This window comes from Aquitalea magnusonii (assembly GCF_003202035.1).
GTDB classification, from domain to species: Bacteria; Pseudomonadota; Gammaproteobacteria; order Burkholderiales; family Chromobacteriaceae; genus Aquitalea; species Aquitalea magnusonii.
In genome coordinates, this window is the sequence record NZ_QJKC01000003.1 from 1 (window position 1) to 112963 (window position 112963).

Consider the following 112963-nt stretch of genomic DNA (forward strand, 5'->3'; position numbering starts at 1 on the left):
GGGATGTAGGAGTCCAGAGCAGCAGCCAGACGGAAGATGGACGGTTCGCCCATTTCGGATTGGTCGCCTTCCAGTGCCAGACGGGCGGAACCGATGACTACCGGAGTGTCGTCACCCGGGAAGTCGTAGGAAGACAGCAGATCGCGCACTTCCATTTCAACCAGTTCCAGCAGTTCAGCATCGTCAACCAGGTCAGCCTTGTTCAGGTAAACGATGATGTACGGTACGCCAACCTGACGGGACAGCAGGATGTGTTCGCGAGTTTGCGGCATCGGGCCGTCAGCAGCGGAACATACCAGGATAGCGCCGTCCATCTGGGCAGCACCGGTAATCATGTTCTTAACGTAGTCGGCGTGACCCGGGCAGTCTACGTGAGCGTAGTGACGGGACTCGGTTTCGTATTCTACGTGTGCGGTATTAATGGTAATACCACGAGCCTTTTCTTCCGGCGCACTGTCGATCTGGGAGTAGTCCTTGGCTTCGCCACCGAACTTCTTCGACAGAATGGTGGTGATCGCTGCGGTCAGGGTGGTCTTACCATGGTCAACGTGACCGATGGTGCCGACGTTTACGTGCGGTTTGGTCCGCTCGAACTTTTCCTTAGCCATGGCAAAATTTCCTGATTTGAATAACTACAAACAAATGGGTGGTGCCCATGGGCAGAATTGAACTGCCGACCTCTCCCTTACCAAGGGAGTGCTCTACCCCTGAGCTACATGGGCCCTTTAACAGGCATTAACGCTTGGAGCGGGTGAAGGGAATCGAACCCTCGTCGTAAGCTTGGAAGGCTTCTGCTCTACCATTGAGCTACACCCGCCTGCAACAACTATACGGCTTTCAAACTACACGCCGCCAAGACGTAAAAAATTCTGGTGGGGGGAGAAGGATTCGAACCTTCGAAGGCTGAGCCGCCGGATTTACAGTCCGGACCCGTTGACCGCTGGGGTAACCCCCCCTGAGAGACCCGAATAGTATAGATACCCACTTCTCTCGTCAACACCTGTGCTGCATTTTTTTTCATTATTTTTGCCGGAAAAAGAACAAAGCCCCGCAAACTGCGGGGCTCTGTCTTTTGCATCAAGCACTTAGCCTTGATCAGGCTTTGCCGGAAATGCGCAGGTACTTTGCGTGCAGCTCGTCCTGGGTTTCCGGATGGGCCGGATCCAGCGGGATGCAATCCACCGGACAGACTTGCTGGCACTGCGGCTCATCGTAGTGGCCTACACATTGCGTGCACAGATTGGGATCGATCTGGTAGATCTCCTCACCCTGCGAAATGGCATTATTCGGGCATTCCGGCTCACAGACGTCGCAGTTGATGCATTCGTCGGTAATCATGAGAGACATAGTAATTTCCTCAGGTATTCACAGTATTGATTCTGTCATCCGTGCAGCACGGTCGCAAGTTCGCCCCGTTATATCCTTATACGGCGACCTGCCGACGTATCACAGCGATTCTTCAGTGGCGGGCCGCGCCAATGCGTAATGCACCATGCCGGCCTTGTCCTGTTTGATGATCTGCCAGCCCGGCAAACTATCCGGCCAGTGCCTGGCTTCGAAATACAATACGCCGTCCACGGCCAGCACCGCCTGCAGCATGGGCAATGTCTGCAGCAGCAAGCTGGAGTCATACGGCGGATCAACAAAGATGATGTCGAATTGTTCGCGACAGCTTTTCAGGTAGTGCAGTGCATCCATCGGAACGACTTCGATGGCATGTGCTGCCAGCAACTGCCGGTTGGCCTTGAGTGACTCGGCCACCTTGCGTGATTTTTCCACCATCACCACGCGAGCAGCTTCGCGCGATGCAGCTTCAAACCCCAGCGCACCGCTGCCGGCAAACAGGTCGAGACAGCGTTTGCCATAAAGCTCCTGCCCCAACCAGTTGAACACGGTCTCGCGCACCCGATCCGGCGTCGGGCGCAAACCTTCCGCATCCGGGAAGGGCAGCAAGCGACGACGATACTGGCCGCCGATGATTCGGACTTTGTTTCGCTGTTGATTCATGACACGTGGGCTAAAAACTCAAGGGCGAGAGTTTACCCTTTTCCCGTCCTCCATGCTGCATCTGACGCAGATTGGGGGCAAAGGTGTCGCACCTGCCGTCACAATGTGCGCTGGCGGACAGACGCTGGCAATTGGCAATCGCTCATCAGGGAGCTCATATAAAGTGGGGTATTCGCAATACTGGGTCAGCCCCACCCTGGCCCGGCAATTCCACGGCTCCGCCCTTGAACATGCCTGACTCCGCCAGACCATTCCCTATATATAGGTCGCGAATGGCCGCACCTCGCCCACACCCTCCGGCCAAATCTCCCGCCTCCACTCAGCTGTTCCAGCATGGCTGGCCATGGCCAATCGGCCTGGCCACGGCTTTCATCACCATCGTTTCTGCCCAGTTGCTGATTTAAGGATACAATTTAGCCATTTATCGCCTATCGTTGACTACGCAGACGCATGTTCAGTTTCTTCAAGAAAAAGCCAAAGCCGGTTGAAACCCCGGCTGTAGAACCCCAAGCCAGCCAGCCGGCAAACCGCCCGGCCGCCGCTCCCGCCACCCCGCAAGCGACGCCGCCTGCCACCGTCGACATCGTCGCAGACACCACGGCGCAGCCAGTAAGCCCGACGCCGCCCGCCAGCGCGCCGGCCGTGGAACAGCCCGCCCGCAAGCAAAGCTGGACCGAGCGCCTGAAGGCCGGCCTGTCCAAAACCCGCGACAAACTGGGCAAGTCGCTGGCCGGCCTGTTTGGTGGCGGCAAGATTGACGAGGACTTGTACGAAGAGCTGGAAACCGTACTGCTGACTGCCGACATGGGCATGGATGCCACGGTCCACCTGCTGCAAGACGTGCGCGAACGGGTCAGCCTGAAGGGCCTGAAAGATGGCAGTGAGCTGAAGGGCGCCCTCAAGGATTCGCTCAATGAACTGATCCATCCCCTGGAAAAGCCGCTGGATGTCAGCGGCAAAAAGCCCTTTGTGATCATGATGGCCGGGGTGAATGGCGCCGGTAAGACCACCTCCATCGGCAAGCTGGCCAAGTATTACCAGCAGCAAGGCAAGAGTGTGCTGCTGGCAGCTGGCGATACCTTCCGCGCCGCGGCGCGCGAACAGCTGATGGCCTGGGGCGAGCGCAACAACGTCACCGTGATTGCCCAGCAAGGTGGCGATGCCGCCGCCGTGTGCTTTGATGCCATCCAGGCCGCCACTGCCCGTGGCATCGACATCGTCCTGGCGGATACCGCGGGTCGCCTGCCGACCCAGCTGCACCTGATGGAAGAAATCAAGAAGGTCAAGCGCGTCATCCAGAAGGCGCTGCCGGATGCCCCGCATGAAATCATCCTGGTGCTGGACGCCAATATCGGCCAGAACGCCATCAGCCAGGTCAAGGTATTTGACGATGCCCTGGGCCTGACCGGGCTGATCCTGACCAAGCTGGATGGCACGGCCAAGGGTGGCGTGATTGCCGCCATTGCCAAGCAGCGGCCGATTCCGCTACGGTTTGTCGGTGTGGGCGAAAGCATCGACGATCTGCGCCCGTTCAACAGCAAGGATTATGTCGACGCCCTGTTCGACTGATCGACCTACTTCATAGAGCCCCGCGCCGGCAACTGCCTGCCGGCGGCAGCTCACCCGGCAGGCCCTGGCAGATGCGCCGGCCTGCAGCTCAGGATCAAGGGGAATGCAGCGCATGATTCAGTTCGACCAGGTCACCAAGCGTTATCCCGGTGGCAACGAAGCCCTGAAGAATCTTTCCTTTACCATCGACACCGGTGAAATGGCCTTTCTGGCCGGACACTCCGGTGCCGGCAAATCCACCCTGCTCAAGCTCGTCGCCGGCATTGAACGCGCCAGCAGCGGCAGCGTGATTGTCAGCGGCCAGAATCTGTCCAAGCTGCGCAGCAGTCAGATTCCTTATGTACGCCAGCATATCGGCATGGTGTTTCAAGACCACAAGCTGCTGTTCGACCGCTCGGTATTCGACAACGTCATGCTGCCGCTGGACATCATCGGCTTTGATCGTCGCGATGCCGCACGGCGGGTGCGTGCCGCGCTGGACAAGGTCGGCCTGCTGGCCAAGGAAAAATCCATGCCGATCCGCCTGTCTGGCGGTGAACAGCAACGCCTGTGCATTGCCCGTGCCGTGGTACACCGCCCCAGCCTGTTGCTGGCCGATGAACCCTCAGCCAACCTCGACCGCGCCTACGCGCTGGACATCATGGAGCTGTTCAAATCCTTCCATCAGGTAGGCGTGACCGTGGTGATTTCCGCCCATGACGAAACCCTGATGGAAGACTACGGCCGCCGCATCATCCGGTTGAAGGAAGGACAGTTCGCCGCATGAAACATTTTCTCTACCTGAACTGGCAAAGCGCTCGCCAGGCGCTGGTCAAGATCCTGCGCCAACCCTTTGGCAGCCTGCTGACCCTGCTGATGCTGTCCATCGCACTGGCCCTGCCCTTGTCGCTTTACCTGACCGTGAGCAGCATCCAGGAATGGGCGGGCCGGCTCACCGCCACGCCACAGATCACCCTGTTCATGGAGCAATCGGCCGAAGAAGCCGACCTTGCCGCCGTCTCCAGCACGCTGACCAAGCATCCGCGCATCCAGAGTTACAGCTTTGTCGGCAAAAAGCAGGCACTGTCCGACCTGGAAAAGCGCAACGGCTTGCCGGGACTGAGTGACGGCCTGACCGACAATCCGCTGCCGGACGCCTTCGTCGTTACGCCCAAGACGCTGGAACCGCACGAGCTGGAAATGCTGCAAAAAGAATTGTCCGGCCTGCCCATGGTGGAAACCGCGCAATTCGATGCCCGCTGGGCCAAACGCCTGTATGGCATGGTGGAAATGGGCAGACAGCTGACCTGGTTTCTTGGCGCTGCGCTGGGCATCGCCCTGGTACTGGTCACCCACAATGCGGTGCGCATGCAGATTCTGGCGCGTCGTGATGAAATCGAAGTGGCCAAGCTGATTGGCGCACCGGACAGCTTTATCCGCCGTCCTTTCATGTACCACGCCATGTGGCAGGGCCTGCTGGCCGGCCTGGCAGCCTGGGGGCTGACCAGCTGGCTGGTGATGACGGCGAACCCGGCCATTCACGAGTTTGCCCAGCTTTATAACGAAGCCGTACAACTGCGTGGCCTCAGCCCTGTCGAGTTGCTGGTCGTACTGGCCATTTCCTCCCTGCTGGCGATGCTGGGTGCGCGACTGGCCTCCGATCATCATCTGCGACAGATTCAACCTCGTTAACAATCATTCTCTTTCACATTTGGCTGAATGTCGCTTATGGTGACATTCAGCCGATGTCGACCAGCAGGCTATTCCGGCAATTTCCACTGAAAAAACTATCAGTCTGATAGGAAAAATCATTGACGTTGGAACCTTTGCTTGCTAGCACTCTCAATATACGAGTGCTAACATAGCACTACCCAAGGAGGTAGTTACACTGATGACCACAACATTTGCCTTGCCCGTTCCGTCGTCCAGCGGCAGCCTGGAGCAATACATCCAGGCGGTGAACAGTGTTCCCATGCTGACCCCCGAACAGGAAACCGAGCTGGCCACCCGCTTCCAGCAAGACAATGATCTGGAAGCCGCTCGCCAGATGGTGCTGTCACACCTGCGTGTTGTCGTATCGATTTCACGCGGCTATGCCGGCTACGGCCTGCAACAGGCCGACCTGATCCAGGAAGGCAATATCGGCCTGATGAAAGCGGTCAAACGCTTCGAACCGGGCCGTGGCGTACGGCTGTTCTCCTTTGCCGTGCACTGGATCAAGGCTGAAATTCACGAATTCATCCTGCGCAACTGGCGTCTGGTGCGTATTGCCACCACCAAGCCGCAGCGCAAGCTGTTTTTCAATCTGCGCAGCATGAAAAGCAGTTTTTCGGCACTAAGCGAAAATGAAGCCCGGCAGATCGCCGAAGACCTCGGCGTCAAGCCGGAAGAAGTGCGCGAAATGGAAACGCGCATGAGCGGGCAGGATATCGCGCTGATTGCCGACGATGGCGACGATGAAGGATTCGCCCCCATCGACTGGCTGGCCGATGCCCATCACGAACCGACCCATGCCCTGGAACGCAAAGCCTTCGATCATCTGCAAACCGAAGGCATCGAATACGCACTGGCGTCGCTGGATGCCCGCAGCCGTCGCATTGTCGAAGCACGCTGGCTGGCTGACGATGGTGGAGCAACCCTGCACGAACTCGCCGCCGAGTTTGGCGTTTCCGCCGAGCGCATCCGCCAGATCGAAGCCAAGGCATTGAGCAAGATGAAGACTGCGCTGAGCGAAGGTGTGGTCATCGACAATTGATAAGCCGTTGCTGCAATGAAAAAGCCCGCGCCATCCAGCGCGGGCTTTGCTATTCAAGCTTAACCATTAGGGTTTAATCCCCTTCACCACCACGATATTTGACTGGCAGGCGGTCAAATACCTGCTGTGCAATCTTGCGCAGCGGCTGCCATGCCGGGACGTCTTCATCGATACCATCCAGGTAATCCTTGGCATAAGTCGGGAAGGAAGCCAGCGCCGTCCGCACCGTCTCCTGCGCCTCAGCCTCACGCCCGGCCAGCGCCAGCATTTGTGCCTTTTTCATCATCACATCGGGATAGGGGCGGAAAGCTGTCAGGCGTTCCTCCCATTGCAGCTTGCGCGCCAGATTGTCCTTGTCGGCCACCAGATAATCATCCAGTGTGCTTAGGGCATGGTAGGCAAACAGCGGCTGCTGCTCCATGATCTCGGCCAGCCGCAACTGCCGCTTGGCATCGCGCGCCGGATTATTCGTCTGGGTATACAGCCCCACCAGCTCGTTATAGGTGGACCAGGTCACCACCGACATATAGCCGATGAACAACATGCCCAGTATCCAGCCCGCCCGCAGCAGCCAGCCGGCACGACCGGTACGCGCAGGCGACATCGAGGCAAACACCACCAGCATTGCCAGGAAATACAGATACCACAGTGGATACTCCAGCATGGAGTGAATCAGCGTGACCGCCATGCAGCCAAGGGCCAGCATGCCTTCGGCCTCCGCCTGCTCGCTGAAGAAAGGCCAGATCACCCAGGCAAAGCCACCCAGCACCAGCAAGGTAATCGGCAAGCCCATTTCCACCAGCAATTGCAGAATCAGATTATGGCAATTGGTAAACAAGCCGCTGTTGAAGCCGGCTGACGCAAATTGCGGCAGGGGCTGCAAGCGCACACTTTCTGCGGCATATTGCGACCAGCCCACCCCCCACAGCGGGTGAGCCTTGAAACTCATCCAGGCCTTGCCCATTTCAGCCAGCCGGCGCGAGCCCATATCATCGCCATTGGCCGCCAGCCGCTCCACCCCAGAAGCATTGTTCACCGCAGCATGCGTCAGCACAGACAGCAGATGGTTCACCAGCGGCAAGGCAAACTGCGCCGCAAACACCACCACACAAGACAGCAGCATTGCCCACATCAGCCGGCGCGATACCGCCGACTGCATCCGCCAGTGCCACAGCCCGCCCAGCAAGGTCAAGGCCAGCAGATACAGCAAGGTGGTACGTGACGCGGCATAAGCCAGCATCAGCCCCAGCCACAGCACCAGCAGTGCCAACCAGCCACGCGCCATGCGCTCCACTGCAAACAGATACACCCCGCTCACCACCGACCACATCAGGTAATGGGCATACTGGTTGCGCTGGCCGATATGGCCAAAGATATTGGTCGTCGGGTGAGCGCTGTCGTAAAACAGTCCCAGGCTATTGGCCAAGCCGGTCAGTTGCGCCAGGCCGATAAGCGACTGCACCAGCCCGCCGACAATGATGGCGCGCGCCAGCCACACCGCAAATTCGCGACTGCCAAATGTCTGCTGCAAGCTATAGGACAAGCCCGCCAGCAAGGCCATCGTCAGCCAGGCCAGCGCCGTGGCATAGCTCATGCCGGGGAATAGCGCATGCACCAGCTGCGGCTGCACGGCCCACACAAGGGCCAACGACAGACACCACCAGCTGGCACGTGGCACCCGCTCGAACAGCATGCCGCTGGGCAACAGATAGACAGCCGCGGCCAGCATCAACCACACCACATTCATTTCGCCAAACCACTGCGGCAATGGCACGAAATGGATACGTGAGGCAAAAGGCATGATGGCGATCAGGCAAAACGCCAGCAAGGCCAGACGGCGGGAAAAGGTTGGAAAAGACATGATGGAGTCTAAGGCTGAAAGCAAAGCATGGAGGATACCGCATGTAGGGCAGCGACGACACCGCCGGCCAGCAGACTGGCGGTGTCGTCAAGCACCTAGAACAAGGGCTTGCGGGTGACGGGGGAGGCGACGGTCATGACGGCGGCAATACGCGCATCCTCATATTGGCTACCTTTTGCCGCATAGGCATGAGCCGCAGTAAGGGCAATTCGCTGCAGGCTCTTTAAGTCCAACTCCTTCATTGCCGTCAGATAAACACTGTAATTTGCGGCAAAATCCGGATAGTTGGCAATGGCCATTTTCAAAGTATGCTCAGCAGCAACCTCATTTTTATTTAATGCATACAAAATGGATAACTTTAACAACACATCAGGATAAGGACGAAAGCTTGCCAATCTTTCAAAATGCTTTAGCTTTAGATCGATATCAGATCTTGATGGCACAAGATAACTGGTCAATACAAAATCCGCATCAGCAGCCCACAATGGATTTTTTTCTATTTCAAACAGTCTATTTAACCGCTGCAAGTTATCCGCAGCACCAACGGCTGGGGTACGAAATGCAACCAAGACACGGAAATTTTCCACACCATTGATGGTATAAAGCAAGGCCAGCACTGATGCGACAAGCCCGACAATACGTAAAAAATCAGTTCTGACCTTCAACTGCACTGGCTTTAATGGCGCCATCAGCAGAACAATCAAAAACATGACAAGAAATGGCAAATACCACAAAGGGTATTCAAACATGCTATGAGCAAGCACAAGCAAACCAATACTCACCAGCAGCATATTATCTTTCGTCTGCTGACCCCGCTGCAGATATCCACAGAACACGATAATGACTGGTACCAAAAAAAGTAGGCATCCAACCAGCCCTGTTTCCGCTAACAGCTGCAATACCAGATTATGGCAATGTGTGAAGAGCCAGCTTTCCGGAACCTTGGGCAAACCTGCACTCAACTCCATTTCAACAGATTGGGCTCCAAATCGCCCCCAGCCAATACCGAAGAATGGGTGCTGAAGAAAAATATCGATTGCTTTAGTCCACTCAACCCAGCGCCTAGCACCAAACCCGGCAGAAAAAAACCGCTCTGTACCACTGACGGTGTGGACTGGCAGCCCGGCCAAGGCCAACAATCCAGTAATCTGGTGACTCATCAGCTGTGTCAGAATCATGATAACAACGGCCACAGCCATGGCACCGGACATTTTAGCAATATCATCAGACTCTCTTCTGACGTACCAGTAAAAGGCAACTAAAGCAAAAATAATGGCATAGGCCCAAACCAATCGAGCACCCGAACAAGCCGCGAGCCAGGACAGGAACAGTACTGCAATAAAAAACAGGTATCCCCTTAATCGCCCCATCGCATACAAATAGCTTGCCGACACAATACCCCAACACAAAAACTGGGCATATTGATTTCTCTGACCAATATTACCCATTATATTCGAATCAATTCCATTCTGATCAAAAATAATATAGCCAGAAAAAAAAGGAGCCAACCTAAAAATCTGCGACAAACCCAACAAGGCTTGCAATAAGCAAGCAAGGAAAATCACTGACGAAACAACTATCAGCAACTCTGTCTTTTTATCATTAAAATATGACGAAAAGAGCAAGGACCACACACCAAGAAACAACACAAGTACAATAAAAACCGTAGCACTATCCAGATGCTTATTACTGAGCAACAGGTAAAAACCCACAGCAAAAGCAAACAGGAAAACCCAGGAAGAGCTAACTACCGAGCGCCCTTTCATGGGTAACATCAGAGGAAGGGAGCAGGCCAACAGAAACAAGGCCGAGGCATCCGAAACCCAGTCTGTCAGTGGCGCATAGCGAAACCAGCTAAAAAATGGCAGCGTCACAGACAAGCTGATCAGCAATGCCAGGCCAAATTGTCGTAGCTCGACAGGGTTCAGATGAAGGTTTTTATTCATGGGCCGTAAAATAAAAAAAGGGGCGCCATATGCGCCCCTTATCATTCAAACATTAACCGCGGCAGTTTGCCGGCAGATACTTCGTCGGAATAGCATTAGAATTAACACCGGTACCATCACCGGTACGGCAAGACCAGTTTACCGCACCAGAAGCAAGGAGCGGAACCAGAGAGAAGTAGTTACCATTGATATCAGAATTGATATTCTGCATCTTGATGGAAATAACACCACCAGTAGAGAGGACCGTCGAAGCCACATAAGTAGAGCTAGCAGAGGAAATACCTGCAGAAGCCATGGTGCTCGGCAGCTGCCCTTGGCTGATGGCATATTCAGAAACCGAAGCTTTTGCCGCCGCAGCGGCGTTCAAACCTTCCGTCACCTTGGCACGGGCGGTGTAATCCTGATAGGCCGGAATGGCAATGGCGGCCAAAATACCAATAATCGCCACCACGATCATCAGTTCGATCAGGGTAAAACCTTGTTGAACTTTATTGTTCATAATTCGACTCTCCTAGAAAATCAACGACATGTTGAAGGTAAGTATTTCTCATAACCAGCAGTACTAGAACAAGCCCAAACAATGCTGCCTTGACTACTCGCTGCAGGGGTCAGTGTCAGCACCAAACCCGACGCTACCGCACTAGCAAATGAAACATTCACTATACTGACACCACTGCTGATTGAAATCTGCACATCACTAACATAATTGCCGGGCAAGCTGGTAGGCAACCCAGCGCTGGCATTATTTGCCGGCCACCCACCCATCGAAGTGTAATACTCGCTGACCGATGTTTTAGCATGGTCCGCAAAGCTAAGCCCTTCAGCCACCTTGGCCCGTAACGTGTAATCCTGATAAGCCGGTATCGCAATTGCCGCCAGAATACCGATGATGGCAACAACAATCATCAACTCAATCAGGGTAAAACCATTATTGCCCCGCATGACCCTCTCCGTGGTATGCACTGTCCATACCTTGCAGAAAGCGTGCCAAGCAGCTTCATCCTGAGAATTCGGCCCATTAGCGCAGCACATGGCCTGCTGTATGCGGCAGGATGTGACGTTTTTTGTCAGTTCGGGTCGCGCTGCCAGCCTGTGATAGCATCCAGTCCATTCCCCATTCAGGAGTTTGTCGTGAGCAATCAGGACTGGCTGCAGCGCAGCCGCCAGCATGTGTGGCATCCATGTACCCAAATGAAACGCCATGAAACCTTGCCCATCGTTCCCATTGCCCGTGCCGAAGGGGTGTGGCTGGAGGATTTCGAAGGCAGGCGCTATCTGGATGCCGTCAGTTCCTGGTGGGTCAATCTGTTCGGCCATGGTAACCCTAGGATCAAGCAGGCGATCAAGGATCAACTGGATCAGGTGGAGCATGTCATTCTGGCCGGCTTTACCCACCGGCCGGTCATTGAACTGTCCGAGCGGCTATGCGCACTGAGCGGGCTGGATCATGCGTTTTATGCTTCGGATGGTGCCAGCGCCACCGAAATCGCGCTGAAAATGAGCTTCCACTACTGGAAGAATGTCGGCCGGCCGGAGAAGTGCCGCTTTATCAGCCTGGACAACAGCTATCACGGCGAAACGGCCGGTGCGCTGGCGGTAACCGATGTACCGCTGTTTTCCGCCACCTATGCCCCGCTGCTGAAACCGGGAGTGCGGGTTCCCAGCCCGGATGTGCGCCAGGCCCGCCCGGGGCAAAGTGCAGCCGATGTGGCAAGACAGGCCTTGCGCTCGCTGGAGAATGTGCTGGCCAAGAAAGCGGGTGAAATGGCCGCCATCATCGTCGAGCCGCTGGTGCAGGGTGCAGCCGGCATGGCCATGTACGATCCGGTTTATCTCACGGAGCTGCGCCGGCTGTGTGATCAGTATCAGATACACCTGATTGCCGATGAAATCGCCGTCGGATTTGGTCGCACCGGCACCCTGTTTGCCTGCGAGCAGGCCGGCATCACGCCCGACTTTCTATGCCTCTCCAAAGGCATTACCGGCGGCTTCCTGCCCCTGTCCTGCGTGCTGACCAGCGCGGCGATCTATCAGGCCTTCTATCACGATGAGGTCACGCGCGGTTTTCTGCACTCGCACAGCTACACCGGCAATGCACTGGCCTGCAGTGCGGCACTGGCGGTACTGGATATCTTTGCCGATGAGGACATCATTGCCCGCAACCGTGAACTGGCGGCGACCTTCAGCGCCATTCTGGCACCACTGGCAGAGCGGGCGGATGTCAGGCATTTCCGGCATACCGGCATGATCTGGGCCTTTGATGTCGACAGCCCGCGCGCGGACTTTGCACAAGCCTTTTTCTCAGCCATGCTTAAGCATGGTTGCCTGGTAAGGCCAATCGGCAAAACCGTGTACTTCATGCCGCCTTATATCCTGCAGCCAGAGGAGATGACCCAGCTGTTCCAGGCCACCACGCAGGTACTGGATGAGTTAAGTCAACAAAACGATGTTTTGACCGGGCCCGTGACTGCCTTGCCCTGAGGGCGACCTTGCCTTGGCCGGCTTGATTCAAATAGCATGGCGGATGAATACATGGCGGGGGGATAGCGCTTGGCTACTACCCCGCCTTTTCCTCCCTGCGCTACTCCGCCTTGCCATTAGGACGCACGATGCAGCTTGCCTTGCCCGCCCTGGATAGGGACCCGCGATTGGTCGACACCAACCCCGACAGCGTAGCCAGCTGGGTAGAGCGCTTGCCATACAGCGACCTGCAAGAATGCGGTCGCCTCCTGCTCGAGGCCCTGCGTGGCCTGAGCCGTACGCCAATGGAAGTGGGCAATCGGCACAAGCTGCTATTGCACTACCTCAAAGGGCTGGATCGCTACTATCCGGCGCTGGAAAGCGAGATTGTGCAGACCGACCTCACCTCGGTCGTGCGGACCCGCCAGCTGGCCATGCTGGGGGCGGCGCTGTTCGAGTCCATCTTTGTCGCTTTCAAGCTCACCCTGAGCGAGCGTCTGGCCAAGCGTGGTCTGCTGGAGCGTGAACATCAGCGCATCGAACTGCTGCTGTATACCATGATGGCGGCGCGGCAGCTGCTGAACATTTGTTGCCAGAGCTACAGCCCGCCCCCCGCACACTTCTGGCAAGACTGCCACCAGCTGTACAGCTTTGCCCTGGCGCGCGGCTGGCAGGAAAAGCAGCTGGAAAAGGACGACTCACTGGAGCTGATCTACCGGCAAATCCTGCTGCTGGGGCTGACCTCCACCAACCGGCTGTCGATGCCGGAACTGCTGGTGACCAAGCAACTGATCATGGATTTGTCGCGCCAGACCGTCCTGCTGCCGGTGGAAGCCCTCAAGGGAACGGTGCATGGCTATCTGGTGGATTCCAGCCGCGATGAGCCGCCGCGCTTCCTGCGTGTGCAGAGCGAAACACTGGAAGCCGCCTGCTATCTGCTCGACCTTTCCCAGGCCATCACGGTACTGACGCATAGCGTGGAGCAGCTGACCCGGCTGCAGAACACCAGCCACAGCCCCAGCCAGGTTTACGATGAGCTGGCCCTGCTGCAATCACTGGCTGCCGAATGGCAACAGCCACGGCGGCGGCGTCATCCGCGCCTGCCCATGCAGGAAGTCATCGAGCTGATCTCCACTATTCCCGCCATCTGGTACCGCTGCAATGGCATGAGCTGGGTACAGGCCGGCAACGAACAGGCCGCGCCCCCGGCCAGTACCCGCGCACCGCCCGCCCCCAGCCTGTTTGTGGTGGTGAATCAGAGCGCCACCGGCTTTTTGCTGCGCGGCCAGCCACGCGGCCAGACACTGCGCGCCGGCGAGGCCATTCTGCTGACCCGGCCAGGCAAACCGGATACCGCCCAGCTGTGCATGATCTGCTGGGTATCGCTGCTGCCGGATGGCATTGACGTGGAGTGTGGCGTCGAGGTCATTGGCAAGCAGCCGGCAGCCGTGATGCTCATCCCCAGCATCACCCATCCCGCCGATACGCCACAGTTCGCGCTGCGCCTGCCAGCCATCGCCAGCCTGCACCGTCCGCCGCTGCTGCTCACCCAGGGGCGTCTGTTCAGCCGGCTGCGCGAATTCCGCCTGTGGGACGAGGCTGGAGAAAGCCTGATCCGCAGCTCGCGCCTGGACAGGCAGTCACCCCATTTCCAGCTGATGGAATTCCGCGCCAGCGAGTACTTCTGAGCCATGCCACGGCAGTTTGCGGTACACTGGGCGGCTCGATATTCATAGCCAGACAGAGGATTTTGTATGCGTTCGGTGATTCATGCCGCCAGCCGTATCGTGGTCAAGGTGGGCTCCAGCCTGGTAACCAATGACGGCAAGGGGCTGGACCTGTCGGCGCTGGCGCGCTGGGCTGCGGAAATCGCCGAACTCAAGCGTCGTGGCAAGCAGGTGGTCCTGGTATCCAGCGGGGCCATCGCCGAAGGATGCCAGCGGCTGGGCTGGTCGGTACGCCCCAAGGGGGTGCACGAACTGCAGGCCGCCGCGGCCGTGGGCCAGATGGGCTTGTGCCAGGCTTATGAAACGGCTTTTCGCGAATTCGGCCTGAAAACCGCACAAATCCTGCTGACCCACGAAGACCTGGCCGATCGCACGCGTTACCTGAATGCCCGCTCCACCCTCACCACCCTGCTCAACCTCAATGTCGTGCCCATCATCAATGAGAACGACACCGTGGTCACCGATGAAATCCGCTTTGGCGACAACGACACTCTGGGCGCGCTGGTCACCAACCTGATCGAAGCCGACGCGCTGATCATCCTGACAGACCAGCAAGGCCTGTATAGTGCCGATCCGCGCAAGCATCCGGATGCCATCTTCGTGCACGAGGCGGAAGCCGGCGACCCCAAGCTGGAAGACATGGCCGGTGGTGCCGGCTCCAGCGTGGGCACTGGCGGCATGATCACCAAGATTCTGGCAGCCAAGCGTTCGGCGCGCAGCGGTGCCGCCACGGTGATTGCCTGTGGCCGCGAGCATGATGTGCTGTCGCGACTGGCGGATGGTGAAGGCATTGGCACCCAGCTGCTGGCGCCCACCAACCGCATGGCCGCACGCAAGCAGTGGCTGGCCGATCACCTCAAGCTCACCGGCCGCATCGTGCTGGACAACGGCGCCGCCCTGGCCGTGCGCGAACGCGGCACCAGCCTGCTGCCGGTTGGCGTCACCGCCATCGAAGGCGATTTCCTGCGCGGCGAGGCCGTGGCCTGTGTCGATCAGCAAGGGCGGGAAGTGGCGCGTGGTCTGGTCAACTACAGCTCGGACGAAGCCCGCCTGATCATGAAGAAAACCACCCGCGAAATCGAAGCCACACTGGGCTATATGGTGGAGCCGGAATTGATCCACCGTGACAATATGGTCACGCTGTAACTGTGCGGTGAAATGAAACAAGCCAGCATAAGCTGGCTTGTTTCATTTGCACGACTCACTCGCCACCCTCATCCGGCTCACCCTGCCTGGCGCGGCGCAACTCCAGCGAACGGGCAATCACATACGCCATCATCGAGCACAGGAAAAACAGCAGCATCACCAGCGCAATCGAGCGCAAGGTTTCGGTCAGCGCATTCCACAGCTCCAGCAGCCAGCGCGCACCGGTAATTTCCAGCTGGGTACTCCCCTTGCCGGCCGAGGGCGGCAGGTACTGTTCCAGATTCCACGGCCGCACGCCGCCGGAAATTCCGGCCACCAGAATGGCAAAGCTGATATAGCGGCGCCAGGCATCCGCCAGATCCTGCCCCAGCGTGCGCTGCAGAATCTTGTAGACCGCCGGATCAAAAAAACGCACCACCGCCAGCGAAGCGGCCAGCGCCACTGCAACAATGGCGACAAACAGTGCATAAAACATGATGTTCCCTTTCTGGAAAACAAAGTTGGACCGGGATGGCCGGATCAGGCCGCCTGGTGTGCGAGCAAACGGGCAAACCGTTGCAGCAGCCCCGCTGCATGCGGGGTAGGCCGCAATGACTGATGCAAGACCTCTGCGCTTTTGCCGGCGGCCTGCAAGGCCGGGGCGAGATGGTGCAGATAAGCCGCCATGGCGGCCGTATCAAACTCGGGATGGAACTGCACGCCCCAGGCCGAACCGATGCGGAAGGCATGGTTGGCTTCGAAATCATTGGCGGCCAGCCGCACCGCACCGGGCGGCAAGGCCGTCACCGACTGCCAGTGAATCACCGCCGCGGGGAAGGCCGCCGGCAGCCCGGCCAGCAGCGGATCCTGCCCGGCCTCGGGCAATAGCCGGATATCCACCACGCCGGCTTCCGGCCCCTGCGGGTGATAGCCAACCTGGCCGCCCAGCGCATCGGCCAGCAGCTGGTGACCATAGCAAATGCCCAGCAGCGGCACATTGCCCGCTACCGCCTCACGCAGCCAGGCCGCCGTGCTGACACTCCATTCTTCATAGTCACTGACCATGGCCGGCGAGCCGGTCAGCACCGCACCGGCGCAGTCGGCCACCGCCGGCAAGGCTTCGCCACGCTGGACATCAACCACCCGCCACTCGCCGGGGGCAGCGCCCAGTTCGCGTTCAATCCAGTTTTCGAAATCGCCCAGTTGTGCTGCCAGTGCCGGATAGGTACGGCCGGTCTTGATGATGATTTTCTGCATGGGACTAGTCTTTGAGCGGCAGGCCGAAATGGGTGTAGGCCAGTGCCGTGGCCATCCGCCCGCGCGGTGTGCGCTGCAGATAGCCTTGTTGAATCAGGAAGGGTTCGATCACGTCTTCGATGGTGTCGGTGGATTCGCCAATGGCGGCACCGACATTGTCCAGCCCCACCGGGCCGCCGCCAAATTTTTCCAGAATGGCCGCCAGCAGCTTGCGGTCCATCACGTCCAGTCCGGCCGGGTCCACGTCCAGCATGGCCAGCGCCGCATCCGCCACCTGGGCGGTGACGATGCCATCGGATTTCACTTCAGCATAATCGCGCACCCGCCGCAGCAGGCGGTTGGCGATACGCGGCGTGCCGCGCGAGCGCCGGGCCACTTCAAAAGCGCCATCGTCGGCCAGGGTGACATTAAGCAGACCGGCCGAGCGGCTGACGATTTTCGTCAGCTCCTCGGCGGTGTAAAACTCCAGCCGCGCCACGATGCCGAAACGGTCGCGCAGCGGATTGGTCAGCATGCCGGCACGGGTGGTCGCCCCGATCAGGGTAAAGGGCGGCAGGTCGAGCTTGACCGAGCGTGCGGCTGGTCCTTCGCCGATCATGATGTCGATCTGGTAGTCCTCCAGCGCCGGGTAGAGGATTTCCTCCACCACCGGACTCAAGCGGTGGATTTCATCAATGAACAGCACATCATGCGGCTCCAGATTGGTCAGCAGCGCCGCCAGATCGCCGGCACGCTCCAGTACGGGGCCGGAAGTCTGGCGCAGGTTGACACCCATTTCACGCGCCACGATGTGGGCCAGCGTGGTCTTGCCCAGTCCGGGCGGGCCAAACAGCAACACATGATCCAGCGCCTCGCCACGGCGCTTGGCCGCTTCGATAAAGATTTCCAGCTGTTCACGCGCTTTTTTCTGGCCGACGTATTCATCCAGCAGCTTGGGCCGCAGGGCACGTTCCAGTGCTTCTTCCTGGGTGGACAGGCTTTGCTGGGTGACGATGCGGCGCTCCGCTGCGCCGCCGATCAGGTTGTCGGTTTCAATCATGTGCCGTTGCCGTAAAGCCGAATGGTGCGATCCCGCCATCTTACCACTGCGCTATACTGGCCGCTGGCCGACGCACATTGCGCGGCCTTGCTACGTCTTCAGGGCGGGGTGCAACTCCCCACCGGCGGTATGGCCTGCACACTGGCAGGCCGAGCCCGCGAGCGCCTTTTTCCGATGAAAGAGGGTCAGCAGATCTGGTGCGATGCCAGAGCCGACGGTGATAGTCCGGATGAAAGAAGATGACAGCAGCTGCAGTCTGGCCAGCCCGGACTGCTGTCGACCTGTCCGGCGGTGCTGCGGGCGGTGCGGTCCATCCTGGATGATGGCCGGCCCCCGCATGGCTCGCCACGCTGGCACCACCGCCGTGGTGCTGGCGGCTTTTCATGCCCTGAAACGTGTTTCTCAGACCTGATCGAGGACCGTTTCATGCCTTACACCCAGCCTACCCAACTTTCTTCCCTGCCCCCGCGGCTGGCCGCCGCGTTGACCGCCTTGCGTCAAGGCCGGCCAGTGATTGTCAGCGATGATGACGACCGCGAAAACGAGGCCGACCTGATCCTGGCGGCCGACCGCTTGAGCCTGCCGGAAATGGCACGACTGATTCGCGATGGCAGCGGCATTGTCTGCCTGTGCCTGACTCCGGCTCATGCGGCAAGGCTGCAACTGCCGCCGATGGTGCCGGACAACCGCAGCCGCCATGGCACGGCCTTCACCGTCAGCATCGAAGCGGTGCATGGCGTGAGCACCGGGGTATCCGCTGCCGACCGCGTCACCACCATTCGCGCCGCCATCGCTCCACTCGCCAAACCACAAGATCTGGCCCGCCCCGGCCATGTCTTTCCCTTGATCGCCCGCCCCGGTGGCGTGCTGGAGCGGCGCGGCCATACCGAAGCGGCCGTGGAGCTGGCCACGCTGGCGGGCTATAGCCCGGCAGGGGTGTTGTGCGAGCTGATGAACCCGGATGGCAGCATGATGCGCGGTGCACAGCTGCAGGCCTATGCTGCCTTGCACCAGCTGCCCATGCTGACGGTGGCGGAACTGGCACAGTGGCGACAGCAGCAAGCCGAAGCCGTCTGCGCCTGACGCCTGCTTTGCCGGCCGTGGCGTGACAGCAACAAGGCCAGCGGCATGCCGCTGGCCTTGTTCATTGCCGCTTGCCCAGAGATGGCAGCAGCCACTAGCCCTTCATCAGGTTCTTCAGCGCCAGCCGCACCCCGTCACTCACCGTCACCTCCGCCGGCAAGCCCTTGGTGGCGGCAGCGGCTTCCTTGTCGTTGTAACCCAGTGCCAGCAGCGCATTGACGATATCGCTCTTGTCGTCCGGCGTGGCGGCAAAGGGCAGGCCGCCCGGCACCGCCAGATTGCTGCCGGTGGCCAGCTTGCCGCGCAGCTCCAGCACCAGCCGTTCGGCGGTTTTCTTGCCGATGCCCGGCACCGAGGACAGGCGCTTGAGGTCTTCACTGGCAATCGCCACCGCCAGCTCATCGGCGGTCATGCCGGAGAGCACCGCCAGGGCGATCTTGGCACCGATGCCACTGACCTTGATCAGCTGGCGGAAGGTTTCGCGCTCCTCCTTGCTGGCAAAGCCATACAGCAGGTGGGCATCCTCACGCACCACCAGATGCGTGAACAAAGTGGTTTTCTGGCCCAGCGCCGGTAGCTGGTAAAAGGTGGTCATCGGCACATCCACTTCGTAGCCGACACCGTTGACATCCACTACCACTTGCGGCGGCAGTTTTTCGATGAGATTGCCGCTGAGGCGTCCGATCATGGGGGTGATTCTCCAGGGATATGCCGCCGCTCAGCCCAGCAGCAAAGCCAGGGCCAGCAGCAGCGGAAACAGATTGGCCGCCATGATGGTGGCAATGATGGCCGGGCGCAAGCGTGCCGGCTCGGCGGCACGCCGCCACAGCTGCAACGCGGCAAACCCGGACAGCGGCAGGCTAAGCAAGCCCAGCAAGGCAGACGGCGGCAATAGCGCCCGCCACACCAGCCAGCCGAGCAGGGCATAGGCCAGCCAGGCCAGCACGCCGTAAACAGCGCGAGCCCGCTGCAGCGGCAAACGTGCCACCCAGTGCCACTTGCCGGCCAGCTGGTCTGCCGTACGGTCGGGAAACTGGTTGATATACAACAGCAGGCTGGTGAGGATGGCAAAGGGCAGGCTGGCCCACAGCACAGGCAGCTGCCCTTGTCCGGCCAGCAATACCACCATGCCTTGCGGCAGCAACAGAAAACACAGCAATACGCTCAACTCACCCAGGCCCCGGCTGTTCAGCCGCAAGGGCGGTGCCGAATAGCCCCAGCCCAGCACCACGCCGGCCAGGCCGATCAGCAACAAGGGCCAACCACGCAGGCTGACCAGATACAGGCCGCCCAGCACCACCAGTGCAAACAGGCCATAGGCCAGCCCCTGCATCTGTCCGGCACTGAGCACGCCGTTCTGGATAAAGCGGCTACCACCGGTAAACGGAAACAGCCGCGCGGTATTGGCGGCATCCGTGCCATTGTGGTGGTCGGCCACATCATTGATGACATTGACGGCGGCATGGGTGAGCAAGGCCAGCAGCAGGCCCAGCAGCGCCAGCAGCCCGTTTTGCCGCAAGGCTGGCCAGCCACTGCCGGCCACACCCAGCACGACGCCGGCCAGGGTAATGCTGAGAAAAGCCGGCCGGGTGGCCAGCCACCAGCGCGCCGGATGCTGGGCCAGCACCGCAGCGCTGGGTTCGACACTGACAGGACTCTGCGACATGAAGCGCTCCACTTGCGAATGACCAGAGCATAGCGCGAACAGCCGTTACCAGGGCCTGCGTCAGCACAAGTAAAGCGGCCAAAGGGCGCTAGACCAAACGCCCGCCCCGCACTTTCAGCCCCTGGCGCGCCAGTTCGCCAATGGCCCCGCCGCTGAGATTGGCATGGGCCAGCGCCACCGCCAGCGCGTCGGCGGCATCCGCCTGTGGCGTGCCGGACAGATTGAGCATGCGTACCACCATGTGCTGCACCTGCTCCTTGGCCGCCTTGCCATGGCCCACCACCGATTGCTTGACCTGCAAGGCGGTATAGTCGGACACCGCCAGATTGCGCATCACCAGCGCCGACACACAGGCGCCACGCGCCTGGCCCAGCATCAGCGTGGCCGCGGGATTGACGTTGACGAACACTTGCTCGATGGCCGCCTCATGCGGCTGATAGGTATCGATCACACCGAACAGGCCGTCGATGATGACCTTGATGCGCTCGGCCAGCGGCGCGCCCTGCGGGGTGCGGATACAGCCGGACGCCACATAGTGGCGCTGCTGGCCGACCAGATCGATTACCCCGAAACCGGTGATGCGGCTACCGGGGTCCACGCCCAGAATGCGCCGGCTCACGCCGTCCAGCCTGTGGCAATGGCATCCGCCTCGGCCAGCCGCGCCGGCGTGCCCACATCCAGCCACAGGCCGTCCAGCCGGCTGCCACTGACCTGGCCTTGCGCCATCGCCGCGCGTAGCAGCGGCGCCAGTTTGGCCGGCTGCCCGGCGGGCGTGTCAGCAAACAGGGCCGGATGGTAGGCGGCAATGCCGGAAAAGGTCAGACCGTTACCGGCGGCTGGGTTGGCCGCCAGCAAGCCATTCGCCAGCAGGCCGAAATCACCGGCCGGATGGTGCGACGGATTATCCACCAGCAGCAGATGCGCCAGGCGGATTTTGCCATCCAGCTGCGCTGCCTGTTGCTGCAAGGCGGTGAAATCCACATCGCTCAACACATCGCCATTCACCACCAGAAAGGGCTGCTCCCCCAACAAGGGCAGGGCGCTGGCAATGCCACCGGCGGTTTCCAGCGCCGTGGCTTCCGGGGAGTAGGTGATGGCGACGCCCAGACGGCTGCCGTCACCCAGCACCTGTTCGATCTGCGCGCCCAGCCAGGCATGGTTGATGACCAGCTGGCGGATGCCCGCTGCCGCCAGACGGCGGATATGCCACTCGATCAGTGGCCGCCCCCCGGCCAGCAACAAGGGCTTGGGGCTATGGTCGGTGAGCGGGCGCATCCGTTCGCCGCGACCTGCGGCCAGAATCATCGCTTTCATCGCCTTGCCATCAACCTTTGACACTCAGTACCGGATAGCTCGACTGCAGCTCGGCATCGGTGTCGTCCTTGCCCACCAGCTGCAGCAGTAACTGGTAGAAAGGAGACAGTTCCTGGTAGCGGCGCGTGGTGCGTTTCAGGTACTTGATGAAGCGTGGAATCTCGGCGCGGTACTTTTCCTTGCCATCGCGGTGGTAAAGTCTTGCAAAGATTCCGGCCACTTTCAGGTGACGCTGCACCCCCATCCATTCGAAATCGCGGTAAAAATCGTCCACGCTTTCCGGCACCGGCAAGCCAGCAGCCCGTGCTTTTTCCCAATAGCGAATGGCAATGTCCAGCACAAAATCCTCTTCCCATTCGATAAAGGCATCGCGCAGCAAGGACACCAGATCGTAGCTGATGGGGCCGTACACCGCGTCCTGGAAATCCAGCACGCCAGGCTTGCCCGGCGTGAGCATCAGGTTGCGCACGATGAAGTCGCGGTGCACATAAACCTTGCTCTGCGGCAGGATGGCAGCCAGCAGTTTTTCACAGCCGGCATCCCACAACTGGCGCTGGGCAAAGTTGAGCGGCTTGCCCAGTTCCCGGGCGCAATACCACTCCGGAAACAGGCTGAGTTCCCGGCGCAGCAAGGCTTCGTCGTATTCCGGCAGTACCCCCGGCTGGCTCGCCTGTTGCAGCACCACCAGGGTATCCACCGCCTCCAGCAACAGGTGGCGCTGCACCAGTGGACGCTGGTCATGTTGCAGTGCAGCCAGCAGCGTGATCCTGCCCAGGTCCTCCAGCAGCATGAAGCCCTGCTCGCGGTCGCGGGCGATGATTTGCGGGACATTCACCACCGAAAAGATCTCGCGAACCTTCACGTAGGGATCGGTGTCCATCTTCTCCGGCGGCGCATCCATGACGATGCGGGTGCTGCCATCCGGGAACTGCGCACGGAAGTAGCGGCGGAAGTCGGCATCGGCGGCGGCAAACTCCACCACGATGTCGGTTTGCGGGTAAAGGCTGGTCAGCCAGCTTTTGAGTTGTTCCAAACGTTGCATGTCGGTTCGTCACGATGCTGATAGAATCGTCTGATTTTAACCTGCCCACCTGCCCACACGATATGGCTTTGTGCATGCTCAAACTGCAGCCCACGAGAATGACCCTGGCCCTGGCAGCCGCTTTTTCGGTTTCTGCTGCCCAGGCTGATGATATTGCGCCGCAGGCGCTCACCACGGTGCCCGCCGCCCAGGGCCAGACCCATGTCACGGCCAACCACATGGACGGGCAGATGCAGGACAAGCTCAAGGCCAGCGGTGATGTGGTGGTCATCCATGACAACCAGACCCTGGAAGCCGACTGGCTGGACTATTACCAGCAGCAAAATCGCGTCAAGGCCGGTGACCACTTCCGCCTGACGCGCGACAAAGACGTCATCACCGGCACCACCCTGGATTACTGGATGGACGAGCATACCGGCTCGGCCCAGCAAGCTTCCTTCCAGATGGGCAGCCCGGACACCCAGAACAAAGCCGGCGGCAGCAAACGCAGCCTGGCCAAAGCCGGCATTGCCTTTCGCGGCGATGGCAGCGAAGTGCAATTCACCGGCCCGGACCAGTACCGCCTGCTCAACAGCAGGGTCAACTCCTGCGTGGTGGGCGATGACTCCTGGTATCTGAAATCCTCCACGCTGGACCTGAACTACGCCACCAATATTGGCGTTGCCCGCAATGCCCGGCTGGAATTCCAGGGCCTGCCGATTCTCTACACCCCGTGGATCGATTTCCCGCTGGATGGCAGCCGCAAGTCCGGCCTGCTGGCGCCGACCTTCCGCTCCGGCAGCAACGGCTTCGACCTGGCACTGCCCTACTACTGGAACATCGCCCCCAATTACGATGCCACCATCACGCCGCACATCAATCTCAAGCACGGCACCATGGTGGCTGGCGAGTTCCGCTATCTGGAGCCGGATTTCTCCGGCAGCATCTATACCGAGCAGCTGCGCAATGACAAGCTGACCCATACCGACCGCTATGCCTGGTACGCCACGCACAAGCAGACGGTAATACCGGGCCTGACCTTCGGCTACGACTACAACTACGTTTCCGATGTCAATTACTTCACCGACTTCGGCGACCGCACCCTGACTGCCACCAACGTCAACCTGCTGCGCCAGGCCTGGACCAAGTACAGCACCAGTTGGCAAGGGGGCAGCCTGGAAACCATGCTGCGTGCCCAGCGCTACCAGACGCTGGAAGATCCGATCATCCCGGCCGACCAGCCCTATGCGCGGCTGCCGCAGATCACCCTGACCGCCAACCAGAAGCTGCCGGACGGTTTCAGCTTCAACCTGCAGGGCGATCTCACCCGCTTCTCCCACCCCACGCTGCAGACCGGTGACCGCTTTGTCGCCTATCCCAGCGTGAGCTGGGCCTTCGAGCGCAGCTGGGGCTTCATCAAGCCGAAATTCGGTGTCAACTACACCAGCTATTCACTGAATGCGCTGGGCAGCGATAACACGCCGGGCAGCAACATCACCCGCACCCTGCCCATCTTCAGCACCGACTCCGGCCTGTACTTCGAGCGCGATACCAGCTTCCATGGCAGTGATTATGTGGAAACCCTGGAACCACGCCTGTTTTACGTTTACATCCCGGCCAAGGACCAGAGCAATATTCCCAACTTCGACAGCTCGGAAAACGACTTCAACTTCGCCCAGCTGTTCTCGGAAAACCGCTTTTCCGGCTGGGACCGCATCAATGCCGCCAACCAGCTGACCGCGGCCCTCACCAGCCGCCTGATCAGCAGCGAAACCGGTATCGAGCGCCTGCGCCTGATGCTGGGCCAGCGCTATTACTTCAAGAACGAAGACACCTCGCTGTACGGCAACCAGATCACCCTGCAAAACAATAGCAAGGGCTTGCTGGGCAGCCTGGGCGGCGATCTGACCCAGGCCTGGCGCCTGGACAGCTCCTATGAGTACAACCAGGACCTGGCCAAGACCCAGCGTTACAACCTGCAAGTACGCTACAACCCGGCACCCGGCAAAACCGTCAGCCTGCGCTACCGCTATGGCCGTTACGAACAGATCGGCGATACCACGCAATATGGCCCCTTGCGCCAGATCGACCTGGGCGTGCAATGGCCCATCGCCCGCCAGTGGTATGCCGTGGCACGGGAAAACTACTCGCTGATCGACAACAAGCCGCTTGAGCATCTGCTCGGGGTGGAGTACAACGACGGCTGCTGGACCACGCGCGTCGTGCTGAAACGTGACGCCTCGCTGGCGACCACCATTACTTCCGCCACTACACATACCGGTGTATTTTTCCAGCTGGAACTGCGCGGTCTGGGCGGTTTGGGCAGTAATCCCACTTCCGAACTGAAACTGGCGATTCCGGGCTACTCCAATATTTCCGACATCCGATCCAATTGACCATGAAAAAAACCCTGCTTGCCCTGTTGATCGCAACCTTTGTCCAGACGACCCATGCGGCGCCGGCGTCCCCGGTCAACGAAATGGATCGCATCGTGGCCGTGGTCAACAAGACCGTCATCACCAATATCGACCTGCAAAACCGCATCGATGCCACCATCCAGCAACTCAAGGGGCAGAACGTCACCCCGCCGGCACGCGACATCCTGGCACGCCAGGTGCTGGAGCAGATGATTACCGAACAGGTGCAAATGGAGTACGCCAGCAGCAATGGCATGCGCGTGGACGAGCATGATCTGGACCAGGCCATCGCCGATCTGGCCAAGCAGAACAAGCTGGATGTCAAAGGCCTGCAGGCACAGCTGGCCAAGGAAGGCGTGCCGTTTGAGCGCTTCCGCGAAGAAATCCGCCGCGAAATCGTGCTGGCACGGCTGAAAAACAATGAAATCGGCTCGCGCATCAATGTCACCGACAGCGAAGTGGACCAGGTGCTGAAAAGCGCACAAAGCGCCAACCGCAGCGAATACCACCTGGCCACCATCCTGATCAGCACGCCCGAGCGCGCCGATGCCAAACAGCTGGACAACCTGTCGGCCAAGGCCAACAAGGCATTGGGCGAACTGAACGACAAGCAGCCCTTTGCCAAGGTAGCCGCCAGTTACTCCGATGCACCCAATGGCATCAAGGGGGGGGATCTGGGCTGGCGTCCGGCAGCCACGCTGCCGCCGGAATTCGTCTCCATGCTGGATCAGCTGAATCCCGGCCAGCATACCGGGGTCATCCGCACCGCCCAGGGCTTCATGATTTTCCAGCTGATTGAAAAGCGCAGCGGCAACCAGCCGCTGGTGGTGGAGCAATACCACACCTCGCACATCCTGATCCGCACCAACGAGGCGGTATCCGAGGCCGATGCCAAAAGCCGCATCCTGCAGATTCGCGACCGCATTCTGCGCGGCGCCAAGTTCTCCGAAATGGCCAAGCTCTATTCCGAAGACGGCAGCAATGTCAAAGGCGGCGATCTGGGCTGGGTGAACAAGGGCGACATGGTGCCGGAATTTGAAAAGGCCATGCTGGCCCTGCCGGTGGGCACGGTGTCCGAGCCGGTACGCAGTCCCTTTGGCTGGCATCTGATCCTGGTGGAAGCCACCCGCAACCAGGACGTATCGGCCGACCGCGAACGCCAGACCATCAAACAGCAGCTGCGCCTGCGCAAGCTGGACCAGGCTTATCTGGACTGGGTACGCCAGCTGCGCGACTCCGCCTTTGTTGAAGAACGTCTGGACGACAAGTAAGCCATGGCTGCCCCCCGCCCCCTGCTGGCCGTCACCGCTGGCGAGCCAGCCGGCATCGGCCCGGATCTGGTCCTGCAACTGGCAGAGCCGCATGACGGCGCCCGGCGGGTCATCATTGCCGACCTCTCGCTATTGCAGCAGCGTGCGGCACAGCTGGGCCTGACTGCCCTGCGCTTTCAGCCCTACCAGCCGGGGCAGGCAGCGGCTGCGCCCGGCGTACTGGAAGTGCTGCATGTCCCGCTGGCCGCCGCAGTCACGCCCGGTCAGCTGGATCCGGCCAATGCCCGCTATGTGCTGAATACCCTGGATGTGGCGATAGCCGGCTGCCTGTCCGGCGAGTTTGCCGCCATGGTCACCGCACCGGTACACAAGGGGGTGATCAACGATGCCGGCGTGCCCTTCAGCGGTCATACCGAATATCTGGCCGAGCACACCGGCACGCCGCGGGTCGTGATGATGCTGGCCGGTGCCGGCATGCGGGTGGCGCTGGTCACCACCCATCTGCCGCTGCGCGCGGTGGCCGATGCCATTACCAGACCGGAACTGGAAGCGGTCATCCGCATCCTGCATGCCGATCTGCAGCACAAATTCGGCCTGCCCGCCCCGCGCATCCTGGTGGCGGGCCTCAACCCGCATGCCGGCGAGTCCGGCCACATGGGGCGTGAGGAAATCGACATCATCGAACCGGTATTGCAACAGTTGCGCGCCGAAGGCATGCAGCTGCTTGGCCCGCTGCCTGCCGATACCCTGTTCAATCCCGACAAGCTGGCTACAGCGGATGCCGTACTGGCCATGTACCACGACCAGGGCCTGCCGGTGCTGAAATACGCCAGCTTTGGTGCCGGCATCAACATCACGCTGGGCCTGCCCATCATCCGCACCTCGGTGGATCACGGTACGGCGCTGGACCTGGCTGGCAGCGGCCGCGCCGATCCGGGCAGCCTGTTTGAAGCCGTCAAGCTCGCCGAGCAACTGGCACAGCACCGGTCATGACTGCGCATGCCGTCCACTGCAGCCCCTGTTGATAACAGGGGCTTTTCCTTTTGCGGCCAAGGCTTTAGCACATCACCGCCAATATTGTCCGACAACATCCAATTTACCCGGTTATCTTCACGTCAAAATGAGAAAATGACGCATGCGGCATTTTTCGCAACGCAGCAATTGGGCTAAACTAGCCGGTAATATATTCAAACAATTACTGCAGCACGGACCATGACCACCAGCAACCAGCAGCGTCTTCGCGAGATACCTTACAACTACACATCGTATTCGGACCGGGAAATCTTCATCCGGCTTCTGGGCGAGCCCATGTGGGCACTGCTGGAAGAGTTGCGCAGCGAGCGCAAGACCGGACGCTCCGCCCGCATGCTGTTCGAGGTGCTGGGTGACATCTGGGTGGTGGATCGCAACCCCTACCTGGTGGACGACCTGCTGGACAATCCCAAGCGCCTGTCGGCGCTGGTCGAGGCCATGCACCACCGCCTGCAGGAAGTGGAAAAGCGCCGCGAGGGCAATGACAAGGTGGGCCGGCTGATCGCCGCCGCCCGCGAGGCGGTGGACCGCTTCGCCCAGCAGTTTGCCGAAACCCGCGAGCTGCGCCAGGCCATCCTGAAAAAACTGTCGCGCCATACCCGCAAGGACAACATCCTGTTCGACGGCCTGGCCCGCGTGTCGCATGTGACCGACGCCACTGACTGGCGCGTCGAATACCCCTTTGTGGTGCTGTCGCCGGATACCGAAGAAGAAATCGCCCCGCTGGTGCGTGCGCTGATCGAGCTGGAACTGACCATCATCCCGCGCGGTGGTGGCACCGGCTACACCGGCGGTGCCGTGCCGCTGGATCGCCGCAGTGCGGTGATCAACACCGAAAAGCTGGTACAGCACAATGGCGTGGAATACATCAGCCTGCCTGGCCTGGACGGCGAACGCGCCACCATCCAGTGCGGTGCCGGCGTAGTCACCGCCCGAGTGTCGGAAGCCGCCAGTGCCGCCGGTCTGGTGTTTGCCGTTGATCCGACCTCGGCTGAAGCCTCCTGTATCGGCGGCAACGTCGCCATGAATGCCGGCGGCAAGAAAGCCGTGCTGTGGGGCACCGCGCTGGACAACCTGGCCAGCTGGAAAATGGTGGATACCGATGGCAACTGGATGTTCATCGAACGCCTGGCCCACAACTACGGCAAGATTCACGACATCGATGTCGCCAGCTTCCGCATCACCCGCTACAAGGACGACGACAAGACCATCCTGTCCACAGAGCAGCTGGACATCCCCGGCCCGTCCTTCCGCAAGGTTGGCCTGGGCAAGGACGTGACCGACAAATTCCTGTCCGGCCTGCCCGGCGTGCAGAAGGAAGGCACCGACGGCATCATCACCAGCGCACGCTTCGTGCTGCACAAGATGCCGGCGCATACCCGCACCGTGTGCCTGGAATTTTTCGGCACGGTCGCCCAGGCCACGCCGGCCATCGTGGAAATCACCGACTACTTCAAGCCGGATGGCGCCGGCTACAAGGCCGGTGTGCAACTGGCCGGCCTGGAACACCTCGACTGGCGCTATGTCCGCGCCGTGGGCTATGCCACCAAGGCCAAGAGCAAGGGCCGGCCCAAGATGGTGCTGATTGCCGACATCGTCTCCAACGATGAAAACGCCGTGGCCGAAGCCGCCAGCCAGGTGGTGCGCTATGCCAATGCCCGTACCGGCGAAGGCTTTATCGCCGTCACCGCCGAGGCGCGCAAGAAATTCTGGCTGGACCGTTCGCGCACTGCCGCCATCGCCCGCCACACCAATGCCTTCAAGATCAACGAAGACGTGGTGATTCCGCTGCCGCGTCTGGGCGACTACTCCGACGGCATCGAACGCATCAATATCGAGCTGTCGGTGGCCAACAAGCTGCGCCTGCTGGACACCCTCACCGAATACTTCCATGGCCGCCTGCCGGTGGATACCGAAGGCGGTGCCGTTTCCGCCGACGAAATCATCGGCGAGCGCCGCGGCACCGCGCTGGAGCTGATTGCCACGCTGCGCCAGCGCTGGCAGTGGCTGCTGGACAATCTGGACGCACCGTTTGCCCAGTACCGCGCACAATGGCCCGATGCACCGCTGGTGGATGCCAATGCCACGCCGGCCACCCTGTTTATCGCCATGCGCGACTTCCAGCTGCGCGTCAGCTGGAAAGACGAACTGCTGAACGATCTGGAAAGCCTGTTCTCCGGCAAGGCCGATGCCCCCATCCTGGATGCCGTGCATGCCCTGCACCAGAAGGTGCTGCGCGGTCGCGTATTCGTGGCGCTGCACATGCACGCCGGCGACGGCAATGTGCATACCAACCTGCCGGTCAACTCCGACGACTACGACATGCTGCAAACCGCGCACAAGGCCGTGGCGCGCATCATGGAGCTGGCCCGCAGCCTGAACGGCGTGATTTCCGGTGAGCACGGCATTGGCATCACCAAGCTGGAATTCCTCACCGAAGAGGAAATCGCCCCCTTCCGTGCCTACAAGCAGCGCATCGACCCCAAGGGCCATTTCAACAAGGGCAAGCTGCTGCCGGGTGCCGACCTGACCATGGCCTACACCCCGTCCTTCGAATTGCTGGGCGCGGAATCGCTGATTCTGGAACAGTCCGACATCGGCAGCATTTCCAACAGCGTCAAGGACTGCCTGCGCTGCGGCAAGTGCAAGCCGGTGTGCTCCACCCACGTGCCGCGTGCCAACCTGCTGTACAGCCCGCGTAACAAGATTCTCGGCGTCGGCCTGCTGACCGAGGCCTTCCTCTACGAGGAACAGACCCGCCGTGGCGTCAGCCTCAAGCATTTTGACGAGCTGTCCGATGTGGCCGACCACTGCACGGTGTGCCACCGCTGCGTGAAGCCCTGCCCGGTGAAGATCGACTTCGGCGATGTGTCGGTCGCCATGCGCAATTTCCTGCGCAAGACCGGCAACAAGCGCTTCAACCCCGGCACCGCGCTGGGCATGGCCTTCCTCACCGTCAAGGACCCGTCCACCATCAAGGCCATTCGTGGCGGCCTGGTCGGCTTTGCCTACAAGGCCCAGCGCCTGGGCTACAGCGTGGGCAAGAAGCTGCACCTGACCAGCGCCCAGACCAAGCAACCGCCGTCCACCGTGGGCAAGGCAGCGATCAAGGAACAGGTCATCCACTTCATCAACAAGCCGATGCCCGGTGGCCTGCCCAAGAAAACCGCCCGTGCGCTGCTGGATGTGGAAGACGCCAACGTGGTGCCGGTGATCCGCAACCCGCAGCTGGCCGAAGACGCCGAAGCGGTGTTCTACTTCCCCGGCTGCGGCTCGGAACGCCTGTTCAGCCAGGTCGGCCTCGCCACCCAGGCCATGCTGTGGCATGTCGGCACCCAGACCGTGCTGCCGCCGGGCTATCTGTGCTGTGGCTACCCGCAGACCTCCGCCGGCTATGCCGACAAGGGCGAAGCCATCACCACGGAAAACCGCGTGCTGTTCCACCGCGTGGCCAATACGCTGAACTACCTGGACATCAAGACCGTGGTGGTGAGCTGTGGCACCTGCTACGACCAGCTGGCCAAGTATCGCTTCGAGGACATCTTCCCCGGCTGCCGCATCATCGACATCCATGAATACCTGATGGAAAAGGGCCTGAAGCTGGACGGGATTGGCGGCCAGAAGTATATGTACCACGATCCCTGCCATACCCCGATGAAGGCTTATCAGCCGCTGGACGTGGCCAACAAGCTGCTGGGCGGCGGCGTGACGCTGAGCGACCGCTGCTGCGGCGAATCCGGCACCTTTGCCGCCAGCCGGCCCGACATTGCCACCCAGGTACGCTCGCGCAAGGAAGAGGAAATCAACAAGGATCTGGCCAAGATCGGTGCCACCGAACAACCGGTGAAGATTCTCACCTCCTGCCCGTCCTGCCTGCAGGGCCTGTCGCGCTACAGCCCGGATACCGGCACCGAGGCCGACTACATCGTGGTGGAAATGGCCAAGCACATCCTGGGCAAGAACTGGATGAAGGACTACGTGGAAAAGGCCCGCAACGGCGGTATCGAACGCGTGCTGCTGTAAGCTCCGCACACCGAGCTGCCACAGAAAACCGCAGGCTTGACCGCCTGCGGTTTTTTCATGGAGGATACCCTGCCTTTGCCGGCAGGGACCTGCTTGTTAGCGCCCGCTTTTCAGCTCGGCCCACATGCGGTTCATCAGCCGGGTGATGTCGCTGGGTAAGGGCAGCTCGACATACATGGTCTTGAGCAGTGTGTCGGGAGGATAGACATTGGGATCATTGGCAATGACCGGCTTGGTCAGCTTTCTGGCGGCCAGGTTGGCACTGGGATAAAACACCTCGTTGGTGATGCCGGCACTGACGTCGGGCCGCAAGATGTAGTTGATCCATTTATGTGCTGCTTCCGGATGATTGCTGTCCTTGGGGATGCCCATCAGGTCGAACCAGATCGGAATATTGCCCTTGGGTGTGACATAGCGCAGCTCATAGCTGCGATGCGCCTCTTGTGCGCGGTTGCGCGCAATATTCACATCGCCGGAGTAGCCCAGCGCCAGGCAGATATCGCCATTGGCCAGGTCGTTGATATAGCCGGACGAATTGAACTGGGTAATGTAAGGGCGCAGCTTTTTCAGCACGGCATAAGCGGCCTGATAGTCTGCCGGACTCTTGCTGTTGGGATCGCGGCCGATATATTTGAGCACCACCGGAAACACATCCGTGGGCGAATCCAGCATATTCACCCCGCAGCTGACCTTGGCCAGCAGCTCCGGGCGAAACATCAGGTCCCAACTATCCAGCACTGCCTCATGGCCCAGCACTTTTTGCAACTTGGTGATATTGATACCCATGCCAGTGGTACCCCAGGCATAGGGCACGCCATACAGGTTTTTCGGGTCCATGCTGGCGATGATTTTCATCAGCACCGGATCGAGATTGGCCAGGTTAGGCAGCTTGCTCTTGTCCAGCTTCATGTAGACGCCTGCTTCAATCTGCTTGGCCATGAAGGTTGAGGATGGCACCACCACATCATAGCCGGCCCGCCCGCTCAGCAATTTGGCTTGCAGGGTTTCATCGGTATCGAACACATCATACTTGACCCGGATGTGTGACTCTTTTTCAAAATTGGCCACGGTGTCTTTGGCGATGTAGTCCGACCAGTTGTAGACATTCAGCACGGCCTCTTCCGCCGTGGCGGCCGCAGACAGTAACAGACCGCACAGCAGGGCTGTCAGCCGGGATAGGGTAGTCCTCATGATTTTCCTCGCAGATGGTATGAAAACGGTGGCATACAGCGACCCAGAGGACTTTTTTTATTTAGCTGTACGTACAGCCAGTTTGTTGGCTAAGTATTTACCACGTCAATAACAACCAGTGTTTTCACAACATCACTACAGAAATCCGCTGTACATTGTGGCGATATTTCCACGCAGAGACCTGCATGCCACAGTCCATTCCCGATGGTCGCCGCCGCAAAGGCGACAGCAGCCGCCAACAATTGGTCGAGGCGATGATTCAGGCAGTCGCCCGCCATGGCCTACCGGGTGCCACCATTTCCGTCGTCGCCGAGCTGGCCGGTGTATCGCGCAGCCTGGTCAATTTCCACTTCAAGCAGAAAGAACAATTGCTGGACAGCGCGCTGGACCTTGCCCTGCACACCTACCAGCAGTCGCTGGCTACGGCTCTAGCAGAGTGTGAAACCACGCCATCTGCCCGCCTGGCAGCAGACATCCGGCACGATATTCATTTCGCCGCCACCCATCCCGAACTGCTGGCACTGTGGTATGCCAGCTGGAGCGAGCGCCACAGCCTGCAGCAATACCGCGCCACCACCCTGGCGTCAGACCGGCTCTATCGGATGGCTTACACGACCTGCTTCGAGCAGTTGCTGGGAGATGCCGAACAGGCCCGGCGCTGCGGCATGATCGTGGACAGTTTCATCGATGGCTTGTGGCTGGATTGCCATCTGGACCCGGACAATTTTTCAGTCAGCGAAGCAGAAGCCTGCGCCGAGATACTGTTGCAGTCATTGCTGCATACCCCCGCCAGTGGAGCACACCATGCGTCGTGATAGCGCACTCTTGATTGTCGATGTCCAAGTAGCCCAGTTCGAACCCACCCCGCCCTACCAGGCCGCTACGGTACTGGCCAGACTGAATCAGGCCATTGCCAAGGCCCGCCAGCAGGGCATGCCGGTCATTTTCGTCCAGCACGACAGCCCGCCGGGTACCGACCTGGCCCCCGGCAGCGCCGGCTGGGCACTCCATCCGGCCTTGCAGCGGCTCGCTGATGACCCGGTCGTGCACAAGACCGTGGGCGACAGCTTTTATCGGCCAGAGCTGCATGCACTGTTACAGCAGCTGGGTGTGCGCCATGTGTGGATAGGCGGCTCCGCCACCGACTTCTGCATTGATTACGCCATTCGCAGTGCGCTGTCGCACGACTATGCCGTGACCGTACTGGAAGATGCCCATACTTGCCGCAACCGTCCGCTGTTGACTGGTGAACAGGTGGTAGCCCACTTCAACTGGGTATGGCGCAATATGGACGAAACCCCGCAGGCCCTGCGCGTATGCAAGGTGGCGGAGCTGGATTGAGGGCGGGCATGCAAAAGAGGAGGCTGATGCCTCCTCTTTCTTGCGTAGCACTGCGGCTGCTGGCTTATTGGTTAAGCTTGCGCGGGGCATGCTGGTGATGCTTGCCGGCGTGGTGATGGTGATGATGCTTGTGCACATGCTTCCTGGCAGACTGGGCTTTTTGCGCAGCCGGGGCCGAAGCGGCTTTTTTCACCTGATGGTGTTTTTTGGCGTGGTGTTTCTTGGCCTGATGCGGTTTGGCGTGATGGGCCTTGGCCGGAGCGCTCACTGCAGGCTTGGCGGCAGGCGCAGAGGCATCAGCGGCAAAGCCGGCAGCGGAGGCAAGACCAAACACGGCGGTCAGGACGAGTGCGGCGATCTTTTTCATGGTCATTCTCCCGTAAGGCGACTTTGTTGAGTTGCGGGGGCAGTGTGTTTGCTGCCTCCATGCATTGCATCTTAGGGAGGGAGGGCCGACGCGTCTGTGAGACTCTTGTAAGCCCGTGTAAGCAATCGTAACCGGCTCAGTCCGGCTGTGCGGGCACCGGGCTCACCCGCGTCACCAGCAACTGGTCGATGCGGTAGTTGTCGATATCCACCACCTCGAACTTGTAGCCGGCATACTCGACATGGTCGGTACGCTTGGGAATCTTGCGCAGCATGTACATCATGAAACCGGCGATGGTTTCGTAGTTTTCATCATCCGGAAAACTGTCGATATCCAGGGCACGCAATACATCCTCCACCGGCGAGGCGCCATCCACCAGCCAGCTGTCGGCATCGCGCTGCACGATCTGGTCTTCCTGGCTTTGCGACACCAGATCACCCATTACCGTGCTCATCACATCGTTCAGGGTGATGATGCCCACCACCAGCGCGTATTCGTTCATCACCACGGCAAAGTCTTCGCGCGAAGCCTTGAAGCGTGCCAGCAGCTCGGACAGGGTCAGGCTGTCGGGAATGATCAGCACATTGCGGATGGTCAGCTCGCGCTTGATCGACACGCTTTGCTGGTTCACCAGCCGGGTCAGGATATCCTTGGAATCGACATAGCCCACCACCGCATCCACCACGCCATCGCATACCAGATACTTGGCATGCGGGCTCTCGGCGATCTTGCGCTTGATGCTGGCTTCTTCTTCCTGCAGGGTGAAATACACCACGCTTTCGCGCGCGGTCATCGACGAGGGCACGGTGCGGCTTTCCAGCTCGAACACGTTTTCAATCAGGTGATGCTCCTGCTGCTGCAATACGCCGGCTTCGGCACCTGCTTCCATCATGGCGACGATATCGTCCGGGGTCAGGTCGTCCGGCCGCGCCGTGGGCAGGCCAAACAGCCGGAACAGCATATTGGCCATGCCGTTGAACAACCACACCAGCGGCATGAACAGCCGCACGCAAGCCTGCATCGGCCGCACCACGCGCACGGCAATCTGCTCCGGCGCCGACATGCCCAGCCGCTTGGGCATCAGGTCGGCAAACAGCACGAACAGCGCCGTGACCGTGACAAAGGACAGCAGAAAGCTGACCCGCTCCACCCAGTCGGCGGAGAACACCAGATGCAGCGCCTGGGCAAAATAGGGGGTAAAGGCCGCTTCCCCCATGATGCCGGCCATGATGGCCACGGCATTCAGGCCGATCTGCACCACGGTAAAGAACAGGCCCGGCTGCGCCTGCAAGGCCAGCACGCGGTCGGCGCGCCCATCGCCCTCTTCGGCCATTTGGCGCAGTTTGATCTTGCGTGCCGCCGCCAGCGAGATTTCCGATACGGAAAAGAAGGCACTGATCAAGATCAGTACGGCAATCACCATCAGGCTTTGAACCAGATTCACACAGTATTTCCAGGGAGTTAGCGACGAAATGTCTTGTACAGGATAGCAGGCCCGCATGACAGGACTGAATATGCGGACAGTGGAATCAGTATAACAGACGAAAAAAAACAGCACGGTCGCAGCACGGTAGAATGAGCGACATCCTTCAACAGAAAATGGCGCTCCGCTCATGACTTGTCCGCTTTGCACCCTGCCTGCCGGCGAATTGCTGTACGAAGATACCCGACTGTGGGTCTTGCTGGTTGAAGAAGCCGGCTATCCCGGTTTCTGCCGCGTCATCTGGAAACAGCATGTACGCGAAATGAGCGACCTGGCCCCGGCCGACTGTGCACATGTGTTTGACTGGGTGCTGCGGACCGAAAAAGCCATCCGCGCCGTCATGCAGCCAGACAAGATCAACCTGGCCAGCCTGGGTAATGTGGTGCCGCACCTGCACTGGCATGTCATTCCGCGCTTTGCCGACGACGCCCACTTTCCCAGCCCGATCTGGGCCAGCCCGCAGCGCCAGGGGGCAGAACACGGTCAGCCGGACCTGGCCGCCAGCCTGCGAGCCGCCTTGCAAAATCAGCCACTTGCCGCTGCAGTGCAATAACCCGGCCCGCTTGCCGACTGTAGCTGCTTCTGTGTAGGCTAGAGCGGTCCTGCCGGTTTGCCCGCGCTTGCCGGCAGGCATGCGGAACCGCTTTCAAGCCGGCCCCTGGGCCGGCTCGTAAGCGGCTCCTCCTTGCCACAGGGTGCATGTCCGCCATGTGGCACACCCATTCAGGAGAAGCCGATGTACACCACCCTCATCAGCCCGGCCCAGTTGCAGGCGCTTGATCCCGAGCATTACGTCATTCTCGACTGCCGCTTCCAGCTGACCGACCCGGAATACGGCCTGCATGCCTATCAGGCCGGCCACATTCCCGGCGCACGCTATCTCAACCTCGATTACCACCTGTCCGGCGTGAAAACCGGCAGCAATGGCCGCCACCCGCTGCCGGATGGCCAGCGGCTGGCGGTGGATCTGGGCGCGGCCGGCATTACCGGCGACATCCAGGTCATCTGCTATGACGACGCTGGCGGCATGTATGCCGCCCGCGCCTGGATGCTGCTGCGCTGGCTGGGCCATGCCGCCGTCGCCGTGCTGGATGGCGGCATCCAGGCCTGGCAGCAAGCCGGAGCGGTGCTGGAAACCGACAAGAAACGCTATATGCCGCGCCGTTTTCCGGTCAATGCCAGCCTGGTCGAAACCGTCGATGCCGATCAGGTCCTGGCCAATCTGGATGCACAGGACTTTGTCGTGGTGGATGCCCGCAGCCCGGAACGTTTCCGTGGCGAAGGCGAAACCATGGATCCGGTGGGCGGCCACATCCCCGGCGCCCGCAACCGCTTCTTCCAGCAGAACCTGGCTGGCAACGGTCACTTCAAGGACGCGGCGACCTTGCGCAGCGAGTGGGAGGTCGTACTGGCAGGCAGCAAGCCGGAAGAAATCGTCCACCAGTGCGGTTCCGGCGTCACCGCCTGCCACAATCTGCTGGCCATGGAACATGCCGGGCTGACTGGCAGCCGGCTGTATCCGGGTTCGTGGAGCGAATGGTGCAGTGACCCGGCGCGCCCGGTCGCCCGCTAAGGCCAGCCAATAAAGCCCCCGCAATATAAAAACCGCCGCCCTCGCTCGCGAAGGTGGCGGTTTTTTATTGGGGCCTGGCGGCTCAGGCCAGGATGAAGCGCTGCAGCAACTGCTGTCCGGCAGCCCAACTACCCAGACCAGCATGACTACCCATATGACCGGCACGGCCCGCATCCACCAGCCGGATACCCCACAGCTCCGCCATGGCCTGGGCCGTGGCAAAGTCGCAGAACAGGTCATCCTGGCTGGCCACCATCACCGCCGGCACGGGCAAGCGCCCTGCACTGGCCTGGGCAAATCCGGAGAAGGCCGGTAGCGCTGCACCCTCCGGCAGTTCACCACTGGCCCGCGCCCTGGCTTCGGTAATGGGCAGGGCTGGTGGAGCCACCAGCAGCACACCCTTGATGCGATGCTGGGTCTGCAGATCGACGGTACGCAGCCACTCCACCACCGTGTGACAGCCCAGGCTATGGGCCGCCAGTACGATACGGCCCGGCGTATCCCGTACCAGCGCATCCAGGGCGGCCACCCATTCCTTCTGCTCCGGGTAAAGCCAGTCCTGTTGCTGGACACGTCGCGCCAGCGGATAGGTCAGCTCCCACAGGGTTTGCCAGTGCCTGTCCCCGGAATTCCCCCAGCCAGGCACTGTCAGCAGTACCACATCATCATCGTCCAGCATCACAGCCCTTATTGCATGCTGATGCCGCCTGCCCTGCACTGGCCGCATCATGGTTGATCGCCGCGCCACCGCAACAGCAGTGGCGCAGGCAACAGGCTAATGCCTTGCACGCGGGAATGCAAAACCGCCGGTCAAAGCGGCGGTTGCTGGATTGGACAAAGCCATGTCAGTGTCGGCCGCCACCGCCTTGCTCAGGCCAGGGCGCACCAGACCGCTCATCCCGATATGCATGGCCACGGTGCTCTTCACCCTTGTGCCAGCCATTATCATGTCCGTCATGACCACGCGGATGGTCACGCTGATAGCGTGGGGCAAACTCCTGCCGGTACCACCTGTCCTGCACGAAATACACTCGGCGGTCGCAAGCCTGATAGCGACGGCAGTAACGATCCCAATGACGAGCGTGTTCCGGCGGAACACGCAGATAGATAGGGGGCTGGGCCACCACTACCGGGCTGACAATGACCGGCTGCGGATAAAGCAAGGCTGGCGGGGGGTAATGGCCAATATCCAGCTGGCCGTAAAAGCCGGGTTCGCCGATATTGACGGAAATGCCGACATTGGCTGCCAGTGCCGGCAGCGCGGCACCCAGGCCCAGTAAAACAAGCAGCAGACGGTTTCTCATGAGATGCATCCTGTGAAGTTGCGAACGGGCAGGTGCCCGGCAGGCTTGGCCTGCCGGTGCAGGCAGATTCGCGATAACTTCATCCTAGAGGCAGGACATCAGCAAGACTTGATACAGTGATTACAATGTGTTGCCAACACGCCGTGCACAACACAAATTCATCAAGCAGGCAGATCCAGCGCGTAGTCGACGATCAGCGGTGCATGGTCGGAGAATTTCTCATCCTTGTAGACGGATGCCGCCTGTGCCACCGCCATCAGCGATGGGGTGACGATGTGATAGTCGATGCGCCAGCCCACATCCTTGGCATAAGCCTGGCCGCGATTGCTCCACCAGCTATAGCCCGGCTGTTCGGGATACAGGGTGCGCCATACATCACACCAGCCCACGCGGCCCAGCAGATCGCTCATCCAGGCACGCTCCTCCGGCAGGAAACCTGAATTTTTCAGATTGCCCTTCCAGTTTTTCAGGTCGATCTCCTGATGGGCGATATTCCAGTCACCACAGATGACGATATCGCGCCCGGCCGCTTTCAACTGCTCCAGATGCGGCATGAACACCTCCAGGAACTGGAACTTCACCTGCTGGCGCTCATCGCTGCTGGAACCCGATGGCAGATACAGCGAAATCACGCTGAGATTACCGAAATCCAGCTGCAGGAAACGTCCTTCAGCGTCGATCCAGTCCACGCCCAGCCCCTCGATCACCGCATCCGGCTGATGACGGGTATACACCCCCACGCCGCTGTAACCTTTTTTCTCGGCATAGTGGAAATAGCCGGTCAGGCCATCCGGCGCACGCATGCGCTCGCTCAGGTCGGCCGCCTGGGCCTTCAGCTCCTGCACGCAGACAAAATCGGCAGCGATTCCGGCCAACCAGTTGAAAAAACCCTTCTTGTCCGCCGAGCGGATGCCATTGAGGTTGGCTGAAACGATTCGAAGCAATGCAGTCTCCTGTGCTATCCTTGCCGGCAATTTTTCCAGCCGTTCAGATAGTTAACTAGTCTCTATGAGGAATGATATGAGCGATTTCCGCCAAGATTTTATCCGTTTTGCACTCGACAAGCAGGTATTGAAGTTTGGCGAGTTCATCACCAAGGCCGGGCGCAAATCGCCATATTTCTTCAATGCCGGCCTGTTCAACGATGGCCTTTCCACCCTGCACTTGTCTCGCTTCTATGCCAAGTCGATAATGGCTAGCGGCATCGAATTCGACATGCTGTTCGGACCTGCCTACAAGGGTATCATCCTGGCCGCCGGCGCGACCATGGCCATGGCCGAACAAGGCCGCAATGTGCCTTTTGCCTATAATCGCAAGGAAGCCAAGGATCACGGCGAAGGCGGCACCCTGGTCGGCGCACCGCTGCAAGGCCGTGTCCTGATCATCGATGACGTGATTTCCGCCGGCACCTCGGTGCGCGAATCGGTGGAACTGATCCGCGCCGCCGGTGCCACCCCCGCAGGCGTAGCCATCGCGCTGGACCGCATGGAGCGCGGCAGCGGTGAATTGTCCGCGGTGCAGGAAGTGGCACAGCAATATGGCATGCCGGTCGTGGCCATCGCCACCCTGCAAGACCTGCTGGGCTTCCTTGAGGACAGCCCGCAACTGGCGCAACACCTGACAGCAGTACGCGCTTATCGCGCCCAATATGGAGTGAGTGAAAAATGACCCAGCACTTGTCTGCCTTGTTGATCTTGCTCAGCGGCAGCGTGGCCATGGCTGATGGCACGCTGTACAAGTGGGTGGACGAAGCAGGCAAGGTGCACTACAGCGATGCCGCGCCGCTGCAAAACCAGAAGCAGGGCGTGGCCGAGCTCAGTCGCCAGGGTGTGATACGCAAACCGGCGGAAAGTGAACAGGCACGCCGCCAGCGCGAAGCCAGCGAGGCCCTGCACAAGCAGGAACAACAGCGCCAGCTGGACAGCGCACGCTATGACAAGGGTTTGCTGGAAAGTTACCGCAGTGTTGGCGAACTGAAGGCCGACCGGGAAAAGCAGCTGAGCATCCTGCAAGCATCGCTGGATGCCCAGTATTCCAGGTTGAAGGGCCTCAACCTGCAGCTGCGCGACATGCTGAAAGAGCAAGACACCAACCAGAAACTGCACCGGCCGGCAGCACCGGCCCTGCAGCACAATATCCAGGTCATCCAGCAGGAACAGAAGGGGCTGGGCGCGCTGATCAGCACCAAGCAGGCCGAGCTCAACAGCGTGCGCCAGAAAATGCAGGAAGACATCAACCGCTATCAGCAGCTCAGCCGCGGCGCTCAGTAAACCCGCCGCGCCGCCTCAACCGCCGGCTTCCTTGCGCTGCCATGCCTCCTGCAGTTGCCGGGTATGCTGCTGCAACTGCTCACTGGCCGCCGTGTTCGCTGCGGTCGCCGCCGACAGCTCTTCCGCCGCACGCTGCGCCGCCATTTGCGCATCGGCCAGCCGCTGGTCCGCCTGCTGTTTGGCCGCCTGCGCCTGCGTCAGGCGCGCCTGGGCCTGCTCCTGCAGATTGTTTGCCTGCTGGTAAGCCATCTGCGCTGCCAGCAGCTGCTCATCCACCGTTTGCGCCAGCGCTGGCAGCGCCATCGTCGCCAGCCACAACACACAAGCGAATTTCTTGATCATTGCCTTGCCCTCTCACAGGTATTCTCGACGCATCCATTATCCACGCGGATGGCAGGCTTGACGACCACAGGGCATCAGCACAATGCAAAAAGCCCGGCCACACTAGGGTGACCGGGCTTCTGCAGACTGACTGGTGGGTTGTGAGTGGCTCGAACACTCGACCTACGGATTAAGAGTCCGCTGCTCTACCAACTGAGCTAACAACCCGCAAAGCGGTGGTGGGTCGGGCGAGATTCGAACTCGCGACCAACGGATTAAAAGTCCGCTGCTCTACCGGCTGAGCTACCGACCCGATCCTGCAATGAGTGACAACGACAAACTGGTGGGTTGTGAGTGGCTCGAACACTCGACCTACGGATTAAGAGTCCGCTGCTCTACCAACTGAGCTAACAACCCGCTAAAGCGGTGGTGGGTCGGGCGAGATTCGAACTCGCGACCAACGGATTAAAAGTCCGCTGCTCTACCGGCTGAGCTACCGACCCGTGTCTTGCCTGATGGCAAAACCGGAAAAACTGGTGGGTTGTGAGTGGCTCGAACACTCGACCTACGGATTAAGAGTCCGCTGCTCTACCAACTGAGCTAACAACCCGAAACGGTGGTGGGTCGGGCGAGATTCGAACTCGCGACCAACGGATTAAAAGTCCGCTGCTCTACCGGCTGAGCTACCGACCCACGAAAGAGTTCGCAACTATAATAAAACCGTCTTTTTCAGTCAAGGCTTTTACCGAAATAATTTGGAAAAACCGGGGCATAGACCCGCATTTCATGCTACACGGCTGGAACCATGACCAAGGACCAGCAGTCCAAATTTCCTCCGCGCCCGCTAGTCATCACTTGAAAGCAGCGACTGCGATACCCATGTCAGGTAAGCGGGCAAGCCCTGTGCCACTGGCAATGCGATGATTTCCGGCACATCATAAGGATGCAGCCCGAGCAAACGCTGCTGCAGGCCGGGATAGCCGGCCGGGGTGGTCTTGATCAGCAGGGGGATTTCACTGGCTTCCTGCAGCTCGCCCTCCCAGCGATAAACCGACTTGCAGGCTGGCAGGATATTGACGCAGGCAGCCAGACGCTCCTGCACCAGAACATGTGCAATGTGCGTGGCGGTGGTTTCGTCCGGCACATTGCAGATCACCATCAGACAATTCATACGGATACCTTGATTCGATGCGCGCCATCTTGCTGTTGTTACTGCTTTATCCCTTGCTGGAAATCGCCACACTGGTCACGCTGGCCCATCACCTGGGCGGTGGCGTGGTGTTCCTGCTGGTGCTGGCCAGCAGTCTGCTGGGCATCTGGATGCTGCGCAACCAGAAGCTGGGCGCCTTGCTGACGCTGTCCAGCGTGCTGCGCCAAGGCCAGCAGGTGTCGCTGTACTCACTGCTGTGGCCCCTGCGCTATGCCTTGTCCGGCCTGCTGTTTGCCATTCCTGGCATCCTCAGCGATCTGCTGGCTATACTGCTGCTGCTACCATTCAAGGGCCCGGCACTGAACATGGCCGCCGCCACCAGGGCAGCGGATGATGTCATCGAGGGCGAATTCAGCCGTGTCGACAAGCCAGCGGACCAGCAGCAGCGCCTTCACTGAATGCCCAGCAAGGCCAGCACTTCCGGCTCGGCCAGTGACGAGGTGATCAGCACCACCTTGTGGCGGCTCTTGTCACCGGCCTGCAAGGCCACCGCGCGCTTGCCGACCGCAAAACAGTCGGCCAGCCAGGATAGCAATGCCGCATTGGCCTTGCCGTCGACCGGCGGCGCGGCCAGGCGGATTTTCAAGCAGTCGCCATGCTCGCCCGCCACCTCGGTTTTTCGGGCGCCGGGCTGGACATGCAAGGTGAGACGCACGGTATGGCCGCTACAGACCAGCCAGGGTTTCATGGTGATTTTTCCGCAAAAGGGCAATTCTAGACCAAATCCAGCCGCGCTCAAGCCGCGCCTGGCAGCCTGATCCGGTCCGGCTTACCCACCAACCAGGAGTTTGCATATGGATATCGGCATCAACGAACAAGATCGTCAGGACATCGCCCACGGCCTCTCCCGCCTGCTGGCAGACACCTACACCCTGTATCTGAAAACCCACAATTTTCACTGGAACGTCACCGGGCCGATGTTCAACACCCTGCACCTGATGTTCGAGACGCAATACAACGAACTGTCGCTGGCCGTCGACCTGATCGCCGAGCGCATCCGCGCCCTGGGTCACTTCGCGCCCGGCAGCTATGCCGACTACGCCAAGCTGACCGCCATTGCCGAGGCCTGCGGCGTGCCCAAGGCCGAAGAAATGCTGGCACAACTGGTGGATGGCCATGAAATCCTCTGTCGCACGGCCCGCAGCATTTTCCCGCTGGCCGAGCGCGCTGCCGACGAGCCGACCGCCGACCTGCTGACCCAGCGTCTGCAAGTGCATGAGAAAACCGCCTGGATGCTGCGCAGCATGCTGGACAAATAATCTGACACGCCCCACGCCGCGCCCAGCGCGGCGTTTTTCTTGGCACATCCCCAGCCATGGTAAACTGCAGCAGACTTACGGAGGCCGCCAGTTGCCCATGACCGCCAATCTGCGCAAACCCACCAGCACCAGCACGAACGGACCGCTGATCATCATGATCGCAGCGTCCCTGCTGGCCCATGCCTTACTGCTGGCGAGCAGCGTCATTTCATGGACTCCCGGCATCACCCTGCCCGATAACAACCGTATCAATATCCAGCTGGTGCAGGTGCCGACACGGCAAGCCCTGCCCACCCTCCGCCAGAGTGAAGACAGCAACCAGGGCCGCGGCAATACCAGCGCCCCCAATCATCTGGCCAGCCACAGCCGGCCCACGGTCAAACCCGAACAGACCGAGCAGTCCGTCGCCGCGCTGCCAGCCAGCAACGACACCAATCTGCTGCAGGAAAACCACCGCAAAAAACCGGCACTGGCCGCAGCCAAGCCGGCCCAGAACAGTGCAAGTGCACCACTGAGCGCCGCCAACCTGCTGGGGCAGATCGCCAACCTCGGCAGCGTGCAGCGCGGGGACCGCGACGTGAAAGACAGCACGCTGGAAAGCGGCACGGCCGATGGCGCGGGTGACAGCGCCAATCGCTATGCCTGGGCACGCTACAAGGAAGACTGGCGGCTGCGCATGGAACGCATCGGGCGACAAAACTATCCTGAAGCCTTGCGCCAGCAGCATATCTACGGCTCGGTCACCCTCGCGGTCAGCATCCTGCCGGATGGCAGCTTGCAGGACATCCAGCTGGTGAAAAAATCCGGCAATAGCCTGGTGGACGAAGCGGCCATCAATCTGGTCACCCGACATGCCCCATTCGGCCGCTTTCCCCCCTCACTGGCCGGCAAGGGGCCCCTGACCATCGTCAAGGCCTTTACCTTTAGCCGGGACAACAATTAGTCGAACCCACGACAAGGAAGCATCATGTTTGAAGTCAACCGCAGCATTGCGCTGATCCGCCCCAAAGCCCCCTTTCTCGACTGGCTGCAGCAACTGCCCGGCGATCTCGACGGGCAGCTGGATCTGGACATCCTCACCCGCGACTGCAATGCCCTGCTGATTCCGGCAGCCGACGATTACGCCTCGGCCGCCGACTTCGTACTGCAGCACTATCGCCTGCTGTTTCAGGCAGAGCTGGCCGACTGGTGCGATGATGAACAACTGTGGCCGGAGCAACTTTCTCCAGCCCTGTTTCTGGAGTGGTTTGAAGTAGAAATCCACTCCGTACTCACCGATATGGTCGAGACGCCACTAGAGCGCGAACCATTCGTCCCGCTGGACCTCAACGCCGAGGATTGAGGTACAGCGTTCACCACAAGGGGAAACACATGTCGCATGAAACACGCATCAAGGTCCGGGGTTATCATCTGGACCTGTACGGCCACGTCAACAATGCCCGCTATCTGGAATTTCTGGAAGAAGCCCGCTGGAGCTTTTTCGAAGACCGTGGCGATCTGCCCTGGTTTCTGCAATCCGGGCTGGCACTGGTAGTGGTCAACATCAATATCGACTACCGCTACCCGGCCACCATGGGCGACGAGCTGGCCCTGGCCACCTCGGTCAAGAGCATAGGCAGCCGCAGCGCCGTCATGCACCAGCGGGTCACCCTGGCCGGTAGCGACAAGGTGGTTGCCGAGGCCGATGTGACTTTTGTGGTGTTTGACGCCAAGCAGAACAAGGCCGTGACGCTGGAAGGACAATTGAAGGAACTCCTGCAGTCCATGCTGGACCAATAAGCCCGACAGCCCCGCCAGACGGGGCTGCTGTCTATCCCTTTTCCGGATGTAGCAAGCATGAAGAAGGTACTGATCACTCTACTGGCGGTTGCCGTCATCGGCCTGGTGGCCTATACCCTGCTGTTCGACCGCAATGCGGCACCGCAGGTCAGCTATACCTCGCTGAGCGGCCAGCACGCCGATACCGCCTCGCTCAAGGGCAAGGTGGTCCTGGTCAATTTCTGGGCCACCAGCTGTTCCGGCTGCGTGGAGGAAATGCCGGAAATCAAGAAACTGCATCAGCAGTACGCTGCGCGCGGCCTGCAGGTGATGGCCGTGGCCATGAGCTACGACCCGCCCAATTACGTACAGGCTTTTGTACAGCAAAACCAGCTGCCCTTCTTTGTCGCCCTGGATGGGCAGGGCAGCATTGCCAAGGCCTTCGGCGACATCCAGCTGGCACCGACCACCTTTCTGATCGACAAGCAGGGCAATATTCTCAAACGCTATGTCGGCGTGATGGACTTCAAGGAAGTGCATCAGATACTGAACCAGCAGCTGGGTACCTGAGCCATCCAACACAAAGCCCCGCCAATGCGGGGCTTTGTGTTGGTCAGAACCGGGGACGCTCAGGCCGCAGCACACACCGGGCAGGCCGGATCGCGGCTGAATTTCAGCTGACGGATCTCACCGCTCAGCGCATCGTACAGAGTCAGTCGCCCCAGCACCGCTTGTCGCCCGGCCAGCAGCTTGACCGCCTCCACCGCCTGCATGCTGCCCATCACCCCCACCAGCGGTGACAACACGCCAAAGGTGGCACACGGGCCATCCGACACCTCGCCCTCCTCGGCAAACAGGCAGTGATAGCAGGGTGAGCCGGGCACGCGCGGGTCGAATACCGCCAACTGCCCGGCAAAGCGCACCGCGGCACCGGATACCAGCGGCACACCAGCCGCCACGCTGGCACGGTTCACCGCATGGCGGGTGGCGAAATTGTCAGAACAGTCCAGCAACAGATCGTGTTGTCTCGCTTCTTCCAGCAGGCGGTCTGCGCTTAAGCGCTCGGCCAGCGCCCGCACCTGGATCTCCGGGTTCAGCCCCAGCATGCGCGCCCGCGCCGATTCGGCCTTGTTCTGCCCCAGTGATGCCATCTCGTGCACCACCTGGCGCTGCAGATTGCTCAGCTCCACCTGATCGTCATCGGCCAGGGTGATATGACCGACACCGGCACTGCCCAGATACAGCGCCACCGGCGAGCCCAGCCCCCCGGCACCGATCACCAGCACACGGCTTGCCAGCAGCCGCTGCTGGCCTTCGATATCGATTTCCGGCAGCAGGATGTGCCGGCTATAGCGCAGCAGGGCTGCATCATTCAGATCTGTCATGGGGTCAAAGCTTAGTCAAATCAGGCCAGGGATGCCATAGCTCCAGCGAGCTAGCCGGCAAAACAAAACGCCAGCACGAGGCTGGCGTCTGCTTGGGCGGGACAGGGATTACTCCTCGACCACCTTGCGGGCAAACTTGATGCCCAGTTGCTTGAGCTTGCGGTACAGGTGGGTACGTTCCAAGCCCACCTTCTGTGCCACGCGGCTCATATTGCCGTTTTCCAGCGAGATGTGGTACTCGAAATACCGCCGCTCCAGCTGCTCGCGCAATTCGCGCAGCGGCATGTTGAAGTCGAAGCCCGACTCCTCCACCGGCTTTTCGTGGCGGAACTGCGCCAGCACCTTGTTGACCTCGGGCGCGTCGACATCGTCCGATTCGGAAGTCAGCGCCAGGCTCTTGATGATGCTGCGCAGCTGCTCCAGATTACCCGGCCAGTCATACTGGCGCAGCGCATTGAGTGCGGCGGTGGTCAGCTTCTTGTTGGGCACCTGGCGCGACTCCACCAGCTCGATCAGGATCTGTTCGGCGATGAAGATGATGTCCTCGGCATGCTCGCGCAGCGGCGGAATCGGCACGATGACGCTGGACAGTGCCGTCAGCAGGCGGTTGTCGCATTCCGGATCGACCAGCAATTCCTGCAATGGCCGGCTGCAGGAACACAGCAGGCGCACGTTGAAGCGGTCTAGCTTGGACAGCAGGAACAACAGCCCCTGCTGCACACGACGGTTGTACTGGCCGATTTCCGGCAGGAACAACACGCCGTTATTGGCCTTTTGCAGCAGTTCCAGCGGCGCATCCGCCAGTTGTTCCGGCTTGGCCGGCGTCACCCAGGGCGTATTGCCCTGATGGAAAAAGCGTGCCACCAGTTCGAAGCCGGAACCGGGCTCACCGGTCAGCAGCACCGGCGACTTGACCTTGGCCACCCGCTCCAGCTGGCGCTTGAGCTCCTGAATCGGTTCGCTGCGTCCCAGCTTGTCCAGATTCAGCGAGGTATTGGCCTGCATGTCGCCATACTTCAGCGCGCGCTGCACCGTGGTGAGCAGCTTTTGCAGGGCAATCGGCTTTTCCAGGAAATCGAAGGCGCCGATGCGGGTCGCCTCCACTGCGGTATCGATGCTGGCATGGCCAGACATCATGACGACCGGCATGTTGAGCTGGCCGGACTTGGCCCATTCCTTGAGCAGGGTGACCCCGTCGCAGTCCGGCATCCAGATGTCCAGCAGCACCAGCGCGGGACGCGTCTGGTTGCGCAGCTGTCTGGCTACCTCGGCGTTTTCCGCCAGGGCAACCGTGTATCCCTCATCCTGCAGGATCTCCGAGAGCAGTTCACGTATTCCGATCTCGTCATCAACAATCAATATATCGCTGCTACGCATTAGGCCTCCAGCAATGGCAGGGTGAGAAGAATTCGCGCGCCTTGCTGCTCGCCATTCCCCAATATGACCTGGCCATGGTGTTCCTCCGCTATTTTCTTCACCACCGCCAGTCCCAGCCCGGTTCCCTTGGGCTTGCTGGTCACATAGGGCTCGAACGCGCGTGGCAGGAGCTCGGCAGGAAAGCCCGAACCATTGTCCTGCACGCAGACGGTCGCGTTTCTTCCTTCTTGTCGGCTGCTAATGTGAATCATCGGGATGTCAACGTCAAGGACCGCATCCTGTGCGTTCTGCATCAGGTTGTGCAATACCTGCCGCAGCAATGCGGCATCCCCCATGATCATCAGCGGCCTGTCTTCCAGTTCAATCTTAACAGCCGGATTGGATTCGTACAGCGTGGCAACCTCCCGTACTACCTGATTGAGATCAAGTTCACTGAGTTTGATGCGTGGTGCGCGCGCATAATCGCGGAAAGCGTCCACCATGTTCTTCAGCGCCGCCACCTGCTTGATGATGGTGTCGGTTGAGCGCTTGAGCATGTCGGCATCTGCCGCTTCCAGCTTGGCCGTCAGCTTCATCGCCAGGCGCTCGGCCGACAGCTGGATGGGAGTGAGCGGATTGCGGATTTCATGCGCCAGCCGCTTGGCCACCTCGCCCCAGGCCGCGTCGCGCTGCGCCCGCCCCAGCTCGGTTATATCATCGAACACCACAACATAACCGCTTCCGGAGCGTTCCGGCAAGCGGGCGCCGCGCACCAGCAGGCTTCGCGCGCCCTGGCCGGTGACATAATCCAGCTGGGTTTGCCATTCTTCCTCCAGCTTGTTCTCGCCATGCTGCAGCATGGTGTCCACCAGGGGAATCAGCGCCGGCACCTGCGTCGACCACTGTTTGACCGGGTAGGCGACCAGTTCGGCAAAGTCCACGCCCAGGATGCGGCCGGCACTGGTATTGGCGGCGCGCAGCTGCCAGCTTTCGTCCAGGGCGATGACACCGGCGGACAGATTGGCCAGTATGCTTTCCAGGTAGAGCTTGCCGCTTTCCAGTGCCCGCTGGTTCTGGTTGGCCGTCTGGCGTGCTTCTTCCAGCTGCTGGGTCATGCGGTTGAACAGGGTGGTGAGCATGCCCAGTTCATCACGGCGATAAACCGGGTGCCGCTTGGAAAAGTCCCCCTGGGCCACGGCACGGGTGCCGGCGGCCAGTTCGGATAGCGGTGCGGACAGGCGCTCGGACAGGAACAGGGCAAAGGCCAGGGCGGAGGTCAGCGCCAGCAGACAGGCCAGCGCCAGGGTCAGCATGTAAAAGGTTTTCAGGCCATCGCGCGACAGCAGCAATTGATGATATTCGGCGCGGGCGGTTTCAATCTGTTCGGCATCGCGGGCAATGGACTGCGGCGCGGCCTGCACCACCTGCAGCACACGCCAGTCGCCGTCCAGCGTGCGATAGGGCAGCAGCACCTTGAGCGTCAGGCCGCCGGCCTCGTTTTCAATGCTCTTGCTGCCCTGGCGCAGCTTGAGGCCACGCAAGGTATCGCGGGCAGGCGCTTGCGGCAGCTGGTGAGCATTATTGCTGGCAAAATTCAGTAGCTGCCCCGATTTGTTGAAAATCGCCAGCTCGCGCAGGCCCAGCTGCTCGCGCAAGCGTTCCAGCCGAGAAGGCAGCATGCTGCCGGGCAGGCCGTCGATGTCATCCAGCACCACGCGGCTTTTGCGGCCAACGTCTTCCAGCACATAGTTGAGCGCGCCCTTGCCCAGTTCCAGGCCACGGTCCAGTGCCGATTCCACTCGCACGTCGAACCAGCTTTCAATGCTGCGCGTCAGGAATTGGGCCGAAATGGTAAACACCAGCAAGCCCGGCACCAGCGCCACCACGGCAAACATCATCACCAGCCGCTGGGTGAGCTTGGCTCCGAACACGCGGCCCTTGACCCGCTGGCGCAGCCGCAGCAGCTGGCGACCCACCACGCCGAGCAGGCCGAGCAGTAGCAGGCTGTTGAGGCCGAACACCCACCAGTAGTACTCGGCCAGCTTGGAGGCATTGCCGGTGGCCACTGCCAGCAGGTAGAGCATGATGGCACCGAAGGCCGCCAGGGCAATCGCCGCGTAACGCATCAGTTGCCATCTTTCATATTGATGGCGGTCCAGTTGGAGGACAGGCTCCATTCCCCCGAGCCCAGGGCATTGATCTGGAAGGGTTTGGGCAGCTCGCTGATGTCCAGCACCAGTCGCACCCGGCCCGCCACGCTGCCGGGGCTGCGCGGATCAAGCGCCCCGCTTTGCAGCACGCGCCAGTCCTGAATGGAGCCGAGGGCGCCCATGGCTTCGGCCAGGGTACGGTAATAATTGGAAAAACTGCCGATGGTAATGCGGTAACGGCTGGTCAACGGCTGGTAGGACAGCTTGAAAGCCAGGCTGGCATGCGGCTCGAACCATTCTTTCAGGTTGAGGTAATAGGCGGTGCTGCGTGGCCGGGTCAGTTCGAACTCCAGCCGGAAAGTCAGGGCCACGCCCTGCTCCAGCGCATCGTTCAGACCGCTGCTCAGCCTGGTCTGAAAACGGGTGCTGAGAGACAGCTGCCCATCCGGGGTCAGCTCGGCATCGGCGCGGCGCGCCAGAATGCCATCGGCCTGCGCCGTGTTGACGGCACAGACCAGTAGCCATAACACCAGGCTAATGCTTCGCAAGCAGCGCGTAATAGAAACCGTCATGACGCTCACAGGGCAACAGTTGTTGCTGATCCAGGCATTCGGCATCGGGATGTCGTGCCAGGAATGCGCTCAGCTGCTGCTGATTTTCTTCCGGAAAAATCGAGCACGTAGCGTAAAGCATTTTGCCCCCGGAAGCGAGTAGCCCCCATAGCGTGTCAACCATCGCCGCCTGCTGGCGGGCCAGCGCGGCGAAATCGCCCGGACGGCGCAGCCACTTGATGTCCGGATGACGACGCACCACGCCGGATGCCGAGCAGGGGACGTCGGCCAGAATGCGATCGAAGGGCTTGCCATCCCACCAGTCAGTCGCCTGCCCGGCGTCAGCCGCATGCAGGCTGGCTTGCAAGCCACCGCGCTGCAGGTTCTCTGCCACCCGTTGCAGTCGCTGCGGGTCGATATCCAGCGCGGTCATGTCCACCTCGGCCATTTCCAGCATATGACAGGTTTTGCCACCCGGCGCGGCACAGGCATCCAGCACGCGCTGTCCGGGTTGCAAGTCGAGCATCCGGGCAGCCTGCTGTGCACCCCAGTCCTGTACCGATACCACGCCGTCGGCAAACCCCGGCAGTTCGCGCACATTGACCGGTTTGTCCAGCATGATGCCGCCGTCCTCGTCCAGTGCCGTTGCGCGCATGCCCAGTGCGTCCAGCTGTGCGAGGTAAGCCGCCAGCGTGCTCTTGCGGCGATTGACGCGCAGCGTCATCGGCGGGTGGCTGTTGTTCCATTCCAGGATGGACGACCATTCTTGCGGGTACGCCTGCTGCACCGCCTTGATCCACCAGCGCGGATGATTGGTGGCTGCTTCCAGATCCTTGTCGGCCAGCCGCAGCATTTCCTCACGCTGACGCAGGAAATTGCGCAGCACGCCGTTGACCAGCGCTTTGAATTTGCCACGCGCCAGGCGCTCGGACAGCTTGACCGCCTCGTTGACGATGGCGTAATCGGCCGCGCGGGTATACACCAGCTGATACAGCGCCACCAGCAGCACCCGTTCCAGCTGCGGCTCCGGCAGGGCCTTGGGCACCAGCCGCCGCAGCCAGAAGCGCAGACGCGCCAGCTGGCGCAGGCTGCCGTAGCAGATGTCCTGCAGGGCGGCACGCTCTGGTGGCGTCAGTTCGCTGCCCTGGCGCTGGGCTTGGGCCAGTGCCTCGGTCAGGGTATGGCCGGATTCCACCTGGCCCAGCACGTCGGCGGCCAGTTGCTGTATGCGATGCATGTCAAAACCTTAAATGGCAAACGGCGAGGACTGCGTTCTCGCCGTTGATAATGGCCGGCGCTCATATCCTGGCACCGGCCCGTGGGTCTCCGTCGGCGTCGGCGACCAGGCAGTCTGGCCGGATCCGGCGGCAACGGATTCTTGCTAGAGGCGCATGATACGTTCAGCCCACGCCGCGCGCCATAGCGTGCAAGCGGGCAATGCGCTCCTCGGTGTGCGGATGGGTGCGGAACAGCTCGCCCATGCTCAGACCGGACAGCGGGTTGATGATCATCATCTGCGCGGTTTCCGGGTGTGCCTGTGCCGTGGGCATGGCGATACCTTGAGCGTAGTACTCGATCTTCTGCAGCGCTGCCGCCAATGCCAGCGGATCGCCGGAAATTTCGGCGCCACCGCGGTCGGCTTCGAATTCGCGCGCCCGGGAAATGGCCATCTGGATCACGCTGGCGGCCAGCGGCGCCAGAATGGCCACCAGCAGTCCGGCCAGCGGATTGACCGGCCGGCCGTTTTCGTCCCGCCCGCCAAAGAACATGGCAAAGCTGGCCAGGGCAGATACCGCACCGGCCATGGTGGCGCTGATGGTGGAGATCAGCGTGTCGCGGTGGCGCACATGGGCCAGCTCGTGCGCCATCACGCCGCGCAGCTCGCGGTAGTCCAGCATGCGCATGATGCCGGTGGTGGCGGCGACGGCGGCGTGTTGCGGATCGCGCCCGGTGGCAAAGGCATTGGGCTGGTCTTCATGAATCACATACACCCGTGGCATGGGCAGGCCGGCGCGCTGCGCCAGCTCGGCCACCATGCCGTAGAACTCGGGGGCCGTGCTGGCATCCACTTCCTGCGCGTTGTACATGCGCAACACCATCTGGTCGGAATTCCAGTAGGCAAACAGATTCATCCCGCCGGCAAACAGCAAGGCCAGCAACAGCCCGCTCTTGCCCCCCACCATGGCGCCAATGAAGCCGAGAAACGCCACGAAGGCGGCCATCAGCACTGCAGTCTTGAACAGATTATTCACGCTAGCCTCCTTTGCTCTGGCCTGTTGTGATGCCTAGCCGCCCAGACGGGTTCCCGCCAGCGCGGTACGGCCGGCGGCAAAATCACGCGCACTCAGCCGCTTGCCCCCTGCGGCTTGCAGCTGGCTGATGACCACCAGCCCCTCACCGCTGCCCACCACCACGCCCTCGGCATCGGCACGCAGTACCACACCCGGTTCGCCCGCGCCGGCGATGGCCTGGGCAAACCACAGCTTGAGCGGTTCGCCGTCCAGCTTGGTAAAGGCACCCGGTGCCGGGTTGTAGGCCCGAATGGCGCGGGCAATGGTGGCGGCCGGCAAGGACCAGTCCACTTCGGCCTCGGCCTTGCTCAGCTTGTGGGCATAGTTCACGCCCTGTTCCGGCTGTGGCTGTGCCTGCAGGCTGTCCAGCTGCGCCAGCGTGCTGACGATGGCCTCGGCACCGCATGCGGCCAGCTTGTCGTGCAGGCTGGCTGCGGTGTCATCAGCGGCAATGGCCAGCGGATGGATGGACAGCATGTCGCCGGTATCCAGCCCGACATCCATCTGCATGATGGTGATGCCGGTTTCGCGGTCTCCGGCCAGGATGGCGCGCTGGATGGGTGCGGCACCGCGCCAGCGTGGCAACAGCGAGGCATGAATGTTGAGACAGCCGCGCGGCGGAATCTCCAGCACCGCCTTGGGCAGCAGCAGGCCATAGGCCGCCACCACCATCAGTTCGGCACCGACCTCCTGCAGCATGCGCTGGGCTTCTTCCGTCTTGAGGGAAACCGGCTGCTCCACGCGCAGGCCATGCTCCAGCGCCACCTGCTTCACCGGGCTGGGCTTGAGTTTCATGCCACGGCCCGCCGGGCGGTCCGGCTGGGTCAGCACCAGGGCAATTTCATGTCCGGCAGCCAACAGGGCCTTGAGCGCTGCGGCGGCGAATTCCGGCGTACCGGCAAATATCAGTTTCATTGTCAGCCTGCAATTAACAAAGACAGGCCAGGCCTGTCTTCAATCAGCCAGGGCCACCCGGTAAGGGCAGGTGGCCGTCATGCCTTACATATTCTGTTTTTCGCGCTTTTTCAGCTTGGTGCGGATCCGCCCCTGCTTGAGCTCGGACAGGTATTCGACGAACACCTTGCCATCCAGATGATCGATTTCGTGCTGGATGCAGATGGCCAGCAGGCCGTCGGCTTCCAGCTCGAACGCCTTGCCGGTGGCATCCTGGGCGCGCACCTTGATCCGCTCGGCACGGGTCACCTTGTCGTAGATGCCGGGCACCGACAGGCAGCCCTCTTCGTACACGGTTTCACCTTCTTTTTCGAGGATGACCGGATTGATGAAGACGCGACGCTCGTTGTGCTCTTCGGAAATGTCCATCACCACCAGCCGCTGGTGGTAGTCCACCTGGGTGGCAGCCAGACCGATGCCCTTGGCCTCGTACATGGTGTCGAACATATTGTCGATCTGGGTCTGCAGGGCAGCGTCAAAAGTCTCGACCGGCGTGGCCACGGTATGCAGACGCGCATCCGGATAATGCAGAATGTTCAGCAGCGCCATCGGTTTTCTTGCTCCAAGTTGTCGTAATGCCATCAGCACGTCGATAATAGACGGGTCTGACGCATGCTCGTTTGTCAAAGGAGCGCTCGCGGGCGCTCGTTACACTCAATATTGGGGCACTTTTCATGCGTAAAAGTATTATATCGCTTGCTTTGGCTCTGGGACTGGCTCTCCCGGCATTTTCCGACACCCTCACCATCAAGCCCGACGCACCCGCGCGCTACACCGTGACCAAGGGCGATACCTTGTGGGGCATCTCGGGACGCTACCTCAAGAGCCCATGGAAGTGGCCCAGCTTGTGGCAGATGAACAAGCGCGACATCAAGAACCCGCACTGGATCTACCCCGGCGACGTGCTGGTGCTGAGCTATGTCAACGGCCAGCCGCGCCTGTCGCTGGAAAAGGGCAAGCAGGACGAAGTGCGGCTGTCACCGCAAATACGCATGTCCGACATCGACAAGGCGGTGCCCAGTATTCCGGCCGCGGCCATCGAGCCCTTCCTCCGCCGTCCGCTGGTGGTCGATGAAGCGCAGTTCAACACCGCCCCCAGGCTGATTGCCGGGCCGGAACAGCGGCTGGCCTTCGGCACGGGCGACCGCGTCTATGCCAATGGTGTGACCGAAATGGGCAACTGGCAGGCCTATCGTGCCGGCAAGCCGCTGATCGACCCCGACACCAAGGAAAACCTCGGCTACGAAGTCATGTACGGTGGCGACGTGGTGGTGGACAAGCTGGGCGAGGACGTGCAGACCATGCACATCACCAGTGTGGCCGGAGAAATCCTGGTGGGCGACCGCCTGATCAAGGCGCCGAAAGACCAGTTTGTCAGCTATGTGCCGCACAGCCCGGATGGCGACATCCGCGGCCAGATCATCTCGGTCTACGATGGCGTGGACGGTGCCGCGCAGTATTCCAATGTAGTCATCAACCGCGGCCGGCGCGAACAGGTGGAAGCGGGCGATGTGTTCAGCATTGTCAAGAACGCCAAGCCGGTTTCCATCACCACCGCCGACGGCCAGCAAAAAATCGTCACATTGCCGGGCCAGACCATAGGCAAGATTTTCATCTACCGCGTGTTTGACAAGGTGTCTTACGGACTGGTGCTGGAAAGCGCCGATGCCGCCAGTGTCGGCGATGTCGTTACCGCACCGGAAAGCGAATGAGCGACAGCACCGGCGACTGGCTGCTGCTGGCGCTGACACCGGGCATTGGGCCGGTGGGCTTTCTCAAGCTGATCGCCAGCTTTGGTTCGGCCAGCCATGCCGTGGCCGCCAGCACCGCCCAGACCACGCCACTGATCGGCCAGCAGGCTGCCCAGGCGCTGCGCGAGCGGGTGGCGCAGCCGGATGTCGACGCCGCACTGGCCTGGGCCGCAGGCGAGCAATGCAGCCTGCTCAGCCTGCAGGATGACGACTATCCGCAGGCGCTGGCAGAAACCGCTTCTCCACCGCCGCTGCTGTTTGCCCGCGGTCGCCGTGAATTGCTGCAGCAGCCCATGCTGGCCATGGTGGGCAGCCGCAGCGCCACACCGCCGGGCAAGCAGATCGCCAGTGACTTTGCCCGACGACTGGCCGAACACGGCTATACCATCGTCAGCGGACTGGCCAGCGGCATCGACGCCGCGGCACACCAGGGCGCCCTGGCTGCGGCCGGCTCCACCATCGCCGTGATCGGCACCGGCATCGACCGGGTCTACCCGGCCAGCAACCGCGCGCTGGCACACCAGATCGGCAGCGCCGGCTTGATCCTGTCCGAATTCCCGCTGGGTGCCGGTCCGCTGGCCGGCCATTTCCCGCGCCGTAACCGCATCATTGCCGGCCTGGCCCGCGGCTGCCTGGTGGTGGAAGCCAATATCAATTCCGGCTCGCTGATCACCGCCCGGCTGGCGGCGGAGAGCGGGCGCGAAGTCATGGCCGTACCCGGATCGATCAACAACCCGCAGGCGCGTGGCTGCCACCGGCTGCTGAAAGATGGCGCCCGGCTGGTGGAATCGGTGGAAGACGTGCTGGAAGAAGTGGGCAGACTGCGCCACAGCGCGCGCCCGGCCACCGTTTGCGCTCCCGATCCGGCCGCGGCGACCGGGCAGATTCTCACCCTGATGGGCTACGACCCGGTCAGCAGCGAGTGGCTGGCACAGCAACTCGGGTTGACGCAAGGGGAGGTTTACGCGATGCTGCTCGAGCTGGAGCTTGCCGGCAAGCTCACCAGCCTGCCTGGCGGGCAGGTCCAGCGACTGGTCTGATTCAGACTGGATTCTGTAGCAGCTCATTTGAAGAAGACCTGATGTTTGACGTTCTCACATATTTGTTCGAGCAATACCGTGACCCGGATGCCTTTGGCGACCGCGGCACACTGATGCGCCAGCTGGAAGCCGCCGGCTTCGAAGACGAGGAAATCAACGACGCGCTCGACTGGCTGGACAATGTCGCCAATATGGTGGAAGGCCTGTATGCCAGCGCGGACGACGCCTCGGGCATGCGCATTTATGCCGATGCCGAGCAGGAACGCCTGCCGACCGAAGTGCGCGGCCTGATCCAGTTTCTGGAAGACCACGGCGCACTGTCGCCCTCGCAGCGCGAAATGGTGATCGACCGCCTGTTTGAATTGCCGGATGACGATATCAATGTCGGCTCGGCCAAACTGGTGGCGCTGATGGTGTTGTGGGCGCAAAAGGCAGAACTGCCCATCCTGCTGGGCGAAGAATTGCTGGACGCCATTCACGGCGAACCCACCATGCAATGACTTGTCAGCGCCGGTGCGGCGGGCTTAACATCCCGCCTCGCCTGACGAGACTGCACGGAATTTTGCACAAGAGCGCCACACGCGCTCTTGTTTTATTTGCGCACTTGCTTTATTTGATAGATAGACCCGCTATCAGCCGGAGCCCCTCCGGTACACACTGAAACGAAAACATGCCCTCCAGCCTCTTGATCGTTGAGTCGCCATCCAAGGCAAAAACGCTGAAGAAATACCTGGGACCGGACTTCGAAGTCCTGGCTTCCTACGGTCACGTGCGCGATCTGGTACCGAAAAACGGTGCGGTAGACCCGGAAAAGGGTTTTGCCATGAAGTACCAGCTGATCGCCCGCAACAGCAAACATGTAGACGCCATCGTCAAGGCGGTGGCCGAGGTGGACCATGTCTACCTGGCCACTGACCCGGACCGCGAAGGGGAAGCCATTTCCTGGCACCTGGTGCAGATCCTCAACAGCAAGAAGCTGCTGAAGGACAAGACTGCCCAGCGCGTGGTGTTCCACGAAATCACCAAGAATGCGGTACTGGAAGCCATCGGCAACCCGCGCGAAGTCGCCCAGGACCTAGTCGATGCCCAGCAGGCACGCCGTGCGCTGGATTACCTGGTGGGTTTCAACCTGTCGCCGCTGCTGTGGAAGAAAATCCGCCGCGGCCTGTCGGCTGGCCGGGTACAAAGCCCGGCACTGCGCCTGATCTGCGAACGCGAGAACGAGATCAAGGCCTTTGTACAGCAGGAATACTGGTCGGTACATCTGGACAGCCACAAGGGCAGAACCAAGTTCTCGGCCAAGCTGACCACCCTGGCAGGCCAGAAGCTGGACCAGTTCGCCATTCCCGGCGACGCCGAACACGCCGACATCCTGGCGCGCCTGCAAGGCCATCCGGCCACCGTCACCAGCATCGAGAAGAAAAAGAAATCGCGCAGCCCGGCTGCCCCTTTCACCACCTCCACGCTGCAACAGGAAGCCGTGCGCAAGCTGGGCATGACCACCGACCGCACCATGCGGACGGCACAGCAGCTGTACGAAGGGATCGACATCGGCCAGGGCACGGTCGGTCTGATCACCTATATGCGTACCGACTCAGTGGCGCTGGCCAATGAAGCCGTGGAAGAAATCCGCAGCTATATCAGCGACACCTTCAACAACGACTTTCTGCCCAAGAACGCCGTTGCCTACAAGAACAAGTCCAAGAATGCCCAGGAAGCGCACGAGGCCATCCGCCCCACCTCCATCCTGCGCACGCCGGAATCGGTCAAGCCCTTCCTGACCACCGACCAGTTCAAGCTGTATGACATGGTGTGGAAGCGGACCCTGGCCTGCCAGATGGCACCGGCCAAGTTCGACACCACCAGCGTCGACATCACCATGGGCGAGGGCATCTTCCGCGCCAGCGGCCAGGTGCAGACCTTTGCCGGCTTCCTCGCCGTGTACGAAGAAGACGTGGATGATGCCGAGGACGAAGACAACGCCAAGCTGCCGCTGCTGGAAGAAGGCGACAGCCTGCCGGTGGACAAGCTGTACGGCGAACAGCACTTCACCCAGCCACCGCCGCGCTTCTCCGAAGCCAGCCTGGTGAAGGCGCTGGAAGAATTCGGCATCGGCCGTCCTTCCACCTACGCCAGCATCATCTCCACGCTGAAAGACCGCGAGTATGTGATTCTGGACAAGAAGCGCTTCCAGCCCACCGACACCGGCGACATCGTCAACAAATTCCTGACTGAACACTTCAGCCAGTACGTGGACTACAACTTCACCGCCAAGCTGGAAAACCAGCTGGATGACATCGCCAGCGGCCAGCGTGAATGGGTGCCGGTGATGGACAGCTTCTGGAAGGGTTTTTCCAAGCAGCTGGCAGAAAAAGAGAGCATTTCCCGCGCCGAAGTCACCACCGAAAGCCTGGACGAAGCCTGCCCCAAGTGCAGCAAGCCCTTGTCCATCAAGTTTGGCAAGCGCGGCCGCTTCATTGCCTGCACCGGCTACCCGGACTGCGACTACACCCGCAATATCGGTGAAACCGCCGAGCAGGCTGCCGAAGAAGCCGAAGCCCCGACGGTGATCGAAGACCGGGTCTGCCCGGATTGCGGCGGCGAGCTGCACATCAAGAAGGGCCGTTACGGCAAATTCATCGGTTGCGCCAACTACCCCAAGTGCAAGCACATCGAGCCGCTGGAAAAACCCCGCGACACCGGTGTGGAATGCCCGGAGTGCAAGACCGGTCACCTGATCGAGCGCAAGAGCCGCTACGGCAAGCTGTTCTACAGCTGCAATACCTATCCCAAGTGCAAGTACGCCACCTGGAACCCGCCGGTCGCCGAGCCCTGCCCCAAGTGCAACTGGCCTATCCTCACCATCAAGACCACCAAGCGTCGCGGTACGGAAAAGGTGTGCCCGCAGAAGGAATGCGGCTACAGCGAGGTGATTGCCCCGCCGGAAGCCAAGCCGGCGGAAGAGTGATTCACCGCCCGCGGATTGCCCAGCACGACGCCACCTCAGGGTGGCGTTGTTTTTTTGTCAGGCCGTCACAATGCAGGCCGTGATTGCCGCTACGCCATCAGCATTCGCAACACACTGTTTTTATTGCTTAATTTCAGAAAAATACTCATATAATTCCGAATATGCGCCGCACAGCCTGCCGACAAACCCTGCCGGATTGAGCGTGCCAGCGGTGCAGCTTCCCGCGACGGAGCAATACCTACCCGCACAACGCCGCCTCCAGCCAGGCGGCGTTTGCCATTTGCAGGCCACAAGCCCGGGCAATGAACCACCTCATGAAAACACACAGCAGCTTCTTTTTTACCGGCGCCACCATTCTCACCCTGTTCGGCCTGCTCAGCGGCCACTGGCTGATGTTGCCGCTTGCCTTCCTGATGGCCTTCTGCGGCATGGTGGCCGCCGATCGCGAACAACTGGCCGACATGGACATCCATACCGCGGCCATGCTGCTGGTGCTGCCCAGCCAGCAGCCCTTGCTGCCGCTGGACCACTTCCATGGCAATGAATTGCTGTTCTATCAGGCCGGCAGCCCGGTCTACCGGATACTGCAGGCCAATGGCGCCAGCTGGGAGCTGGTGGGGGAATATGGCAAGGTCGAAGATGTCAGCGGCTGCATCCGGGTCTATCCCGGCTATCTGTACCGCCGCCAGGCGCGCTGAGGCCGGCATAGCAGGCCAGCACAGGGCAGCTAGCGCGCTGGCGGCTGCTCTGCCTGCTCGGTATCGCGGATTTCCCGGGCCAGGAAAAAATTGAGCGCGGTACGCAGTACGGCAATGGCCGCCAGCTTGCCGATCTGGTCCCAGCTGGGGGCTACTGCAGTCGACAGGATATCCGCCGCCAGTTGCAGTTCCAGCGCCAGTGCCAGAAAGCGGGCAAAGCTCAGCCGTACTGCGTTGTATTGCGCCATGCCCGGCTCAAAGCAGCGCTGCAGATAACGCAGGCCGGCAAACAGCACTCCCACGCCAATCACCAGCGCACCACTGGCTTCCACCGCCAGTTTCAGCCACAGCACCAGATTGAGCACCAGTTCTTCCACGCCAGAATCGGCCGGTGACAGCATATGCATCCTCTCGCTTGACAGGGCAGGAGCTGACCAGCATACACGCAAGCACGCTGCCAGGCAGCCCGGCAGCGCAGCGCGCGATGCCATCTGCATGTTATGCTGGGCCGGCTGTTGCTACCGGTCCACTGCATGTTGCTGCTGAAACTGACCCTGATCCCCACCCTGTTGTATGCGCTGTCGCTGGTGGCGCGTTACCGCGGCCCCGCCCTGGCCGGCTGGCTGTCCGGTCTGCCGGTCGTCGCCGGCCCCATCCTGTGGCTGCTGGCCCATGAGCAGGGCAAGGCGTTTGCTGCCGTGGCAGCCATGCAAGCCATCGCCGCCATTGCGGCATCCGAAGCCTTCAACCTGATTTATGCCCGTACCGCAGCGCGCCGGCACTGGCCGCTGGCGCTGGCCGCCGCCCTCGGCGGCTGGCTGCTCGCCGCACTATTGCTGCAGCAACTCACGCCCTCGCTGCTTCTGGCGCTGGGCGTAGCGGCACTGAGTGTCGGGGGCAATTATTTCTGCTTGCCACGGCCAGCGCAGCTGCCGCCGGACAGCCCCAGCCACGAGCGGCTGTGGCTGCGCATGCTGGCTGCCGCCGTGCTGACACTGGCGGTGAGTGCGGCCGCGCAGCGGCTGGGTGCGGCCTGGAGCGGCGTGCTGGCGGTGTTTCCGCTGCTGGGGGTGGTGATGGCGGTATCGATGCAGCAGGCGCAGGGCGCTGCTGCGGTGCAGATGCTATTGCGCGGCATGCTGCTGGGGCGCTTTGCCTTTGCCGCATTCTGTCTGACGCTGGTACTGCTGCTGCCGCGACTGGACCGCGACATCTCCTTCCTGCTGGCCAGCCTGCTGTCATTGCTGGCGCAGTCGGCGTCGCGCCGTGGCTTGCGACCTTAGCGCCCGAACAACACCAGCAGCCATACCGCGGCCAGATTGATCAGGCCCAGCAGCTGGGCGGCGCTGCCCATGTCCTTGGCCCGCTTGGCCAGCGGGTGGCGTTCCAGCGAGGTGTGATCGACCGCGGCCTCGATGGCGGAATTGAGCAATTCGATGATGAGCGTGGCCAGCGAGCTGGCCACCAGCATGGCGCGTGCCAGCGGGCTGGCCGGCACCAGGAACAGCGCACAGGGAATCAGGATGCAGGCCAGCAAGGCCAGCTGGCGAAAGGCATCTTCATGGCGGTAGGCCGCCTTGATGCCGTCCAGCGAATAACCGAAGGCGTTGATCAGCCGGCGGACGCCGGTCTTGCCCTTGAACGGGCTTTCCTCATGCTTGCTCATGTCAGATCCAGTGATTGCGCGGATGGCGGGTGGCATTTGCCGGCCCGGCGAGCGGCATGTTAAGCGCTGCCGGCCAGCCGGGCAAGCGAACCGGCCTTGCTGCCAGCGGCGATGTTGCCGCCGGCAGATGACAGGCTGATGGCAAGGCTTAGAGCCGCTAACAAAACCTCGTAGAGTACCCGAGTCAAGGCGCGCCGACGCAGACAGTACAGTGAGTACGGCAAGTCGGCGCAACGCAGAATCGGGGGTTTTGTGAGCGGGTCTTAATGGGCGGTGGCGCGTTCCAGTGCGTCGATATACAGGCCGGCGACATTGATATCGGTCTGGTCCATGATTTCTCGGAAGCAGGTGGGACTGGTGACATTCACTTCGGTCAGGTAATTGCCGATGATGTCCAGCCCGGCCAGCAGGATGCCGCGCTTTTTCAGCTCCGGGCCGACCGCTTCGGCGATTTCCCGGTCGCGGGCGCTGAGCGGGCGGGCTTCGCCACGGCCACCGGCAGCCAGATTGCCACGGGTTTCCCCCGCAGCCGGAATGCGCGCCAGGCAGTAGTCCACCGGCACGCCGTCAATCACCAGCACGCGCTTGTCGCCATCACGGATTTCCGGAATATAGCGCTGGGCCATGATGGTGCGCTTGCCGCGCAGGGTGATGGTTTCCAGAATCACCGACAGGTTCGGGTCGTTCGGCGTCACCCGGAAAATGCTGTCCCCGCCCATGCTGTCCAGCGGCTTGAGGATCACGTCCAGATGCTGGCGGATAAAGGCTTTCAGCCGTGGCGTTTCGCCGGTGATCATGGTGGGCGCGGTCAGCTCGGGGAAATTGAGGATGGCCAGCTTTTCGTTGAAGTCGCGCAGCGCCTGGCCGCTGGTGAAGACCTTGACGCCCTGCGCCTCGGCCAGGGTGAACAGCTGCGAGGCATACAGGTATTCCATGTCGAAGGGCGGGTCCTTGCGCATCACCACCGCATTGAAGGCGGTCAGCGGCTGGCGATGGACATCGTCCAGCTTGTACCAGGCCGGGTGATCGCCCTTGCGTTCGTCGGTAACGGTGAGGCCACGGGCATCCACCAGCAGCCGCCCGCCCTCCACCGACAGCTGGCGCGCCTCGGCAAAGCTGATGGCGTGATTGCGTCGTGCCGCCTCTTCCATCATGGCAAAGGTGCTGTCCTTGTAGATCTTGAACTGTTCCAGCGGGTCGGCGATGAACAGGATACGCATGGTGCTCTCCAGGGTTTCGCCAGCAGGCACTGGCGGGCCGGCAGACGGCCATCGGATTCATTGATGATAGTAGGCATCCAGCGCATAGCGCCGGGTGGATCTCTTCCAGTGGCCGTTGACCAGGGTTTCGCGGGTTACGCGCACCTGTTTGCCGGCCGGGTCCTGCGCGTCTTCAATCAGCCGCTCCACCGCCTGCAGGCGGTGGTGGGCATCAAACTGGTAATCGGTGGTTTCGTGGTAACAGCAGCCGCTCTTGGCCAGGGTGCGCAAGCGCTTGCGCTTGGCATCCACCTGGAACAGGCCCAGTGTTTCCCCGGTCAGCGTGGATAATTCATCGTTCAGCACAAACTGCTTGCTGGTGGTGTCGTACAGATAAACGCTGTAGGTGGGGCCGCCATAAGGACCGTCGTTGCCATTCTGCACGGCGAAATCGGCATGGCCGTCGAAGTCGAAATCGGCCACATTGATCACCCCCTGCACATCATACAGCCGCGCCGTATTGACCAGCGGCTTGCCATCATCGCCATGCGCCATATAGACATTGTCCAGCCGCAGCTGCTGGATGCGGCGCTGACTGCGCTGGTCGATGATATTGATGATGGCCGGGCCGGCGGCTGCCCAGTCCTGCTCGCCCCAGTCGAGCAGCGCGATGTCAAAGCGATATGCCGGTGTGGCATTGTCGATGTGCTGGTGGATCAACTGCGCCCGCTGCAATTGCGCCAGCCGCTGCTGATAGACGTTTTGCAGGCAGCTGGCATCGGCCTTGCACTCGGCACGCGGACCAGCCAGCCACTGGCGCTGATTGTCCTGCAGCAGACCTTGCTGATTGTGCTGGCGGTAGGCGGCAGCCACTTGCTCGTCCAGCGCGGATAGCGCCGGCTGGCGGCAAATGGCCTGCTCGGTGGCGCTTGCCGCCTTGCTGCAATCAAAGCTGGCGGCTGTGGCCAGCATCGGCAACAGCAGTAGCAACAGGCCACACAGCGGCTTCATGGTTTCAGTCGCGCTCTGGGTCGGTGTTTTCCAGCTCCAGCGCGGCCGCCAGCAGCGCCAGACGGGCAATCACGCCATAGGCGTAGAAGCGGTTGGGCGCACAGTCCGGCGAGCCGTGCTTGTCCGGCAGGCAGGGGGTTTCAAACGACAGCGGTACAAACTGCATGCCCGGTGCGTTGAGGTTTTCGTCAATGCCACGGCCGGTATGCACGCGGTAGAAGCCACCGGTGACAAAGCGGTCCATCATGTATACCACCGGCTCGGCCACCGCGTCATCCACGGTTTCGAAGGTGTACACGCCTTCCTGCACGATGACTTCGGAGACTTCCAGCCCCTCCTTCACCACCGACATCTTGTTGCGCGCCTTGCGGTTCAGACCGATGACTTCTTCCGGGCTCTTCACGCTCATCACGCCCATGCCGTAGGTGCCGGCGTCGGCCTTGACGATGACGAAGGGGTCGTTCTTGATGCCGTATTCACGGTATTTGACGGCAATCTTGTCCAGCGTGCCGGCCACGGCTTCGGCCAGCGCATCCTCGCCCTGACGGGCATGAAAATCCAGCCCGCTACAGTTGACGAAGTAGGGGTTGATCATCCACGGGTCGATGGAAATCAGCTGCGAGAACTGCTCGGCCACCTGATCGTAGGCGGTGAAGTGATTGCTCTTGCGCCGTACTGCCCAGCCGGCATGCAGCGGCGGCAGCAGGTTTTGTTCCAGATCCTTGAGGATGGCCGGGATGCCGCCGGACAGGTCATTGTTAAGCAGCACCACGCAGGGGTTGAAACCGTCGGCCAGCTTGAGGCGGTTACCCTGGCGCAGGATGGGTTCCAGCTTGACGATGTCGCCGCCGGCACTGGTCAGCTCGGTGACCTCGGTGATTTCCGGGTTCAGCGTACCCAGCCGCACCTTGAGGCCGGCCTGCTCGAAAATATGCACCAGCGTGGCCACATTTTGCAGGTAGAAGGTGTTACGGGTGTGGTTTTCCGGAATCAGCAAGATACTGCGCGCTTCCGGACAGACTTTTTCCACCGCGGCCTGCGCCGCCTGGATGGACAGGGGCAGGAAGTCCGGATTCAGGTTGTTATGCCCGCCAGGAAACAGATTCATGTCCACCGGAGCCAGTTTGAAACCGCTGTTGCGCAAGTCGACCGAGCCGTAAAACGGTGCGGCGTGGTTATGCCACTGACTGCGGAACCAGTGTTCGATATGCGGTTGGGCGGTAAGAATGCGACTTTCCAGCTCCAGCAGCGGGCCGGTCAGTGCAGTGGACAGATGTGGGACGGTCATGGGTTCCCCTAGACGGTGGATGACTTGCAGCGAATTGATCTATGGTGGGGGTTGCAGTCGGGGAATTCAAGCCTGCTGGATGAAGGAATGCTTCAGCGCATCCGGTTTGGCATCATGCGGCAGCGGCCAGGGCGGTACACCATATTTTGCCCTGCAGACAGGAAACTTGACCACAGGCTGCCACTCCAAAATCATCCGGGTAAAATTCCCCCTGGCGACTTGCCACTCATCATGACGGAGGCCACATGAGCCCGACTACCCTGCGCACCAGCCTGCTGGCCGCCCTGTTCTGCCTGCTGCCACTGGGCGCGCTGGCTGCCCCCACGCTGGCGCAAACCCGCTTCACCGACCAGGCCGGCAGCTCGGTCTCGCTGCGCGCCTATCAGGGCAAGGTGGTGCTGGTGAATTTCTGGGCCACCTGGTGTGGCCCCTGCCGCGAAGAAATGCCCATGCTCAATAGCCTGCGTGATCGTCTGGCGCCCAAAGGCGTGGAGGTGGTGGGCATTGCGCTGGACAACAAGGCAGAGACTTACAATTTCGCCCGCCAGTTGAGAATCGGCTATCCCATCCTGCTGGGCGACAGCGATACCCTGAGCCTGCTGCGCACGCTGGGCAACCCGGCCGGTGCCCTGCCCTACAGCATCATTCTGGACCGCAACGGCAAACAGGTGGGCAGCCTGCTGGGGCGGCTGAACGAAAAGAATCTGGAAGATACGCTGCGCCACTTTCTGTAAGTGCGCTACAGCACCGCCAGCACCCTCCCCGCAGCACGCTGCGGGGATTTTTCAGGGTGAAGACCGGGCACCGCCCGATCAGATGGCCGCCGCCAGCGTGGCACCCTGATTGATGGCACGCTTGGCATCCAGCTCGGCCGCCACATCGGCACCGCCAATCAGGTGTACCGTCTTGCCGGCATCCAGCAGCGGCTGCTGCAATTCGCGCAGGGGATCCTGTCCGGCACAGATGATGACGTTATCCACCGGCAACACCTGTGCCTCGTCCTTGATGATGACATGCAGGCCGGCATCGTCGATCTTCTGATAGCTGACGCCGGACAGCATTTTCACCTTTTTCATTTGCAGGCTGGCGCGATGAATCCAGCCGGTGGTCTTGCCCAGGCCATCCCCCACCTTGCTTTGCTTGCGCTGCAACAGGTAAACCTCGCGCGGGCTGGCATGCGGCTGCGGGCCTTGCGGGCTGAGACCCCCGGCATGTTCCACACTCATGTCCACGCCCCATTCGCGCATGAAGGCCGCCACGTCCAGCGATGTCGACCTGCCCTCATGGGTCAGGTATTCGGCGGTATCAAAGCCGATACCACCGGCACCGATGATGGCCACACGCTGGCCCACCGGCTTGCCGTGCTTGAGCACGTCCAGGTAATTGAGCACCTTGGGGTGGTCGATGCCGTCGATCTGCGGCAGGCGCGGCGCAATGCCGGTGGCCAGTACCACTTCTTCAAAGTCCTTCAGCATGGCGGCATCCACACGGGTATTCAGACGCAAAGTCACGCCGGTTGCGGCCAGACGGCGGTCGAAATAGCGCAGGGTTTCATGGAACTCTTCCTTGCCGGGAATGCGCTTGGCCACATTGAACTGGCCGCCGATCTCGCCTGCGGCATCGAACAGCGTCACCTGATGACCGCGCTCGGCGGCAATGGTGGCAAACGCCAGCCCGGCCGGGCCTGCCCCCACCACGGCAATCTGCTTGGGCTGTTGCGCCGGGGTGTAGTTGAGTTCGGTTTCGCGACAGGCGCGCGGGTTCACCAGACAGCTGGTGAGCTTGCCCTGGAAGATGTGGTCCAGACAGGCCTGGTTGCAGCCGATGCAGGTATTGATTTCATCGGCCTTGCCGGCTGCCGCCTTGTTGACGAAATCCGGGTCGGCCAGGAAGGGACGCGCCATCGACACCATGTCGGCACAGCCGCTGGCCAGGATGTCTTCCGCCACTTCCGGGGTGTTGATGCGGTTGGTGGTGATCAGCGGAATGTTCACCTGGCCCATCAGCTTTTTGGTGACCCAGGCAAAGCCGCCACGCGGCACCATGGTGGCAATGGTGGGGACACGCGCTTCATGCCAGCCGATGCCGGTATTGATGATGCTGGCCCCGGCGCGTTCGATTTCCCGTGCCAGCTGCACCACCTCGTCCCAGCTGCTGCCGTCCTGCACCAGGTCCAGCATCGACAGGCGATAGATGATGATGAAGTTGCTGCCCACCGCGGCGCGCACCGCCTTGACGGTTTCAATGGCAAAGCGGATGCGGTTTTCAAAACTGCCGCCCCAGTCATCGCTGCGCTTGTTGGTGGCGCGGGCGATGAACTGGTTGATCAGATAGCCTTCCGAGCCCATGACCTCGACGCCGTCATAGCCGGCCTGCTGGGCCAATCTGGCGCAGCGGGCGAAGTCGGCAATGGTTTGCCACACCTCGGCATCGGACAGTTCACGCGGGCGGTAGAAGTTGATCGGCGCAATCAAGGGTGAGGCCGACACGCATTTTTCCTGAAAGCTGTAACGGCCGGAATGCAGGATCTGCAGCGCAATCTTGCCGCCTGCCGCATGCACGGCATCGGTCACCTTGCGGTGGTCCGGCACATGCTGTTCATCCGCCAGCATGGAGGCGCCCTCGGCCACACAGCCTTCCGCATTCGGTCCCACCCCGCCGGTCACGATCAGCCCGACGCCGCCACGGGCGCGCTCGGCATAAAAAGCCGCCATCTTGTCGAAGCCACCGGGGGCTTCTTCCAGGCCGGTGTGCATGGAACCCATCAGCACACGGTTTTTCAGCGTGGTAAAACCCAGATCCAGCGGGGCCAGCAAATGCGGATAGGCAGTCATGTTTCGTCCTCGTCGACGTGGCGAGCAGGCGCTCACCCTGATTGTGGTTCAGCCGCCGGGCATTTGCCGGCATGACATGGATTATTGTCGCTCGACAATACTTACTAGTAAGTAAGTTGTCAACGCAAGCCATAGCCCGGATGTGCTCCTGCACCGCGCATGCGCGCTCACCCTGCTTGGCGTGTACAGGCAGCCTGCTTACACTGTGTCTTTTCTGCCGGATACCCCATGTCCCTGCCGCGCCCGCTAGCCAATCTGCTTGCCCTGCCGCCCTTGCTGGCCGCCGGCAGCTTTGCCCTCACCGACAGCCTGTTCTGGCCGCTACTGCTGTATTTCGGCATGAGCGTGCTGACCTTTGCCCTCTACGGCTGGGACAAGCGCCAGGCCGTGCATCACGGGCGGCGCACACCGGAAAAACTGCTGCACTGGCTGGAGCTATTGGGCGGCTGGCCGGGCGGTTTGCTGGGCCAGTACTGGCTGCAGCACAAGTCGAGCAAGCGCAGCTACCAGCTGATGTTCTGGCTGATCGTGCTGGCCCACTGGCTGGCCTGGGGCGGCTGGATTGCCTGGCTGTGGCATGTCGCCCACCCCGTCTGAAGCGGCGGTGCTAGCGCTTGATCACCCTGTCCAGCCATGCCTGCATGTCCTGCAATACTTCGGCCCGATTGCTCTCGTTAAGCATTTCGTGACGCCCCCCGGGATAGACATGGCTGTGGATGTCGATCAGCCCGGCATCGCGGTAGCGGATCTCCAGCTGCCCCAGGGCCAGCCGGCCATGACTGACCGGATCGCGGCTGCCGGCCAGCAGATACACCGGGCAATGCCGAGGCAGGCGCCCGGCTGCGATGGCCTCGCCCTGCTCCAGCGCGATGATGCCGCCGAACAGATCGATCCACAGGCCGGGAGTGGGGTCAAAACCACACAGCGGATCGGCAATATAGGCATCCACCTGGGCGCGGTCGCGTGACAGCCAGTCCATGCGGGTGCGTGCGGGAATAAAAGCCAGATTGAAGCTGCCAAACACCAGCCTGGCCATGAAGCGGCTGGGTGCATTCATGCCGCCCAGCCGCCCTGCCAGCCGGGCCACGGCGCGCAGTACATACGCCAGCGGACGCTGGCGATAGCCGGTGGCGGACAGCAGCAGGCCAGACAATTGCTCGCCGTATTGCAGGAAATAACTGCGCGCGATAAAGGAACCCATGCTGTGGCCAAACAGCAGCAGAGGCTGTTGTGGATGCTGTGCCGCGGCGTGCCGGCGCACACACTCCACGTCATCCACCACCTTGTCCCAGCCCTGTTCGGCAGCAAACCAACCCTGATGGGCCGCATGCGGGCCATGGCCGCGATGGTCGTGGGCATAGACCGCGATGCCTTGCGCTGCCAGCTGCAGCGCCACCGGCTGATAGCGGGCGGCATATTCGCTCATGCCGTGGGCAATCAGCAGCACGGCACGCACGGCCTGCCCCTCGGGTGGCAACCAGCAACAACCATTAATACGGTGGCCATCGGCCGCCAGCAAATCGAAATGCTCCATGTTTTCCTCGTTGCGCTGTGCGCTCCGCTTGCCCAGACCTGGGGTGCGGTGCTGCATTGATGATGCAGCCATCATGCGTCCTTGCCGGCAGATGTCGCAAGCACAAATCCGCTCCGCAGCTACAGGGCGGGCAGCAAGGCAATGGTCATCACCAGGGTGGGAATCCCCAGCACGGTACTACACAGCAAGGTGGCGCCCGACAGCGCATAAGGCAGCCGCAGGCTCACCCCGAACAGGATGCCAAAAAAGCCGGAAGGGATGGCGGCCAGCAGCACCAGCGCCTGCGTCAGCTCGCGCGGTAATGCCAGCCATAGCGCCAGCCCGTATACCAAAGCCGGATGCAGGATGTTTTTCAGCAGCGCACCGAGCACGATATGCCAATCCAGCCGGAAGGGCTGGGCCGAAACCAGCAAGCCGGTCACAAACAGGGCGACACCGCCCACGGCCAGCCCCATCATCGAAAAAGCAGCACGCAGATAATCAGGCAAAGGCCATTGCAGCACGGCCAGCAAGCTCCCCAGCAGCGGTGCCAATACCACTGGATTACGCAGGATGTTCAGCAGCGTCCGCAGCAGTGGCAGGTGATCAGACGCGGCGGCACTGGCCGGCTTGCCCTGTAATAAAAACAGGGTCAGCGGCGAAATGACCACGCTGCCGGCAATGATGGCTACCGCTACGGCCAGCGATTCTGCTGGCGACATCACCGTGGCCAGCAAGGGCAGGCCTACCGCTGCATAGTTGGGCAGTGCCACCGTACAGGCCTGCATGGCGGCCAATGGTGGCTTTTGCCGCCACAGCAGCCGTTCCAGCGCGTAGCTGAGCCCAAACAGCAAGAGCATGGACAACACCAGCAAGACAAACAATGGCAGTTGCTGATGCAAGGAACCCAGCGAGGCATTCGCCGTGGTCAGGAACAAGGAACAGGGCAAGGCAAAGCGCATCAACAGGCTGTTGAGTGATTCGACATGCACATTGTCTACACGCTGCCGTTTGCCAGCATAAAAGCCCAGGCTCAGGACAAAGAACATGGGCGACAAAGATAGAAGGATGGTGTGCAGCATGATTTCCCCGGCTTCAGGATGAGGTTTGCCCCGCGGTGTCAGGGCAGCATGCGCATGGTGCATGGCAGGGCAAAGCCGGTCCAGCCGTGCCGGTCGCGCAGGAAGCGCTGGCAAACTGGCCAAAAATACTGGGGACAAACAGGAGGGAAGGTGATTTGCAAAGCGTGCCGCAAGGCGCAGCACGACAGCATCAGGCCAGCATCCGCGCCGGGTCAAACTGTGGATTGGTAAGCGAAGTCAGCACATGGTCGCGCCATGCGCCATTGATATACAGGTAGTCACGTGCCAGGCCTTCTTCAACAAAGCCCAGACGCTGCAACAAGGCGGCACTGCGCTGATTATGCGGCTGGTAATTGGCTTGCAGGCGATGCAGCCGCAGGTCGTCAAAGGCAAAGCGGATGATCTCGCTGACCGCCTCGTGCATCAGCCCCTGCCCTTGCAGGCTGTGGTCGATGCCGTAACCCAGATGCGCCGCCTGAAACACGCCGCGCACGATATTGCTGAGGCTGACCGTGCCGATGATCTGCCGCGGCTGCTCCGGCCGGGTAAGCAAAAAGCGCGCGCCCCGCCCCTGTTCCCAGCTCAGCGCCTGCTGGCGCAGCTGCATGGTCCAGTACAGCTCGGTAAAGAACATGTCGCCCGGCTTGGGGTCCCAGGCGGCAAAATGCTGACGGTTGCGCACTTGATAATCCAGCATGGGACGCGCCAGGCCGATGTGCGCGGGCAACAGCTGCAGGCGTGGCGTGGCAAGGACGGGCTGGATGGTGGTCATGGCGGCGGCAGGCAAGAGAGGTTGGCCTGAGAGTGTAAGCGCAGCGCACCGGTGACTCAAGCCGCCTGCCAGACGCAACAACGCCCGGACAAGCCGGGCGTCGGGTCTTGCTGCGTGGCGCGTGGCGGCCTAGTTGCCAGTCAGCCGTTCCAGCGCTTCGCGGTACTTGGCGGCGGTTTTTTCGCGCACCTCCAGCGGCACGGCCGGGGCCGGCGCCTGCTTGTTCCAGCCGGAGGCTTCCAGCCAGTCACGCACGAACTGCTTGTCGAAGGACGGCGGATTGCTACCGGCAGCATAGCTGTCGGCCGGCCAGAAACGGCTGGAGTCCGGGGTCAGCGCTTCGTCCATCAGCACCAGGGTGCCGTCTTCATCCAGACCAAATTCAAACTTGGTATCGCAGATGATGATGCCGCGCTTGGCCGCGAATTGGGCTGCGGTCTTGTACAGCAGGATGGCGGTGTCGCGCACCTTGGCGGCCAGTTCGGCACCGACAATGGTTTCGCACTGCTGGTAGCTGATGTTTTCGTCGTGATCGCCCACAGCCGCCTTGGTGGACGGAGTGAAGATGGGCTCGGGCAGCTGGCTGGATTCCTGCAGGCCGGCCGGCAGCGCAATGCCGCACACGGTGCCGGACTTCTGGTATTCCTTCCAGCCGGAACCGGCCAGATAACCGCGTACCACGGCCTCGATCGGCACCGCTTTCAGGCGCTTGGCCACCACGGCGCGGCCTTCCACTTGCGGCAGGTCTTCGGCCGACACCACGTCTTCCGGCTTGTCACCGGTCAGGTGATTGGGCACCACGTCCTTCAGGGTTTCAAACCAGAAGTTGGAAATGGCGGTGAGGATCTGACCCTTGGCCGGAATCGGATCATCCAGAATCACGTCGAAGGCGGACAGGCGGTCGGTGGCGATCATCAGCATGCGCTTGTCGTCGATCTCGTACAGATCGCGTACCTTGCCGGAGTAGATTTTCTTCAGGCTTTTCAGATTGGTGGTATTAAGTCCGGTCATGACACGTCTTTCATCAAATTGATCGTATTGATCCTGGTGCGGCACTGCTGTCAGGTGCTGCACCTCAGTCAAACCATTGCATGCCTTCATAAGGTTGCTGTCGACAGGCGGCCAAACGACTCTCTAGCGAACCGACATGCAACTCGAGAAGGTGACCGTCGGGATCGCGGAAGTAAAAGGAATCACCTTCGCTGCGATTCTCCTTGCTCGGCTTAATGCCCAAGGCAGTCAGCGCCGCTCTTGCCGCGGCAAAATGCTCAGCCGACACACTGAAAGCGACATGCGTGTAGCCCGCCTTTACTCCCTCTGTCACGGTTTCATCTAACGACAGACAGAGCCAGACATCGCCCCACAGCAGATAGCCGCCCTGCAACCAGCGCGCCCGAGGCCGCACTCCGGGCAGCGCAGTATAAAACTGCCAGGAGCGTTCCAAATCGGCCACTGCCAGCGTCAGGTGATTCAATCCGCCAACTGGCATGAGCTTACAGCGTATCCTTCAGCGCTTCGGCCTGTTCCAGAGCCTCGTCGGCAGTGGCGGCCATCACGTTGAAGTGGCCCATCTTGCGCCCCGGCCGCGCCTGCTTCTTGCCGTACAGGTGCAGCTGGGCATTGGGGGCCTCGGCCAGCACGTCCCAGTTGGGTTCGCGGCCGTCTTCCTTCCAGACATCACCCAGCAGGTTCACCATCACCACCGGGCTGAGCAGGTCGGTGCGGCCCGGCAGCAGGCCGCACATGGCGCGCACTTGCTGCTGGAACTGGTCGGTCAGGCAGGCCGTCAGGGTGTAATGGCCGGAATTGTGCGGGCGCGGGGCGATTTCATTCACTACCAGGCTGTCGTCGTCCAGCACAAAGAATTCCACCGCCAGCACGCCCACATAGTCCAGCGCTTCGGCCAGGCTTTGCGCCATCTGCTGGGCCGATGCGGCCAGCGCCGGGGCAATGCGCGCCGGTACGATGGACACATCCAGAATGCCGTTCTTGTGGCTGTTTTCCGCTACCGGGAACACCGCCATCTGCGCCGTGCTGACACGGGTGACAATGGCCGACACTTCCAGCTTGAGGTCCAGCATCTTTTCCAGCACGCAGGCCTGACCACCCAGATTGGCATAGGCGGCGCGGGCTTCGTCCTGGGTGCTGACCCGCACCTGGCCCTTGCCGTCGTAACCCAGACGGGCAGTCTTGAGGATACCCGGCAGGTAAGGCGTCAGGTCGACCTGGATGTCTTCCACGCTTTCAATGGCCAGATACGGCGCCGTCGGCAGGCCGGCCTTGTTGATCCACGACTTTTCGACAATGCGGTCCTGGGCGATGGCCACGCAATCACCAGACGGCGATACACGGGTGGTGCGGGCCAGTTCGCGCATGGCATCGGCGTTGACGTTTTCGAATTCGGTGGTGACCGCAGCGCAGGTCTGCGCCAGGGTCTTGAGGGCAGCAGCGTCATTGAAGGGCGCACACAGGTGCACATCGGCAAACTGGGCGGCCGGCGCATTGGCATCCGGGTCCAGCACCGTCACCCGGTAGCCCATGGTCTTGGCGGCCACGGCGAACATGCGGCCCAGCTGGCCGCCGCCGAGTATGCCCAGCATGGACGGCGGCAGGATGGCAGCCATTTATTCGACCTCCGGCAGCGACATCGCCAGCACGGTTTCTTCCTGGCGCTTGCGGAAGGCGATCAGCTTTTCCGCCAGCTCCGGCACGGTATTGGCCAGCATGGCCACGGCAAACAGCGCGGCATTGGCGGCACCGGCTTCGCCGATGGCGAAGGTGGCCACCGGAATGCCCTTGGGCATTTGCACGATGGACAGCAGCGAATCTTCGCCGCGCAGGTATTTGGACGGCACCGGCACGCCCAGCACCGGCAGGTGGGTCTTGGCCGCCAGCATGCCCGGCAGGTGGGCAGCACCGCCAGCACCGGCGATGATGGCTTTCAGACCGCGCGCAGCAGCGGTTTCGGCGTAGTTGAACAGCAGGTCCGGGGTACGGTGGGCGGAGACGACGCGGGTTTCAAAAGCAACGCCGAAGTCCTTCAGTACGCGGGCGGCGTTCTGCATGACTTCCCAGTCGCTGTTGCTACCCATCACGATGCCGACTTCAATCATGGCGGTGCAGCTCGGGGAGGAATAAAGAGGTGATTTTACCTGAGAGCAGGGGTGGGCCGGAATGGTTTTTTATTTTGATATCAAGACATTTGTCGCACTGTGCGGCCAGGCCAGCCCGCCTCAGCCCGGCCGCGGATAAGTGAACAACAACAGGTGGACAGTATTGAAGGCCAGATGCGCCAGTGCCGCCAGCGCTACCTGGCGGGTGGCGGCGTAGATCAGGCCATAACCCAGGCCGGCCAGGGTGGCCAGCCCCACCCAGCCCCAGCCGCCGGCAAGGTGGGCCGCGCCGAACAACAGCGAGGCGGCAATCAGCGCGGGCAGGGGTTCCACCCGGTTTTCCAGCCAGCGTTGCAGGCCGTGGCGGAACAGCGCCTCTTCCGGCAGGGCAGTGAGAAAGAAATTGGCAAACAGCCAGGGCAGCAACCAGGCCGGCAGTTTGGGGGCATAGGCGATCATGCCGCTTTCCTTCGCCAGCGCCAGTACCAATAGCAGCAGCAACAGCCCGACTGCGGCCACGGTGCCACCCCAGGCGCGACCACGATGGGGCGCATCATGCAAGCCCAATAGCAGCAGCCAGCCGGCCACGCCCTTGTCGAAACTCCAGAACAGCCGGTAGATCTCGCTGCCGGGGGTGGCCCTGCCCTGCCACAGCAAGGGATTGTCAAAGCCGGGCAAGGCATGCAGGGCCAGCGCCAGCAACAGGGCTATCCACAGCACCTGCAGCTCGGCGCGGGGGCGCCGGTAAACCAGATAGCTGAGAACGGCAGCCAGCAAGACGGCCAGCAAGCCCAGCGGCTGCAGCAAACCGCTGTACACGGCCAGCACAATGGCAGCGCCACCGGCCAGCACGGACGAGCGTGGCAGGCTGAGGCTTTGCAGCAGCAAGGCGGTGGCCAGCAGGCCGAAGCCGGCCAGTTCCAGGGGGGCGGGTAGCATCATGGGGTGGGCCCAGCCCGCCAGGCGGCGTCTGCCGTGTGGCGGGCTGTGGTGACTTACATTTTGCTGAGTTGCTCGCGCGCCTTCTGCGCGGCGCTGCTGGCAGGGTACAACTTGATCAGCCGCTTGAGCGTGGTCTTGGCACTGTCGGCCTGGCCCAGGTCGCGCTGGCAGTTGGCCACATTACGCAGCGCGTCCGGTGCTTTGGGATTGTCAGGATATTGCTCGGCAAAGCGGCGGTGTATCTCGATGGCGGCATCGTACTGGCGCTGCGCGGTATGGGCGACGCCCAGCCAGTACAGGGCATCCACCGCCTGTGGCGCACCGGGATTCTGCTGGATATACAGGCTGAGCGCAGCGGTGGCCTTGGGGAAATCACGGGCGCGCAGCAGGTTCAGTGCCTTGTCGTAGTCCGGGCTGGTCTGGGTATCGGCCGCGGCGGCGCTGTTGGCGGCGGGCTGGCTGGCGGCCTGCTGGGCCGCGGCTTCCTTGCCGGCGCTCTCCAGATGGCTCAGACGGCCATCCAGATCGTTATACAAATCGTTCTGCCGCTTCTGCGTGGTTTGCAGATTGTAATTGGCCACTTCCACCTCGCCGCGCAACTTGGCGACTTCGGCCTTGAGGCTGTCTACCTGATTGACCATTTCCAGCAGCTTCTCATTGGACAGCTTGCTTTCCACTTCGGACAATCTGGCGTTGGCCTGGCGATTGACCTGATCGATCTGGTTGCGGGTTGCTTCGATGTCGCTGGTGGTGGCGCAGGCTGACAGGGTCAGCAGCAGCGCCGCGCTGAGGGCAAGCCGTTTCATGGGCAGTTCTCGGTCCGTTGAATACAGGTTGGCCGAACATCATAGCAGCCCGTGGATGTCCATGGACTGATGTTCGGCCTGTTGCATGCGCGCCGGCGGCGGGCTGCCATGCTGGCAGCCGGTGTCGCCTGCCTTACTCGCCGTTGTACAGAATGTCGGCGCGGCGGTTTTCGGCGAAGTCAGCTTCGGTATTGCCGGTCGCCTTCGGCTTTTCCTTGCCCAGGCTGACGGCTTCCACCTGGCTTTCCTTCACGCCCAGCACTTCCAGCGAGCGCTTCACGCCCTCGGCACGGCGCTGACCCAGGCCCAGGTTGTACTCGCGGCTGCCACGCGAGTCGGTGTTGCCCTGGATGATGACCTTGCGATCGGCGTGATCTTTCAGATAGCCGGCATGGGCTTCCACGGTGGGCTTGTCGCTGCTCTTGACGGTGGAGGAGTCAAAGTCGAAATACACGCTGCGCTTGGCCAGCGGGCTGTGCGGATCATGCAGCGGGTCTGCCGACAGATTGCCTTGGTTGCTGCTGCCGGTATCTACCGGGGCAGTGGCCTGGCTGCTGGCTGCGCCATTATTGCCTGCCGGGGCCACCGGGGCCGGTTTGGTGCTGGCGCAGGCGGCCAGCAGGGTGACCGTGGCGGTGCCGAGTACGAGTTGCTTCCAGTTCATGCCTTCACTCCTTGGATTTGAATGCATTACATCATTGCGGATTGTTGAAAGGGCCCCATGACGGGTCCTGCACTTCACCATTGATGACTGCCAGTTTCACCTTGCTGCTGCCATCCAGCGTGGTGGCATACAGCACGCTCTTGCCGCCGGTCTCGCTGGCATACAGCACCATGCGGCCATTGGGGGCGAAGCTGGGTCGTTCGTTATAACCATTGTCCGACAGCGCGCGCACATCACCGGTGGTGAGATCCTGCGCCATCACCCGGAAACGGCCCGCCTCGCGCCGGATGAAGGTCAGGGTGCGGCCATCCGGTGAAACACGTGGCGAAACGTTATAGCTACCTTGCCAAGTAACGCGCTGGGCCTGCCCGCCGCTGACAGCCATGCGATAAATTTGTGGTCCGCCGGTACGGTCGGAGACAAAGTAGATCTGGCTGCCATCCGGGGTGAAGGCCGGCTCGGTATCAATCGCATCGCTATAGCTGAGGCGACGCGGCGCACCGCCCAGCGTGTTCACCAGATAAATCTGCGAGTTGCCGGTGGTGGTCAGCACCACCGCCAGCTTGCTGCCATCCGGACTCCAGGCCGGGGCGGAATTGCTGCCCTTGAAATTGGCCACGGCGCGGCGCTGGCCGGTGGCCAGGTCCTGCACCCATACCACGGGTTTCTTGCTCTCGAAGGAGACATAGGCCAGGTAGCGGCCATCCGGACTCCAGCTGGGCGAGATGATCGGCTCTTTCGAACGCAGGATGGTTTGCGCGCGGTTGCTGTCCACATCCGTGATCAGTCCCACCTGCAACATATAATTGCGGCCGTTTTTCAGCACATACACCACGCGGGTATTGAAAATGCCCTTCTGCCCGGTGATGGCCTCGTAAATCATGTCGGCAATGGTATGCGCCACTTCGCGGCCACGGTCCGGCGTCACGGTGAACTCGCCGGAAGTCAGCTGCTTTTTCTGTGCCACATCCAGCAAGCGGAAACTGATCTTGACCTGGCCGCCGGCCACTGGCTCGACCTTGCCGATGGCGATGGACTGCGCGCCGGCAGCCTGCCACAGCGGGTAGCGGACATCCGCCGGCTCTACCGGCACATTGGCGACCGCCGTGCCATCCACCATGCGAAACACGCCGGACAACTCCAGGTCGCTGCGAATGATGGGCGTGAGCGCTTCGCGCACGCGACTGCCTTCGTCCTTGAACGGCACCACGGCGATGGCATGCTTGCTGGCACCGCCGCCGACGATTTCAATGGTCATTTCAGCGCGGGCGGCGCCACTGACCAGCAAGGCAAACATTAGCAATGCCTTAAACAGAGTGCGAATGCGCGGCATGAGTTCCCTCTACATACGAAATTTCGTAAAAAACCTGTGATTCTTCAGCCATTACCCACCTGCGCCCTCAGGAGCGGGGGCGGAATTCCATCTTGAACTGACGATAGCCATCGTTGAAGTTGGCCCCGGCCGGCAGGCTGGGGAAGGTACGCGCCTCCCAGATGGCGCGCTGCACAGCTTCGTCATACGCCTTGTTGCCACTGGAGCTGATCTGCTGCACTTTGCTGACTTCCAGCGTCGGCAGCAGGGTCACCAGCAGCACCACCTTGGGATTGCCGCTCAGATCGGGGGGAATCTGCACCAGCGGAGTGATCTTGGCCTTGACCTTGTCGATCCACGCGCCCTTGGCCGCGGCCGAACCATTGACCGATCCACCGGCCATGCCAGTGGCGCTGCCCGCCTGCGTGCTGCGGGCATTGGCCTTGTGGCCGGTATTCGGGCTATCCAGCGTAGCCAGTGCGTCATCGACTTCGTTGCTATAGGTTTTGGACTGCTTGCTGCCCTTGCCCGGTACGGCTGGCGGCGGGGTCTTGGCTGTTTTCTTGTCGGCAACGGCCGGTGTGACCGGTTTGGCCTGCGGTTTTTCCACCGGCTTGTCCTGCTTTTTCGGCGGTTCCGGCTTTTTCTCCGTTTCCACTTTCTTTACCGACTGCGGCTTGGCTTTTTCTGGCAACAGCTTTTGTACCGGCGCCGGCTTGCTGACATGCTCCGGTGGTGGTTTTACTTCGTGCTGCGGCTTGGGCTTGGGCTCGGGCTTTTTCTTCGCACCAAGATTGACCTCGGCCGGCGGTTCCGGCGGCGGGGCGGGCGGAGTCACCACGGGTGGCGCAGGCGCTGGTTTCACCACGGGGACCGGCTCGGCCACGGCGGGGGGTGGTGGCGGCGGGCTGCTCCATAGTTCCAGCGCCAGCGGCACTTCCTTGACTGGTTGCTGGCTGTGCAGGCCAGCCCATAGCAACAGGCCGCCCACCGCGGCGTGGAACAGCAGCGAGGCCAGCAATGAGCCGGAAAAGGAGGTGTCGGAGCGTTTCATGCCTTACTGATGATTCTGCTGCTTGACGGTGAGGGCCACGCGCTTGATGCCGGCCTTGTGCAGGTCGTCGGCCACGGACACCACATCGGAATACTTGAGATCCTTGTCGGCAGAGATGGCGACCGGGCGGTCGGCACCGGCCAGCAAGGCGGCCACCTGGGATACCAGCGTGCTGCGCGATTCCACCGCAGTCACCTTGTCGCCGTCCTTGATTTGCAGCTTGTCACCGGCATCCAGCACCACCTCCAGTGGCGGCTGATCCAGCGCGGCGGCCTGCGATACGCTGGGCACCTGGATGACACCGGGCGTGAACATGGGCGCAGTCACCATGAAGATGACCAGCAACACCAGCATGACGTCGATGTAGGGCACCACGTTCATCTGGTTCATTTGGCGGCGGGGGCGGCGATTCAGCATGGGGGTCCGGACGAAAGTTCAGTTCGCCATCATAGCACCGCACCCGAATGGGCCGGATGACAAACATCTTGCTTAACAAAAAAGGGGTCTGACCCGGGGCATGCCGGGAAAGTTCGCAGCCGGCAGTCGCTCGCCCGGATCAAAGCCGGGTGCACAGCGTCAGGCCGTCGCCGATCGGCAGCACGCAGTGGCGGATGCGCGCATCCTGTTGCAGCCGGGCATTGAAATCGTGCATCAGCCGCACGCCGGGCGGGTCTTCGGGTCTTGGCGACACCACGCGGCCGGACAGGAAGATATTGTCGATGGCGATGACCCCACCGCGGCGTACCAGTTGCAGGCAGGTCTCGTAGTAGTCCTGGTAGGACGGTTTGTCGGCATCGATGAATACCAGGTCGAACTGGCCGGCGCGGCCTTCTGCCAGCAGCTGTTGCAGCGTCTGCAGCGCCGGCTGCAAGACCAGGCGGATGCGCGATTCCACCCCGGCCTTGCGCCAGTATTCGCGTGCGATGGTGGTGAATTCCGCGCTGACGTCACAGGCCACGGCCTCGCCATCGGCCGGCATGGCCAGCATGGCGGCCAGCATGCTGTAACCGGTGAATACGCCGATTTCCAGGTAACGGCGCACCCCCATCAGCTGTACCAGCCAGCCCATGAACTGCCCCTGTTCCGGGGCGATCTGCATCTTGGCCATGCGATGGCCGGCGGTGAATTCACGCAGTTCGCGCATCACCGGATGCTCGGTCAGGCCAATGGCCATCAGGTAATCATGCAGTGGGCCGTCCAGCGGCACGGTACGACTGGTCATGGATGTTCTCGGCAGAATGACAAAACGCCCGCTTGGTTTGCCAGTCCGGCACGGAGAGCGTGGGCGGGGGTGGCAGCAGGGGGCGTTCAGGGTGGACCCGGCATGGGCCGGGCCGGGGACGGCTTATTCGGGCTGATAGACGTAAGGCTTTTGCGGTACGCGCGATTCCTTCCAGCGGCGCTGGTCGTCCAGGCTAACCTTGCGGTCCCACAGAGTAAGGCGCAGCTCGCGGCGCTGCTGGTCTACTTCCGGATTCTTGTCCAGAAATTCGCTCATGAATTTGGTGAAGTCGGACTGGTACATGGTTTTCCCCTGTCGTTGATCGGCGGATTTTAATCGATACGCCGGGCAGAGGCCATGGTATTGCCGGATATTTGCCGGCACGGCGGCACAAACACCACAGCGCGGCTCAGCTGCGCTCGATCTCCGGCTGCTTGTCGCCGTACATCTTGCGGTCGGCCACATCCAGCAATTCCTCGATCAGCATGCCGTCCTCGGGATAGTAGGCGATGCCGATGCTCACCCCCAGCCGGATGCTGTGGCCATCCACTTCGTAGGGCTGCTGGATGGCATGCTTGAGCCGTTCCACCACCCGGTCGGCCTCGCGGTTGGACTCGACATCCTCCATCAGCAGGACAAACTCGTCCCCGCCCAGCCGCGCCACGGTGTCCTCGCTGCGCATGATGGCGAGGATGCGGGCCGCAATCAGCTGCAGGACCTTGTCCCCGGTGGCATGACCATAGCTGTCATTGACCGGCTTGAAGCGGTCCATGTCCAGAAACAGCACCGCCAGCCGCTTGCCATTGCGGTTCAGCCGCGAAATGGCATGTTGCAGCCGGTCGTAAAACAGGTTGCGATTGGCCAGACCGGTCAGCCGGTCGTGATTGGCCAGATAGAACAGGTGGCTTTCCCGCCGCTGCTGCTTGGACAACAGGCCGCGGTAAAAGCGCAGGGCCACGGCCAGCAGCAGCAACAGCAGCAAGGACTGGCAGAAAATCACGCTGCGTTCGAAACCGCTGAGCAGAAACCAGCCCAGCTGCCAGTCCAGTCGCAAATCCAGCGTCTGTGCTTCGCTGCCCAGGGTCCGCTCCAGCTGCAGTCGCGGAAAACCCAGCGTACTCAGCCAGCCATGCGCCTGGCCGGGGATATCGACATAAGCCGCCGCCGTTGGCGGCTGGCCGTGCTGGCGCAGGCTCAGCCGCATGCCGGCCGGCAGCGTGGTGTCGGCCGGGCGCAGATAATCGGAACGCAGCACCAGCGCGACAAACTGTTCCGGCGGGCGGCCCTGCAACAGCAGGGCATTGTCGTTCAGTGGTTGCAACAGCACATGGCCGCGATAGCCTTCACGCAGCAAGAAGGGGGCGGACATGCTGGCGCGACCGCTGCGCAGTGCCTGCTGCAAGGGCTGTTGCAGCTGGGGATCATGCTTGATGTCGGCACCCAGCAGGGGGCGCACGGCCTGCGTCAGGGGCTGGATGGACTCTATCGGGTAGTAGTCGGGCCAGGCCGGCAAGGGATAGCGGGGGGCCAGGCTGCCGGCGGCATAGGCATGCAGGCGGAAATCGCTGCCCCAGCGCGCGGCCATCTGTTTGCTCCAGTCTGGCAATTGCTGCTGGCTGACGCGGCGGATGCGCTCCAGCGACACCATCTGCGGGTAACGCGCGGCCATCTGCCGCACGAAGAGCTGCTCTTGTTCGGCATGCTGATGGTCCAGCATGGCAAAGGCGGCATAGCTGTCGAGTATGGTGTCGTTGACCTGCAGCTTTTGCGTCAGCTGCTCGGACAGCCGTGTGGCGAGCAGATCGAACTCTTGCTCGGCGCTCAGCACCGCCCGGCTGAGGAAGGCCATGGAGATCAAGGCACTCAACACGAACCAGAGCAGGGTACAAGCCAGGGTGGCGAGTTTGATCCGCATGGGCAGCTGCTGGAGGGGAGAAAAACAGTGATTCTATAGAAGGCGTGGCGGCCTGGGCGGCACAAACCGCCGCAAAGCGGCCTGTTAAGTAATTTCACTTAACCCAAATTGCCGCCAATGGCAAGGGATCGCGGCAGCTGTCTAAACCAGCTGCTTAACCAGCTGCTTAACTAGCTGCTTATCTGGCGCAGGCTGGCGCGGATGGCGGGCAGCTGGCGGCGGCTGACTGCCAGTGGCTGGGTAATGCCGCGCAAGCGCACGGCCCAGAGTTCTTCATCGGCATTGCCGGTGCGCAGCAGTTCCTGCAGCGCATGGCGCATCACCAGACAATTGCGGTGGATGCGCAATACGCTGTCGCCCAGCCGCTGTTCCAGTGCCACCAGCGACTCATCCAGCAGGTATTCGCCGTCAGCGGTGACCAGGCTGACGTATTTCTGCTCGGCCTTGAGATAGCGCACTTCGCTGAAGGGGATGGTGAGCAGGCGGTCGCGGTGGCGCACGCTGAAATGGGCTTCGATGGCGGGCTTGCCGCCACAGCGGCGTGCGGCCTTGTCCAGCGCCTGGCGCAGGCGCTCCAGCCTGACCGGCTTGAGCAGGTAGTCGGCGGCATCCAGTTCGAAGGCATCGACCGCATAGTGTTCGTGAGCGGTGGTGAAGATCAGTTGCGGTGGCAGCGGGCGCTGGCGCAGGCGCCGCGCCAGCTCCACGCCATTGATGCCGGGCATGGAAATATCCAGCAGCAGCACATCGGCGGCATGCCGCTCCAGCCAGTCGCTGGCGGCTGCGGCATCACCCAGCGCGGCCACGGCGCTGCCACCGCACTGCGCCACCAGTGCCACCATGCGTTCGCGGGCCAGCGGCTCATCGTCCACCACCAGTACCCGCAGCCGCTCTACAGTACCCATTGCGGTTTGCCCAGCTTTTCCACCAGCTGCCGCCAGGCGCGGAGGATTTTCTGAAACTTGTTGTTGGCCGGGGCCAGCGTGCGCACTTGCACCAGCATGTCGTAGGCCCGCCGCATATGGCTTTCATGCCAGCCATGGCCATGCACATAGGCCATGGTGGCATTGGCCAGGTTAAGCATGACCTGCACATTGTGCGGCATTTCCTCGTGCGCCTTGACGAAGCGCTCGATGGCCTGGTCGAAGCGGCCGGCCTGGGCTTCGCGCACCGCCTGGTTGTTCAGCTCCAGCACCGACTGCACATTTTCGGCAATCAGCTGGCGGCCCATTTCCCCCAGCCCCATTTCGTCGAACAGGCCGCCGATGGAGGACAGCAGTTCTTCGTTGTCGTGGTTGTTGCGCACCAGGTCGCGCATGGCGGCATTGCCACTGTCCTGCCTGCCCTGGGCAAAACAGGCACGGGCGAACTCCATTTGCGCATCGGCCGGCAGGTTTTCGCTCAGCTTCTGGTAGCCGGCCTCGGCCTCGGCCAGCAGCGCGCGGGCCTTGTCACGATTGCCCAGCTTGCCTTGCAACTGGCTGTCGATGACGGTACACATCCATTCGCCGGCTTCGTTGTAGCGGTAGTCACGGCGCAGATTGCCCAGGGTGCGGGCGGCGGTGCCGGTTTCCCCCCGCGCCATCTGCACCCGCGCCAGCATGGCGTAATGGGTGGGGCTGCGGTGCCAGGTGTACTTGGCGATATTGAGGGTTTCTTCGCTGGCGGCCTCGGCGGTTTCCAGATCCTTGTTCAGCAGTGCCACCTCGGCCAGCTGCTTTTGTCGCCGCAACACCACCGGCGACAGGGTGGTGGCTTTTTCCAGGGTGTTTTGCGCGCCCGGCAGGTTGTGGTGAATGCGATGCAGCTTGGCCAGCCAGTCGTAGGCTTCCATCACCCTTTCGTTGTCGGTGAGCACTTCCTCGAACAGCAGGCGCGCCTCGTCATAGGATTTCAGCCCGGTGAGCGACTTGGCCAGCCCCAGCTTGGCCCAGGCCAGCGGCTTGAGACGCAGCACTTCCATATACAGGTTGCGCGCGGTGTCGAAGTCGCCGATTTTTTGCGCCAGCGAGCCTTTGAGCTTCATGAAATCGAGGGTGAATTCGCCACGCTGGCTGATCTTGCGGCTACAGGCATCGATGGCAGCCAGGTACTCGTGGCGCATGATGGCTTCGTCCACCACGCGGAAAGCCTCGCGCCGGCGCATGGCTTTTTCCAGGCGCTGGCTGAGCACTTCGCCGGTAAAGGGCTTGAGCAGATAGTCGTCCGGCGCCAGCTCGGCGGCGGAAATCACCCTCTGCGAGCGGCGCTCGCCGGTGACGATCATGAACACGCAGGACTGCTTGATCAGATTGCGTTCCTTCACCTCTTCAAACAGGTAGAGGCCATCGTAACCATTGCCCAGGTCGTAGTCGCACAGCACCACGTCGAACTCGAACTTGGCCATCTTGGCCAGCGCATCGCCGGCCTTGCTGGCGTATTCGACCTTGTCGGCCCCAAACGAGGCCAGGGTCATGGCCAGTGCGCGCTGCATCTCCGGCAGGCTGTCGATGATCAGGAACAGGCGGCTGGCGTACGGGTCCTCGTAGGGCTTGCGTCCCGATTCGGCATCCCCCTGCCCTGCGGTCAGGCTCTGGTAGCTGGTGGAAGGGTACATATCATTCATGGCGTCATCATCGGCCAACCCGGATGGAATGTCATTGTTCGGCGGTCAGCTTGGCATAACGCAAATCCAGCCACTTCAGCCCGTGCTCGGCAAAATTGATCTGCAAGCGCAAATCGCTGCCGCTGCCCTCGGCATTGATCACCACGCCGGAACCGAACTTGGCGTGACTGACGCTCTGACCGATGCGGTAACCCGGCAATGGGGCCGCCGGTGCCGCCGGCACAGCCACCTCGTCCAGCCAGGGAGCGCGGCGATGGGTGTTTTGCGGCACAGGTTTCACTGTAGCAGACAGTACGCGGACCAGCTCGGCCGGAATTTCCTCGACAAAGCGCGAGCGGATCGGGTAGCGGCTCTGGCCATGCAGCATGCGGCTCTGGGCGCAGGACAGATACAGGCGCTTGCGGGCGCGGGTGACCGCCACATACATCAGCCGGCGCTCTTCTTCCAGACCCTTGCTGTCGTTCATGCTGTTTTCGTGCGGGAACAGGCCCTCTTCCAGCCCGGAGACAAACACCGCGTCGAACTCCAGACCCTTGGCCGCATGCACGGTCATCAGTTGCAGCGCGTCCTCGCCGGCTTCGGCCTGATGCTCGCCGGCTTCCAGGCTGGCGGCGCTGAGGAATTCGACAATGGCCTGCTCGGCGGCATCCGGGAAGAAACCGGCGGCGGCATTGATCAGTTCGTCCAGGTTGGCCAGCCGTTCCTCGCCCTCTTTCTTGTCCTGCTCATACATGGCACGCAGGCCGGAATGATCGATGATCAGGCTGACGGTTTCCGCCAGCGTCATGCCCTCGGCCTTGGCGCGCAAGGCTTCGATCAGCAGCACGAATTCGCCCAGCTTGGCCGCGCTACGGCCGCCGCCGGCAGCGCAGCAGGCCTGCCACAGGGTGACGCCCTGCTCGCGGCTGATGGCTTGCAGGTTTTCCACGGTACGGGCGCCGATGCCGCGCGCCGGTACATTGATGACGCGCAAGAGGGCATTGTCGTCGTCCGGATTGCTGACCAGGCGCAGATAGGCCAGCGCATGCTTGACTTCCAGTCTTTCGAAAAAGCGCAGGCCGCCGTAAATGCGGTAGGGCAGCTGGGCATTGACCAGCACATGTTCCAGCACCCGCGACTGGGCATTGGAGCGATAGAGGATGGCCATGTCGGACAGATTCATGCCTTCGCGCTGCAGGCTCTTGACCTCGTCGATGATGAACTGCGCCTCATCGCCATCGGAATAGGCTTCGTACAGGCGGATCTGCTCGCCCTCGCCGGCATCGGTCCACAGATTCTTGCCCAGGCGGCCGTCATTGCGCTCGATCAGGGCATTGGCCGCGTTCAGGATGGTGCCGACCGAGCGGTAGTTCTGTTCCAGCCGCACCGGCTCGGCCACCTGGAAGTCGGTCAGCAGCGCACGCATATTGCCCACTTCCGCACCGCGGAAGGCGTAGATGGACTGGTCGTCGTCGCCCACGGCAAACAGCACATTGTGCTCGCCGGACAACAGCTTGAGCCAGGCGTATTGCAGGCGGTTGGTATCCTGGAACTCGTCCACCAGGATATGGCGGAAGCGGCCCTGGTAGTGGGCGCGCAAGGCGGCATTGGCCTGCAGCAGCTCGTAGCTGCGCAACAGCAGTTCGGCGAAATCCACCACGCCTTCGCGGCGGCACTGGGCGTCGTAGGCGGCATACAGCTCGTGCAGCTTGGCTTCGTAGGGTGTCAGCGGTGGCGGCAGGCGCTCGGCACGCACGCCGGCTTCCTTGCTGCCATTGATAAAGCTCTGTACCGCCCGCGGCGGGTATTTTTCGTCCGACAGCTCCATGCTTTTCAGCAGGCGCTTGATGGCAGCCTGCTGGTCGGCCGAATCGAGAATCTGGAAAGTCTGCGGCAGGCCGGCATCGCGGTAATGGGCGCGCAGAAAGCGGTTGCACAGGCCATGGAAGGTGCCGATCCACATGGTGCGCACATTCACCGGCACCATGGAGCCCAGGCGGGTGTGCATTTCGCGGGCGGCCTTGTTGGTGAAAGTCACCGCCAGCACGCCAGCCGGATTCACCTGCCCGGTGGCAATCAGCCAGGCGATGCGGGTGGTCAGCACCCGTGTCTTGCCACTGCCGGCTCCGGCCAGCACCAGCGCACTCTTGGCAGGCCAGGTGACGGCTCGCAGTTGTTCGTTGTTCAGTCCGGCTAACAGCTCACTCATGGCAGGCGTTTCTTCAAGGCTTGATCGAAGGGGCCATTTTACACCAGCTGGGCACGCCGCCGGGGCTGTCACACGATTGTCGCGGCGGCCTGCTGCAATGGGCGGGCAGATGCCAGCCCTTGCCCGTCTGTTAAGCTGACGATAAATTCTGTTAAAAAAATCTTTAGACTGCCCATGTGCTCACGCCTGCTGTTGCTGTTTGTACTCCTGTGCGGCCATCCGGCCATGGCCAGCACATTGCTCGCCTATACCGAGGAATTGCCACCGCTGAACTTTCTGCAGCATGACAAGGTCAGCGGTTTTTCCAGCGAGTTGTTGCAGGCCATGGCCGACAAGGCCGCCATCCCGCTCAGCCTGCAGCTGCTGCCCTGGGCGCGCGCTTATGCCATGACACAGTCCACCCCCGGCAGCTTGCTGTTCAGCACGGTACGTACGCCGGAGCGGGAAAACCTGTTCCGCTGGGTAGGCCCGATCAGCCCGCGGCGCATCTATCTGTACCGGCTGGCAGGGCGCAGGGACATTCAGTTGCACAGCATCGAACAGCTGCGACAGCTGCGCACCAGCACCCTGTTCGAGTCCGCCACGCAAAAGCGGCTGCTGGAACTGGGTTTGCGCATCGGCCAGGAACAGGACAGCGGCCGCAGCGATGCGGTGAATCTGGGCAAGCTGCAGCTGGGGCGCGTCGATCTGGTGGCCATGCTGGACTGGGCCATGGCCTGGCAACTGCAGCAGGCTGGGCTGGATGCCCATCTGGTGCAGCCCGTGGCCCTGCTGGATGACGCGCGCCAGTACTGGTATGCCTTGAACCGGCAAACCCCGGACGACACGGTCAGGCGCTTGCAGGCCGCGCTGGATGCGCTGGAGCAAAGTGGCTACACCGAACGCCTGCGCCAGAAATACATGGGCCGGGACAAGGTCCCGGCCCATATTGCCGATTTCACCGTGCACTGAAGCAGCAGCCAGACCTGCCTGGCACAGGCCGCTGCGCCGGCCTAGACATAGGTATTGATGGTATGGCCAAGCGTGCTGAGGCTGTCGCCAACCGCGCTCAGTCCATTCCCCAGCGCCGAGCCGGTGGCACTGCTGCCGGCCAGCAGACCATGGCCGATTGCCGTGGCCACACCTGCCACATCGCCGACCACGGCCTGTACATCACGTCGCAACACCCCGTAGGCAGACAAGGGGGGTGTCGATGCGGCTACGCCATTGATTGTGCTCATGTCCTTCTCCCCATCGCGTTTTTTTACATGTTCTGATGCCAGACCGGCCGGCATGTAAATTTACGTTATGCCGCGTTAAGGATAACGGCCATGCGCTTTACATTTTCTTACCTTACTTTCTGCTCGCTAACCGCAATTAACCATTCAGCCCAATAGAATCAGAGGAGTCATACCAACCATAGAGAGGGCCAAAGTGAAAACCATGTTTATTCATGTCCGGGCTTATCTTTTATTGACAGGATTGATCAGCGGCTGTGCTTCATCACCGCAAAATCTGGTCACGGCACCAGTACATATCCGGCCGCAATATACCCCGGTGGCGCTGGAAGACAGCCCCGGCTCGATTTACCAGCCAAACAGGGCCATGTTGCTATTTGAAGAGCCGATTGCCAGCCATGTGGGCGATGCTCTGAAAATCAATATCGCCGAGAATCTTTCCTCCAGCAATAATGCCAACACCACCACCAACCGGACCTCTTCCATTTCCGAATCCGGTCCTGGCGCGCTCTCTTCCATGGGGGGCTTGCTCAAGGAAATATTTGATTACAACGGCAAGGCCAGTGGCAGCAACAGCCTGAAAGGCATTGGCCAGGTCAGCAATAGCAACCAGATCAGTGGCAGCCTGATGGTGTCGGTCACCGATGTATTACCCAATGGCTATATGGCCATTGCCGGGGAAAAAGCCGTGGCCGCCAGTGGCAATACCACGATATTGCGTTTCTCCGGCGTGGTGAACAAACGCGATATCAAGGTGGGCAATGTGGTGTCATCGTCTGATGTGGGTGATGCACGCATCGAGCAGGTGGTGAACGGGGTGGCCAGCGATGTGGCTTCGCGCACCGATGCCCAGCGCTTTTTCGCCGGACTGATCAATTTCTGGTAGCCGCAGCGGCGCGCTTCGCTACATCTTGTTCAAAGTGGCTGGCCTCGTCGCCACCGCTTGCAGCATTCTGCCACTGCGCCATGCTATCGCTGGCAAACATCTTCAGCAGCAGCGGCGACAGCTTGTGGCCGGTACTGCTCCACTTGTCATAGGCCATGCCGTCCAGCCGGTAGGCGGCATTGGCCAATACCTTGCCGTTTTTCTTCAGCAGCAAATTGATGTCAGTGATATAGGGACGCAATTCATCGCTGAACAGTGGTGAACCCCATTGCGTCAATACCGTGTAATAGAGCGTTGCCTCACAAGCCGACGGTATATTACCTGGCGCATAAATACGGCTTTCTATTTCCCGCCCCCGTAACTGCTTTTGCAATTCCGGAATGAAATCCGCAACAATCACATTGGCATTCAATTCGATACAGATATCGTGCAACTCCTCATGCGGGTGCACCATGCCATTGGTGCTGGTATTGGGTGCCATATTGGCCACCGATGTGACGGCAGTGCTGGCCAATTGCACACCCGCCACCAGCGGTGAGGTAATCAGGCTGCATGCGCTCAAAGACAGTGCAGCAGATGCCATAAGATAGCGCCACAGATCATTCACCTTATTACTCGCCAGACGATAAAAACAAGGCCAACCCTAGCAGCAAAAAAAAATGCCCCGAAGGGCATTTACAGTCATTTACAATCCATTAATTTAATTAACCGGCCATGGGCGATTCATTTTTTCACGCCCAGTTCACGCAATCTTTCATCCAGATAGCTGCCCGCGGTATGCCGCTCCGACAGCACCACTTCTGGCCGCGGATGCAGGAACAAGGGCAGTGATACCCGACTGCTCCGCGCAGCCTCCCCTTGGGGATTCACCACCCGATGCTGGGTGGACGGATAGTAGCCGCGCGAGGCCTCTTGCAGCATGTCGCCGATATTGATGATGAGCATGCCGAAATCACAGGGCACATCCACCCAGCTGCCCTGCTTGTCCTGCACTTGCAGGCCGGGTTCATTGGCAGCAGGCAGGAGAGTCAGCAGATTGATATCGCCATGGGCGGCCGCGCGCAGCGAACCGGCCGGCTCCTGGCCGGTCAGCGGTGGATAACGCAGCACCCGCAGCAAGGTTTGCTGGCTGTCGGCAATCATCCCGGACAAGGGTTCGCTGTAGTGGGCGGCAATATCAGCCGGGGTGTATTGCTCCACCCAGCCCAGCAGTTCGCGCGCCAGCGCATTGGCACTGGCATAGTAGCGCTGGATGTCATCGGCCAGCGCCGGCGGTACCCGGCCCCAGGGATAGCAATGGAAATATTCCTTGATGTCCTTGTGGCTGGCGCCTTTGGCGGTTTCCGAAATGGCGGTGGAAAAATAGCCATCCTGCCGCTGCGGGTCGAAGGCAAAGTCGTGCTTGGCCGGGCTGTCAAAGAAGGCCAGCCAGTCGGCATAGATTTTTTCCACCAGCGCTTGCTGCAGCGGATGGTTGACCAGCACACCAAAGCCGGTTTCGTGCAGGGAGCGGGTGAATTGGGCAGCGGCATCGGCTGCGCGGTAATCGACAACGCGGACGTTCATCGCATGGTTTCCTCGCAAGGAATGGCCGTCAGGCAAGATCGGGACGGACCACGGCGGCGGATTCTACCCGCCTGCCGCCTGCCTGCAAAGCAGGCGGTCCCGCCTTACAGCGGCAGCACCCGCGGCGGGCCGTCCGGCTGTGGCTCCAGCAGCAGCCGACCTGACTCGGCCAAGTCCGCCAGGCGCCAGAACAGATAGCTGTCGCCCACCAATTCCGCTATCGGCTGCGCCATCAGCTGCCCCATCAGCAGGCCGACCAGCCGGGCAGCAGGCTGCGCGCCCTCTTGTCGCAGCAAGGCCAGCAGGCGGGCATCGAAATGATCGGCCGGATAGTCGTGCAGCTGGCCATTCATCAGGCCACGCCAGCCCTGGGCATGCTGCTGCCAATGGCTCCAGGTCGCCGCCAGCCGGGCACGTTCTGCTGCGGGCAGCAGGCGGGCGCTCAGCGGCTGCAGCTCGGCGGCATGACACATGGCCACGGCGTAGCAGCCGTTGTGACACGATGTCACTTGCCCGGCCAGCTCCTGCACCATCAGTAGCTGATCGGCATGGGCATTGGCCGCCAGCATGGCCAGCATCAGTTGGTCGTGTACGGTATTGCCCAGCCAGATGCACAAGGGCTGCCGCTCGGACAGCGCGCGGAACAGGCGCTTGCGGCATTGCCACCAGGCCAGCTGGAATTGCTGGTCGATGTCCGGCCACCAGGGCTGTGACCACCAGATGCGGTTCCACCAGGCCATGCGCAGCTGCGGGTCCATGGTATCGGCATCGGCCAGCGGGCCGTGGCTGAAGTCTTCGGCAAAGGTCAGTACCTCGCCTGCCAGCGCCAGCTGGCGCAGCAATGCGGCGGCGGCGTCGCCCTGCACCACATGCAAAGCCTGGCCGCTGCTCGTCACACCCGCTGGTCCATGTCCAGCGAAGGCATGCCTTCATTCACCTGGGCCACGATGCGCGCCGGCACGCCGGCCACCGTGGTATGCGGCGGCACGTCCTCCAGCACCACGCTGCCGGCCCCAACCTTGGCACAGTCGCCGACGCGGATATTGCCCAGCACGGCGGCGCCGGCACCCAGCATCACGCCGTCGCCGATCTTGGGGTGACGGTCGCCACGGTCCTTGCCGGAGCCACCCAGCGTCACGCCATGCAAAATGGACACATTATTGCCGATGACGGCCGTTTCGCCGACGACCAGTCCGGTGCCGTGATCCAGCATCACGCCCTGGCCGATGCGCGCCGCCGGATGGATGTCGGCGCCAGTCACTTCGGAGATGCGGTTTTGCAGGAACAAGGCCAGCGTCTTGCGCTGCTGCTGCCACAGCCAGTGGGTGATGCGCTGGCTTTGCAGGGCATGAAAGCCCTTGAAATACAGCAAGGGGGTGGAATAGCTGTCACAGGCCGGGTCGCGCTCGAAACAGGCGCGGATATCGGCGCGGGCCGAGGCGCTGATGCCGGGATCGGAGGCCAGGGCCTCGCGGAACAGCTCCATCAGCGCGCGCGCATCCATCACCGGGCTGGCCAGTTTGCTGGACAGGTGAAAGGCCAGCACGTCTTCCAGCGTGCCATGGCGCAATACCGTCATGTGCAGGAAGCTGGCCAGCATGGGCTCGTCGCGCGCCGCCTGTTCGGCTTCCTGCAGGATGGCGAGCCACAGGGCATCGCCGGAATCTTGCTTCATGCTTGCTACTCCGTTCTCACATCGTCCGGCATGGCGGGGCGATGGTTACAACAGGACCACGTCAAACTGTTCCTGGGTATAGGTGCTTTCCACCGACAGCGAAATCGGCTTGCCGATGAAGTCCACCAGCATGGCCAGGCTTTGCGATTCTTCGTCGAGGAACATGTCGATCACCGGCTGGGCCGCCAGGATGCGATAGCCCTTGGCATCGAACTGGCGTGCCTCGCGCACGATTTCGCGCTGGATCTCGTAACACACGGTCTGGGCAGTCTTGATCTCGCCACGGCCCTGGCAGGTGGGGCAGGGTTCGCACAGGACATGGGCCAGGCTTTCGCGGGTGCGCTTGCGGGTGACTTCCACCAGGCCCAGGCTGGTAAAGCCGTTGAGGGTGACGCGGGTGCGGTCGCGCGCCAGGGCCTTGGCCAGCTCGGTCAGTACCGCGGTCTGGTGTTCTTCATTGTCCATGTCGATGAAATCGACAATGATGATGCCGCCCAGATTGCGCAGCCGCAGCTGGCGGGCAATGGCCTGGGTGGCTTCCAGATTGGTCTTGAAGATGGTTTCGTCAAAATTGCGGTTGCCGACAAAGCCGCCGGTATTGACGTCGATGGTGGTCATCGCCTCGGTCTGGTCGATGATCAGGTAGCCGCCAAACTTCAGGTTCACCCGCCGCGACAGCGCCTTGTCGATTTCCGCTTCGATGGAAAACAGCTCGAACAGCGGGCGCTCGCCCGAATAACGCTCGATCTTGCGCACGGCGGACTGCACGTATTGCTCGGCAAATTCCACCATGCGGCTGTAGTTTTCGGTGGAGTCGACAATCACATGCTCGGTGGTGTCGCTCACCATGTCGCGCAGCACGCGCACCGCCAGCGGCAGGTCTTCGTACAGCAGGCTTTGCGCCGGCAGGTGTTGTGACTTGTGGCGGATGTCGGCCCACAGCTTGGACAGATATTCGATATCGGCCTGCAGCTCGGTATCGGTGGCGGTTTCCGCGCTGGTGCGGATGATGTAGCCACGCGGGGTATTGGGTGGCAGCAGTTTTTCCAGCCGTGCTTTCAGGCTGTGGCGCTCGGACTCGCTTTCGATCTTTTGCGAGATGCCGATGTGTTCTTCCTGCGGCAGATGCACCAGGAAACGGCCGGCCAGCGACATTTGCGTGGACAGCCGGGCGCCCTTGGTGCCGATGGGGTCCTTGATCACCTGCACCAGCACGGTCTGGCCTTCAAACAGCATTTTTTCGATGCGCTGCGGCTCGGTGGGGTGCTGGCGCTGCTCCAGCACATCGGCGATATGCAGGAAGGCGGCACGCTCCAGGCCGATTTCGATAAAGGCGCTCTGCATGCCGGGCAGCACGCGCTTGACCTGGCCCAGATAGATGTTGCCGACAATGCCGCGGCTGGCGGCGCGTTCCACGTGCAGTTCCTGCACGATGGAATCCTCCAGCACCGCCACGCGGGTTTCCTGCGGGGTGATGTTGACGAGGATTTGTTCCTTGGGGCGCTGGATATCGCGCGGCAGAGGAATGGACTGATGCAACATGGTCTTTCCTCCTTAGGGGAATGAGTGTCCGAACAGGCCCAGCAGTTCGGCAGTTTCAAACACCGGCAGCCCCATCACCCCGGTATAGCTGCCGGCGATATGGTCGATGAACACCGCCGCCAGGCCCTGGATGCCATAGGCTCCGGCCTTGTCAAACGGCTCACCACTGTCGATATAGCGCTGGATATCGGTTTCGCTCAGTACACGGAAATGCACCTCGGTGATGCTGGTACGCAGTTCTACCCGCTCATCCTGACGCACGGCCACACTGGTGACTACCTGATGACTGCGACCGGAAAAGGCCCGCAGCATACGCGCGGCATCGGCAGCATCGGCCGGTTTGCCATAGATTTCGCCATCCAGCACCACGGTGGTATCGGCCGACAGCAAGGGGCGCGACGGCAGGCCGCAGTTTTGCACCACGGCCCAGCCGGCGGCGGCTTTTTCGCGCGCCAGGCGTTCGGTATAGGCCACGGCCGCTTCGCCAGGCAGCACGGCTTCGTCGATGTCGGCGTGGATGCGTTCCAGGTGTACGCCCAGTTGTTCCAGCAACTCGCGCCGGCGTGGGCTGCCGGATGCCAGGTAAATACGGGTATCGCTCGGGGTCATGATGTTGTCGCTGCCAGTGTTATCGATTTATTAGCTGCAAGGGTAGCAGAGCGGCCGGTGGCCGACCATCTGCTGCACTGCAAAAGCGCCCCGCCTCGTAATAGCACCTACGCAAAACGCCCTGCGGCAAGGCAGGGCGTTTGGTCGGTCATGGCAGGGTCAGACGGTAGTCAGACTCAGGCCAGGCGGCCGTGGCACTGCTTGTACTTTTTACCGCTGCCGCAGGGACAAGGGTCGTTGCGGCCCACGCGCAGGCCTTGTTCGGACAGGGCTTCCGGCGACAGCGGATTGTCTTCGCCATCGTCCGCACCCAGCGAGGAACCCGGCTCGGCATGCTGCATCTCGTACTCGCCATGCTGATGCGGTTCGACCGCGTCCACGTCTTCCTGACCGCGAATCTGCACCGTCATCAATACATTCACCACGCTGCGCTTGATGCGTTCCAGCATGTCGGCAAACAGCTCGAATGCCTCGCGCTTGTATTCCTGCTTGGGGTTCTTCTGCGCATAGCCGCGCAGGTGAATGCCCTGACGCAGGTGGTCCATGGCGGCCAGATGTTCGCGCCAGTGGGTGTCCAGCATCTGCAGCACCAGGCTGCGCTCGAACTGGCGCATCACCTGCTCGCCAGCCAGCTCGACCTTGGCCTGATACACCTCGGCGGCCAGGGTGAGGATGCGTTGCTTGATGTCCGGAATATCCAGGGTGGACTCGGCCTTGATCCACTCGGCCACCGGTGCGACCAGCTGGAATTCGGCTTCCAGGGTCTTTTCCAGCCCCACCAGGTCCCACTGCTCTTCCATGGATTCCGGCGGCAGGTGCAGGTCGACCAGGTCGGACAGCACGCCTTCGCGCATATTGACCACCACTTCGCTGACATCCTCGTCCTGCAGGATGTCATTGCGCTGCTGGTAGATCACCTTGCGCTGGTCGTTGGCCACGTCATCGTATTCCAGCAATTGCTTGCGGATGTCGAAGTTGCGGCCTTCCACCTTGCGCTGGGCATTTTCGATGGAGCGCGATACCCAGGGGTGTTCGATGGCTTCGCCGTCCGGCATTTTCAGACGGTCCATGATGGCGGCCACGCGGTCGGAGGCGAAAATGCGCAGCAGCGGATCTTCCAGGCTCAGGTAGAAGCGGGAGGAACCCGGATCGCCCTGACGGCCGGAACGACCGCGCAGCTGGTTGTCGATACGGCGCGATTCGTGGCGTTCGGTACCGATGATGTGCAGGCCGCCGGCGGCCAGCACCGCGTCGTGGCGCAGCTTCCATTCGGCACGGATGGCTTCGATACGGGCATTCTTCTCATCGTCGGACAGGCTGTCATCCTTCTGGATGGCCTTGATTTCCGGTTCCGGATTACCACCCAGCACGATGTCGGTACCACGGCCGGCCATATTGGTGGCGACGGTGATCACGCCGGGGCGGCCGGCCTGCACCACGATGTCGGCTTCACGCGCATGTTCCTTGGCGTTCAGCACATTGTGCGGCAGCTTGGCTTTTTGCAGCAGGTCGGCAATCAGCTCGGAGTTTTCGATGCTGGTGGTGCCCACCAGTACCGGCTGGCCGCGCTCGTGGCAGTCCTTGATGTCGGCCAGGATGGCTTCGTATTTTTCGCGGGCGGAACGATACACCTTGTCCTGCGAGTCGATACGCACCATCGGGCGGTTGGTCGGGATCACCACGGTTTCCAGGCCGTAGATGCTCTGGAATTCGTAAGCCTCGGTATCGGCCGTACCGGTCATGCCGGCCAGCTTGCCGTACAGGCGGAAGTAGTTCTGGAAGGTGATGGAGGCCAGGGTCTGGTTTTCGCGGTTGATCTCCACGCCTTCCTTGGCTTCCACCGCCTGGTGCAGGCCTTCCGACCAGCGGCGGCCGGCCATCAGGCGGCCGGTGAATTCGTCCACGATCACCACTTCGTCATCCTGCACCACATAGTGCTGGTCCAGATGGAAGAGCGAATGGGCGCGCAACGCGGCCATCAGGTGATGCATCAGGGTGATGTTGGTGGCCGAGTACAGGCTGTCGCCTTCCTTCAGCATGCCCAGATTGACCAGGATTTCTTCGCAATGCTCGTGGCCGGCTTCGGACAGCAGCACGCTGTGGGCCTTCTCATCCACCCAGTAGTCGCCCTCGCCCTCTTCGGTTTCCTGGCGCTTGAGCAGCGGCGGCACCGCGTTCATGCGCTGGTACATGTCGATATTGTCTTCGGCCGGGCCGGAGATGATCAGCGGGGTACGTGCTTCGTCGATCAGGATGGAGTCCACTTCGTCGACCACGGCAAAGGCCAGCTTGCGCTGCACCTTCTCGCCGGTGGTGAACACCATGTTGTCACGCAGGTAGTCGAAGCCGAATTCGTTATTGGTGCCGTAGGTGATGTCGCAGGCGTAAGCGGCCTGCTTGTCGTCATGCGCCATCTGCGACAGGTTCACCCCCACGGTCAGGCCGAGGAAGTTGTACAGGCGGCCCATGATGCCGGCGTCGCGGCTGGCCAGGTAGTCGTTGACGGTGATGACATGCACGCCGTTGCCGGTGAGTGCATTGAGGTAGACCGGCAGGGTGCCGACCAGGGTCTTGCCTTCGCCGGTACGCATTTCGGCAATCTTGCCGTTATGCAGCACCATGCCGCCAATCAGCTGCACGTCGAAGTGGCGCATGCCCAGCACGCGGCGCGAAGCTTCGCGGCACACGGCAAAGGCCTCGGGCAGGATACTGTCCAGCGTGGCGCCATCGACGATGCGCTTTTTGAACTCGGCGGTCTTTCCCGCCAAAGCCTCGTCGGACAGCGCTTTCATGCCTTCTTCCAGGGCATTGATGCGCGCCACTTCCTGACGATACTGCTTCAGCAGGCGGTCATTGCGGCTGCCAAATACTTTCTTGAGTAGCGAGGAAATCATGTATTCCAATCCAGAGGCCCGGACGGGCCGACAAAACAAAATAGGCGAAAGTGTAGCACATCCCGTGCACAAGTTTATGGGGGCGAGCTTGCGCTGAATCAAGCCCGCACCGTCAAACTTGTCGCCACGGCGGCGGGCGCGTGGCAGGCTGCCTGTCCTGCCCACGCCCCGCACGCTGCGGGGAGGACGGGGCAGCCAGTGGCTGATTCTGAAAATGCCACTGGCCAATATAAAGGCTGTGAAAAACGCGGCCGAAAGCTATTTTTCAACAGAATTGTGTCGTTACATAATCCATACAAAAAATTGTCAATTTTCATCAAAATTTTATGTTCGCCTTGCTATTATTCTTGCGCGTTTGCAGAGCCAGTTTTATGTTTGCCCACGGCCAGCCAGCCGTGTCCTGACAAAAGATGGTGCTCATCTGATGAAGAAGCGGAACAGGGCCTGCACTGTTCTGCCAGGTTAACCACACCAATCGGAGAGGCCTGATGACTACCGTTATCCGTCCGTTTATTCCTGCCACAGCCAAACGGCTGCTTCCCAACCGCTGGGACCTGATCGCCTTTCCCCTGATCCTGGGTTTTTTACTATTCGCCACCACCGGCATCCAGGGTACCTGGGCGCCGATCAGTGCCTTGCAGACCGAGCCCATTTCGCTGGACGCGGCCAATCTGCCCGAGTATGCACTGCGCACCACGCTGCGCATGCTGGCAGCCATGGTCGCTTCCATCGTATTCACGCTGATCTACGGCACGCTGGCGGCCAAGAGCCGCCGTGCCGGCCAGTTGCTGGTGCCCATCCTGGACATCCTGCAATCGGTGCCGGTGCTCGGTTATATCTCGTTTACCGTGACCTTTTTCCTGGCGCTGTTCCCCGGCCGGGTGCTGGGCGCTGAATTCGCGGCCATTTTTGCGATTTTCACCTCGCAGGCATGGAATATGACTTTCAGCTTTTATCAGTCGCTGCGCACGGTGCCCAACGACCTGAAAGAAGTGTCGCAAAACCTGCGCCTGTCCGGCTGGCAGAAGTTCTGGAAGCTGGAAGTGCCCTTTTCCATGCCGGGCATGATCTGGAACATGATGATGTCCATGTCCGGCGGCTGGTTCTTCGTGGTGGCCTCCGAAGCCATCACCGTGGGCGACAAGACGGTCACCCTGCCCGGCGTGGGTTCCTATCTGGCCATGGCCATCAGCCAAAAGGACCTGACGGCCGTGGGCTGGGTCATCCTCACCATGACGGTGGTCATCGTCATCTACGACCAGTTCCTGTTCCGTCCGCTGGTGGCCTGGGCCGACAAGTTCCGCCTGGAAGACACCATGTCGCAGGCGGCACCGGAATCCTGGGTGCTGAACCTGATCCAGCGCACCCGCATCATCCAGCAGCTGCTGCGCCCCTTTGGCAAGCTGCTGAAAAAGCTGGCGCGCATGCGCTTGAACATTGCCCTGCCGCGTGCCATCCACTCCGAATCCCATTCCAGCGTGTCACGCGGACTGGATATCGCCTGGGGTGGTTTCATGGTGCTGCTGTGCGGCTACGTCAGCTGGAAGCTGTACAGCTTCATCAGCAGTGAAGTTGGGCTGGGCGAAACCATCCGGGTTGTCGGCCTGGGCTTCATCACCCTGGTGCGCGTCACCGTGCTGATTGCGCTGGCCTCCCTCGTCTGGGTGCCGCTGGGCGTGCTGATCGGCCTGCGCCCGCGCCTGGCCGAGACGATCCAGCCGATCGCGCAATTCCTGGCAGCCTTCCCGGCCAACCTGCTGTTCCCGGTGTTTGTGGTGTTCATCGTGCACTTCAAGCTGAACCCGGACATCTGGCTGTCCCCGCTGATCGTGCTGGGCACGCAGTGGTACATCCTGTTCAACGTGGTGGCCGGGGCCAGTGCCTTCCCCAATGACTTCCGCGAGGCGGCCACCAACTTCCACATCAAGGGCTGGCAATGGTGGAAGCAGGTCATGCTGCCGGGCATCTTTCCTTATTACATCACCGGTGCCATCACCGCGTCGGGCGGTGCCTGGAATGCCAGCATCGTGTCGGAAATGGTGTCCTGGGGCGATGACAAACTGGCCGCACACGGTCTGGGTGCCTATATCGCCCAAACCACGGCCGCCGGCGATTTCCCCAAGATTCTGCTGGGCATCTGCGTGATGTCGCTGTTTGTCGTACTGTTCAACCGTTTGCTGTGGCGCCCGCTGTACGCCATTGCCGAAAACAAACTCCGTCTCAACTAAAAGGGGGAAACTCATGCCACAAGAAACCGCAACCCTGAGACAGGAAATCTTCTCCCTCAAGCATGTCGACAAGGGCTATCACAAGGGGGGGGAAGAAGACATCCAGGTACTGGACGACGTCAACCTCACCCTGCACGAAGGTGAAATCGTCGGCCTGCTCGGCCGCTCCGGCTCCGGCAAATCCACCCTGCTGCGCATCATTGCCGGCCTGATCCAGGCCAGCGCCGGCGAGGTCAACTACTGCGGCCAGCCGCTGAACGGCCCGGCCGAAGGCGTGGCCATGGTGTTCCAGACCTTTGCCCTGTTCCCCTGGCTGACCGTGCTGCAAAACGTGGAAGCCGGCCTGGAAGCACTGGGGGTGGAACCCAAGGAACGCCGCCGCCGCGCACTGGCCGCCATCGACCTGATCGGTCTGGACGGCTTTGAAAACGCCTATCCGCGCGAATTGTCCGGTGGCATGCGTCAACGCGTGGGCTTCGCCCGCGGCCTGGTGGTCAACCCCACCCTGCTGCTGATGGACGAACCGTTCTCCGCGCTGGACGTGCTGACTGCCGAAACCCTGCGTACCGACCTGCTCGACCTGTGGAACCAGAAGCAGCTGCCGATCAAGTCCATCCTGATCGTCACCCACAACATCGAGGAAGCGGTGTTCATGTGCGACCGCATCATGGTGCTGTCGTCCAATCCGGGCCGCGTGGTGGCCGAGATCAAGGTGCCGTTTGCCCATCCGCGCAACCGCCTGGATCCGGCCTTCCGCAAGATGGTGGATGACATCTACGCCCTGATGACCCAGCGCCGCAGCGCCGACACCCTGCACAAGGTACAACTGGAAATCGGCAGCCCGCTGACCGAAGTGTCCACCAACCTGATGGCCGGTCTGATGGAAGCGCTGGCCGCCGCGCCGTACAACGGCCGCGCCGACCTGCCGGAAATCGGCAGCAAGCTGCTGCTGGAGGTGGATGACCTGTTCCCGGTGACCGAAACCCTGGAGCACCTGGGCTTTGTCGAACTGCGCGACGGTGACATCGAGCTGACCGCTGCCGGCAAACTGTTTGCCGACTACGGCACGCAGGAGCGCAAGGTATTGTTTGCCGAGCACCTGCTGCGCCATATCCCGCTGGCGGCACGTATCCGCCGCGTGTTGCAGGAACGCCCGGGCCAGCGCGCACCACGCCTGCGCTTCGAACAGGAACTGGAAGACTCGCTCAGCGACAGCGCCGCCGAGGAAACACTGGATACGGTGATCAGCTGGGGGCGTTACGCGGAAATCTTCTCCTACAACGACCACACCGAAACCTTCAGTATGGAAGACGTGGAAGGCGGGCAGTAAGCACCACGCTCCATACCGGCACGATGGTGCCGAATCAACACGGGCCGCACCTTGCAAAGGGTGCGGCCCGTGTTTTTAGGAATTTTCCTGTCTAAATTCAGCCTTATTTGCCGGTTGACAATTTTATAATCCGAATTCACCAAGGCTGTTTCACCCTCCCCCGCCCTCACTGCCACCCTGACTGCTCGCCAGCATCATGTCCGGGCAAGGCCACGCTATCGCGCAGGGATAGCACCTGGCGCGGCGCGCATCAGCTGCTGTTGGCACGGCAGGCAAAAGCCAGACAGCCACAGCAGCTTGCCCAAGCTGAGTAGGCCAGACGCTCAGGCCATGCAGGGCCAGTGTCGCGACAGGGCAATACCTGCCTGCATATGCCAGGTGACGATCCGGAAATCGCTCTCTAAAAATAGGTAAGAGCTGGCTGCTGTGTCTGACTGCGCGGGGATGATGCCGCATCGCCTTAGCGGGGAAACCATGCTCTGGATGATGACCGCCTCGGACAAGACCGATATCTTACTGAAAGCATGACTCAAGCATGAAAAAGCCCCTTATACAATTTATTCACTTTTGCCTGGGCCTGCTCATTTTACTGCTAAGCCATGTTGCGCTGGCCGGTTGCAATAATTATGGCTGGACCGCCAGCCAACTGCCGATGACCACCATTCCAAGCACACTGGCGCTGACGGCAGCGCAAAGCGCCGCACCGAATAACACCCCGATCAGTGATTGGTATAGCCTGAGTAGCCAGAACCTGGTTTATTGCCCAACAGGCGGTAATTTCATCCCCGTATTCACCACCCTGTCACACAGCCAGGTCACCAATTTGACCTCGGGCACTTATAACGAAGGGGGGTTGAGCTTTACGGTTTACAACACAACGGTTCCCGGCATTGGCTACATTATCAAGACCAGCGGCAATGCTGCAGGAACGTCAATCAGCCCCACCGCGCTAAGCGGCTACAACGCCCAAACGCTTGCATCGGGTTATGTCACCGCGAATGTCACCATCAACCTCACGGTCAGTGTCCGCTTCATCAAAACCGCCAGTCTCACCGCAGCCAGCTATACCCTGCCCAAGACCACACTGGTTTTTTTCTCGATTGTAACGCCCACCAACACCGCCGTTGGCTATGTCTATATGAATGGCAGTTCGGTGACCGTGCCCATTGCCACCTGCACGGTCAGCACGCAAAGCATTCCGGTATCCTTGCCCAGTATCAATACCGCGGTATTACCCTCGCTCAATGCCACGGCGGGCAGCACGCCGTTTAATGTCACCCTGAATTGTCCGGCCAGCAGAAACGTCTACATGACCCTGACCGACAACAGCAATCCCGGCCGCACGACTTCCATCATCGGCCTGGCCGGCAGTGGCAGCACGGCCAGCGGTATCGGCATCCAGGTTTTGCGCAACGGCAATCCGGTCCTGCTGGGGCCAGACTCCAGTGCAGCGGGCAATACCAATCAGTTTTTAATTGGCACCAACCTGCTTGGCAATGTCACCATTCCGTTCACTGCCCGATACATCCGTACTGGCGCGGTGCAAGGTGGCACGGTGAAGGCGGTGGCAACATTCACCCTGTCCTACCAGTAGCCCGGACAGCGCGGGCGCCACCTGATGTGGCTGGCCGCCCGACCAGAACAAGGCAACAGCACTGTCACGCATGCCCCCTTGGGCTACAATGGCCCCCTGCCCTTACCGCCAATACCCCATGTCAGAACGTCAATTTCAGGATATCGCCCGCGGCGACAGCACGCTGCGCCAGCTGACGCGCGAAGCCAATGCGCTGATGGCGCTGGACCAGGCATTTCGCAGCCAGCTGCCGCCGCAGCTGGCCGAGGCCTGCCGCGCGGTGCGCATTCGCGATGGCGAGCTGGTGGTGTTTGCCCATAACGGCATCGTGGCCGCCCGGCTGCGCATGATGGGCAACAGCCTGCTGGCCCCGCTGGAGTCGCGCGGCTACAGCGCCAGCAAGATCCGCATCAAGGTGGACATTCATCTGAACCCGCCACCGCCAGCGCCCAAGCGCATCGGCATCAGCCAGCAGGCGCTGGAAGAAATCGAGGCCGGCGCACAACAGGTGAGCAACCCGCTGGTGAGCGCGGCGCTGGCACGGCTGATCGCCCACCACCGCCAGCGCTGAGCACTGCGGCCAGGACGCCACAGTCTGGCGGGGCCGCAGCGCCGCCGGAGCGGGCTTGCATGTTAAATTTTGTTTCAAATCAATCAACAAGGGCTTACTGTCACCACCTTGCAATCTGTCTGGCGTATTAATGCTTCTTGAATATTTTCAAGGAGCTTTCATGGACCAGTCTTCCGAGGTGGCGCTCAGCCGCAGCACCGCCGCAACGGCAGTGCACCGCCCCACCAGCAGCAGCACCGTTTTATTGTTTGTGGCCTTGCTGATCGGTGGCCTGCTGTTTGCCGGACTCAACCTGTTTCACGATGTCAATGACACCATGTCCCGCCATGGCAGCTGGATTGCCATCCTGCTGCTGATCCTGGCCCTGCTGATCGCCCTGGGTTTCGAATTCGTCAATGGCTTCCATGACACGGCCAATGCCGTGGCCACGGTGATTTACACCCATTCGCTGCCACCGCATGTGGCCGTGGTGTGGTCCGGCCTGTTCAATTTCCTCGGGGTACTCACCTCCAGCGGCGCGGTGGCCTTTGGCATCATCTCGCTGCTGCCGGTGGAGCTGATCCTGCAAGTGGGCTCCAGCGCCGGCTTCGCCATGGTGTTTGCCCTGCTGATTTCCGCCATCCTGTGGAATCTGGGTACCTGGTGGCTGGGCCTGCCGGCCTCCTCCTCGCATACGCTGATCGGCTCCATCATCGGCGTCGGCATTGCCAATGCGCTGATGCATGGTCGCGACGGCACCAGCGGTGTGGACTGGGCCCAGGTGAGCAAGGTGGGCTATTCGCTGCTGCTGTCGCCGCTGGTGGGCTTTTTCTGCGCCGCCCTGCTGCTGGTGCTGCTCAAGCGGGTGGTCAAGCAAGCCCAGCTGTTTGATGCCCCCAAGAACAAAGAAGCACCGCCGTGGTGGATTCGCAGCCTGCTGGTACTCACCTGTTCCGGGGTATCGTTTGCCCACGGTTCCAACGATGGCCAGAAGGGCATGGGCCTGATCATGCTGATCCTGGTCGGCACCGTACCGCTGTCCTATGGCCTGAACCGCGCCTTGCCGGCCAGCGAAATGGGCAAGTTCGCACTGGTGGCGCAGGCCACCCAGCAGTCGCTGCAACAGGCGGTGCCGGCAGCGGCGCCGGAGCAGCCGCGCGCCGTGCTGACCCATTATATCCGCGGCCAGCACTGGCAGCCGGATGTGGTGCCGGCGCTGGCAGCAGTGACCGGCCAGATCGGCCAGCAGATCGCAGCCTATGGCAGCCTGGCGTCGGTACCGGAGGCGTCGGTGGGCAATGTGCGCAATGACATGTATCTGGCCTCCGAATCCATCCGCCTGCTGCAGCAAAGCAAGGAGGCACATCTGGATCAGGCCACGCTGGCCAATCTGAAAACCTTCAAGGGCGAGCTGGATGCCTCGACCAAATTCATTCCGACCTGGGTGAAAGTGACGGTAGCCATCGCGCTGGGGCTGGGCACCATGGTGGGCTGGCGCCGCATCGTGGTGACCGTGGGCGAGAAAATCGGCAAAACCCATCTGACCTATGCCCAGGGCGCATCGGCCGAACTGGTGGCCATGGCCACCATTGGCGCGGCCGATGCCTTCGGCCTGCCGGTGTCCACCACCCATGTGCTGTCGTCCGGCGTGGCCGGCACCATGGCGGCCAACCGTTCCGGCCTGCAAATCGACACCATCCGCAATCTGCTGATGGCCTGGGTGCTGACCCTGCCGGTGGCCATTGCGCTGTCGGCCAGCCTGTACTGGGTATTCAGCAAGCTGTTTGTCTGAAGCTGAGCCGCAAGCCCTGCCGCCCAGCGCATGCTGAGCGGCAGCCAAACAGCAAAGCCGCCCACGGGCGGCTTTGTCATGCGCAGCGCGGACGGAATCAGATCACGTAATCCTGCTGTCCGGCATCCTCTTGCAGAAAGACGGCCAGCTTGCGCGGGGTGACGTAGACGGTGTCGCCCGGCACGATGCCCAGTGCGCGGAAGCGCTCCTTGCTGACCGCTGCCTCGATGGTCTGGCCATCCGCCTGTTGCAGCTCCACCCGCACCACCGGCCCGACGGCATGGATATGCTCGACCCGGCCCTGTGCCAAAGCACCAGCGGCTTGCAGGGTGAGGTCCAGATCGTGCGGGCGCACATAGGCCACGGCGGCATCGCCGTCAGCATCCTGATGCTGGCCCAGCGCCTGTTCATAACTGCCGATGGTCAGCTGACCGGCATCCACCCGGCCGTGGAACAGGTTCACATCGCCCAGGAACTGGGTGACAAAGGGGGTGGCCGGATGTTCGTAGATATCATCCGGGCGGCCCACTTGTTCGATATGGCCGTGATCCATCACCACCACGCGGTCGGACACTTCCAGCGCCTCTTCCTGATCGTGGGTCACAAACACGCTGGTGATATGCATGTCGTTGTGCAGTTCGCGCAGCCAGCGGCGCAAGTCCTTGCGCACCTTGGCATCCAGCGCGCCAAAGGGTTCATCCAGCAGCAGCACCTTGGGCTCCACCGCCAGCGAACGCGCCAGGGCGATACGCTGGCGCTGGCCGCCGGACAACTGGCCGGGATAGGCATCGGCCAGCCAGTCCAGTTGCACCATTTTCAGCAGCTTCATCACCCGCTCGCGGATTTCCTCTTGCGAGGGGCGTTCGCGGCGCGGTTTCACCGACAGGCCAAAGGCCACGTTGTCGAATACCGTCATGTGACGGAACAGCGCGTAATGCTGGAACACAAAGCCCACCTGACGCTCGGCCACATGGGTGTGGGTGGCGTCGGCACCACCAAACAGCACCTGGCCGGCATCCGGCTTTTCCAGCCCGGCAATGATGCGCAGCAAGGTGGTCTTGCCGCAGCCGGATGGCCCCAGCAAGGCCAGCAACTCGCCGGCAGCGATATCAAGGCTGACATTGTCCAGCGCGGTGAACTGGCCAAACTGTTTGCGGATATTGCGGATTTCAATGCTCATCGTGGTTCTCCGGCCGCCGCCCCTGGCAGCGGTTCACATCATTCGGTTCAGGGTTGTGCTGCCTGGGCTTGCAGGCGGGCTGCGGCAGTGCGCAGGGTGGAAGCCTGTTGCTGGCGGTGCAGCCGCCATTCCACCAGCGATTTCACCAGCAGGGTCACCAGCGCCAGCAAGGCCAGCAGCGAGGCGCAGGCAAAGGCGCCAACAAAGTTGTATTCGTTGTACAGAATTTCCACATGCAGCGGGATGGTGTTGGTTTCGCCCCGGATATGGCCGGACACCACGCTGACCGCGCCAAATTCGCCCATGGCGCGGGCATTGGTGAGAATCACCCCGTACAGCAGGCCCCATTTGATATTGGGCAGGGTCACCTTGCGGAAGGTCTGCCAGCCGCTGGCGCCCAGCACGATGGCGGCCTGTTCCTCGTCCGCACCTTGCGACTGCATCAGCGGGATCAGCTCACGCGCGACAAAGGGGAAGGTGACGAATACCGTGGCCAGCACAATGCCCGGCACGGCAAAGATCACCTGCAGGCCGTGGTCTTGCAGCCAGCCCCCCACCACGGTATTGGCCCCGAACAGCAGGATGAACATCAGCCCGGCCACCACCGGCGACACCGCGAACGGCAGGTCGATCAGCGTGGTCAGCAGGCTTTTGCCACGAAAATCAAAGCGCGCAATCGCCCAGGCTGCCGCCACGCCAAACACCAGATTCAGCGGCACGGCAATGCCAGCGGCAATCAGTGTCAGCCGGATGGCGGACAGTGCCTCCGGCTCCACCAGCGCGGCCAGGTAGAGCTGCCAGCCCTTGTGCAGCGCCTCCCAGAACACCCCGATCAAGGGCAGCAGCAGGAACAGGAACAAAAACACCAGGGCCACGGCAGTCAGGGCATAGCGTACCGGGCGGCTTTCAGTGGTCAGAGTGGCCATGTTTACCCCTTAGCGCGCACCGTGGCGGCGTGCGGCCCACCACTGGATCAGGTTGATCAACAACAGGAAGACAAAGGAAATGCCCAGCATCACCAGCGCCACCGCGGTGGCGCCTTGCTGGTCGAACTGGTCCAGCTTGGAGACGATGATCAGCGGCGCGATTTCCGACACCATGGGGATGTTGCCGGCAATGAAGATGACCGAGCCATATTCGCCGGTGGCACGAGCAAAGGCCATGGTGCCGCCGGTAATCAGCGAGGGCAGCGTGGCCGGGAAAATCACCCGGCGGAAAATGTCCCAGCGGCTGGCCCCCAGGCAGGTGGCGGCCTCTTCCAGCTCCTTTTCCAGGTCTTCCAGCACCGGCTGCACCGTGCGCACCACAAAGGGCAGGCCGATAAAGGTGAGCGCCACGATGATGCCCAGCGGGGTAAACGACACCTTGATGCCCAGCGGCGCCAGATACTGGCCGATCCAGCCATTGGGCGCATACAGCGTGGTCAGCGCGATGCCGGCCACCGCGGTGGGCAGGGCAAACGGCAGGTCGACCAGCGCATCCACCAGCCGCTTGCCGGGGAAGGGGTAGCGCACCAACACCCAGGCCACCAGAAAGCCGAATACCAGATTGATGAGGGCGGACAGGCCGGCCGTGAAGAACGACAGCCGGATGGCGGCGATCACCCGCGGGCTGCCTACCGCAGCGGCAAAACCGTCCCAGCCCATGCCGACGGTGGAATACACCAGGGCAGCAAAGGGCAGCAGCACGATCAGCGCCAGCCAGAACAGGGTAATGCCAAAGCTGAGCCGGAAACCGGGCAGCACGCTATGGCGCAGATTGAGGATATTGCTCACGCTGGCTCCGCTTAATGCTTGCTGTAAATCTGGTCAAACACGCCGCCATCGGCAAAGTGCTTTTTATTGACCGCCGCCCACGAACCGAACACGCTTTGCACGGTAAAGGTTTTCACATAGGGAAACTGGGCATCGAATTTCTGCGCCACCGCCTTGTCCTGCGGACGCAGATAGTTTTGTGCGGCAATGGTCTGGCCTTCGGTACTCCACAGGAAGCGCAGATAGTCTTCCGCCTGCTTGCGTGTACCTTTCTTGTCCACCACCTTGTCGACAATGGCCACCGGGTTTTCCGCCAGCACCGACAGCGGCGGGTAGACGATTTCAAAGCTGCCACGGCCAAACTCGCGGGCGATCAGCTCGGCCTCGTTTTCGAAGGTCACCAGCACATCGCCGATCTGGCGCTGCATGAAGGTGGTGGTGGCGGCGCGGCCACCACCATCCAGCACCGGTACGTTCTTGAAGATGCCGGCCACCAGCGCACGCGCCTTGGCTTCGCTGCCACCCGGCTGTTTCAGGCCGTAACCCCAGGCGGCCAGATAGCTGTAGCGGCCATTGCCCGAGGTTTTCGGATTGGGAATGATCACCTGCACACCCGGCTTGGCCAGGTCGTTCCAGTCACGCAGCTTGTGCGGATTACCCTTGCGCACCAGGAACACCGTGGGGGAAGTGAACGGTACCGAGGCATTGGGCAGGCGGCTGGCCCAGTTGGCCGGAATCAGCCCGCGCGTGGCCAGCAGGTCGATATCCGACGCCTGGTTCATGGTGATCACGTCTGCTGCCAGGCCATTGGCCACCGACAGCGCCTGCTTGCTGGAGCCGCCATGCGACTGCTGGATGCTGACGGTTTCGCCGGTCTTGGCCTTGTAGGCTTTCTGGAAGGCCGGGTTGTAGTCTTTGTAGAAATCGCGCATCACATCGTAAGAAACATTCAGCAAAGTGACATCTGCCAGCGCATGGGCGGACAGCACGGCGGCCACCAGGCCGAACAAAGCGCGCAATTTCATGACGGACTCCGGGAAGATTGAACTGACATCATGCTAACCCAGCTGCCATATTCCCATTAATAATATTGTGAGATACATTTATATCGAAAAATACTATTCAACCAGGGCGCGCCGCTACAGCCGCGACCAATCGGCATGGCAAGGAGGCGCAACGCAGCAGCAGGTTTTTTGTTAGCGGCGCTTAGCAGCGCTGACAAGCGGCTTTCCACTAGCGGCAGGCTGCTTCAGCCAGCGCGGGCCGCAAACAGGCGGCCTGCCACAGCTGAATGGTGTTCAGCCAGTCCGGCACGGACTGGCGCGCTAATTGCATGGTGTGGCCAAAGGCGTATCGGGTATGCTGGTGCGCTCGAGCGGTTTGAGTCCTGGCGGGTCCGGCGGCCTCCCCAGCACTGAAACCGTTTACCTTTCAGGACCCACCGATGACGACACTCACCCCGCACCACCTGCGCCGTGAACTGAACGAGGAAGCCCATGCGCGGCCCTATGCCGCCATTCCCTCCCCGGCCCGGCTGACCTCGCTCAGCCTGTATTACGATTTCGACGACGCACCGCAACGCGCCGCGCTGGCCGACCTGGCCGAGCGCATCGGCCTGCCGGCGCCGCTGGCGGAACAGGCGTATTACTCGGCCAGTGCCGGCGACCTGACGGTGCGCTGGTCGCTGCATACCGAATTTGCCCGCTACACCTTCATCGTTGGCGGCGATTGCGCCGATCCATTCGAACGCACGGCACTGGACCGCATTCCCGCCGCCTGGTTGCTCGAGCTGCCCGGCGTGGTGCTGGTGGCACTGCATGCCGTGCTGCTGCCCGCCGAGCGCGAAACCGAGCTGGCCGACATGTCCAGCCGCTGGTTTGGCGGACGCGACCTGATCGGCGCGGAAATCGGCGATGGCAACGGCGCGGCCTATACCGATTTGCGCCTGCACCCCGACGCCCGGCTGGCCGAAGGTTTTTCCCGTTATGTGGTGGTGGACCGCGCCATGGGCGCCAGCCAGTCCGGCCGCATGCTGCAGCGGCTGTTCGAACTGGAAACCTATCGCATGCTCACCCTGCTGGCGCTGCCGATTGCCAAGAAGCAGATGCGCGATCTGGACAATCTGGGGATCGCCCTGCGCGCCATCACCGAACGCATGGCGGCACCGGATGGCAATGGCTCGGACGCCCAGCTGCTGTCGGAGCTGACCGGGCTGGCCACCCGGGTGGAGCAGCTGATTGCGGAAAGCCAGTACCGTTTTTCGGCGGCTCACGCCTATTACCGGCTGGTGGAAGCGCGCATCAGCGAATTGCGCGAACAACGCATCTCCGGCATGCAGCCCTTCCGCGAGTTCATGGAACGCCGGCTGTCCCCGGCCATGAATACCTGCGAAACCGTGGCACGCCGCCAGGACCGCATCACCGCCCGCCTGCAACGCACCACCGCCCTGCTGCGCACCCGGGTCGAAGTCCTGCATGAAGAACAGAACCGTGCCTTGCTGGCCAGCATGGACCGCCGCGCCGCCTTGCAACTGCGGCTGCAGGAAACCGTGGAAGGCTTGTCGGTTGGTGTGCTGACCTACTATATGGTCAGCCTCTTGCACCATCTGCTGGCAGCGGTGGAAGCGGCCGGCCTGCATCTGAATGTGGAACTGCTGACCGGCCTGGCCATTCCGCTGGTGGCTCTGACCGTATGGCTGAGCATGCGCCGGCTGAAAGCATCGCTGAACAAGGGACAGGACGCCCATCAGGATAGCGAGCTATTGCGCTAAACCTGCTGCACATTCCCCGCGCGGCGGCAGCCCATGCTGCTGCAATATGGCCGGCTGCCGGCCTGGCGTGGCCCGTATCCGTCACGGATACGGGCCACGCAGTCCATCCAGCGCAGCGATTCCCCATGCTGATTGCTTGTTTTTCAACTCCTTAACGAAAATAGCCGGTGCATTTGATGTAGGCCATAAAAACAAAAACAATTCTTATTGTCAGACAATTTTGTTTCCGCCAAAATCAACCCTGACCGTCGCGGGGTTGCCATCCGGCAAGGCCCGCCACGGCAAGACGGATCCGCAGCAGCCTGGACAATCTGAATAACACATACGGTGCCATTACCGCCTGGCCACCCTACCAACAGCAAGTGAACCCATGCCCAGAAAAACACAAAAACTCAAGCCCATCCTGGTCGGTTTCATTGCCATTGTCGTTGCCCTGCTGCTGACGCTTGGACTGGTCACCCTGTTCAGCCTGCAGCGTATCGACGAAACCACCCACTACGAACAGGATGTCACCAACAGCCTGGTGCAGAACATGACCGATGTGCGCTACCACGTGGTGCAGATCCAGCAGTTCCTCACCGATGTCAGCGCCACCGGTGATGCCGATGGCTACAAGGATGCCGAGGAACACTACCAGGCACTGCAAAAGAATCTGCCCGCCATCAGCCGGCTCGACCCGTCGCTGGCGGGCAAGGTCAACGCCATGCAGCAGGCCGTGGAGCAGTTCTACAGCGTGGGCAAGCGCATGGCCAAGGCTTATGTCGAAGGTGGCCGCGAAGCCGGCAATGTACTGATGAAGGAAAAGGGCAGTGGCTTTGACGACCGTGCGGAAGAACTGACCAAGCAGGTGGAAGCGCTGAACGAGCATATCAACAAGGCCGATGATGCCGCCTACGCCGCCATGAACCAGACCACCACCCATCTGCGGGACATGATTCTGGGCCTGGCCGCCGTGCTGGTGATCGTGGTCGTCCTGGGCGGCGTGCTGCTGTACCGCCGGGTGTTCGGCGTGCTGGGCGGCGAACCGGCTGTGGCCATGGAAGTGGCCAACCGCATTGCCAGCGGCGACCTGAGCCAGCGCATCGTGCTGCCGGCAGATAGCGAAGGCAGCCTGCTGCACAGCCTGGCCGACATGCAGGGCCAGCTGCGCACCATCACCAGCAATATCCGCAACCTGTCCGGCGAACTGGACAGCAGCGCCGACAGCATGAGCGGCGCGGCGCACCAGCTGCAGAAATCCAGCGCGGTACAGAGCGAATCGACCCGTTCCATGAGCGTGTCGGTGGAAGAAGTGCTGCAAAGCATCCAGCAACTGGGCAGCCAGAGTCAGGATGTGGGCGGCGAGGCGCAAGGTGCCGGACAGATGGTCAGCGATTGCGAGCAGCTGATCCATGCGACTGCCAGCGATATCAGCCATATCGCCGAGCGCATCGGCAAT

General features: G+C 61.4%; 110 protein-coding genes, 9 tRNA genes and 1 riboswitch (1 of these 120 cut by a window edge). Of the genes, 41 read left to right on the forward strand and 78 right to left on the reverse strand.

All coding sequences use genetic code 11. From position 1 onward, the window contains the following. The 6 genes from DFR38_RS03560 to rsmD form a co-directional block, all read right to left on the reverse strand. On the reverse strand, positions 1–608 hold a 608-nt coding region (locus DFR38_RS03560; RefSeq protein WP_146215907.1), incomplete at its 3' end, for a GTP-binding protein. Between the two features lie 39 nt (positions 609–647). Further along, positions 648–722, reverse strand: a tRNA-Thr gene (locus DFR38_RS03565). Positions 723–743: 21 nt separating this feature from the next. Then, positions 744–817: transfer RNA gene (locus tag DFR38_RS03570), tRNA-Gly, on the reverse strand. 53 nt (positions 818–870) lie between these two features. Further along, positions 871–956, reverse strand: a tRNA-Tyr gene (locus tag DFR38_RS03575). A gap of 139 nt (positions 957–1095) precedes the next feature. Then, positions 1096–1347 carry a YfhL family 4Fe-4S dicluster ferredoxin gene (locus DFR38_RS03580; protein WP_059287601.1) on the reverse strand — a complete coding sequence of 84 codons (252 nt, stop codon included), beginning with the start codon at positions 1345–1347 and terminating at the stop codon, positions 1096–1098. Between the two features lie 99 nt (positions 1348–1446). After that, a complete protein-coding gene (rsmD, locus tag DFR38_RS03585) occupies positions 1447–2007 on the reverse strand; it encodes a 16S rRNA (guanine(966)-N(2))-methyltransferase RsmD (protein WP_059287602.1) in 561 nt (186 codons plus the stop codon). Positions 2008–2457: 450 nt separating this feature from the next. Here rsmD and ftsY point away from each other — a divergent pair, with 450 nt between their 5' ends. The 4 genes from ftsY to rpoH all read left to right on the forward strand — a co-directional run bounded on the left by ftsY (position 2458) and on the right by rpoH (position 6310). Next, complete coding sequence (gene ftsY / locus DFR38_RS03590; RefSeq protein WP_110313022.1) at positions 2458–3576, forward strand: signal recognition particle-docking protein FtsY; 1119 nt, start codon at positions 2458–2460, stop codon at positions 3574–3576. A 112-nt stretch (positions 3577–3688) separates the two neighbouring features. Continuing rightward, on the forward strand, positions 3689–4342 hold the full coding sequence (gene ftsE, locus DFR38_RS03595) for a cell division ATP-binding protein FtsE (protein WP_059286634.1): 654 nt from the start codon (positions 3689–3691) through the stop codon (positions 4340–4342). Continuing rightward, positions 4339–5247, forward strand: coding sequence for a permease-like cell division protein FtsX (ftsX, locus tag DFR38_RS03600; RefSeq protein ID WP_059286627.1), 909 nt, complete (start codon positions 4339–4341; stop codon positions 5245–5247). The genes ftsE and ftsX overlap by 4 nt, the downstream gene beginning before the upstream one ends. Positions 5248–5446: 199 nt before the next feature. Continuing rightward, on the forward strand, positions 5447–6310 hold the full coding sequence (gene rpoH / locus DFR38_RS03605) for an RNA polymerase sigma factor RpoH (RefSeq protein WP_059286628.1): 864 nt from the start codon (positions 5447–5449) through the stop codon (positions 6308–6310). Positions 6311–6383: 73 nt separating this feature from the next. Here the strand turns inward: rpoH and DFR38_RS03610 are convergent, their stop codons facing one another. The 4 genes from DFR38_RS03610 to DFR38_RS21670 all read right to left on the reverse strand — a co-directional run bounded on the left by DFR38_RS03610 (position 6384) and on the right by DFR38_RS21670 (position 11059). Further along, complete coding sequence (locus DFR38_RS03610) at positions 6384–8171, reverse strand: PglL family O-oligosaccharyltransferase (RefSeq protein WP_110313023.1); 1788 nt, start codon at positions 8169–8171, stop codon at positions 6384–6386. 95 nt (positions 8172–8266) lie between these two features. Beyond that, positions 8267–10117, reverse strand: coding sequence for a PglL family O-oligosaccharyltransferase (locus DFR38_RS03615; protein ID WP_158527684.1), 1851 nt, complete (start codon positions 10115–10117; stop codon positions 8267–8269). 52 nt (positions 10118–10169) lie between these two features. Next, a complete protein-coding gene (locus DFR38_RS21665) occupies positions 10170–10616 on the reverse strand; it encodes a pilin (protein WP_059286630.1) in 447 nt (148 codons plus the stop codon). Between the two features lie 20 nt (positions 10617–10636). Further along, positions 10637–11059, reverse strand: coding sequence for a pilin (locus DFR38_RS21670; RefSeq protein WP_082693530.1), 423 nt, complete (start codon positions 11057–11059; stop codon positions 10637–10639). Positions 11060–11248: 189 nt separating this feature from the next. Here DFR38_RS21670 and DFR38_RS03630 point away from each other — a divergent pair, with 189 nt between their 5' ends. The 3 genes from DFR38_RS03630 to proB all read left to right on the forward strand — a co-directional run bounded on the left by DFR38_RS03630 (position 11249) and on the right by proB (position 15450). Beyond that, complete coding sequence (locus tag DFR38_RS03630) at positions 11249–12598, forward strand: adenosylmethionine--8-amino-7-oxononanoate transaminase (RefSeq protein ID WP_110313024.1); 1350 nt, start codon at positions 11249–11251, stop codon at positions 12596–12598. Between the two features lie 128 nt (positions 12599–12726). Beyond that, positions 12727–14265, forward strand: a complete 1539-nt coding sequence (locus DFR38_RS03635; RefSeq protein WP_146215908.1) for a hypothetical protein — start codon at positions 12727–12729, stop codon at positions 14263–14265. Positions 14266–14331: 66 nt separating this feature from the next. Beyond that, the gene (proB, locus tag DFR38_RS03640; protein WP_059286632.1) at positions 14332–15450 is read left to right on the forward strand and encodes a glutamate 5-kinase; all 1119 of its coding nucleotides are present in this window, start codon (positions 14332–14334) and stop codon (positions 15448–15450) included. Between the two features lie 55 nt (positions 15451–15505). Here the strand turns inward: proB and DFR38_RS03645 are convergent, their stop codons facing one another. From DFR38_RS03645 to ruvB, 3 genes are read right to left on the reverse strand one after another with little or no spacing between them, the layout of a single operon-like run. Next, positions 15506–15925, reverse strand: coding sequence for a hypothetical protein (locus DFR38_RS03645; RefSeq protein WP_059286633.1), 420 nt, complete (start codon positions 15923–15925; stop codon positions 15506–15508). 44 nt (positions 15926–15969) lie between these two features. Then, positions 15970–16686, reverse strand: coding sequence for a glutamine amidotransferase (locus DFR38_RS03650; protein WP_110313025.1), 717 nt, complete (start codon positions 16684–16686; stop codon positions 15970–15972). Positions 16687–16690: 4 nt separating this feature from the next. Continuing rightward, entirely contained in the window at positions 16691–17725 is a 1035-nt protein-coding gene (gene ruvB, locus DFR38_RS03655; RefSeq protein WP_059287524.1) for a Holliday junction branch migration DNA helicase RuvB, read from the reverse strand. Positions 17726–17815: 90 nt separating this feature from the next. Beyond that, positions 17816–17970, forward strand: a riboswitch (FMN riboswitch). A gap of 181 nt (positions 17971–18151) precedes the next feature. Between ruvB and ribB the strand changes: the two genes are divergently transcribed. After that, positions 18152–18808: a 3,4-dihydroxy-2-butanone-4-phosphate synthase gene (gene ribB, locus DFR38_RS03660; protein WP_110313026.1), complete on the forward strand. Its 657-nt coding sequence runs from the start codon at positions 18152–18154 to the stop codon at positions 18806–18808. 94 nt (positions 18809–18902) lie between these two features. Here ribB and ruvA read toward each other — a convergent pair whose 3' ends face one another. From ruvA to amgK, 5 genes are all read right to left on the reverse strand, one after another. After that, positions 18903–19496 (reverse strand): Holliday junction branch migration protein RuvA, encoded by a 594-nt coding sequence (gene ruvA, locus DFR38_RS03665; RefSeq protein ID WP_059287523.1) that lies wholly within the window; start codon positions 19494–19496, stop codon positions 18903–18905. Positions 19497–19526: 30 nt separating this feature from the next. Further along, the gene (locus DFR38_RS03670) at positions 19527–20474 is read right to left on the reverse strand and encodes a prenyltransferase (protein ID WP_110313027.1); all 948 of its coding nucleotides are present in this window, start codon (positions 20472–20474) and stop codon (positions 19527–19529) included. Between the two features lie 88 nt (positions 20475–20562). Then, complete coding sequence (gene ruvC / locus DFR38_RS03675; protein ID WP_110313028.1) at positions 20563–21093, reverse strand: crossover junction endodeoxyribonuclease RuvC; 531 nt, start codon at positions 21091–21093, stop codon at positions 20563–20565. Beyond that, positions 21090–21788, reverse strand: a complete 699-nt coding sequence (murU, locus tag DFR38_RS03680) for an N-acetylmuramate alpha-1-phosphate uridylyltransferase MurU (protein WP_110313029.1) — start codon at positions 21786–21788, stop codon at positions 21090–21092. The genes ruvC and murU overlap by 4 nt, the downstream gene beginning before the upstream one ends. Before the next feature lie 10 nt (positions 21789–21798). Beyond that, positions 21799–22830, reverse strand: a complete 1032-nt coding sequence (gene amgK, locus DFR38_RS03685) for an N-acetylmuramate/N-acetylglucosamine kinase AmgK (protein ID WP_059285421.1) — start codon at positions 22828–22830, stop codon at positions 21799–21801. A 98-nt stretch (positions 22831–22928) separates the two neighbouring features. Between amgK and DFR38_RS03690 the strand changes: the two genes are divergently transcribed. The 4 genes from DFR38_RS03690 to DFR38_RS03705 all read left to right on the forward strand — a co-directional run bounded on the left by DFR38_RS03690 (position 22929) and on the right by DFR38_RS03705 (position 31552). Beyond that, positions 22929–25205: an LPS-assembly protein LptD gene (locus DFR38_RS03690; protein ID WP_239688581.1), complete on the forward strand. Its 2277-nt coding sequence runs from the start codon at positions 22929–22931 to the stop codon at positions 25203–25205. A gap of 2 nt (positions 25206–25207) precedes the next feature. After that, positions 25208–26497 (forward strand): peptidylprolyl isomerase, encoded by a 1290-nt coding sequence (locus DFR38_RS03695; RefSeq protein ID WP_239688582.1) that lies wholly within the window; start codon positions 25208–25210, stop codon positions 26495–26497. A gap of 3 nt (positions 26498–26500) precedes the next feature. Further along, positions 26501–27490: a 4-hydroxythreonine-4-phosphate dehydrogenase PdxA gene (pdxA, locus tag DFR38_RS03700; protein WP_059285423.1), complete on the forward strand. Its 990-nt coding sequence runs from the start codon at positions 26501–26503 to the stop codon at positions 27488–27490. 219 nt (positions 27491–27709) lie between these two features. Further along, positions 27710–31552 carry a DUF3683 domain-containing protein gene (locus DFR38_RS03705; RefSeq protein ID WP_059285424.1) on the forward strand — a complete coding sequence of 1281 codons (3843 nt, stop codon included), beginning with the start codon at positions 27710–27712 and terminating at the stop codon, positions 31550–31552. 96 nt (positions 31553–31648) lie between these two features. On the opposite strand, the gene DFR38_RS03710 is transcribed toward DFR38_RS03705, so the two are convergent. After that, positions 31649–32743 (reverse strand): polyamine ABC transporter substrate-binding protein, encoded by a 1095-nt coding sequence (locus DFR38_RS03710; protein WP_059285425.1) that lies wholly within the window; start codon positions 32741–32743, stop codon positions 31649–31651. Positions 32744–32928: 185 nt separating this feature from the next. On the opposite strand from DFR38_RS03710, the gene DFR38_RS03715 reads away from it, so the two are divergent. Both DFR38_RS03715 and DFR38_RS03720 read left to right on the forward strand, forming a co-directional pair. Next, on the forward strand, positions 32929–33558 hold the full coding sequence (locus DFR38_RS03715) for a TetR family transcriptional regulator C-terminal domain-containing protein (protein WP_059285426.1): 630 nt from the start codon (positions 32929–32931) through the stop codon (positions 33556–33558). Then, positions 33548–34084 (forward strand): cysteine hydrolase family protein, encoded by a 537-nt coding sequence (locus DFR38_RS03720; RefSeq protein ID WP_059285427.1) that lies wholly within the window; start codon positions 33548–33550, stop codon positions 34082–34084. Before DFR38_RS03715 ends, DFR38_RS03720 begins: the two co-directional genes overlap by 11 nt. Positions 34085–34148: 64 nt before the next feature. On the opposite strand, the gene DFR38_RS03725 is transcribed toward DFR38_RS03720, so the two are convergent. Continuing rightward, positions 34149–34451, reverse strand: coding sequence for a hypothetical protein (locus DFR38_RS03725; protein WP_059285454.1), 303 nt, complete (start codon positions 34449–34451; stop codon positions 34149–34151). A 136-nt stretch (positions 34452–34587) separates the two neighbouring features. Further along, a complete protein-coding gene (paeA, locus tag DFR38_RS03730; RefSeq protein ID WP_199054758.1) occupies positions 34588–35895 on the reverse strand; it encodes a polyamine export protein PaeA in 1308 nt (435 codons plus the stop codon). 169 nt (positions 35896–36064) lie between these two features. Between paeA and DFR38_RS03735 the strand changes: the two genes are divergently transcribed. Both DFR38_RS03735 and DFR38_RS03740 read left to right on the forward strand, forming a co-directional pair. Continuing rightward, positions 36065–36487, forward strand: a complete 423-nt coding sequence (locus DFR38_RS03735; protein ID WP_059285428.1) for an HIT family protein — start codon at positions 36065–36067, stop codon at positions 36485–36487. 183 nt (positions 36488–36670) lie between these two features. Further along, a complete protein-coding gene (locus DFR38_RS03740) occupies positions 36671–37507 on the forward strand; it encodes a sulfurtransferase (protein WP_059285429.1) in 837 nt (278 codons plus the stop codon). 82 nt (positions 37508–37589) lie between these two features. Here the strand turns inward: DFR38_RS03740 and DFR38_RS03745 are convergent, their stop codons facing one another. From DFR38_RS03745 to DFR38_RS03755, 3 genes are all read right to left on the reverse strand, one after another. Continuing rightward, positions 37590–38186 (reverse strand): alpha/beta hydrolase, encoded by a 597-nt coding sequence (locus DFR38_RS03745; protein ID WP_059285430.1) that lies wholly within the window; start codon positions 38184–38186, stop codon positions 37590–37592. 166 nt (positions 38187–38352) lie between these two features. Continuing rightward, a complete protein-coding gene (locus DFR38_RS03750) occupies positions 38353–38811 on the reverse strand; it encodes a hypothetical protein (RefSeq protein WP_082693351.1) in 459 nt (152 codons plus the stop codon). A 161-nt stretch (positions 38812–38972) separates the two neighbouring features. After that, positions 38973–39755: an exodeoxyribonuclease III gene (locus tag DFR38_RS03755; RefSeq protein ID WP_059285432.1), complete on the reverse strand. Its 783-nt coding sequence runs from the start codon at positions 39753–39755 to the stop codon at positions 38973–38975. 76 nt (positions 39756–39831) lie between these two features. Here DFR38_RS03755 and pyrE point away from each other — a divergent pair, with 76 nt between their 5' ends. Further along, positions 39832–40479, forward strand: coding sequence for an orotate phosphoribosyltransferase (gene pyrE / locus DFR38_RS03760; RefSeq protein WP_059285433.1), 648 nt, complete (start codon positions 39832–39834; stop codon positions 40477–40479). Further along, positions 40476–41081 (forward strand): DUF4124 domain-containing protein, encoded by a 606-nt coding sequence (locus DFR38_RS03765; RefSeq protein WP_059285434.1) that lies wholly within the window; start codon positions 40476–40478, stop codon positions 41079–41081. The genes pyrE and DFR38_RS03765 overlap by 4 nt, the downstream gene beginning before the upstream one ends. Positions 41082–41096: 15 nt before the next feature. Here DFR38_RS03765 and DFR38_RS03770 read toward each other — a convergent pair whose 3' ends face one another. The 8 genes from DFR38_RS03770 to cutA all read right to left on the reverse strand — a co-directional run bounded on the left by DFR38_RS03770 (position 41097) and on the right by cutA (position 42573). Beyond that, entirely contained in the window at positions 41097–41423 is a 327-nt protein-coding gene (locus DFR38_RS03770) for a hypothetical protein (RefSeq protein ID WP_059285435.1), read from the reverse strand. Between the two features lie 131 nt (positions 41424–41554). Beyond that, positions 41555–41630 (reverse strand) — tRNA-Lys (locus DFR38_RS03775). Between the two features lie 9 nt (positions 41631–41639). Then, positions 41640–41715: transfer RNA gene (locus DFR38_RS03780), tRNA-Lys, on the reverse strand. A gap of 28 nt (positions 41716–41743) precedes the next feature. Beyond that, positions 41744–41819 (reverse strand) — tRNA-Lys (locus tag DFR38_RS03785). A 10-nt stretch (positions 41820–41829) separates the two neighbouring features. Next, a tRNA-Lys gene (locus tag DFR38_RS03790) sits at positions 41830–41905 on the reverse strand. 31 nt (positions 41906–41936) lie between these two features. Then, a tRNA-Lys gene (locus DFR38_RS03795) sits at positions 41937–42012 on the reverse strand. Between the two features lie 7 nt (positions 42013–42019). Beyond that, positions 42020–42095, reverse strand: a tRNA-Lys gene (locus tag DFR38_RS03800). Between the two features lie 151 nt (positions 42096–42246). Next, positions 42247–42573 (reverse strand): divalent-cation tolerance protein CutA, encoded by a 327-nt coding sequence (cutA, locus tag DFR38_RS03805; RefSeq protein WP_059285436.1) that lies wholly within the window; start codon positions 42571–42573, stop codon positions 42247–42249. Positions 42574–42590: 17 nt separating this feature from the next. Here cutA and DFR38_RS03810 point away from each other — a divergent pair, with 17 nt between their 5' ends. After that, on the forward strand, positions 42591–43010 hold the full coding sequence (locus DFR38_RS03810; protein ID WP_059285437.1) for an FxsA family protein: 420 nt from the start codon (positions 42591–42593) through the stop codon (positions 43008–43010). Here DFR38_RS03810 and DFR38_RS03815 read toward each other — a convergent pair. Beyond that, positions 43004–43300 (reverse strand): DUF167 domain-containing protein, encoded by a 297-nt coding sequence (locus DFR38_RS03815; RefSeq protein ID WP_059285438.1) that lies wholly within the window; start codon positions 43298–43300, stop codon positions 43004–43006. The two genes, DFR38_RS03810 and DFR38_RS03815, sit on opposite strands and share 7 nt — an antisense overlap. A 106-nt stretch (positions 43301–43406) precedes the next feature. On the opposite strand from DFR38_RS03815, the gene DFR38_RS03820 reads away from it, so the two are divergent. The 5 genes from DFR38_RS03820 to DFR38_RS03840 all read left to right on the forward strand — a co-directional run bounded on the left by DFR38_RS03820 (position 43407) and on the right by DFR38_RS03840 (position 46199). Further along, positions 43407–43871, forward strand: a complete 465-nt coding sequence (locus DFR38_RS03820) for a Dps family protein (RefSeq protein ID WP_059285439.1) — start codon at positions 43407–43409, stop codon at positions 43869–43871. Between the two features lie 97 nt (positions 43872–43968). After that, complete coding sequence (locus DFR38_RS03825; RefSeq protein ID WP_059285440.1) at positions 43969–44814, forward strand: energy transducer TonB; 846 nt, start codon at positions 43969–43971, stop codon at positions 44812–44814. Positions 44815–44838: 24 nt separating this feature from the next. Beyond that, positions 44839–45213 carry a hypothetical protein gene (locus tag DFR38_RS03830; protein ID WP_059285441.1) on the forward strand — a complete coding sequence of 125 codons (375 nt, stop codon included), beginning with the start codon at positions 44839–44841 and terminating at the stop codon, positions 45211–45213. A 29-nt stretch (positions 45214–45242) separates the two neighbouring features. Continuing rightward, the gene (locus DFR38_RS03835; RefSeq protein WP_059285442.1) at positions 45243–45650 is read left to right on the forward strand and encodes an acyl-CoA thioesterase; all 408 of its coding nucleotides are present in this window, start codon (positions 45243–45245) and stop codon (positions 45648–45650) included. 57 nt (positions 45651–45707) lie between these two features. Continuing rightward, a complete protein-coding gene (locus tag DFR38_RS03840) occupies positions 45708–46199 on the forward strand; it encodes a TlpA disulfide reductase family protein (RefSeq protein ID WP_059285443.1) in 492 nt (163 codons plus the stop codon). A gap of 59 nt (positions 46200–46258) precedes the next feature. Here DFR38_RS03840 and DFR38_RS03845 read toward each other — a convergent pair whose 3' ends face one another. The 8 genes from DFR38_RS03845 to def form a co-directional block, all read right to left on the reverse strand. Next, positions 46259–47014 (reverse strand): HesA/MoeB/ThiF family protein, encoded by a 756-nt coding sequence (locus tag DFR38_RS03845; protein WP_059285444.1) that lies wholly within the window; start codon positions 47012–47014, stop codon positions 46259–46261. Positions 47015–47122: 108 nt separating this feature from the next. Beyond that, positions 47123–48391 (reverse strand): sigma-54-dependent transcriptional regulator, encoded by a 1269-nt coding sequence (locus tag DFR38_RS03850; protein ID WP_059285445.1) that lies wholly within the window; start codon positions 48389–48391, stop codon positions 47123–47125. Beyond that, positions 48391–50547, reverse strand: coding sequence for a sensor histidine kinase (locus DFR38_RS03855; RefSeq protein ID WP_239688583.1), 2157 nt, complete (start codon positions 50545–50547; stop codon positions 48391–48393). The genes DFR38_RS03850 and DFR38_RS03855 overlap by 1 nt, the downstream gene beginning before the upstream one ends. Next, positions 50496–51050 carry a DUF4390 domain-containing protein gene (locus tag DFR38_RS03860; RefSeq protein ID WP_239688584.1) on the reverse strand — a complete coding sequence of 185 codons (555 nt, stop codon included), beginning with the start codon at positions 51048–51050 and terminating at the stop codon, positions 50496–50498. Before DFR38_RS03860 ends, DFR38_RS03855 begins: the two co-directional genes overlap by 52 nt. 4 nt (positions 51051–51054) lie before the next feature. Next, entirely contained in the window at positions 51055–52308 is a 1254-nt protein-coding gene (gene rsmB, locus DFR38_RS03865) for a 16S rRNA (cytosine(967)-C(5))-methyltransferase RsmB (RefSeq protein ID WP_059285448.1), read from the reverse strand. A 163-nt stretch (positions 52309–52471) separates the two neighbouring features. Further along, positions 52472–53323, reverse strand: coding sequence for a zinc metalloprotease HtpX (gene htpX, locus DFR38_RS03870; RefSeq protein WP_059285449.1), 852 nt, complete (start codon positions 53321–53323; stop codon positions 52472–52474). Positions 53324–53356: 33 nt separating this feature from the next. Continuing rightward, positions 53357–54277, reverse strand: a complete 921-nt coding sequence (gene fmt, locus DFR38_RS03875) for a methionyl-tRNA formyltransferase (RefSeq protein ID WP_110313030.1) — start codon at positions 54275–54277, stop codon at positions 53357–53359. An 84-nt stretch (positions 54278–54361) separates the two neighbouring features. Beyond that, the gene (def, locus tag DFR38_RS03880; protein WP_059285450.1) at positions 54362–54865 is read right to left on the reverse strand and encodes a peptide deformylase; all 504 of its coding nucleotides are present in this window, start codon (positions 54863–54865) and stop codon (positions 54362–54364) included. Between the two features lie 125 nt (positions 54866–54990). Here def and DFR38_RS03885 point away from each other — a divergent pair, with 125 nt between their 5' ends. From DFR38_RS03885 to DFR38_RS03905, 5 genes are all read left to right on the forward strand, one after another. Next, positions 54991–56028: a LysM peptidoglycan-binding domain-containing protein gene (locus DFR38_RS03885; protein ID WP_059285451.1), complete on the forward strand. Its 1038-nt coding sequence runs from the start codon at positions 54991–54993 to the stop codon at positions 56026–56028. Beyond that, positions 56025–57107 carry a DNA-processing protein DprA gene (gene dprA, locus DFR38_RS03890; protein WP_110313031.1) on the forward strand — a complete coding sequence of 361 codons (1083 nt, stop codon included), beginning with the start codon at positions 56025–56027 and terminating at the stop codon, positions 57105–57107. Before DFR38_RS03885 ends, dprA begins: the two co-directional genes overlap by 4 nt. Before the next feature lie 41 nt (positions 57108–57148). Then, the gene (locus DFR38_RS03895; protein ID WP_059287381.1) at positions 57149–57607 is read left to right on the forward strand and encodes a Smg family protein; all 459 of its coding nucleotides are present in this window, start codon (positions 57149–57151) and stop codon (positions 57605–57607) included. 170 nt (positions 57608–57777) lie between these two features. Continuing rightward, positions 57778–60075, forward strand: a complete 2298-nt coding sequence (topA, locus tag DFR38_RS03900; protein ID WP_059287382.1) for a type I DNA topoisomerase — start codon at positions 57778–57780, stop codon at positions 60073–60075. Between the two features lie 314 nt (positions 60076–60389). Continuing rightward, a complete protein-coding gene (locus tag DFR38_RS03905; RefSeq protein WP_059287383.1) occupies positions 60390–60773 on the forward strand; it encodes a hypothetical protein in 384 nt (127 codons plus the stop codon). A gap of 29 nt (positions 60774–60802) precedes the next feature. Here DFR38_RS03905 and DFR38_RS03910 read toward each other — a convergent pair whose 3' ends face one another. Next, a complete protein-coding gene (locus DFR38_RS03910) occupies positions 60803–61174 on the reverse strand; it encodes a DUF1622 domain-containing protein (protein WP_082693730.1) in 372 nt (123 codons plus the stop codon). A 132-nt stretch (positions 61175–61306) separates the two neighbouring features. Here DFR38_RS03910 and DFR38_RS03915 point away from each other — a divergent pair, with 132 nt between their 5' ends. After that, positions 61307–62056, forward strand: coding sequence for a hypothetical protein (locus DFR38_RS03915; protein ID WP_110313096.1), 750 nt, complete (start codon positions 61307–61309; stop codon positions 62054–62056). On the opposite strand, the gene DFR38_RS03920 is transcribed toward DFR38_RS03915, so the two are convergent. From DFR38_RS03920 to gshA, 4 genes are all read right to left on the reverse strand, one after another. Beyond that, positions 62053–62439, reverse strand: coding sequence for a diacylglycerol kinase (locus tag DFR38_RS03920; RefSeq protein ID WP_082693396.1), 387 nt, complete (start codon positions 62437–62439; stop codon positions 62053–62055). The genes DFR38_RS03915 and DFR38_RS03920 overlap by 4 nt on opposite strands. Before the next feature lie 263 nt (positions 62440–62702). Then, on the reverse strand, positions 62703–63659 hold the full coding sequence (gene gshB / locus DFR38_RS03925; RefSeq protein ID WP_059286686.1) for a glutathione synthase: 957 nt from the start codon (positions 63657–63659) through the stop codon (positions 62703–62705). 57 nt (positions 63660–63716) lie between these two features. Further along, positions 63717–64649, reverse strand: coding sequence for an XAC2610-related protein (locus tag DFR38_RS03930; protein ID WP_059286683.1), 933 nt, complete (start codon positions 64647–64649; stop codon positions 63717–63719). A gap of 4 nt (positions 64650–64653) precedes the next feature. Continuing rightward, positions 64654–65937, reverse strand: coding sequence for a glutamate--cysteine ligase (gshA, locus tag DFR38_RS03935; protein ID WP_059286682.1), 1284 nt, complete (start codon positions 65935–65937; stop codon positions 64654–64656). A gap of 245 nt (positions 65938–66182) precedes the next feature. Here gshA and DFR38_RS03940 point away from each other — a divergent pair, with 245 nt between their 5' ends. Further along, complete coding sequence (locus DFR38_RS03940; RefSeq protein ID WP_110313032.1) at positions 66183–66671, forward strand: TlpA family protein disulfide reductase; 489 nt, start codon at positions 66183–66185, stop codon at positions 66669–66671. A gap of 78 nt (positions 66672–66749) precedes the next feature. Here DFR38_RS03940 and DFR38_RS03945 read toward each other — a convergent pair whose 3' ends face one another. Beyond that, on the reverse strand, positions 66750–68771 hold the full coding sequence (locus DFR38_RS03945; protein ID WP_059286681.1) for an NADPH-dependent 2,4-dienoyl-CoA reductase: 2022 nt from the start codon (positions 68769–68771) through the stop codon (positions 66750–66752). 228 nt (positions 68772–68999) lie between these two features. Between DFR38_RS03945 and DFR38_RS03950 the strand changes: the two genes are divergently transcribed. Then, positions 69000–69368 (forward strand): DUF1294 domain-containing protein, encoded by a 369-nt coding sequence (locus tag DFR38_RS03950; RefSeq protein ID WP_059286680.1) that lies wholly within the window; start codon positions 69000–69002, stop codon positions 69366–69368. Between the two features lie 10 nt (positions 69369–69378). On the opposite strand, the gene DFR38_RS03955 is transcribed toward DFR38_RS03950, so the two are convergent. From DFR38_RS03955 to DFR38_RS04045, 19 genes are all read right to left on the reverse strand, one after another. Next, entirely contained in the window at positions 69379–70305 is a 927-nt protein-coding gene (locus DFR38_RS03955; protein WP_059286685.1) for an alpha/beta hydrolase, read from the reverse strand. Positions 70306–70424: 119 nt separating this feature from the next. Then, positions 70425–71366, reverse strand: a complete 942-nt coding sequence (locus DFR38_RS03960) for an AEC family transporter (protein WP_158527685.1) — start codon at positions 71364–71366, stop codon at positions 70425–70427. Positions 71367–71556: 190 nt separating this feature from the next. Then, entirely contained in the window at positions 71557–72138 is a 582-nt protein-coding gene (locus DFR38_RS03965; protein WP_059286678.1) for a GNAT family N-acetyltransferase, read from the reverse strand. A 129-nt stretch (positions 72139–72267) separates the two neighbouring features. Beyond that, positions 72268–73149 carry a phosphoribosylaminoimidazolesuccinocarboxamide synthase gene (locus tag DFR38_RS03970; RefSeq protein WP_059286684.1) on the reverse strand — a complete coding sequence of 294 codons (882 nt, stop codon included), beginning with the start codon at positions 73147–73149 and terminating at the stop codon, positions 72268–72270. 64 nt (positions 73150–73213) lie between these two features. Beyond that, positions 73214–73627, reverse strand: a complete 414-nt coding sequence (locus DFR38_RS03975; RefSeq protein WP_059286677.1) for a VOC family protein — start codon at positions 73625–73627, stop codon at positions 73214–73216. Positions 73628–73631: 4 nt separating this feature from the next. Further along, a complete protein-coding gene (locus DFR38_RS03980; protein ID WP_059286676.1) occupies positions 73632–74762 on the reverse strand; it encodes a 5-(carboxyamino)imidazole ribonucleotide synthase in 1131 nt (376 codons plus the stop codon). After that, positions 74763–75251 (reverse strand): 5-(carboxyamino)imidazole ribonucleotide mutase, encoded by a 489-nt coding sequence (gene purE / locus DFR38_RS03985; RefSeq protein ID WP_059286675.1) that lies wholly within the window; start codon positions 75249–75251, stop codon positions 74763–74765. It lies immediately after the preceding gene. Between the two features lie 120 nt (positions 75252–75371). After that, on the reverse strand, positions 75372–76193 hold the full coding sequence (locus tag DFR38_RS03990) for a CPBP family intramembrane glutamic endopeptidase (RefSeq protein WP_110313033.1): 822 nt from the start codon (positions 76191–76193) through the stop codon (positions 75372–75374). Positions 76194–76246: 53 nt separating this feature from the next. Further along, complete coding sequence (ybgF, locus tag DFR38_RS03995; RefSeq protein WP_059287502.1) at positions 76247–76999, reverse strand: tol-pal system protein YbgF; 753 nt, start codon at positions 76997–76999, stop codon at positions 76247–76249. Positions 77000–77132: 133 nt separating this feature from the next. Beyond that, positions 77133–77663: a peptidoglycan-associated lipoprotein Pal gene (gene pal, locus DFR38_RS04000; RefSeq protein WP_059287503.1), complete on the reverse strand. Its 531-nt coding sequence runs from the start codon at positions 77661–77663 to the stop codon at positions 77133–77135. A 31-nt stretch (positions 77664–77694) separates the two neighbouring features. Next, positions 77695–78960, reverse strand: a complete 1266-nt coding sequence (gene tolB, locus DFR38_RS04005) for a Tol-Pal system beta propeller repeat protein TolB (RefSeq protein WP_239688856.1) — start codon at positions 78958–78960, stop codon at positions 77695–77697. A gap of 103 nt (positions 78961–79063) precedes the next feature. Next, positions 79064–80029 (reverse strand): energy transducer TonB, encoded by a 966-nt coding sequence (locus tag DFR38_RS04010; protein ID WP_110313034.1) that lies wholly within the window; start codon positions 80027–80029, stop codon positions 79064–79066. Positions 80030–80032: 3 nt separating this feature from the next. Then, complete coding sequence (locus DFR38_RS04015; RefSeq protein WP_059285968.1) at positions 80033–80446, reverse strand: biopolymer transporter ExbD; 414 nt, start codon at positions 80444–80446, stop codon at positions 80033–80035. Positions 80447–80585: 139 nt separating this feature from the next. Further along, positions 80586–81251 carry a class I SAM-dependent methyltransferase gene (locus DFR38_RS04020; protein WP_059285969.1) on the reverse strand — a complete coding sequence of 222 codons (666 nt, stop codon included), beginning with the start codon at positions 81249–81251 and terminating at the stop codon, positions 80586–80588. Between the two features lie 123 nt (positions 81252–81374). Then, positions 81375–81554 (reverse strand): DUF3460 family protein, encoded by a 180-nt coding sequence (locus DFR38_RS04025; RefSeq protein WP_059285970.1) that lies wholly within the window; start codon positions 81552–81554, stop codon positions 81375–81377. A gap of 106 nt (positions 81555–81660) precedes the next feature. Continuing rightward, positions 81661–83166 carry a sensor domain-containing diguanylate cyclase gene (locus DFR38_RS04030; protein ID WP_059285971.1) on the reverse strand — a complete coding sequence of 502 codons (1506 nt, stop codon included), beginning with the start codon at positions 83164–83166 and terminating at the stop codon, positions 81661–81663. A gap of 170 nt (positions 83167–83336) precedes the next feature. Next, complete coding sequence (locus DFR38_RS04035) at positions 83337–84071, reverse strand: LytR/AlgR family response regulator transcription factor (protein ID WP_110313035.1); 735 nt, start codon at positions 84069–84071, stop codon at positions 83337–83339. After that, entirely contained in the window at positions 84059–85771 is a 1713-nt protein-coding gene (locus tag DFR38_RS04040) for a response regulator (RefSeq protein WP_059285985.1), read from the reverse strand. Before DFR38_RS04040 ends, DFR38_RS04035 begins: the two co-directional genes overlap by 13 nt. 31 nt (positions 85772–85802) lie before the next feature. After that, positions 85803–87959: a UvrD-helicase domain-containing protein gene (locus DFR38_RS04045; protein ID WP_059285973.1), complete on the reverse strand. Its 2157-nt coding sequence runs from the start codon at positions 87957–87959 to the stop codon at positions 85803–85805. Between the two features lie 174 nt (positions 87960–88133). On the opposite strand from DFR38_RS04045, the gene DFR38_RS04050 reads away from it, so the two are divergent. Then, a complete protein-coding gene (locus tag DFR38_RS04050; protein ID WP_059285974.1) occupies positions 88134–88910 on the forward strand; it encodes a substrate-binding periplasmic protein in 777 nt (258 codons plus the stop codon). 41 nt (positions 88911–88951) lie between these two features. Here DFR38_RS04050 and DFR38_RS04055 read toward each other — a convergent pair whose 3' ends face one another. Continuing rightward, positions 88952–89179 (reverse strand): hypothetical protein, encoded by a 228-nt coding sequence (locus DFR38_RS04055; RefSeq protein WP_146215909.1) that lies wholly within the window; start codon positions 89177–89179, stop codon positions 88952–88954. 202 nt (positions 89180–89381) lie between these two features. On the opposite strand from DFR38_RS04055, the gene DFR38_RS04060 reads away from it, so the two are divergent. After that, positions 89382–90062, forward strand: coding sequence for a flagellar basal body L-ring protein FlgH (locus DFR38_RS04060; RefSeq protein WP_255524345.1), 681 nt, complete (start codon positions 89382–89384; stop codon positions 90060–90062). On the opposite strand, the gene DFR38_RS04065 is transcribed toward DFR38_RS04060, so the two are convergent. The 7 genes from DFR38_RS04065 to secA all read right to left on the reverse strand — a co-directional run bounded on the left by DFR38_RS04065 (position 90049) and on the right by secA (position 98348). Next, on the reverse strand, positions 90049–90669 hold the full coding sequence (locus DFR38_RS04065) for a cell division protein FtsI (protein WP_146215910.1): 621 nt from the start codon (positions 90667–90669) through the stop codon (positions 90049–90051). The genes DFR38_RS04060 and DFR38_RS04065 overlap by 14 nt on opposite strands. 116 nt (positions 90670–90785) lie before the next feature. Further along, positions 90786–91628: an isopenicillin N synthase family dioxygenase gene (locus DFR38_RS04070; protein WP_059285977.1), complete on the reverse strand. Its 843-nt coding sequence runs from the start codon at positions 91626–91628 to the stop codon at positions 90786–90788. A gap of 104 nt (positions 91629–91732) precedes the next feature. Then, a complete protein-coding gene (locus tag DFR38_RS04075) occupies positions 91733–92524 on the reverse strand; it encodes a DUF3658 domain-containing protein (protein WP_059285978.1) in 792 nt (263 codons plus the stop codon). Then, positions 92521–93303, reverse strand: a complete 783-nt coding sequence (gene cysE / locus DFR38_RS04080; RefSeq protein WP_059285979.1) for a serine O-acetyltransferase — start codon at positions 93301–93303, stop codon at positions 92521–92523. The genes DFR38_RS04075 and cysE overlap by 4 nt, the downstream gene beginning before the upstream one ends. A 45-nt stretch (positions 93304–93348) precedes the next feature. Further along, positions 93349–94845, reverse strand: a complete 1497-nt coding sequence (rng, locus tag DFR38_RS04085; protein WP_059285980.1) for a ribonuclease G — start codon at positions 94843–94845, stop codon at positions 93349–93351. A 12-nt stretch (positions 94846–94857) separates the two neighbouring features. Beyond that, positions 94858–95454 (reverse strand): Maf family protein, encoded by a 597-nt coding sequence (locus DFR38_RS04090; RefSeq protein ID WP_059285981.1) that lies wholly within the window; start codon positions 95452–95454, stop codon positions 94858–94860. Positions 95455–95630: 176 nt separating this feature from the next. Then, positions 95631–98348 (reverse strand): preprotein translocase subunit SecA, encoded by a 2718-nt coding sequence (gene secA, locus DFR38_RS04095; protein ID WP_059285982.1) that lies wholly within the window; start codon positions 98346–98348, stop codon positions 95631–95633. Positions 98349–98836: 488 nt separating this feature from the next. On the opposite strand from secA, the gene DFR38_RS04100 reads away from it, so the two are divergent. The 5 genes from DFR38_RS04100 (at position 98837) to DFR38_RS04125 (ending at position 105821) form a co-directional block, all read left to right on the forward strand. Next, a complete protein-coding gene (locus DFR38_RS04100; protein ID WP_110313037.1) occupies positions 98837–100576 on the forward strand; it encodes an ABC transporter permease in 1740 nt (579 codons plus the stop codon). Positions 100577–100589: 13 nt separating this feature from the next. Continuing rightward, positions 100590–101906, forward strand: coding sequence for an ABC transporter ATP-binding protein (locus tag DFR38_RS04105; protein WP_059285983.1), 1317 nt, complete (start codon positions 100590–100592; stop codon positions 101904–101906). A 652-nt stretch (positions 101907–102558) separates the two neighbouring features. After that, complete coding sequence (locus DFR38_RS04115; protein ID WP_146215911.1) at positions 102559–103500, forward strand: fimbrial protein; 942 nt, start codon at positions 102559–102561, stop codon at positions 103498–103500. A gap of 118 nt (positions 103501–103618) precedes the next feature. Further along, a complete protein-coding gene (locus DFR38_RS04120; RefSeq protein WP_110313039.1) occupies positions 103619–104050 on the forward strand; it encodes a DUF721 domain-containing protein in 432 nt (143 codons plus the stop codon). A 160-nt stretch (positions 104051–104210) separates the two neighbouring features. Continuing rightward, positions 104211–105821: an inorganic phosphate transporter gene (locus DFR38_RS04125; RefSeq protein ID WP_110313040.1), complete on the forward strand. Its 1611-nt coding sequence runs from the start codon at positions 104211–104213 to the stop codon at positions 105819–105821. 97 nt (positions 105822–105918) lie between these two features. On the opposite strand, the gene DFR38_RS04130 is transcribed toward DFR38_RS04125, so the two are convergent. From DFR38_RS04130 to DFR38_RS04145, 4 genes are read right to left on the reverse strand one after another with little or no spacing between them, the layout of a single operon-like run. Further along, positions 105919–107001 (reverse strand): sulfate/molybdate ABC transporter ATP-binding protein, encoded by a 1083-nt coding sequence (locus DFR38_RS04130; RefSeq protein ID WP_059287491.1) that lies wholly within the window; start codon positions 106999–107001, stop codon positions 105919–105921. 47 nt (positions 107002–107048) lie between these two features. Next, positions 107049–107927 (reverse strand): sulfate ABC transporter permease subunit CysW, encoded by an 879-nt coding sequence (gene cysW / locus DFR38_RS04135; RefSeq protein WP_059287492.1) that lies wholly within the window; start codon positions 107925–107927, stop codon positions 107049–107051. 9 nt (positions 107928–107936) lie between these two features. Continuing rightward, on the reverse strand, positions 107937–108767 hold the full coding sequence (cysT, locus tag DFR38_RS04140; protein WP_110313098.1) for a sulfate ABC transporter permease subunit CysT: 831 nt from the start codon (positions 108765–108767) through the stop codon (positions 107937–107939). 20 nt (positions 108768–108787) lie between these two features. Next, complete coding sequence (locus DFR38_RS04145; protein ID WP_059287050.1) at positions 108788–109780, reverse strand: sulfate ABC transporter substrate-binding protein; 993 nt, start codon at positions 109778–109780, stop codon at positions 108788–108790. Between the two features lie 419 nt (positions 109781–110199). Between DFR38_RS04145 and DFR38_RS04150 the strand changes: the two genes are divergently transcribed. Beyond that, positions 110200–111525 carry a DUF3422 family protein gene (locus DFR38_RS04150; RefSeq protein ID WP_110313041.1) on the forward strand — a complete coding sequence of 442 codons (1326 nt, stop codon included), beginning with the start codon at positions 110200–110202 and terminating at the stop codon, positions 111523–111525. Between the two features lie 370 nt (positions 111526–111895). After that, positions 111896–112963, forward strand: partial view of a methyl-accepting chemotaxis protein gene (locus DFR38_RS04155; RefSeq protein WP_059287140.1) — the 5' portion only. The gene runs 558 nt beyond the window's last position; the window shows 1068 of its 1626 coding nt (coding positions 1–1068); the start codon lies at positions 111896–111898; the stop codon falls past the right edge of the window.

Bases quoted from the DNA above. Each gene is read 5' to 3' on its own strand.
- amgK (WP_059285421.1), bottom strand. From the start codon at position 22,830: ATGCAACGTTTGGAACAACTCAAAAGCTGGCTGACCAGCCTTTACCCG.
- DFR38_RS03850 (WP_059285445.1), bottom strand. From the start codon at position 48,391: ATGCGTAGCAGCGATATATTGATTGTTGATGACGAGATCGGAATACGT.
- DFR38_RS03830 (WP_059285441.1), top strand. From the start codon at position 44,839: ATGTTTGAAGTCAACCGCAGCATTGCGCTGATCCGCCCCAAAGCCCCC.
- purE (WP_059286675.1), bottom strand. From the start codon at position 75,251: ATGATTGAAGTCGGCATCGTGATGGGTAGCAACAGCGACTGGGAAGTC.
- DFR38_RS03725 (WP_059285454.1), bottom strand. From the start codon at position 34,451: ATGAAAAAGATCGCCGCACTCGTCCTGACCGCCGTGTTTGGTCTTGCC.
- DFR38_RS03835 (WP_059285442.1), top strand. From the start codon at position 45,243: ATGTCGCATGAAACACGCATCAAGGTCCGGGGTTATCATCTGGACCTG.
- DFR38_RS03820 (WP_059285439.1), top strand. From the start codon at position 43,407: ATGGATATCGGCATCAACGAACAAGATCGTCAGGACATCGCCCACGGC.
- DFR38_RS04035 (WP_110313035.1), bottom strand. From the start codon at position 84,071: ATGGGTACTGTAGAGCGGCTGCGGGTACTGGTGGTGGACGATGAGCCG.
- DFR38_RS03810 (WP_059285437.1), top strand. From the start codon at position 42,591: ATGCGCGCCATCTTGCTGTTGTTACTGCTTTATCCCTTGCTGGAAATC.
- DFR38_RS03965 (WP_059286678.1), bottom strand. From the start codon at position 72,138: ATGACCACCATCCAGCCCGTCCTTGCCACGCCACGCCTGCAGCTGTTG.
- DFR38_RS03720 (WP_059285427.1), top strand. From the start codon at position 33,548: ATGCGTCGTGATAGCGCACTCTTGATTGTCGATGTCCAAGTAGCCCAG.
- DFR38_RS03905 (WP_059287383.1), top strand. From the start codon at position 60,390: ATGAAAACACACAGCAGCTTCTTTTTTACCGGCGCCACCATTCTCACC.
- DFR38_RS03915 (WP_110313096.1), top strand. From the start codon at position 61,307: ATGTTGCTGCTGAAACTGACCCTGATCCCCACCCTGTTGTATGCGCTG.
- DFR38_RS03970 (WP_059286684.1), bottom strand. From the start codon at position 73,149: ATGACCGGACTTAATACCACCAATCTGAAAAGCCTGAAGAAAATCTAC.
- DFR38_RS03815 (WP_059285438.1), bottom strand. From the start codon at position 43,300: ATGAAACCCTGGCTGGTCTGTAGCGGCCATACCGTGCGTCTCACCTTG.
- DFR38_RS03715 (WP_059285426.1), top strand. From the start codon at position 32,929: ATGCCACAGTCCATTCCCGATGGTCGCCGCCGCAAAGGCGACAGCAGC.
- ruvB (WP_059287524.1), bottom strand. From the start codon at position 17,725: ATGATTGAAACCGACAACCTGATCGGCGGCGCAGCGGAGCGCCGCATC.
- ftsX (WP_059286627.1), top strand. From the start codon at position 4,339: ATGAAACATTTTCTCTACCTGAACTGGCAAAGCGCTCGCCAGGCGCTG.
- DFR38_RS03930 (WP_059286683.1), bottom strand. From the start codon at position 64,649: ATGAAGCCGCTGTGTGGCCTGTTGCTACTGCTGTTGCCGATGCTGGCC.
- DFR38_RS03635 (WP_146215908.1), top strand. From the start codon at position 12,727: ATGCAGCTTGCCTTGCCCGCCCTGGATAGGGACCCGCGATTGGTCGAC.
- ruvA (WP_059287523.1), bottom strand. From the start codon at position 19,496: ATGATCGGACGCCTCAGCGGCAATCTCATCGAAAAACTGCCGCCGCAA.
- DFR38_RS04015 (WP_059285968.1), bottom strand. From the start codon at position 80,446: ATGCTGAATCGCCGCCCCCGCCGCCAAATGAACCAGATGAACGTGGTG.
- DFR38_RS04050 (WP_059285974.1), top strand. From the start codon at position 88,134: ATGTGCTCACGCCTGCTGTTGCTGTTTGTACTCCTGTGCGGCCATCCG.
- gshA (WP_059286682.1), bottom strand. From the start codon at position 65,937: ATGACCGTCCCACATCTGTCCACTGCACTGACCGGCCCGCTGCTGGAG.
- DFR38_RS03750 (WP_082693351.1), bottom strand. From the start codon at position 38,811: ATGAGAAACCGTCTGCTGCTTGTTTTACTGGGCCTGGGTGCCGCGCTG.
- DFR38_RS21670 (WP_082693530.1), bottom strand. From the start codon at position 11,059: ATGCGGGGCAATAATGGTTTTACCCTGATTGAGTTGATGATTGTTGTT.
- DFR38_RS04040 (WP_059285985.1), bottom strand. From the start codon at position 85,771: ATGAATGATATGTACCCTTCCACCAGCTACCAGAGCCTGACCGCAGGG.
- DFR38_RS03610 (WP_110313023.1), bottom strand. From the start codon at position 8,171: ATGTCTTTTCCAACCTTTTCCCGCCGTCTGGCCTTGCTGGCGTTTTGC.
- DFR38_RS04115 (WP_146215911.1), top strand. From the start codon at position 102,559: ATGACCACCATTCCAAGCACACTGGCGCTGACGGCAGCGCAAAGCGCC.
- proB (WP_059286632.1), top strand. From the start codon at position 14,332: ATGCGTTCGGTGATTCATGCCGCCAGCCGTATCGTGGTCAAGGTGGGC.
- gshB (WP_059286686.1), bottom strand. From the start codon at position 63,659: ATGCGTATCCTGTTCATCGCCGACCCGCTGGAACAGTTCAAGATCTAC.
- DFR38_RS03840 (WP_059285443.1), top strand. From the start codon at position 45,708: ATGAAGAAGGTACTGATCACTCTACTGGCGGTTGCCGTCATCGGCCTG.
- cutA (WP_059285436.1), bottom strand. From the start codon at position 42,573: ATGAATTGTCTGATGGTGATCTGCAATGTGCCGGACGAAACCACCGCC.
- DFR38_RS03745 (WP_059285430.1), bottom strand. From the start codon at position 38,186: ATGCTGGACGATGATGATGTGGTACTGCTGACAGTGCCTGGCTGGGGG.
- DFR38_RS03980 (WP_059286676.1), bottom strand. From the start codon at position 74,762: ATGGCTGCCATCCTGCCGCCGTCCATGCTGGGCATACTCGGCGGCGGC.
- def (WP_059285450.1), bottom strand. From the start codon at position 54,865: ATGGCGCTGCTGAACATTCTGCATTATCCGGATGCGCGTCTGCATACC.
- DFR38_RS03960 (WP_158527685.1), bottom strand. From the start codon at position 71,366: ATGCTGCACACCATCCTTCTATCTTTGTCGCCCATGTTCTTTGTCCTG.
- DFR38_RS04120 (WP_110313039.1), top strand. From the start codon at position 103,619: ATGTCAGAACGTCAATTTCAGGATATCGCCCGCGGCGACAGCACGCTG.
- tolB (WP_239688856.1), bottom strand. From the start codon at position 78,960: ATGTTTGCCTTGCTGGTCAGTGGCGCCGCCCGCGCTGAAATGACCATT.
- DFR38_RS03825 (WP_059285440.1), top strand. From the start codon at position 43,969: ATGACCGCCAATCTGCGCAAACCCACCAGCACCAGCACGAACGGACCG.
- DFR38_RS03910 (WP_082693730.1), bottom strand. From the start codon at position 61,174: ATGCTGTCACCGGCCGATTCTGGCGTGGAAGAACTGGTGCTCAATCTG.
- pdxA (WP_059285423.1), top strand. From the start codon at position 26,501: ATGGCTGCCCCCCGCCCCCTGCTGGCCGTCACCGCTGGCGAGCCAGCC.
- DFR38_RS03955 (WP_059286685.1), bottom strand. From the start codon at position 70,305: ATGGAGCATTTCGATTTGCTGGCGGCCGATGGCCACCGTATTAATGGT.
- ftsE (WP_059286634.1), top strand. From the start codon at position 3,689: ATGATTCAGTTCGACCAGGTCACCAAGCGTTATCCCGGTGGCAACGAA.
- rsmB (WP_059285448.1), bottom strand. From the start codon at position 52,308: ATGCATCGCATACAGCAACTGGCCGCCGACGTGCTGGGCCAGGTGGAA.
- DFR38_RS03705 (WP_059285424.1), top strand. From the start codon at position 27,710: ATGACCACCAGCAACCAGCAGCGTCTTCGCGAGATACCTTACAACTAC.
- pal (WP_059287503.1), bottom strand. From the start codon at position 77,663: ATGAACTGGAAGCAACTCGTACTCGGCACCGCCACGGTCACCCTGCTG.
- DFR38_RS21665 (WP_059286630.1), bottom strand. From the start codon at position 10,616: ATGAACAATAAAGTTCAACAAGGTTTTACCCTGATCGAACTGATGATC.
- DFR38_RS03845 (WP_059285444.1), bottom strand. From the start codon at position 47,014: ATGACAGATCTGAATGATGCAGCCCTGCTGCGCTATAGCCGGCACATC.
- DFR38_RS04090 (WP_059285981.1), bottom strand. From the start codon at position 95,454: ATGACCCCGAGCGATACCCGTATTTACCTGGCATCCGGCAGCCCACGC.
- DFR38_RS03945 (WP_059286681.1), bottom strand. From the start codon at position 68,771: ATGACTGCCTATCCGCATTTGCTGGCCCCGCTGGATCTGGGTTTTACC.
- topA (WP_059287382.1), top strand. From the start codon at position 57,778: ATGCCCTCCAGCCTCTTGATCGTTGAGTCGCCATCCAAGGCAAAAACG.
- cysW (WP_059287492.1), bottom strand. From the start codon at position 107,927: ATGGCCACTCTGACCACTGAAAGCCGCCCGGTACGCTATGCCCTGACT.
- rng (WP_059285980.1), bottom strand. From the start codon at position 94,845: ATGTTGCATCAGTCCATTCCTCTGCCGCGCGATATCCAGCGCCCCAAG.
- DFR38_RS04030 (WP_059285971.1), bottom strand. From the start codon at position 83,166: ATGCGGATCAAACTCGCCACCCTGGCTTGTACCCTGCTCTGGTTCGTG.
- DFR38_RS03855 (WP_239688583.1), bottom strand. From the start codon at position 50,547: ATGGAGCCTGTCCTCCAACTGGACCGCCATCAATATGAAAGATGGCAA.
- cysE (WP_059285979.1), bottom strand. From the start codon at position 93,303: ATGAAGCAAGATTCCGGCGATGCCCTGTGGCTCGCCATCCTGCAGGAA.
- DFR38_RS04100 (WP_110313037.1), top strand. From the start codon at position 98,837: ATGACTACCGTTATCCGTCCGTTTATTCCTGCCACAGCCAAACGGCTG.
- DFR38_RS03990 (WP_110313033.1), bottom strand. From the start codon at position 76,193: ATGATGCTACCCGCCCCCCTGGAACTGGCCGGCTTCGGCCTGCTGGCC.
- ftsY (WP_110313022.1), top strand. From the start codon at position 2,458: ATGTTCAGTTTCTTCAAGAAAAAGCCAAAGCCGGTTGAAACCCCGGCT.
- DFR38_RS03885 (WP_059285451.1), top strand. From the start codon at position 54,991: ATGCGTAAAAGTATTATATCGCTTGCTTTGGCTCTGGGACTGGCTCTC.
- DFR38_RS04145 (WP_059287050.1), bottom strand. From the start codon at position 109,780: ATGAAATTGCGCGCTTTGTTCGGCCTGGTGGCCGCCGTGCTGTCCGCC.
- DFR38_RS03645 (WP_059286633.1), bottom strand. From the start codon at position 15,925: ATGTTTTATGCACTGTTTGTCGCCATTGTTGCAGTGGCGCTGGCCGCT.
- DFR38_RS03895 (WP_059287381.1), top strand. From the start codon at position 57,149: ATGTTTGACGTTCTCACATATTTGTTCGAGCAATACCGTGACCCGGAT.
- DFR38_RS04010 (WP_110313034.1), bottom strand. From the start codon at position 80,029: ATGAAACGCTCCGACACCTCCTTTTCCGGCTCATTGCTGGCCTCGCTG.
- rsmD (WP_059287602.1), bottom strand. From the start codon at position 2,007: ATGAATCAACAGCGAAACAAAGTCCGAATCATCGGCGGCCAGTATCGT.
- DFR38_RS03950 (WP_059286680.1), top strand. From the start codon at position 69,000: ATGTCCCTGCCGCGCCCGCTAGCCAATCTGCTTGCCCTGCCGCCCTTG.
- ybgF (WP_059287502.1), bottom strand. From the start codon at position 76,999: ATGAAACGGCTTGCCCTCAGCGCGGCGCTGCTGCTGACCCTGTCAGCC.
- DFR38_RS03975 (WP_059286677.1), bottom strand. From the start codon at position 73,627: ATGCCAGTTGGCGGATTGAATCACCTGACGCTGGCAGTGGCCGATTTG.
- DFR38_RS03710 (WP_059285425.1), bottom strand. From the start codon at position 32,743: ATGAGGACTACCCTATCCCGGCTGACAGCCCTGCTGTGCGGTCTGTTA.
- pyrE (WP_059285433.1), top strand. From the start codon at position 39,832: ATGAGCGATTTCCGCCAAGATTTTATCCGTTTTGCACTCGACAAGCAG.
- secA (WP_059285982.1), bottom strand. From the start codon at position 98,348: ATGATTTCCTCGCTACTCAAGAAAGTATTTGGCAGCCGCAATGACCGC.
- DFR38_RS03690 (WP_239688581.1), top strand. From the start codon at position 22,929: ATGACCCTGGCCCTGGCAGCCGCTTTTTCGGTTTCTGCTGCCCAGGCT.
- ribB (WP_110313026.1), top strand. From the start codon at position 18,152: ATGCCTTACACCCAGCCTACCCAACTTTCTTCCCTGCCCCCGCGGCTG.
- DFR38_RS03740 (WP_059285429.1), top strand. From the start codon at position 36,671: ATGTACACCACCCTCATCAGCCCGGCCCAGTTGCAGGCGCTTGATCCC.
- DFR38_RS03695 (WP_239688582.1), top strand. From the start codon at position 25,208: ATGAAAAAAACCCTGCTTGCCCTGTTGATCGCAACCTTTGTCCAGACG.
- DFR38_RS03650 (WP_110313025.1), bottom strand. From the start codon at position 16,686: ATGCAGAAAATCATCATCAAGACCGGCCGTACCTATCCGGCACTGGCA.
- DFR38_RS03765 (WP_059285434.1), top strand. From the start codon at position 40,476: ATGACCCAGCACTTGTCTGCCTTGTTGATCTTGCTCAGCGGCAGCGTG.
- DFR38_RS04055 (WP_146215909.1), bottom strand. From the start codon at position 89,179: ATGAGCACAATCAATGGCGTAGCCGCATCGACACCCCCCTTGTCTGCC.
- DFR38_RS03920 (WP_082693396.1), bottom strand. From the start codon at position 62,439: ATGAGCAAGCATGAGGAAAGCCCGTTCAAGGGCAAGACCGGCGTCCGC.
- DFR38_RS04105 (WP_059285983.1), top strand. From the start codon at position 100,590: ATGCCACAAGAAACCGCAACCCTGAGACAGGAAATCTTCTCCCTCAAG.
- DFR38_RS04125 (WP_110313040.1), top strand. From the start codon at position 104,211: ATGGACCAGTCTTCCGAGGTGGCGCTCAGCCGCAGCACCGCCGCAACG.
- DFR38_RS04060 (WP_255524345.1), top strand. From the start codon at position 89,382: ATGTTTATTCATGTCCGGGCTTATCTTTTATTGACAGGATTGATCAGC.
- DFR38_RS04150 (WP_110313041.1), top strand. From the start codon at position 110,200: ATGACGACACTCACCCCGCACCACCTGCGCCGTGAACTGAACGAGGAA.
- DFR38_RS04020 (WP_059285969.1), bottom strand. From the start codon at position 81,251: ATGACCAGTCGTACCGTGCCGCTGGACGGCCCACTGCATGATTACCTG.
- DFR38_RS03615 (WP_158527684.1), bottom strand. From the start codon at position 10,117: ATGAATAAAAACCTTCATCTGAACCCTGTCGAGCTACGACAATTTGGC.
- DFR38_RS03670 (WP_110313027.1), bottom strand. From the start codon at position 20,474: ATGTCGCAGAGTCCTGTCAGTGTCGAACCCAGCGCTGCGGTGCTGGCC.
- fmt (WP_110313030.1), bottom strand. From the start codon at position 54,277: ATGAAACTGATATTTGCCGGTACGCCGGAATTCGCCGCCGCAGCGCTC.
- DFR38_RS04070 (WP_059285977.1), bottom strand. From the start codon at position 91,628: ATGAACGTCCGCGTTGTCGATTACCGCGCAGCCGATGCCGCTGCCCAA.
- DFR38_RS03580 (WP_059287601.1), bottom strand. From the start codon at position 1,347: ATGTCTCTCATGATTACCGACGAATGCATCAACTGCGACGTCTGTGAG.
- DFR38_RS04130 (WP_059287491.1), bottom strand. From the start codon at position 107,001: ATGAGCATTGAAATCCGCAATATCCGCAAACAGTTTGGCCAGTTCACC.
- DFR38_RS04045 (WP_059285973.1), bottom strand. From the start codon at position 87,959: ATGAGTGAGCTGTTAGCCGGACTGAACAACGAACAACTGCGAGCCGTC.
- DFR38_RS03735 (WP_059285428.1), top strand. From the start codon at position 36,065: ATGACTTGTCCGCTTTGCACCCTGCCTGCCGGCGAATTGCTGTACGAA.
- dprA (WP_110313031.1), top strand. From the start codon at position 56,025: ATGAGCGACAGCACCGGCGACTGGCTGCTGCTGGCGCTGACACCGGGC.
- DFR38_RS03940 (WP_110313032.1), top strand. From the start codon at position 66,183: ATGAGCCCGACTACCCTGCGCACCAGCCTGCTGGCCGCCCTGTTCTGC.
- murU (WP_110313029.1), bottom strand. From the start codon at position 21,788: ATGAAAGCGATGATTCTGGCCGCAGGTCGCGGCGAACGGATGCGCCCG.
- rpoH (WP_059286628.1), top strand. From the start codon at position 5,447: ATGACCACAACATTTGCCTTGCCCGTTCCGTCGTCCAGCGGCAGCCTG.
- DFR38_RS04025 (WP_059285970.1), bottom strand. From the start codon at position 81,554: ATGTACCAGTCCGACTTCACCAAATTCATGAGCGAATTTCTGGACAAG.
- DFR38_RS03770 (WP_059285435.1), bottom strand. From the start codon at position 41,423: ATGATCAAGAAATTCGCTTGTGTGTTGTGGCTGGCGACGATGGCGCTG.